Below are 115,343 nucleotides of genomic sequence, written 5' to 3' on the forward strand. Positions count from 1 at the left end.
TGCTGCAACTTCCTCAATAATTGCCACAACCATCTCTGCCAATTTATTCAGTTCTTCGATTGGCATTCTCTCATTTGTTGTATGTATCTCCTCATAACCGACTGCAAGGTTAACTGTTGGAATACCAAACCCACAAATTACATTTGCATCGCTGCCGCCGCCGCTTTGCTGCAATTCACAGCTTCTGCCGATTTTTGCTGCTGCTTTGCGCGCTACTTCCACAACATGGTCTCCTTCGCCAAACTTGAAACCTGGGTACATTACTTCGACATCAACAATCGCTTGACCGCCCATGTCTTTAGCAGCTGTTTCAAATGCACTCTTCATCTTTTCTACTTGAGCTTCCATTTTTTCAGCTATTAACGAACGCGCTTCTGCAAGGATATCCACATGGTCACAAACGATATTCGTTTGCTGGCCGCCTTCGAAACGTCCGATATTTGCTGTTGTCTCACTGTCAATTCTGCCTAAAGGCATATTGGAAATAGCTCTTGATGCAATCGTAATCGCAGAAATGCCTTTTTCAGGTGCAACACCAGCATGAGCTGTTTTGCCAAGGATGGTCGCTTTAATTTTTGCTTGTGTAGGTGCAGCGACAACAATATTGCCGACTTTTCCATCACTATCAAGTGCATAGCCGTATTTAGCTTTTAAAAGGGACGGATCTAGCGCTTTAGCTCCAACCAATCCAGACTCCTCACCGACTGTGATGACAAATTGAATAGTGCCATGCGGGATAGACTGCTCTTTCAAGACAGTGATAACTTCAAGCATAACTGCAAGACCTGCCTTATCATCAGCACCTAAAATAGTTGTGCCGTCAGTTACGACATAGCCATCTTTAATGGAAGGCTTAATGCCGACACCTGGAACTACAGTATCCATATGAGAAGTAAAGTAAATTGGATCTGCTCCCTCTGCATTTCCTGGCAGTGTACAAATCAAATTTCCGGCACCATGGCCAGTTACAGCTGTTGTGTCATCTTCAAATACATCTAAGCCAAGTGCTTCAAATTTGCTTTTCAGCAATGCACAAATCTCTTTTTCATATTTTGTTTCGGAATCTACTTGCACAAGCTCCAAAAACTGATTTAATAAACGTTCGTTATTTATCATATTTCGTTCCTCCAAATAATTACTCACTTTATTAGTATACACCTAAATCAGCAAATGTTTGAATATATTCGCTTTGATTCATGGAAATTTCTTTATAGTTGTTACTTTATGCTTTTCCTAGTAAAATAGAAGGACAAGAATAAGCAGATAAATGGAGGAATTTATGAACAAAAAATTTCAAAAGATCGTCGTGTATTTGATGATTTTTATCATGTTGCTTTCTACTCTAATGATTGGATTGAGCATGCTGTTCTAAATAAAAAATGGCCTGTTATTAAGTGCTGCACCCCAAAAGTTAGAGTTGAAATCTAACTTTTGAGGTGTTTTTTTATGGCTAAATATAGTGGGAATTTCAAACTGAATATTTTTCAAGAGTATTTGAAAAGTGCTTCTTTACATATTTATGCCTTTATCAATTGCTCCATATTCAACAGCTAACGATTCAGCATCCTTACTGGAATCTGTAATCAGCACCTTTGTACCTAAAGGAACAGATTGAAAGATTGACTCAATTGCCTCATTTTGCATACGCACACAGCCTTGTGACACATAATGGCCAATGGAGGCTGGATTGTTCGTGCCATGAATTCCGTATGTTCTTCCTTCTGTGCCTTCTGCATCAAACCCAATCCATCTTGTGCCTAACGGGTTTTTCGGATCTCCGCCCATAATATCCTTCTTGCGGTAATAAGGATTGATTGCCTTTACAGTCACAGTAAACAGCCCTTCAGGTGTGAGTTCATCCTTTTTTCCTGTCGCCACACTAATAAGTGTCTGCACCCTGTTATCATCCACTAATGCCATTTGATTCGTGCTTTTATTTATAATAACGAACGGGTCGCCCGGCATTGGATTATCGCCAAGCGGCCAAATCGGAGACACAGCCAGCAGCAGACCTGCCAGTAATTTCAGCATCCACACACATCCTTTTTAGTCTAGTATGTGTGAACACTGTATTTTTATACTATAGTTTATTAATAGCTAAATGATAACTAGAATTTATTTGATTTCCCATAACTAGGCCGAGTTAGCGGCTATTACATAGATAGCAAGTCTTTGGGAAAGATTATCATGTCTAATAACCAGTAAAATAAAAAAAGCTGCCTTTTATCAAGACAGCTTTTTACTATTACAGCATTTTTTCTAAAAACTCTTTCGCTCTTGCACTTTTCGGATTTGAAAAGAACTCTGCAGGCGGCGCATCCTCAACGATTGAGCCTTGATCCAAGAACAATACTCTGCTTGCAGCTTCTCTAGCAAAGCCCATTTCGTGTGTAACAATCAGCATCGTAATCCCTGTATTCGCCAATGATTTCATAACTTCAAGTACTTCCTTAACCATTTCCGGATCTAAAGCTGAAGTAGGTTCATCGAACAAAATAACCTCTGGATTCATAGCAAGTGCTCTGGCAATTGCTACCCTTTGCTTTTGTCCGCCAGAAAGACGATTCGGATATTCATTAGCCTTTTCAGCCAAGCCGACTTTCTGCAGCAACTCTTTCCCTTGCTTTTCAGCCTCAGATTTGCTCATACCTTTAACTTTAATTGGTGCATAAGTGACATTTTGCAGGACAGTCTTATGCGGGAAAAGATGAAAGTGCTGGAATACCATTCCGACATTTTCTCTCATTTTTTTAATGTTAGCCTTCTTAGCTGTAACTTCCACATTATCAATGAAAATTTTACCTTCAGTCGGCACTTCTAATAAATTCAGGCAGCGCAGGAAAGTGGATTTACCAGAACCAGATGGCCCGATAATTGTCACTACCTCACCTTTTTTTATTTCTGTTGAGATTCCTTTCAAAACTTGTAAGGAACCGAATGATTTATGCAATTGTTGAACATTAATCACTTCTTCTCATTCTCCTTTCAAGAACCTTCGCAAGCAATGTCAGCACCATTACCATTACATAATAAATTACCCCTGCAAGCAATAATGGTTCGAAATAGGAAAATTTGTCTCCACCCATTATATAAGCCCTTCTCATTATGTCCGTAACACCAATAACTGTAACGATTGCTGATTCCTTCGTTAAAGAAACCGCTTCGTTTATAAGTGCTGGAAAAATGTTTTTCAGTGCTTGTGGAAGAATTAAATCGAACATTGCTTGTCTGTTGCTAACTCCAAGAGCAAGCGCTGCTTCCTTTTGGCCTTTATCCACAGCCAGAATTCCTGCGCGGATAATCTCAGAAATATAGGCAGCTGAGTTTAACCCGAATGACATGATTGCCGCTGCAGCTGGTTCAATTTGCACACCTGTAATTTGCGGTGTGCCGTAATAAATAATCATTAACTGAAGAACAAGCGGCGTTCCTCTAAAAATAGACGTATATGCATCTGCAATCCAGCTCAATACTGGGAATTTGCTAATTTTTAAGATCGATAGGACAATCCCTAATACAAAGCCTAATATTCCTGCAACAAATACGATTTTTAATGTAACGATAATTCCTTTTAATAGAAAAGGAAGGGATGGAATAAACTGTTGAAAATCCAATTCCATACAATGACTCAATCCTTTCAAAAAATAAGAAAACGTTAAAGAGAGTCTCTTTAAACGTTTTTCTTATTTAAGCTATTTATTTATGTTAGTTATCAAACCATTTAACAATTAACTTATCCAACTCGCCGTTTTCTTTCATTTTATTCAATTCTTCATTAAACTTCGCTGTTAAATCACTGTCTTTTGGAAACGCGATTGCAGAACCAGCATCGTCATTTGCTTCTGTTGCAGTAAAGGAGCTTAAAGTATCATCCTTTTTCAAATACCCTTGTGCTACTACATCTTCAATGATTGCTGCATCAAATCTGCCTGCTTTAATTTCTTCCACCAACTGTGGAATACGGTCACGGTTTTCGACTTTCACATCAACTTTTTTTGCGATTTCATTTGCAGCATCTTCTTGAATGGATGCAAGCTGTACGCCGATTGTTTTGCCTTTCAAATCTTCCACGCTGTTAATATTGCTGTCTTTTTTTGTAATAACTAAATCTTGAGCAGTATAGTAAATATCACTGAAATCAACATTTTCTTTTCTTTCAGGTGTAGGTGACATACCTGACATAACTAAGTCCACTTGGCCTGCTTGGATTGCTGGAATCAAACCGCTGAAATCAAAGTCTTTCACTTTAATTGTATAGCCCAGTTTTTCACCAAGTGCATTTGCTAAATCAATATCGAATCCGATAATATCTTCACTTTTTGCTGAATCAATGTATTCAAACGGTGGATAGTCAGCTGATGTTCCCATAATAAGTTCTTTTTTATCAGAAGAACTTCCGCTGTTGCTGTCATCTGTGCTTGTACCACAACCTGCTAGAATTGCTATCATTAACAGCATAAGTGCCATTAGTTTTTTCATAAAGTTTTCCCCCTATAATCAATATGATGTATTTTGCGCGATGTTTTTTCGTTCTCATGAGAGTTATATTCATACAACTATATGCATTTTAACACAAACTAATAATTATTCAATACACTTTATACAAATTCATTTAAAAAAATAATTTTCCAAAAGGATGAATTTAACTACTTTTCTGAAAAAACTTTATAATAAAAGACAGAGGATAATTTCCTCTGCCTATCTTTTACTTATTTTGAAAGTTTATACTTCCTCACAATATTCTTCAAATGCATTTTGCAGTTTCCCGACAACTTCCATTGGATCATGGCCTTCGATTTCATGACGTTCTACCATCTTCACAATTTGCCCGTCTTTTAATAAGGCAAAGGATGGTGAGGATGGTGCATATCCTGTAAAGTATGATCTTGCTTTTTCTGTTGCTTCTTTATCCTGTCCAGCGAAAACCGTTACGAGATGATTCGGCTTCTTCTTATAATGTAGGGAATATCCTGCAGCTGGACGGGCAATACCTCCTGCACATCCGCACACAGAATTGACCATCACTAATGTAGTTCCTTCTTTAGCAAAAGCCTCATCTACTGCCTCAGGTGTAGTAAGCTCTGTATAGCCAGCTTCTTCCATGTCCTGGCGTGCTTGGCGAACAACATCGTTCATGAATAAATTAAAATCGATATTCATTATTTTGCCCCTCCGATTTATTTGATTAAGACATTATGTCCAGTATTTACTTATCTATCTTATTATTATCAATTGACCCGCAACTTTCAATTAATATGTTTTATCTTCTATTAATAGATTGGCGTATTGTCTTTTGTTGTATTTTCTAATCTTTCTTTCAAACGCTGCATAAATCTTCCACATACCAAACCATCAAGCACACGATGGTCAAGAGACATACACAAATTAACCATATCGCTAATTGCAATCATGCCATCCTTAATAACAGGACGCTTAACAATCGACTCAACCTGCAGGATTGCCGCTTGCGGGTGATTAATAATACCCATTGACTGAACTGAACCAAAGGAACCTGTGTTATTCACAGTAAAGGTTCCTCCCTCCATTTCATGAAGCTGCAATGTACCGTTTCTTGCTTTTGCAGCAAGTTCCGTAATTTCTCTTGCAATTCCTTTAAGGGATTTCTCATCGGCATTTTTGATAACTGGTACAAATAGTGCATCTTCTGTTGCGACAGCTATAGAAATATTTACATCTTTTTTGCGAATGATTTTATCGCCAGCCCATGTTGAGTTAATTTCCGGGAATTCCTTTAATGTTTGCGCAACTGCTTTAACGAAGAAGGCAAAATACGTAAGGTTATAGCCTTCTGCTTTTTTAAAGGAGTCTTTGACCTCGTTTCGGTATTGAACAAGCTTTGTTGCATCGACCTCGATCATTGTCCAAGCATGAGGAATATCTTGCTTGCTTTTCTTCATATTAGCGGCAATCGCCTTGCGCACACCTGTTACTGGAATCTCGATATCACCAGGAACTGCTTGAGCATCAACAACTTGAGGAGCTGGAGCTGTTTGCTGTACAGCTACGTGTACTTGCTGCTCTTTTTGCACGTCGATTTTTTCTGGTGCAGCAACAGGCTGCTGTATCGATTGGCCACTGTTAATAGCAGCTAAGACATCTTTCCTTGTAATTCGGCCGCCTAATCCACTGCCTGTTATCTGGCTTAGATCAATTCCTGCTTCTTGGGATAGGCGCAGTACTGCAGGTGAATATCTTGCTTTGCCTGCTGCAGGCTTTTCTGTTGTATTGCTTGATGCTGTTTCTTTGACAGCAGGAGCTGCTGCTGTCACTTCTTCTGCTCCTTCTACATCAATGATGCAAATGACTTCACCGACTTGCAGTGTATCTCCTTCTCCTGCAATCAGTTCTTTAACACTGCCTGAAAAAGACGAAGGTATTTCTGCGTTGACTTTATCTGTCATTACCTCAGCCAATGGTTCATATTTGTTGACAGTATCTCCAACAGAAACGAGCCATTTGCTGATTGTTCCTTCTGTTACGCTCTCTCCAAGCTTTGGCATGGTAATCTTTTCACTGGACATGTTATCCCTCCTTATCACTCAAATCATTAAAATTCTGCGAGCTTACGCATAGCATTTTCGACTTTTTCCGGGCTGACAATGAAGTGTTTTTCCATCGTCGGTGCATATGGCATAGCAGGAATATCTGGTCCAGCGAGCCTCATGATTGGTGCATCCAAGTCAAACAGGCAGTTCTCTGCAATAATTGCCGCAACCTCACTGATGATGCTGCCTTCTTTGTTGTCTTCTGTTATTAACAGAACCTTCCCTGTTTTAGAAGCTGCCTCAATAATTGCTTCTTGGTCAAGAGGATAAACAGTACGCAAATCCAATACATGTGCAGATATTCCGTCTTGCGCAAGCTTTTCTGCTGCCTGCAGTGCGAAATGTACACATAGTCCGTATGTAATGACTGTAATATCTTCTCCTTCTCTTTTTACATCTGCCTTTCCGATCGGCAGTACATAATCATCCTCAGGCACTTCCCCTTTAATCAGGCGGTATGCACGCTTATGTTCAAAGAAAAGAACAGGATCTGGATCACGAACAGCTGCTTTTAGCAATCCCTTCACATCATACGGTGTGGAAGGCATAACAATTTTCAATCCAGGCGTATTGGCAAACATTGCTTCCACTGATTGCGAATGATAAAGAGCGCCATGAATTCCTCCGCCGTATGGTGCGCGAATAACAATTGGACAAGTCCAGTCATTGTTAGAGCGGTAACGAATCTTTGCTGCCTCTGAAACAATTTGGTTTACAGCAGGCATGATGAAATCAGCAAACTGCATTTCCGCAATCGGCTTCATACCGTACATCGCGGCACCGATACCGACTCCCGCAATCGCAGATTCTGCAAGTGGTGCATCGATGACTCTTTCTTCACCGAATTGTTCATATAAGCCGGTTGTCGCCTTAAATACGCCACCTTTCACACCGACATCTTCTCCTAGGATAAATACCTTTTCATCTCTTTCCATCTCTTCTCTGATGGCCATAGTAACTGCATCAATATATGAAATAACTGCCATTATTTCTTTCCCCCTTAATTCCCGTACACATAATTCATTGAGTCTTCTGGTTTTGCATATGGAGCCTTTTCTGCATATTCAGTTGCTTCATTGATAATTTCCATAATATCAGCATTCAGCTCTTGGTCCATTTCTTCTGTCAGGACACCAACTTCTGTTAAATAATTTTTAAATGTGATAACAGGGTCCTTCGCCTTCGCTTCTGCTACTTCCTCGCGGCCTCTGTAAGTTCTGTCATCATCGTCAGAAGAGTGAGGAGTTAAACGATAAGAGACTGTCTCAATAAGAGTCGGTCCTTCCCCTCTTCTTGCTCTGTCAACTGCTTCTTTAGTGACACGATATACCTCAATTGGATCATTGCCGTCCACTGTATATCCTGGCATGCCATAACCGATGGCTCTGTCTGACACATTTTCGCAAGCTAATTGCTTTTCGATTGGAACAGAGATAGCATATTTGTTATTTTCACAAACGAAAATGACTGGGAGTTTATGTACTCCAGCAAAGTTCGCACCTTCATGGAAATCTCCCTGGTTGGAGGAACCTTCTCCAAAGCTGACGTATGTTACAAAATCTTTCTTCTCAATTTTACCAGCCAAGGCAATGCCCACAGCATGTGGAACTTGTGTAGTTACAGGTGAAGAACCAGTTACGATGCGGTTCTTTTTCTGTCCGAAATGTCCTGGCATTTGTCTGCCGCCTGAGTTAGGATCTTCTGCTTTAGCAAACCCTTGCAGCATAATTTCTCTTGGCGTTTGTCCGAATGCAAGCACAACACCTAAGTCTCTGTAATACGGCAATGAATAATCTTTAGCTCGGTCAAAGGCGAATGCCGTACCTACTTGCGCTGCCTCCTGGCCTTGGCAGGACACAACGAAAGGAATTTTTCCAGAGCGGTTTAAAAGCCACATCCTTTCATCGATACGTCGTGCTAATAGCATATATCTATACATTTCAAGTACTTGCTCATCTGTTAATCCTGCATTTAAATGGCGCTTTTCTACCATTTGATTACCTCCTACATTTCCTTGTCTCACTTTTTTATCTCCAGCTATTTGCGTCATCCGTGTATCTCCTTTCCATCAACTGCTAATGCAGCCTCTCCGATTGCTTCAGATAATGTCGGATGAGGGTGTATCGTTGCTCCTATTTCCCATGGAGCGGCATCCAGTGTGGCAGCTAGCGCTGCTTCTGAAATCATGTCAGTAGCATGAGGTCCGATAATATGAACACCTAATATATCATCTGTTTGCCTGTCAGCAATTATTTTGACAAAGCCTTCCGGTTCGCCGTATACTAGTGCTTTTCCGACTGCCTGGAAGGAGAATTTCCCTTTTTTAATTGTAAAGCCTGCATTTATTGCTTCTTCTTCTGTATATCCAATACTCGCTATTTCTGGACTAGTATAGATACATTTTGCGATTTTTTTGTAATCTAGCCGCTCTGGCTGCAATCCTGCAATATGCTCGACAGCCTTTATCCCTTCATGGGAAGCAACATGGGCCAGCTGAAGTCCTCCAATAACATCGCCAATCGCATAAATATGAGCTTCCTTCGTCTGGAAATTCTCATTTACCTGTATGGTATTATTGTCGAAGATGATTTCTGTATTTTCCAAACCCAATCCTTCCACATTGCCGATTCTGCCGACTGAAACAAGCAGCTTTTCGCCTGAAAAGAACACCTTTTCACCCTTTATTTCTGCTTGAACAGTGACATGCTCATTTTTCTCCAGCGTTTCAGGCAATACTTTAGCACCTATGACAACCTTGACACCTTTTTTCTCCAGCTGCTTCTTCAGTTCAAGGCGAATATCTTTATCCTCTGTTGGCACAATTGTGTCGCTGTATTCTATTAAGGTCACATCTACATCAAAATCAGCAAGCATGGAAGCCCATTCTACACCGATGACACCGCCGCCGACAATAAGGATTGATTTTGGAAGTTTATCCATTTTTAATGCTTCTTCTGAGCTGATAATCAACTCTCCGTCAATCTCGAGTCCGGGCAATGTATTAGGTCTTGAACCAGTAGAGACAATCACGTTTTTAGGAAGCAGCATCTCGTTTTCTTCTCCGTTATTCATCTCAACAGAGATAGTCCCTGGAATGGGAGAGAATATAGATGGACCGAGAATTCTTCCTTTCCCTTCATATACGTCGATTTTCCCTTTCTTCATCAAATACTCGACACCTTTATGCAGCTGGGTGACAATACTATTTTTTCTTGCTTGAACCTTTCCAAAATCAAAGCTCACATCATTCACAAGCACACCGAAGTCCTCGCTTCTTTTAGCCGTTGAATAAACCTCTGCACTTCTCAGTAAGGCTTTGCTTGGGATACAGCCATTATGGAGGCATGTACCGCCGAGTTTGCCTTTTTCGACTATGGCTGTTTTTAAACCTAATTGGGAAGCGCGGATTGCCGCAACATAACCGCCTGTCCCGCCTCCTAAAATAACTAAATCATATTCGTTAGCCACTATATTCACTCTCCTAAAAAATTACTTTATGTTATATGCTTTTGCTTGCTCTTCCCCGCGAAGAACACGTAAACATCCATTTGCTAATGATTGCATATCATTTTCACCCGGGTATGTGAACACATCTGCTATCCATTTAGTCCGTTCGACAATTTCGTCCACAAGCATCGTGCTGTAAGCCATAACCCCTGTCAAGATGATTGCATCAATTCTGCCGGCAAGAACAGTACTTGCACTGCCAATCTCTTTTGCAATCTGATAAGAAAGTGCATCGAAAATGAGCTTATCCTGCGTGCTGCCTTCCTTGATACCGGCTTCTAATTGACGGAGTTCCTTTTTGTGCAAATAGCTGTTTATACCTGCGTGGTACAGCAGCTGCTCTTTCATTTCCTTATAGCTGTATTTGCCGGAATAGCAGAGGTCGACCAAATCACCATGTGGAAGACTTCCAGCTCTTTCAGGGCTGAAGGGCCCTTCTCCGTTCAGACCATTATTAACATCAATGACTTTTCCGCACCTATGTGCTCCGACCGTAATTCCGTCTCCTAAATGGGCTACTATAAAATTACAATCCTCATAGGACCTGCCAAGCTCCATCGCAGCCCTTCTGCCGCTTGCTTTATGATTTAATGCATGAAAGACACTTTTTCTGGAAATAAGGGGATATCCTGATATTCGGGCAATGTCTTCAAGTTCATCAACCACAACTGGATCAGTGATAAAAGCAGGGATATTTAATCCCGCGGCAATCTCCGCTGCTATTAATCCGCCAAGATTGGAAGGATGCTCTCCTCTTTCGCCTGCCTTAAGATCTGCTATCATCGCACTGTCCACCATATATGTTCCGCCTTCAATCGGCTTTAACAAGCCGCCTATTCCGGCAATTGCGTCAAGCCTGGAAAGATTAAATCCTTCAGATAGAAGAAAATCCAGAACCTTCTTCGTCCTTGCAGGCGCCTGGGCAGCGATGTTAGGATAATCTGCTGTATCCTCCTGCATGATAGATTGCTCAAAGATTGGCACTTCATTTTCATATAGGGAAATAACTGTTGATTCGGATTTAGGGTTTATGACTAATATTCGATGTTTTTCCATCATCTTTGATAATCCTCCCTGTCCAGACAGTTTTTATTTGTTAGTTCAAATGATATTTTTCCAATTTATAATATAAATTCCGGACAGATAAGCCTAGCTTCTTCGCTGTTAACGTCTTGTTTCCATCAAGTTTTGCCAATGTACGCTCGATAATAACTTTTTCATATTCCTCAACAAGCTCAGAAAGCGGTTTATCTTCTGGTTCTAGAAGGATTGCATTCTGACTGTTGTCAGCAGTGCTGCTTGAAAAAGCGAGATCAGCTTCTTTAAGGATTGTTTTCTGTCTATCTATTTTTGCAAGTGAATGAAAAACAACAGCCCGCATTTCTCTGAAATGATGTTCAAACGGGAAGCTTTGCAATGCTTCTATTGCAGTGTTGTCAACAGAAGCAACACAGCTGCCATACTCCTTATTGGCTAGTTGTATCCATTCCTTCACCAGTGGAGCTATATCCTCTTTCCTTTCTTTAAGGGAAGGGAGATGAATGCTCGTCTGCAGCAGTTCATAATATAGTTCCTGCAGAAACAAACCTTTCATCATTGCCGTTTCCACATTAACAGAAGCGGAGAGAACTAAACGGTATCCGGCAGTTTCATCTTGATTGGAACAGATGAGATGCAGCTTTTTTTGCTGCTCCATAGATAGATCTGTAATATTTTCCATATACACCGTACCTGAAGGCTGCAGGGAAGTATCTTCACTTCTAAGCATTTCCAAAAACGCTGAAACTTTTTCCTGCTCTTGCAAACAATCAATAGCAGTAAATGCTTGATATCTTCTCTTCCCCTCATTATGGATGGCATTTGCAAACATTTTCTTGCCAGTACCGGCAAGACCACGCAAAAACACGGTATAATCCATATCAGCTGCTATTTTCCCCTGCTGCACAGCCATCTTCATCCGCGGGGACTCTGCTGTAAAGTCTTCAAACCGGCTTTGTGCTTCTAATGTACGAATAATTTTTCTAGATTGCTCAAGCTTCTTCCTTAGTTCCGCCTGCTCTATATCATAATCAATAAACAGAATACAGCCCTTCCATATCCCATCGATCAAGTTAGGAATACATCTAATATTTCCTTCTATTGAAGGTCCTGCCACTTTTTGCACAACAGTCCTTCTAGTCTCCATCGTCTTTTTGCTCACATTACTGAGCTGTTCCTTCCATTCCGCTTCAGCAGAACTGTCTTTCTTTAATAAATACTGAAACTTCTCATATGCAGGATTTTGCAAGATAACTAACAGATTTTCATCCATAATCACAAATGCTTGTGATGCGTTTTGCAGTACTGCCTGCATTCCCTGTTGTATGTATTCATCAACACGCCAATCCTCTTCCAATGCCCTATCCTGCTGAATTATCGCAGCTGCTCCAAGCAATTCTCCATCCTTGTTTAAAAGGGGAAAACGGGACACATGCACGGAAATATGTTCAGACAGACGGAATAACTTTCTGATTTCTGCCTTTTTCGTCTGGAGCACTCTCATCAGCTCTGCTTTAGGAAAGACATCAAGAATATGCGCATCCTTCGCTAACGGCCTTTTGTTCTGATGTGCAGCAAGCGTGCTTGCCTGCTGGTTGTAATAAACAATTCTTCCTTGTTTATCAATGAGCACGACCGCTTCTTTTAAGTCCTGAAAGATCGATTGTTCTGTTGATTGATAGGATAAATCCATTTGCAAAAACCTCACTTTTTGCATAATCATAAAATATTAACCGTGCAATTTATTTCATATCTATACTATAAACATATTTGCAATTCCATGCAAATTTTTTCTCGATTTTTATGTATTCTGATAATTTATTCAATTTAAACGCTTACATTTTTTACATAAAAAAGGTACCTGCATTAGTAGCAGGAACCGCACAGTCCTATTTAGAGGATGCCTGAAGAATTTGCATAGCTTGAACTGGTTCATCCGTAATAATAGCGGACGCTCCGGCTTGGATAAACTCTGTCATTTTCATTGCATCATTAACGGTATAAGGCCTAACACTTATGCCAAACCTTTCAGCCTGCTCCACCATTGGAATGGTGATCCTTTTGTAATTAGGATGAATTCCTTTAGCCTTGATTGCTGTTGCATAAATCCATGGCTGATATATTCTATCTGAAAGCAGTGCGGCTGTTTCTATTTCTGGGGCAATTCGGTGGCTGAGCACCATGCTGTAATGATTAAAGGAAGAAAAGATAATCCGGTCACCTAATCCAAACTCAGAAATAAGATTAATTGTTTTTTCTTCCATGCCATCATATGGGACATTATTGTTTTTAAACTCAATATTGCATAATAAGGAGTTGCCCTGCATCCATTCAAACAGCTCTTTTAATGAAGGTATCTTTTCGTTAACACCAGCAAATTTATAAGAAGCTTGTAATTTCCTTAACTCACTAAAAGTATGTTCTGCAACAAATCCAGTTCCATTTGTCGTGCGGTCCACTGTTTCATCATGAATGATGACTAATTCGCCATCCTTCGTCATTTGCACATCCAGCTCAATTCCGTTCGCTGAAGCCTTCTCTGCTTCCGTGAAAGCTATCATCGTATTTTCAGGAAAACGGGCAGAATAACCTCTGTGAGCAAATATCAATGTCATATACACACACTCCTAAACTAGAAATTGTGTTGATAGTAAAACAGACTCTAACGAAAGTTAGAGTCTGTTTTTGTTGAAAGTTAATTAAGCTTTAGTAACGTTAGCAGCTTGTGGTCCGCGTTGTCCTTCTTCTATGTCAAAAGAAACTTCTTGGCCCTCATCCAAAGTTTTGAAACCTTCAGATTGAATAGCACTGAAATGTACGAATACATCTTGTCCTTCTGAAGTTTCGATGAAACCAAATCCTTTTTCAGCGTTGAACCATTTTACTTTACCTGTAGCCATTTTTGTTTCCTCCTATGTGCTTCACACACTATGTATTACTATCCTTGCTCTTCATAAAAAATAAAGAATGTTCTATCCTAACTATTTACTTCGAACAAAAATAAGTCTCCTTTATAGTAACAGGTTAAACATGGGAAAGCAAATCTTTACAACAAAGTTTACAAAAAGAATGAAAAATTTATGATTTCTTTATACTTTTCGACTGATTGTCATTTTCGTAATCCTTCTAAAAAATAACCTTGCAACGATAAAGATGAGCCAATACAAAATATAACCCATCTAAACACGAATAATAATATTCCATCTAACTTAAACTTAGAAACAATAAAGCTTGGTATTATTCAATACGGCTTTAAAATTAGTTCGTTTCATTGCGCTCTCGGCCACTTTGCTTTCCGCGGGGAGAAAGATGAGCCTCCTCGTCTTCGCCTGCTGGGTCTCATCCTTCCCTCTATTTCCCGCAGGAGTCGAGTGACCTTTGCTCGATTCCACTAAGATTTTTAATTATTGTATATAATCGAAACAAAAAAAACCAAACTATTAATCAATAAATGATAAAAATAGTTTGGTTTTGATTCGTATTTTACATACTTGTGTCCCAGCCTGTTAAAATGATCTTACATCAACCAAGACAGGAAGATTGGTAATGTAATTAAGGAAAGGATGGCACTGAGGACAAAGGAGGACGCTGTTTCAGCTTCCAATGTCTCAAACCTTGTTGCAATCATCGCAGCTACTGCTGAGCCTGGGAAAGCAACCAATAAGATTGCATTTGTCATATCTGTTTTAGATAATCCCATCATTAGAGCAATCAATACCATTGCCAACGGATGAATAATCGCTTTTATGAAGGCAATGCTGATAGCAGTTTTGCTGAATTTAATATTGCGGATACCAATTGTTACCCCAATAGCAAATAAAGCTGCACCAGAAGTGATAGAACCAATTTCATCTAAGCTGTCTGCTAGTATATCTGGTGAATGGAAGCCGCAAAGAATTAAAACGACACCAAGCAACGGCACGCATGCAAGCGGTTCAGACAATCCATGCAGAATAGATGAAACAGTCACTTTCCATAAGCTTTGTCCCTTTTCCTTCGCATTGGTGCTTGACTGGCCAATAGTTCCGATAATACTAGCCAATGGATCAAGAAGTGCATTAACTACTACACCAGTTATCGCAATAGGGATTGCAACTGCATCCGCCCCAAATATACTTCCTAATACTGGTATACCCATAAATGCAAATGATGGCTGCGTAGAATTTAATGCAAACATAGATGCTGGAGTTGTTGATGTTTTAAATACAAAACGTGAAATCAGTAAAAGAACTACATAGAAACCGATAATACCTATGAACATTGTGACAAAGAAAGGCCATTTATCGATAAGTGTTTGTTTAGAAGTTGTTGTAATTCCGACAAATAAATGTGCTGGCAACGCAAACTTTGTAACAAGTGTGTTCAAGCCTTTAGATGAAGCAGCATCGAACTTTTTAAAATACCCTGCCAAATAACCTAAAATAATGACAAAGAAAATTGGTATTAATATAATAAATATTTGACCTATACCCATAATTTAAATCCCCCAAATGTTATCCAAAGCGTATCAATACGCTCAAAAATTGTGCTACTAAACTCTACTTAACCTATTTATTAAGTAGGTTTTAATTCTTCAAAAAATAAGTGAGACTGCTCTTTAGGGTAAATCCGGCTTTTAATCCGTATTACTAAGATTAAAAGCCTCCCTCTTTAAAGCCTTATTTCTTTCAACAATACTTACATTGCTTCAATATCTTTATATACTGGATACCACATAGCATCCTTCACAGCTTCCTCCACATTTGCAGGAATATCTTGTGCAACTCCATCTTCAATGGCTGCTTTAGCAACAGCAACTGCTACTTCATAGGAAACTTCACGAAGCTGAGAAACACTTGGCAGCAATGAAGCTCCATCTTTGCTAGTATCACAAAGCTTTGCAACTGCATCTGCAGATGCAATGAACATGCTGTCTGTAATTAATTTAGCTTTTACTACAATCGAACCAAGACCAAGGCCTGGGAATACAAAGGCATTGTTTGATTGACCAATTTCATAGCTAATTCCTTTATATTCAACAGGCTCAAATGGGCTTCCAGTAGCGATTAACGCTTTTCCGTCTGTCCATTCAATCAGGTCTGAAGGAACTGCTTCGGCTAGATGCGTTGGGTTTGACATCGGCATGATGATTGGACGCTCAACATGTTTTGCCATTTCTTTAATGATTGCTTCTGTGAAAGCACCTGCAACACCTGAAGTACCAATCAAAATGGTCGGCTTCACTTGTTTAACTGTCTCCATTAATGAAATAATGCCATTTTCTTTTTCCCAGCCTGCAACTTCTGCTTCTGAACGTACATATGGTTTTTGGAAGCTCAAAATACCGTCCATGCCATCTGTCAACAGACCTCTGTGATCAACAGCCCAGAATCTTGCACATGCTTCTTCTTCTGTCAAACCTTCAAGAACCATCGCATCTTTCATTTGGTCTGCGTTACCAATACCGGCAGCTCCTGGTCCAAACACTAATACACGTTGATCCTTTAATGATTCATTTTTGATTTTTAATCCTGAAAGAATACCTGCTAACGTTACTGCTCCAGTACCTTGGATGTCATCATTGAATGTTAAAACTTTATCTTTATACTTCTCAATAATATGGCGTGCGTTCACATTACCGAAATCCTCCCAGTGCAGCAATGCATTCGGGAACATGTCAAGTGCTTTTTCAATATAAGCATCAATGAACTGATTATACTTTTCACCACGAATTCTTTCATGGCGGTTACCGATATATAATGGATCGTTAATTAGCTTTTCATTGTTTGTACCTGCATCAAGCACTACTGGCAATACACGTTTTGGGTGGATACCTGCAGCTGCTGTATATACAGCCAGTTTTCCAATTGCGATATTGATTCCGCCGACACCCCAGTCACCAATACCTAAAATGCTCTCAGAGTCTGTTGCAACGATTAAATCAATATCGTCTGCTGAAGCACCAGTATTCGCAAGTGCTTCCTCAATTCCATCTAAATCATTAACAGACAGGTAAACACCACCTGGACGGTGATATTCGTGGCTGTATTCTTGGATGGATTGACCAACAGTCGGTGTGTAAACAATCGGCAGCATTTCGCTCAAATGATCTGTTAACAATCTGTAATATAAAACCACGTTGCGGTTGAACAAATCATTTAATGAATTGTTTTTCTCCAGATTACTTGATTTGGAAGCAAATTGCTCATATGCTCTTTTTACTTGCTCTTCAAGCGTCAAGACCGCTGGAGGCAAGATACCGTTAAGGCCAAGCTCCTCTCTTTCTTTTTCTGTAAAGGCAACTCCTTTATTAAGCAATGGATTTGCAAGGACATCCTTACCTTTTAATGTTGTATGAATCGAACCGTCTTTTTCTAAGAAAATAACTTTGCTCATCTTCTATTCCTTCTTCCTTTAACTTGGTTACTAAAAGTTAACTGGTTAATTTACGTTACAGATTCTACTCCCCTATTTTTTCTTCGTCAACGGTCACTGCCACACAATTGTCACAAAATCATTTATTGAAAACGTTTTATATGATATTATGTAAGTAAGGCTGATTTTTTTAATTATTTAACTATGTTATTTATAATATATTGGTTATCATTAATAACTAAAAAAATGAGGATGAAGGAAATGAGCGAAGAAAAGACTCCGCGCAACTTAAGCGAAAAGGTGGAGAAGCTGTATCAATTCATCAGCAAAAAGTGGACTGGACTTATTATTCACGCATTAATGGATGAACCGAAGCGATTTAGTGAAATTCACAGCTTTATTCCAGATCTCAGCAAACGCATGCTGAATGAAAGAATTAAGGATCTTGAGCATCACGGCATCGTCATACGCAATGTTATTACAGAGAGGCCGATACGAACGGAATATTCTTTGACAAAAAAAGGCCATGAACTAGGCAAAGCATTGGATGCTGTGGAATTATGGGCTAAAAAATGGATGTGAACAGAGACCGGGTTTTCAACACGGTCTCTTTTTTTACTTTTTTTATTTACATAAAGATATTCGGCTGATTTTTTTACAAATTTACTTGCACGAAAAGAACATATTCAGAATTTGAAACAATTCTGAATCATAACCCGTATATAACTTATACTCATTAAATGGTCTGGAGGAAATAAAGATAATATGCAGATTAGAATTGCTGTTTTTTTTGTCTTAAGCTTATTTTTGTTGGCAGGATGTTCACTTGAAGTAAAGCGATCAGAAGAATTTAACATTACAGATGATGAAGAAAAAAGCAATGCTGATGAAATAAAGGAAATGGATTATATTGACACGACCCATAAAACAATCGATGGCTTGATTGATGACTTAGAAACTTTGCCAACAATCTATAAGGAAAAAGAAGATTTGCTGACAGATAAACAAAGATTCCAATACAGCAGTACTATGCTCGCAATGGACGGTGCACTAGAAGAGGTCGAAACCATCCATTCATTAACGCAAGAAAGCCTACATACGAAAGATACTAAAAAGCAGGAAGAACTGCTTAACATGCTCGATCAAACCATTTATAATCTTGAGGCAATTATTGAAGTATTAGAAAATGAGCGGAATTATTAGAACAAGAAGTATTCTTGTGTCTTACTTGACTATTTTATTTCAGAAAAAAGCACTTCCCATTAATAAATAGGAAGTGCTTTTCTTCATTTACCTATTAGATTAGTGACAATCTTTATTAGGAAGCCTTATGTTCCAATCTCAGCTTATCTGCCACAATCGCGATAAATTCTGAGTTCGTCGGTTTTGCTTTGGACATGCTGACAGTGTAGCCGAACAGGGTGGAGATGGAATCGATGTTGCCTCTGCTCCACGCCACTTCAATTGCATGACGAATTGCCCGCTCTACACGGCTCGCAGTGGTATTATATTTTTTAGCAATATCAGGGTAAAGAACTTTTGTAATCGAGCCTAATAATTCAATATCATTATACACCATTGAAATAGCTTCCCTTAAATAAAGATAGCCTTTAATATGGGCAGGAACACCGATTTCATGGATGATGCTCGTGATGCTTGCATCAAGATTTCTTGGTTTTTGTTCTTGCTGCTGTGATCTGTAAGATGTTGAGGATGTTTGTTTGCGGACAAAACCGTTTGATTTGCCGCTCACCTGGCGGATATGGCTAGCTAAATAATCCATATCGAATGGCTTTAAAATAAAGTAAGATGCTCCAAGGTCAACAGCTTTTTTTGTGACATCCTCTTGACCAAAGGCTGTCAGCATAATGACATTTGGCATGGATGGAATACTCAATTGCTTCATTCTATCGAGAACGGCCAAACCATCTAAATGAGGCATGATTATATCCAATACCATAACATCAGGCTGTATATCCTCCAGAAGATCCAAACACTCCTGACCGTTATGGGCTACACCGACGACTTCCATATCTTCCTGGGAATTTATGTATTCCTCCAGCAATCCAACAAGTTCTCTATTGTCATCAACAACACATACTTGTATTTTCTTCAATGATAGTTTCCTCCTCAATATCCAATATCTCTCTATTTCTACTTTTATTCTAAATGACAATTTCGACAAAGTAACTAAAAATCCTTTGATTTTATAAAAAAATATAGAAAAACTCGTTTTTTCTCATGTATTCTCTTATTTTCGACCACTTTCGCCATTTAACTGCTTTCTGTGCGTGTTTGTCGAATAATCTTTATGTATTTATTATACAACCTTTATTAGGTGAGAATAAAGCTTTTAATGGTTATAAAAGCTGATAATTTTACCCCATTAAAAAAATAAGTATTTTATAACTAAAAAAATATGGCGATTTTATGAATACGCTCTTGTTGCTGACGGGAAATTTAAGTTATTATAAAAGATGGACTTTCGCATATCGTATTATTTTTTAGAATGGTTTTACAGAAAGGATTTTTTTTATGGAAAATGTTGCAAAGAACGATCAGCCTACACATAAAGTATTGTGGCAGCTGACTAGACCACACACGTTAACTGCTTCTTTTGTTCCTGTATTTATCGGAACAGTTTTAGCATTACAATATGAACAGATTCATCCAGGTTTATTTTTGGCGATGCTGTTTGCTTGTTTGTTTATTCAAATAGCTACGAATTTGTTCAATGAATATTATGATTTCATTCGCGGATTGGATACTGCCGATTCTGTTGGGATTGGCGGTGCTATTGTCAGACACGGGATGAAGCCGAAAACAGTTATGAACTTGGCAGTCGGCCTTTATGCTGTTTCGCTCCTTTTAGGTGTTTATATTTGTATGAGCACAAGCTGGTGGATTGCTCTTGTCGGCCTGCTTGGTATGGCAATTGGTTACCTATATACAGGAGGACCGCTTCCTATTGCCTACACTCCATTTGGTGAATTGTTTTCTGGCATTTGCATGGGAACGATTTTCATCCTTATTTCTTTCTATATTCAAACAGGTTTTGTTAATGAACAAAGCATTTTGATTTCTGTGCCAATCGCGATTTTAATCGGCTGCATTAACCTGTCTAACAATATAAGAGATATTGAAGAGGATACTCTCGGGGGCAGAAAAACAATTGCGATTTTAATGGGATTTGAAAGAGCTGTCCAGCTCCTTGCTGCATTATTTGCCATATCGTATATTTGGGTTATCGGAATTATCCTATTTGGTGTAAGCAGTCCGTGGCTCTTAATTGTATTCTTAAGTATTGCTAAACCAATCCAAGCAATCAAAGGCTTTAAAGGCAGCCGCAGTGAAACACCACTTGCAATGAAATCAACAGCCCAAACAAATACATTCTTCGGATTGTTCCTAGGAATTGGTTTGCTGCTTGAATTTATCTTTTCAAACCTATAAAAAAAGCGCACCTAATTGGTGCGCTTCTTTTCATTTAGGAAGCCTTCTGCTTGTTTTCCTCATAAATGTCAATTCCAGCTTCATTCAGCATCCATTCAATATGAACACCATATCCACTAGTCGGGTCATTAACAAAAACATGGGTAACTGCTCCGATAAGCTTACCGTCCTGAATGATAGGGCTGCCGCTCATTCCTTGCACAATTCCTCCTGTTTTCTTCAGAAGCTCCTTGTCTGTTACCTTGATAACCATCCCTTTTGTTGCTGGGAATTTCTGCGGCACAGAGCTGACCACTTCTATATCAAACAATTTCACTTCGTCATTATCAACAACAGTAAGAATTTGAGCCGGTCCTTCTTTCACTTGGTCGGATAAGGTAATCGGCATTGCTTTATCCATCACTCCATTGGAGATACCTCTATTTAGTTCACCAAAAATTCCGAATGGGCTGTTTGTTGTAATATTACCAATTACTTCTTTATCGGAAGAAAATCTCGCCAGCTTTTCACCTGGATTGCCATTTTCCCCTTTTTCTATGCTTGTAACAGTCGATCGCAAAATTTCTCCGTCATCGACAACTATTGGCTTTTTCGTATCCATATCAGAAATGACATGGCCTAAAGCTCCATATTTTTTTGATTGCGGATGATAGAACGTCATCGTTCCAATTCCAGCTGCTGAATCTCTAATATATAACCCCAATTTATATGTGCTTGATCCTTTTTCTTTTAAAGGAACCAATTTTGTTTTGATTTTTTCTTTTTCTCTCATTATTGTTAAGTTAAGCGGATCTCCAGTTTCGCCTGCACTTTGGACAAATGGTGCTACGTCCGCCATTTTTTCGATTTGTTTGCCATTGATTTCTGTAATCATATCTCCAACTTTTATGCCAGCCTTTTCACCAGGGGAAGCTTTGCCATTTTCCGTGTTCACCTGATGATGGCCGACGATTAATACGCCAACTGTATTTAATTTTACCCCGATGGATTGTCCGCCTGGGATAACTTTAAAGTCTTTTAAAACATTCACATCAACTTTTTTTATCGGAAAGCCTGCCAGCTCTAAAACCATTTCGTTTTTACCATTCTCTTCACCATGCAGCGAATACTTCCCTTCATCTTGACTTAAGGCAACGACTGAATTGTCCTCTGTCATCATGCTTGATGCAGGTATCGATGAACTGTTTATCACTGTATTTTGGCCTTCAAAGATAGTGACGCTTTTTGGGATATGAAGATATTGTTGAAAGGGTTTATTGAAACTTAAAGATATTAATGAAACAAGGAGAATTCCACCAATTATTTTTCTAAGGAAATCCATTTTCAAATCATTCACTCTCCTCGCTTCTTGTCACCAAACTTGTGGCTTATATATAAGTTTGCCTGCATGGCGGTCATTTATTACTGTAAAAACTATAAAAAACCTGCACACTTTGGTTAGTAATAGTAATTTTGTAAAACTTGAATAGCTAAAAGCATACTCAAAAGTTCCTTAGTAAAAATAGAAAACCCCTGTTAAACAGAGGTTTTCCTTGTTCTATCCATTATTCTTGACCTTTTGGGCTAATTTTAACAGCTCTTTTGCATGTTTTTTTGTCAAATCGGTAATTTCTGTTCCGGATATCATTCGGGCAATTTCTTTTACTTTATCTTGTTTTGCCAATGGAGTGACAGTCGTCGAAGTTCTTCCATCATGAATGGCTTTAGCAATATAAAGATGGGTATCTGCCATGGCTGCCACTTGCGGCATATGGGATATGCAAAGCACCTGTGAACCTGCTGCAACTTTGGATATCTTTTCAGCAATCGCTTGTGCAACTCTACCGCTGACACCTGTATCCACTTCGTCAAAGATAATCGACGTCACGCCTTGATGCTTAGAAAAAATACTCTTTAATGCAAGCATCATTCTCGACAATTCACCGCCTGAAACAATTTTAGACAATGGCTTAAGCGGCTCGCCCGGATTTGTTGAAATATAAAACTCCACATCATCCATACCAGATTTAGTTACATTATCATCATCCGCATTAATTCTGACTTCAAACACTGTCTTTTCCATATACAGCTGTTTCAGTTCTTGATGAATGTCTTCTGTCAATCGGAGTGCAGCTTTTTTGCGAAGAGAACTAAGCTCATTTGCTTCTACTAACAAATCCTTTTTGATGCTTAATAATTCTTTTTCAAGCATATCAATATGTGTTTCTTTATTTTGGAGTGTTTCGAGCTCCTCTTCAATTTTAGCGGCATATTCCAATATTTCGTCAACGGATTTTCCATATTTACGTTTTAGTGAATTTATCTCATTCAATCTGGATTCTATACTATTGAGCCGTTCAGGGTCATATTCAAGATAATCAAGACTGTTTCGAAGCCTGCTTGCAACATCCTCCAGTATGTAAAAACTGTTAGATACAGAATCTGCAATCTCTTTATACTCTGGATCAAGGCTTGCTGCTTCTTCCATATGCCCCATCACTTCACCAAGCCAGTCTAATCCCTTTTGTTCTCCCTTTAAGGCAGTATAGCTTGTTTGAATGCTTTCGAAGATTCTCTCAAAATTGCCGAGCTTTTTTCTTTCCTCCAGCAATTCTTCATCTTCATTCTTTTGCAGATTGGCATTAATAATTTCCTGATGCTGAAAGGTTAATAAATCCAAACGATGAGCCATCTGCTGTTCATTTTCAGTCAAGTTCATAAGCTTTTTTTGTGTTTGAGTATACGAACGGTATAATGCTTCATATTCCTTTAGCACAGGGGCGAGTTCTGTATGAGCATACGTATCCAGAAGCATGAGATGTTTCGTTTCATCCATCAATTCCTGATGCTCATGCTGGCCATGGATATCAATAAGGCTTGAGCCGATTTCCCTCAATGTGGAAATCGTTATAAGCTTTCCGTTTATTCGGCAAACACTTTTGCCTGAAACGGAGATATCTCTTCTCAAGATAATGGTTCCTTCCTCGATATCTATTCCGAACTCTTCCATTTTCTGAAAGCAAGGATGGCCATTTTCAATATAAAAAAGCCCTTCTATTTCTGCCTTTTCTTCCCCATGGCGAACAAATTCAGCAGAACCCCTGCCGCCTACAAGCAAATTTATCGCATCAATAATAATGGATTTCCCAGCACCTGTTTCCCCTGTTAGAACGGTCAATCCTTTTTGAAAGGAGACGGATAAGGATTCTATTATGGCAAAATTTTTAATTGATAATTCATTAAGCAAAATATGTCACCTCTTTTACAACATATCAAGAAAGCGGTCTGTAATCGTTTGTCCGTCTTCTGCAGTACGGCAAATAATAAGACATGTGTCATCTCCACAAATGGTCCCTAAAATCTCATCCCAATCAAGGTTATCGATCAGCGCACCGATTGCTTGTGCATTGCCAGGAAGTGATTTCAATACGAGCAAATTTCCTGCAGAATCAATTTTTACGAATGCATCCATTAGCGTTCTTTTTAGTTTCTGCAGCGGATTAAAGCGCTGGTCTGCCGGCAAGCTGTATTTGTAGCGGCCGTCCTGCAACGGCACCTTTACAAGATGAAGCTCCTTAATATCTCTTGAAACAGTTGCTTGTGTCACATTATAACCAGCATTCTTCAGCTCATCTACAAGATCATCCTGTGTTTCTATTTCATTATTGGCAATAATATCTCTTATTTTTATATGCCTTTGGCCTTTATTCATATCTATCATTCCTTTATGGACAATTTGTCCACTTTTTTTAGAGTTGTGATTTAAAAAGTTTTTAGTTAAGTACATTTTTTTGTCTGCATTATGCAGACTTTAAAGTCTATACTCCTATATTTCGCCATCGTTTGACAAAAACCTTCTTAATCCTTGTATATTCATTGTATCTTTATTCTATAATTTGTATGTATTCTTTTGCAATCCAAAAAGGAATAAGTGTGAACTTATTCCTTTCAGAAGAGTCCCTATTAACTTACTGCTTTGCTTTTTTCAGTTCCTCATGTGCAGAATCTACGACTTCTTTTATGTGGATTTGTGCATCTGTTCCGTCTTGATTTTCAGACCAATATAAATGGAGAAGGAATTCAATGTTCCCATCTCCGCCTGTTATCGGTGAAAAGGACAGGTTTTTGATTTGATAGCCTTCCTTCTTCGAAAACTCAATAATCGTTTCGAGTACATCCATATGAACCTTTTTATCGCGGACAATTCCCTTTTTGCCGACTTGCTCTCTGCCTGCCTCAAACTGCGGCTTAACTAATGCAATAATATCACTGCCAGAAACCAGCAAGGTTTTCAACACAGGAAGAATCAGCTTTAAAGAAATGAAAGAAACATCGATGGATGCAAAATTCGGCATTTCTCCTTCTAAATCTGCAGGAGTAACATAACGGAAGTTAGTGCGCTCCATTACAACTACTCTTTCATCTTGTCTAAGCTTCCAGGCAAGCTGGTTATAGCCCACATCAAGTGCATAGGACATTTTCGCACCATTTTGTAAGGCGCAATCTGTAAAACCACCTGTTGACGCGCCTATATCGAGCAAAACTTTGTCTTGAGCTGTTAAATCAAAGACTTCCAGTGCTTTTTCCAGCTTCAAGCCGCCGCGGCTCACATATTTCAGTGTTTTTCCTTTGACAGTAAGCTTGGATTCTGCCGGGATTTTTTCGCCCGGCTTATCCAGTCTCTCCTCATCACAATACACAATTCCTGCCATGATGGCTCTCTTTGCTTTTTCTCTCGTTTCAAATAATCCTTGCTCGACTAATAAAACATCAATGCGTTCTTTCTTCATCTATTATCTAAGCCCTTTTTTGTTTTTTTCTCGCAATCGAGTTAATTCTTTTAACCGCTTCTTCTGTTGTTAAGTGAATTTCTGCCAACAAGGAATCAACATCTCCATGCTCTATAAATTGATCAGGAATTCCCATTCTGTCAATAACAGTAGACCCAAAGCCAGCTCCTTGTGCATATTCAAGAACATAGCTGCCAAAACCGCCTTGCAATACTGCTTCTTCTATTGTTAATATTGGCATTTGGAGTTTGAACAATTCATTTAGCATCTGCTCATCCAATGGCTTGATAAATCTTGCATTAATGACTTTAACAGATGTTCCTTGCTTTTCAAGAATTTCAGCAGCTTTCATCGCCATTCCGATTGTTGTACCGAATGTCAAAATAGCTGCATCTGTGCCTTCTCTCAGCACTTCCCAAGTTCCAATTGGAATTGACTGTAATGTTTCGTCCATCGGAACACCAAGCCCGTTACCTCGAGGGAATCTCATTGCAATCGGTCCATCATTGTAGCTAAGCGCTGTATGAACCATATGCTGACCTTCGTTCTCGTCTTTCGGCATCATTATTACTAAATTCGGCATATGGCGAAGGAAGGAAATGTCATACACACCTTGATGTGTCTCTCCGTCTGCACCTACAAGTCCTGAGCGGTCAATACCAATAAAGACGTTCAGATTTTGTCTGCATACATCGTGAAGCATCTGGTCATATGCTCTTTGCAGAAAAGTAGAATAAATCGCCAAAAACGGCTTCATGTTTTGGGTTGCAAGCCCTGCTGCAAGTGTAACTGCATGCTGTTCTGCAATTCCCACATCTAGCATTCTGTCCGGAAACTCTTGCGCAAAGGCTTCAAGTTTAGACCCAACAGGCATGGCAGGCGTAATGGCGACAATTCTTTCATCCTGTCTAGCAAGCTTAAGCACCGTATCACTGACAAGTTTGCTCCATGCTGGGGCAGTATTGGCAGGCTTCACTAGAGCACCTGTCTCAATTTTATATGGACCTGTTCCATGCCATGTGCCGACCTTATCCTTCTCAGCAGGTGAAAAGCCTTTGCCTTTTTTCGTCAATACATGCAAAAGGACCGGGCCTTCCGTTTTCTTTGCATAATTCAAATGTTCCATTAAATCTTCATAGTTATGGCCGTCGACCGGACCTAGGTATGTGAAGCCAAGCTCTTCAAAGAACACACCAGAAACAAGCAGATATTTTAGACTGTCTTTAATTCTTTCTGCTGTCGCTGCCAGCTTCCCGCCAACTGCGGGGATTTTTTTCATGAGCATTTCCAGTTCATCTTTCGCCCATTGATATTTACCGGCTGTCCGCAGTCTTCCAAGCACATGATGCAATGCTCCAACATTTGGTGCAATGCTCATTTCATTGTCGTTAAGAATCACAATCATATTAGTTTTCTCATCGCCAATATGGTTTAAAGCTTCTAACGCCATTCCGCCTGTTAAAGCACCATCACCAATGATTGGCACAACATAAGAGTCTTCCTTCTTCAAATCACGAGCAACTGCCATACCCATTGCCGCTGATAAAGAGGTAGAGCTGTGACCAGTTTCCCAAACATCATGCTCGCTTTCATTCATTTTTGGAAATCCTGATAACCCTTTATATTGTCTGAGCGTATCAAAATCCTTCGCTCTGCCTGTCAAGATTTTATGCACATATGCTTGATGTCCTACATCCCAAATAAACTTGTCTTTCGGGCTATCAAAACATTTATGCAATGCGATTGTCAACTCGACTACACCTAAATTCGGACCGAGATGTCCGCCCTTATCCGACAGTTTATTTATTAAAAAATGACGAACCTCTTCACTCAACTTCTCAAGTTCTTCGATCGATAGGTCTTTGAGAAAGGCTGGATTCTTTATTGACGATAAATCCATCGTTAACAACTCTCTTTCCTTCAATTTAAACCTTATATAAAAAACCGTGTTTATTTCCTTTTTTATAAATAAATTAAAATTATGTATGCTTTATTATCATCTAACCTTTATTATTAGCTATACATATTAAATATGTATTATACCATTCAAACATCCTTAATAGGAAGTAATTCTATATAGTTCTTACTAAGTGGTAAATATATATTAAAAAAGAAAACTTAAATCCGAACACCTTTTTCACATAAAAAGTACCATTCATGTTTATTTTAACATAAAGCTCCTAAAAATAACCGCTAACACAAAGTGATAACGGTCGTATTTACGTATATTCTTTACGTAGCAGGGTTAACTTGTCCTTAAAAAAGAAGTGTCTTTTCCCAAATATACCCTAATTCAATTATTAGTTAAACATGTTTTTAGCTGTTACGATTACCGACTAAATCTGTCATTTCCTCCAACAGTTTAGTTTCCAGCGATAAACCGGCGAGCTTTTCCTTAGCAGCAGCAATATGATAAGCGAGCTCTTTTTTTGCCCCGTCCATTGTCAGGAGAGCGGGATATGTACTCTTATGATTATCTTCATCACTTCCAAGAGGCTTGCCGATCAGTTCTTCATCGCCCTCTACATCTAAAATATCATCTCTGATTTGGAAGGCTAGACCTAAGTGATAAGCAAAAGCTGTTAAAAGCTCAATCTGCTCGCTTTTTGCGTCTGCAAGATGAGCGCCGACTAAGACACTTGCCTCGAGCATTTTGCCTGTTTTATGGACATGGATATATTCAAGATCTTGTTTAGAAAGCTGTTTTCCTTCCCCTTCAATATCGCCGACTTGACCGCCGACCATACCTTCAGCACCTGCAGCCTTCGCAATAATTTCCAGCACTTTAATTTTTTTATCTGCGTCAGTGTCTTTCATGCTTGTTACAAGCTGAAAGCTGTATGTAAGTAAGGCGTCTCCTGCAAGAATGGCAATAGCTTCACCATAGACTTTATGGTTAGTAGGAATACCTCTTCGCAAATCATCATCATCCATGCTTGGCAGATCATCATGAATCAATGAATATGTATGTATCATTTCAATTGCCGCAGCGGGTATAAGTCCAGATTCGGGATCTTTCCCAAAAGCCGCCATTGTGGCGAAAGTGAGCAACGGGCGGATGCGCTTGCCGCCGGCAGAAAGAGAATAGTGCATGGAATCTAGAATAACTTCCGGGGCTGCCAGTTGTGAAACGCTGTCTTTTAATTGCTGTTCAACTAGTTTTTTATATTTTTCTGTAAAAGCTGCTAAAGAAAGTCCGGACAAGCGCTTATTCCTCCTCGCCTATGGAAAATGCTTCTTTTTGTCCATTATCGAGGACAACTTCTGCAAGCTGTTCTTCCACATTTTTTAGTTTATCATGACAAAACTTCGATAGTTCCATCCCTCTTTTGTAAGTATTGATTGCTTCCTCAAGAGGCACATCGCCTTCCTCAAGCTTTTCCACAATCTTTTCTAGCTCTTCCATCGCTTCTTCAAAGGATAAGCCGGTTATTTTAGACATATTTATTCACTCCTTAATAGATGTCACTTGAGCTTTTACTGTTCCATCCGAAAGCCGCAGTTCTATTTTTTCATTTTCGGTTACTTGTTTTATGCTGGAAATTAATTTCCCTTCAGTTGAATAAGCAAGATTATAGCCTCTTTCCATGATTTTCAATGGACTCAATGCATCCATTTTGCCAATGATGGAATGAAACATCTGTGCTTTGTTCTGGTATATTAAACTCATATTTCGAACAAGGTTTTTTTCTAGGCTGATTCGGTCCTTTTCTGCAAGACTCAGCAGCTCTTGTGGATGACGTCTGAGAAGGCGGCGTGCCAGAACTTCCTGCTTCTCTTCATTTGATGCAAGCAGCTTTTTAATATTGCGCTGCAATAATTCATTTTGCCTATCCAATTGTTCCATCTTTTGGTCAAGGAGTAGCTTTGGATAACGAAAGGCATATGATTTTTCCATCTTTCCGAGTCTGTGCTTTTCCTTGTCGACCCTTTCTTTCATTCCGCGAATGAGCCTTGCCTTACGGGTCAGCACTCTTTCCATAAGCTCTTCCATATGCGGTGCTGCCATTTCGGCTGCTCCAGTTGGCGTTGGAGCTCTCAAATCTGCAACAAAGTCAGCGATCGTGAAGTCTGTTTCATGCCCTACAGCAGATATAATCGGAACTTTCGATGCAAATATAGCATTAGCAACAGCTTCTTCATTAAATGCCCAAAGCTCCTCAATCGAACCGCCGCCTCTTCCGACAATCAATACATCAATGGATGGGCCCGTTAGATTGTTAGCTTTTTCAATTGCTTTTACAATAGAAGATGCTGCTGCCTCTCCTTGAACTAGTGCAGGAAAAATGATGATTTTAGCGATTGGATAACGCCTTTTGATGGTGATGAGTATATCTCTGATGGCTGCACCTGTAGGAGAAGTGATAATCCCGATTGTATCAGGATATTTTGGGATTGCTTGTTTATATGTAGGAGAAAACAGTCCACTTGCCTCCAATTTTTTCTTTAGCTGTTCATATGCCAAATACAAGTCGCCGACACCGTCTGGCCTCATTTCTTGCACATACATTTGGTATTGACCGCTTTGCTCATATACGGTAACAGATGCCTTTACAAGTACCTTCATGCCGTTTTCAGGCTTGAATTTCATGCCTTGTGCGTTTCTTGAAAACATAACGGCAAGAATTCTTGCTTTATCATCCTTTAATGTAAAGTACATATGCCCGCTGCTATGCTGTTTGAAATTGGATATTTCTCCTTTGACATGGACATGTTGCAAATGGGGATCTGCATCAAATTTTCTTTTTATGTATTTTGTTAATGCTTGTATTGTTAAATATCTATTTTCCATTATATAACGCTCCTATACAGGATAAAAGGGAATGGCAGAAGTCCTGCTTTTCCCTTTCGAATGACGAGTAAGCCCTATTTGGCATGCACTCTTTTATTCCCTTTAGTCAAGCCTTACAAACTGTTTTTAATTTTAGAAAGGATGCCATTAACAAACTTGCTTGATTTATCATCACCATATGCTTTTGCAATTTCTACCGCTTCATCAATTACTACATTTTGCGGCACTTCCTCTGTATTGTAAACAAGTTCATAAACAGCTATGCGAAGCAGATTTCTGTCGACATTGGCAATTCTTTCAATCGTCCAGTTTTCCAAGTGCTTCTTAATATGCTCGTCAATAGATAACTGGTTGTCCAGCACACCATTCACCAGTGCAGACAAATAGGCATCCGGCTTTTCTCCGTCTAATGCATGGATGATTGCCTCATTTTTGTCTATATCGCTCAGGTCAATTTGAAATAATGCTTGAAGCGCCTTTTCTCTTGCCGTTCTTCTTTTCATTTCCTTTATGCTCCTTTAAACACTTGCATGTAATTTGCATGCTTGTCATGTTTTTCTCTAAAAAATCCTGTCATGGACTCTTATTTTTATACTATTTGATCTCATTCATGCTATTTTTGCAAACATTGCTAAAAAGATAATAGCATATATAGCTTGAAACTGCTATTCACGAATGAATCAGACAAAGAAAAAAGCTGCCATGGATAGCTACTTCTCTACACATAGTTTGGAACGCTAAATGTATAGAAAGTTAAGCATATCCTAATAGCAGCTTATTTTTTTACATCTCTTGCTGTGTTTCTGTATCTTGCTTAGCATTCTCAAACTGAACGCCAACCACATGTATATTTATTTCTTCAGCCACTAACGCCGTCATATTGATCAGTGTTTGGCGAATATTATCTTGTATTTGCTGTGCCACTTGCGGGATGGAAACGCCAAAATTCATGACACAATAAACATCCACCTTGATACCTTCATCTGCAAGTTCTACCTTAACTCCTTTGTTGTGCAGCTTTTTCCCAAGCTTTTCTACAACACCAGAGGCAAAGTTTCCTCTCATTTGGGCTACGCCCTCCACTTCAGATGCGGCAATTCCAGCGATTACTTCTATGACTTCAGGGGCAATTTCAACTTTTCCTAAGCCGTTAAAATCCTGGTTCATATCTAAAATAGTTGATTCGCTCATATTGGTTCCTCCCTTTAATCTTCAGATTTCATCAAATCATACATCTCTAAAAATTTTGTGTTGAAGTTTCCTTCCACAAATTTTTCATGATTAAGGAGTTTCAAGTGAAATGGGATTGTCGTATGAACACCCTCAATGACGAATTCACTAAGAGCACGCTTCATACGTGATATTGCTTCTTCTCTTGTTGCGCCATATGTAATAACTTTAGCAATCATGCTGTCATAATACGGCGGGATCGTATAACCAGGATACGCTGCTGAATCAACACGAACACCTAAACCGCCCGGCGGAAGGTACATATTGATTTTCCCGGCAGAAGGCATAAAGTTCTTAGCTGGATTTTCAGCATTGATGCGGCATTCGATTGCCCATCCGTTAAATTCTACATCCTTTTGCGTAATAGCCAATGGTTTTCCAGATGCTACTAGTATTTGCTCTTTTATCAAATCAATACCTGTGACCATTTCTGTAACCGGATGTTCCACTTGAATACGTGTATTCATTTCCATGAAATAGAATTGTTCGTTTTGATAATCATAAATGAACTCAACTGTACCTGCACCAGAATATTGTACTGCCTCTGCCGCTTTAACTGCTGCAGCTCCCATTTTATTGCGAATTTCTTCTGTCAAAACAGGAGAAGGCGTCTCTTCCAGCAACTTTTGCAGTCTTCTTTGGATAGAGCAGTCTCTTTCACCTAAGTGAATAACATGGCCATAGTTATCAGCAAGTACCTGCAGCTCTACATGGCGGAAGTCTTCAATAAACTTCTCCAAGTATACACCAGCATTACCGAAAGCTGTCAAAGCTTCCTGCTGAGTAATGTTGATTCCACTAATCAGCTCTTCTTTTGTTCTGGCAACACGGATACCTTTACCACCGCCGCCTGCAGTTGCTTTAATAATAACAGGATAGCCGATTTTCTCTGCTAAGCTGATACCATCTTCTAAATCTTTAATGATACCTTGTGAGCCTGGTACAATCGGCACACCAGCTTCACGCATTGTTTCTCTGGCAATGTCTTTTGTTCCCATCTTATTGATCGCCTCTGGACTTGGTCCAACGAAGGTGATATTGCAGTCACGGCAAAGCTCCGCAAAGTCAGCATTTTCTGCCAAAAATCCGTAGCCTGGATGGATGGCATCACTGCCAGTCAGCATTGCTGCACTGATGATGTTTGTAAAGTTTAGATAGCTTTCCTTTGAAGAAGTCGGCCCAATGCAGATAGCTTCGTCTGCAAGCTGGACATGAAGCGCTTCTCTGTCTGCTTCTGAGTAGACTGCTACTGTTTCAATATTCATTTCACGGCACGCTCTAATAATGCGGACCGCAATTTCTCCTCTGTTTGCGATTAACAGTTTCTTAATCATATGTTAAACCCTCTCTTCTTACAGTGCCTTCACTAAGAATAAAGGTTCACCATATTCTACTAGCTCGCCGTCTTTAACAAGAATCTCGACAATTTCCCCTTCAACCTCAGCCGTGATTTCATTGAATAGCTTCATTGCTTCCACAATACATACTACTGTATCTTTTGACACTTTATCTCCAACTGAAACATATGCAGCAGCATCTGGTGTTGCTGATTGATAAAATGTCCCTACCATCGGAGAAGTTACCTTATGTAGGTTCTCTGCTGCTACATCTGCTTGCTTAGCTTCTGGAGCAGCTTGCACAGCTTGAGGCTGAACTGCTTGAACTTGAGGTACTGGTGCTGGTGCACTTACAGCTGCTACTGCTTGCACTTCAGGGCGATTTTTTTTGATTTCTACCTTTGCTCCTTCGTTCTCATATACAAAGTCGCTGATGTTTGAATCATTGATTAGGTTGATTAAATCCTTAATTTCTTCTATTTTCAACATGCTATTCTTGCACTCCTTTAATTACATTTCTTTATGACTAGCTACTAATATCATACGATAAGACCTTCTAATAGTTCAACCACTTCTATCATTCAGTATCATTTTTCTTGCAGTTTTTTATTCCTTCTGCTAAATTATCATACCATTTTCTGCTGAAAATAACTATTCACAGCATATTTTCTGTTTTGACATAAAAAGAGCAAAAAGGAAAAGTCGCCTTTTCCTTTTTGCCGGCAATTTCTTATTTTGGATCGAATGTAACTGCTACAAATGCGTTCGGCTGATTTAAGTTTTCTCTTACTAACTGAACAATATCATTTGCAGCTTCTGCAGAAAGCTCTTCTGCTTTTACAGTGACATTAACTTTGCCGTCAACAGTGCGGACAAGTACATCCTCATAATTTTCTGCTTTTATCAGTGTTTCCACCATTTTTTCATTATCGGAAAGTGTTCTTATTTCATCAATTTTGTCTTGAGCTGCACTTTTCTCTTCTGCTGTTTTTGCCTCTGAAATTGTCTCTGTCAGCTGTTCTTCTTCCTTGCTGCGCTGTTCATCAAGTTGCAGGCGCATTTCTTCAAACACTTCATCTGAAGCGACTGTAGATACAGAGCTGCCATCCTCTGCTCCTTTTGTTTCTGCACTTTGCTCAGCATTTTCAGTTCCAGCTGCATTTTCCTTGGCTGTATCTTCTGATTGCTTACTTTCTGTAGCAGCAAATTCATTTGTCTGTTCTGGTGATGTTGTGTAGTACACAGTCAATACAACCACTAAGCTTAACATTGTCAATAACCATACAGTTTGTTTTTTCAATAACATTTATGAATCCCCCTTAGTTTTGTTTTGCTTGAACAGATACCCGATGGCTTGGGACATCTAAAGCCCTTGTTACAGCCTCGACTATCATGCTTTTTACTTTTATATTTTCAGCTCCTTTTGCGATGACGAGAACACCTCTAATAGTCGGCTTCTTTGTTTCCACCACAATCGGAACTTGTTTATCTCCATTTGGTACAGTAACGAGCGTCTCTTCTGAAGAGTTTTCCTCCACAGTTCGTTTCCCGCCCTGCGGGTCTTCCTCTTCAGTTGTTTGACTTGAAGTTGTCTGATTTTTCTCATATACCTTTTTCTCAGAGCCATCAATGTTCACATAAACAACGGCGTCTTTCACGCCAGCCATTGAATTGACTGCCTCTTTGATCTTTTCTGTATATAGTTTCTCGTAATCAGTAATATCAGATGAACCGCTTGATTTCTGTCCGAAAACTTCTTCAGCCTGCTCGGACGTGTTTTCCGCATTCTGGCTGAATGCAGATACATCGGAGTTGTCGTTTTTAAAGAACATATTGCTTAAAAGCATGATTCCCGCTCCAAACAGGACGACTATTATCAAGTATTGAGCCTTGTTTTGCTTCTTGTTGTTATTGCCAGACATCAGCTTTTTCAAAAAGGTGATCGGGCCTTGCGTCTTGTCCTTTTCGTGGTCATTTTCATTGTCTTTTCCCATATCTGCACTATTCCCCTCCTTTAGCTAGGATGTCAATGCTATCTTGTGGTACATCCCATTTTCCCGATAGAAATGAAACAATATCTGCATTATCTACTTGTTCCTTGTCACTGCTTGCAAGAAGGGGTTGCTGTGTGTCAATAGATACTGGGCTGACTGCTTCCACTGCCCCCTGATTGTTTTCGTCTGCCTCTTTCAAGACGAGGACAAGTTTGTCTAAATTCTCTGGAAAGCTTTGCTCTGTTTGGTCATTCAGCGATAGTTTAATCGAATCGATTTCGACACCGTAATCTGCTATCAACTCCTTGTTGGCATCCTCCTTCAGTTGGACAGCCATTTTTTCTAATGTATATTCATCAAGTGATGCTTGTATTTCTTTTTTTTGCGATTCTATCGAATTTTCTATATTTTTTTCTTCTGGAAGATTGATAGTAGCTGCTTTGAGCACTTGTTCAAAGTCACCGGAAACAAGCTTGAACACAGGTGTTAAGATAACCGTGATCAACAGCAGACCGCAAACGAGCTTCGCATATTTCTGAAATGTTGAATTCGGCAGCAGCATATCGATGACTGTTGCAAGCAGTACAAAAAGAATTATATTGGTGACCCATTCTGTTATATAACTGATATTCACTCACCTACCTTATTTCATCATCATCGTCACATTGCTTGCAGCGATAATGACTGTAAGACTTAAAAAGAACATGAAGGAAACGATCGCCAAGGCAGCAAATACATACAGAACACTTTTGCTGATAATATCTAGACAGTTGATGACAGGACCTCCGCCAAGTGGCTGAAGAAGTGCTGCGGCAAATTTATAAATGATGGAAATCACTAGAATTTTCAATGCAGGAAAAGCAACGATTAACAGCAGAATGGCAACACCTGCAATCCCAACTGTGTTTTTAAGCAAAAGGGATGCGCTAATAACTGTATCTGCTGTGTCTGTGAACATTCTGCCGATGACTGGAATGAAATTGCCTGCCACAAATTTCGCTGTTCGCAATGTAACCCCGTCCGTAACAGCAGTTGATATCCCTTGAACAGATATAACACCTAAGAATATTGTTAGGAATAACCCAAGAATTCCGATAGAGATATTGCGCAACAAATTACCTAGCTGTGTGACTTTATACTGCTCTGACAAACTGCTGACAATATGCAGCAAGGTAGCTAAAAACAGCAAGGGCAGCACAATATAGGAGATCAGCATACCGCTTGTATTCATAAGAAACAGAATTACCGGATGAAAAAACGCCGCTGAAATTACTCCTCCAGATGCTGCCATCAATCCCAGCAGGAGCGGAACCAAAGCAAGGATAAAGCTTGTCATCGTGCCAATCGCCTCATTGGCATATGTTATAGCTACATGAAAGCTGTTCAATGCTAGTATGATAATCACCATAAATACAATCGCATAAGCAACCTTGCTGATGGAGCTCTTTTCAAATGAATTTTGGAGCATTTGCAACAGCATGCTGAAAACAGTTAATAGAATAAGAGAACCAAGGAGCTTGCCATTCACGACAACTTCATGAAAAATAAACTTAACTAATCCAGAGAAAAACATGCTGTAATCAAAATCTTTTTCTCCTTTAAGAAAATCATATAGACTCCCTTTCTGAATCTCTGGCAAATACCCTCCATACTCGGATGTGATACTTTCCCAGAAACCTTTTAATTCGGATAAGTCCAAGCTATCTATTTGAGTTTGAACGACCTCTTCCGCGCTTAATGCTGCATTTTGCTCAGTTGGTTCTTCTTCTGTAGCTTCTTGAGGTGCTGCTTGTACAACTGGATTAAATACAAAAAAGAATGTGAATAGGAATAGTAGCGCAACTTTTAGTTTCGTTTTCATCAGTCCACCTCGAGATTAAAGCGTCTTACTAATTAGGAATCATATTAATAATTGTTTCTACAAGAACAGTTAAAATCGGCACGGCCATGGCGAGAATCAGTATTTTTCCGGCAAGTTCTATCTTAGAGGCAATCGCACCTTGACCAGCATCCTTTGTTATTTGCACGGCAAATTCAGCAATATAGGCGATGCCGATTATTTTTAAAATCGTTTCCACATAAACGGTATTCACCTTTGCGTTCAAGGCAATTCTTTCTACCATTTCAATGATGGATGCGATTTGATCCACAAGAAACAGAAAAATCACACAGCCGACAAATACAACTAACAAAAAGGCGATATTAGGTTTTTGCTCTTTTATAATTAGGGCTAAGAATGTCGAGATTAAGGCTACTCCGACTATTTGAAGTATTTCAATGATCGTATCCCCCTTTATCCCTGGAATAAGAATACCGATTTAATTTTTTGAAATAAGTCATCTACGATGTTGGCAACCATGAATAAAATATAGATAAAGCCAAATAATGTAACCCATTGTGCATACTCTTTCTTACCTACCTGGTCCAGTATCGTGTGCAAAAAGGCGACTACGATGCCGACACCTGCAATCTTGAAGATAATATCCACCTCTAAACCCATGTATGTCTCCTCCTAAACCTACATCAATAAAATGACAATTAATAACCCTGAGAGCACGCCTAAGCTTTTTATCATCTTTTCATATTTCAGTTGAATATCTCTTGCCTCTTGTTCTTCTCTGTCGATATGCGTTAATGTGAGCAGGATTTGTTTTTGCTGTGAGATTCTGTCATGTCTGCCCAGTGTTTCACCGAATTGCTTCATGATTTCCAGTTCAGGCTTTTTCATCGCTGTTCTTTTCCAAATATCATCAAGACAGGTTGTCCAAGCATCCTTTACTGTTGTATCTTCCGTCATCAGCTTTTCGGAAAAGCTCGCAAAGAAATGACTTAAAGGCTGCTGAAGCTGCTCAGATAACCGGCGTGCTGCTTCATGTAACGGTGTATGGCCGTACATAATTTCTGCCTCCAATGACTGCAATGCCGATTTAAGCTGTCTTAGCTGCTTCGGCCGCTCGCTAAATGTCTTGGCTAGTTCCATGCCGCCAAAGCTTGTGGAGGCAAGAATAATAATTGCTCCAACTATTTTCATCATCTATTACATCACCTTCATTTCCTGCACAAGAGCCCTACCTTGTCCATCCTTTATTGCACTGACCGTCCCTGGACCGTTTGCTCTGCTCAGCTCAATATATCGTTCAAAAATCCCTGTTTCGATAATCGGCTTTAATGTTGGTCTGTTTTTAATTTCATCAAATGAAGTTCCATGTGTTGACATCATCAGCTGGATACCTGCATTCACCGCTTCCAGAATCGCCTCTCCATCCTCTTTGCGCCCAACCTCGTCAACGATTAGCACATCAGGGCTCATCGAGCGAATCATCATCATCATTCCTTCCGCCTTTGGGCAGGAATCAAGCACATCTAGTCTCGTCCCGAAGGTCATCTGCGGGATTCCATCCATGCACCCGGCGATTTCCGATCTCTCGTCGACAATCCCGACCTTTAGCGGTCCGATACCAGCCTTGCTGTTCCCTGTTGAAATGATTCTGGCAATATCGCGTAATACTGTTGTTTTTCCAGTTTGCGGGGGTCCGATAATCATCGTATGCAGCCAACGCGAGCCGTTATATAAAAACGGAGCAAAAGGCTCAGCCGCACCGATTTTTTCCTTTGCAATCCGAATATTAAAGGAAGCGACATCCCGAATCGCCTTGACTGCACTGTCTTCGAGGATAACCTTGCCTGCAAGCCCAACGCGATGACCGCCTTCTATAGTGATATAACCTCTCTTAAGCTCTTCTTCTAGTGTATAAACCGAATAATGGCTTAGTTTATGGAGAAGCTGGAGGGCATCCTCACGCGTCATATCCATATCAATAAACCGTACGCCGTCATGGAAGGAAACCTCCAAAGGCCTTCCAATACGGATTCTGATTTCTTCTAGTTGCTCTCGTTCAGCAGGAGTAAGTGTGAGTATAGAATCGGCAATTTTTTTAGGCAAAAATGAATAGAGTGTTTTCACAGCGTTTTTCTCCTTTATAAAGGTTGTCCATCAATCCTAAATCATTAAAACGGATGGCTTACTATGCCACTTACTAGAATGTATGAAAACAAAAACCATAATATGCCTGCCTATTCTTTTAACTGGCGACTAAAATGAAGATTGATTCCAAAAGATATAAGAAACAATTCTTATAAAAGGGGACTAAACGATGAAAAACACAATAATTCGCTGCATTTGTATCGTGATTGCCATATGTACCATTTCCGGGAGCGTTGCTTGTTCAGCAGAGCCAGCAAACGGCGCCCCTAAAAATGTGATTCTTCTGATTGGAGACGGAATGGGAATGGGTCAAATGGAGATTGCCAGTGTTTTTGAGCATGGGAAAAGTGGCGGTTTGTTTTTACAATCCCTGCCATACACAGCTTTAGTTAAAACATATTCTGCCAACAATAATGTGACCGATTCTGCTGCAGGAGGAACAGCAATCGCCATTGGCAAAAAAACAAACAACGGAATGATCGGTCTCACCCCAGACGGTAAAGAACACCCAAGCATACTGGATGTTTTTAAGGAAAATGGGAGCAAGACAGGAATTGTTACGACTAATAGTGTGACAGATGCAACTCCTGCCAGCTTTACAGCTAGTGTTAAAGACAGGTGGGCAGATCAAGAGGAAATTGCCAAACAACAGTTAAAAAATCAGATTGACGTAATTATGGGCGGCGGTTCTATGTATTTTGGAAAAGACGAAGCGCTCGTAAGAAAATATAAAGACCTCGGATATTCTATTGCCACTACGAATGAGGAGCTTGCCAAAATGAAAGGAAGTAAGTTATTAGGTCTATTTGCCAGCAAACATCTCTCCTATAAACAAGATCGGGAAGAATTAAAAAGCAAAGAACCTACTTTATCAGAAATGACGAACAAGACGCTAGAAACTCTCGCAAAGGGAGATAAAGGCTTTTTTGCAGTAATTGAAGGTGCAAGAATTGACCATGCCGCTCACTCCGCCGATTTAACTGGCATTTGGAAGGAAACGGTTGAATTTGATGAAGCTGTTAAATATTGTGTGGAGTGGGCGCAAAAAAGAAACGACACATTAGTACTTGTCGCTGCAGATCACGAAACGATGGGTTTATCGTTGACAGAGCCGTTAGACATAAAAGGGTTGAAGAACATTTCTATAAGTCCTGAATTAATGGCCCAAAAATTACAAAAAGACGAAAAAACGGGCACCTACACGAAAGAAAGCATTCTTTTTGTATTCCAAACATATGCACACATCACGCTAACAGAGGAACAATTAGCTGACTTTAATAAAAAAATTAAAAAGGACAATGGCAAACTCTACCCTGAACAAAAGGTCGGCAGAGAAATCGGGAGAATGATCGCCTCTCATTTTCACGCCGGCTTAATGGATAGACCAACCCAGCAGCTCAGCAGCACAACAGGCGGTCATACAGGCAATATGATTGCTTTGTTCGCAGTTGGCAAAGGTGCAGAGGAATTTCATGGTGTGATTGAAAATACAGATATTCCAAAAATTATAGCCAAATTAAAAGGCTATGATTTTGTTAAGTAAATAAGGAAAAAGGACAATACTTGTCCAAACTTTTACTTTCTGTTTTGAATATCCTATCATGGAGGTGATATCCATGTTTAGGCGGCCAACATCCGTTACCAATGTGAGCAATCCTTTTCGCTACTCTGGATCAAACAAGCATTTCGGGGTAGACTTTGCGAAATCCGGGACAAATCCAATTGCAGCAGCTGCTGACGGAACTGTTTCCCGCTCTTATGTTTCTTCAAGCTATGGGGAGTGCATTATGATTGTCCATCAGCTCGGCGGGCAAATTTGGGAAACTGTTTATGCACATTTGCGCGCAGGTTCCAGAAGAGTATCTGTCGGTGAACGAGTGAAAGCTGGACAAACAATTGGCATTATGGGCAGTACAGGGCAATCTACTGGGCAACATCTGCATTTTGAACTTCACAAAGGCAGATGGAACAGTGCCAAGTCCAATGCTGTCAATCCCCTTCCTTACTTGGAGGAAAACCAGCAAACAACTACCGCTCCTGCCACGCCTGCTAAATCTTATACTGTTGTTGCCGGTGATACGCTTTCTGAAATCAGCCAGAAGTATGGCGTGTCTGTCGGAGCCATTGCAGAGGCCAACAATATCGGAAACATCAATCAAATCTATGTAGGTCAAAAGCTTGTCATTCCAAGTAATTCTTAATTTTGTCCCTGCAGATACAAAAAAAAGAAGAGAACAAAGTTCTCTTCTTTTTTGCCGCATTTGCCGCTTAGGTGTATGGAGTTTCAAAACCTGCTCCACCAGGTGGGTGTTCGCAAAAGATTTCTTCATATGTCCTTTAGGAACATGTCATAAAGGCATGCTGATCCTTCTTTAATATAGAACTCCCTAATTAACGATAAAGGTTGAAACTTCATACGATAACGTACAACGCAGCGTTTATATTTATATAATACAGCATCCCATCCTGAAACGCAAATGGTAAAAACCGTAAACTAATTACGCGCGGGAAACATAGCTCGCTTCAGCTGTATTGATAATCAATCTGTCGCCTTGGTTAATAAAGAAAGGAACTTGCACAGAAAGACCTGTTTCTAAGATTGCAGGCTTTGTACCGCCAGAAGCTGTGTCCCCTTTAATGCCAGGCTCTGTTTCTGTTACTTCAAGCTCAACTGTATTTGGAAGCTCTACGCCAAGTGTTTCGCTTTGGTACATCATGATATGAACTTCCATGTTTTCTTTCAAGAACTTTAATTCATATTCAATCGCATCAGCAGATAGCTCGATTTGATCATATGATTCTTGGTCCATGAATACATGCTGATCGCCGCTTGCATACAAGTATTGCATTTTACGGTTGTCGATTTGTGCTTTTCCAACCTTTTCGCCAGCTCTGAATGTTTTTTCTTGAACTGCTCCTGTACGTAAGTTCTTTAATTTAGAACGCACGAATGCAGCGCCTTTTCCTGGTTTAACATGTTGGAAATCCAAGACACGCCAAATTCCGTTATCCACTTCAATTGTTAAACCTGTTTTAAAATCGTTTACTGAAATCATAAAAGATCCTCCTGTTAAGTCCTATAAAATAATCAATTCTTTTGGTGAATGGGTTAAAGCTTCATTATGATCATCTGTTATGATGGTATCATCCTCTATGCGAACCCCACCCAGACCTGGAATATAGATGCCTGGTTCAACTGTTACAACCATGCCGGGCTCAAGGACTGTTTCCGATTTATAGGATAGTCCAGGACCTTCATGGACCTCTAAACCGATTCCATGACCTGTAGAGTGGCCAAAATATTCACCATACCCATGTGCACTTATGTAATCACGAGTCAGCGCATCTGCCTGAATGCCAGTAAGACCCGGCTTGATTCCTTCCATTCCTTTCAGCTGAGCTTGGAGGACAATATCATATATTTCCTTTAGCTTATCGTCTGGTTTGCCAACAGCAATTGTTCTCGTAATATCAGAAACATACCCTTTATAATATGCTCCGAAATCCATTGTCACAAAATCACCGGCTTCAATCACTTTTTCTGATGCCACACCGTGAGGCAATGCAGATCTTGTTCCAGAAGCGACAATTGTATCAAAGGATGATGATACTGCACCTGCTTTTCTCATAAAAAACTCTAATTCATTCGAAACTTCCAATTCTGTTTTCCCAACCGTAATAAATTTAAGGATATGGGCAAAAGCGGCATCTGCAATCTCCGCTGCTTCCTTTAATATCTTAATCTCTTCACTACTCTTAATCAAGCGTAACTTTTCTACAATGCCTGAAACTGGTACAAGTTCTCCTTTAAACGTTGTTTCATACAGCCTGTATTCTGTAAAAGTCATATAGTCCTGTTCAAAAGCTAATTTTTTTATACCAAGCTTTTCTGCTTGTTCTGCCACTTCCTTTTGAATTGGGCCTGTATGTTTAACAATGTCAAAACCAACACATTGGCTGGCTGCTTGTTCTGTATAACGGAAGTCTGTAATGAACTTAGCTTCTTCCCCGCTGATTAACACAACACCTGCTGAGCCTGTAAAGTTAGAGATGTAACGGCGGTTAAAATTGCTTGCTATTACAATTCCGTCAACACCTGCAGCTGCCAAAGCTTCTCGTAATTTTTTTAATTTCTCCATTAAGGTTCTCTCCCCGATTACTAGTTTCGTTTTTTTCCGAATGTGCAAACTCATTGATAAATAATTTAAAAATTTTGCCTGCTATAAAAAAAGAATGCTCATGTAGAACATTCTATCATATATTAATTATCCTTCACTACCCGAAATGTTCGCCTCACTCTTCTTTTCTTTTTGTTTTTTTGTCCGTATTTCGCTTTCCTCATAAGAAATCGTATAACCGACAAATACCCCCCACAGCATGTACAGACAAACTGACGTAATAATGGTATTCAGACTGAGCTGCAAAAATGGCTTTATACTCGGAAAAATAGGATTTAAGATAATAAAGACCACACCAAAAACCATTATGCCAAATCCTAAACCTATATAGAAGGACTTGAATCTTCTCAGCAAAAGATAATAGCCGAAAGCAGCCATTAAAGAAAAAAATCCGATAGCACAAATGCTGATAATGGTTCCAAGCCAGCTAGTCTTCCAGCTTCCTAATGCCCATGGCTCCAAGATGACATTCGGCCTTATTTCTGTCATATGAAAATAATAAGCGATGAATCCGATGAACGCCCAAAAAATTCCGCCAAATAATCCTGTCCAGACAACAAGGCTGATGAAATGCATGGATGGCTCCTTTGAAATTCCGCTGATATTTTCCGCTTCTCTTTCATTTTCATTATTCATTTCCTATGCCTCCTGCAAAAGATTCTTCCATACCTTCCTTTTTGCAAATGCTCCTAATTCATCAGGCTAGTTGTTTCTCTAAATTTTTAGTAATATGTAATTAGGGGTTTTACAGTGATTTGAGACAACCTCTCACATCCAACAGAGAAAACAATTACGCATTTGCTTTTCCACCCTAATTTAACCTGAGGTTGGTGTAAATATTCATGTCAAATAAGCAAAAACCAGTATTCGGAGGACAGGCAGTTGTAGAAGGTGTTATGTTTGGCGGAAAACATCATTATGTGACTGCTATAAGACGTAAAGATCAATCGATTGATTACTTCCATTTGCCGAGAAAACATAATCCGAAGCTGGCTAAATTAAAAAAAATCCCCTTTATCAGAGGGATTGTAGCCATCATTGAATCAAGCGGAAATGGTACAAAGCATTTAAATTTCTCCACAGATCGCTATGACGTAGACCCTGCCGACGATAATGTAATTGAAGAAAAGGAACCTTCTAAAATGACAATGATTTTAGGGGTAGCAGCAATCGGTATACTTTCCTTTCTGTTCGGCAAATTTATCTTCACGTTAGTTCCTGCCTTTTTGGCTGAGTTTTTCAAGCCTGTTATAAGCGGACATGTTGCTCAAATTTTGCTTGAAAGCTTCATTAAACTGCTGCTTTTGCTTGGCTATATTTACTTTGTTTCCTTAACCCCTCTTATAAAGCGGGTCTTTCAATACCACGGTGCGGAGCATAAAGTGATCAATGCTTTTGAAAATGGCAAAGAAATAACCGTAGAAAATGTTCAAGCTCAATCAAGGCTCCATTATCGATGCGGCAGCAGCTTTATTTTGTTTACCGTATTTGTTGGTCTTTTTCTATATTTGCTGTTCCCGACAGATTCATTTGTTGAACGGATAGTAAGCAGAATTGCTTTAATTCCTGTCGTGCTTGGAATTTCATTTGAGGTGCTGCAATTTACAAATAAATTGAGAAATATCCCGGTTTTAAAATACTTAGGATTGCCAGGTCTTTGGCTGCAGCTTTTGACAACAAAAGAGCCGACAGACGATCAAGTAGAAGTAGCCATTTATTCCTTTAAGGAATTAAAGCGCAGAGAAGAAGAAACAGAAAATACAATTTTAGTTAGCAGCTGATTAATATTCTTATATTTAGGGGATATTGCATATTATAGGACACCAAAAAAAATTATTTTGTACAGCGCTTCACCAAAGCAACAATTTTCGTAGCTGTGAATAAACTTTTTTTAATACGAGTTTAAAAGTTGTAAAAAATGCTCATCATGCTTTTAGGGAGGTGGCTTTTTCTTGAAGAATCGAATTCCTTTTTTTGTTATTGGAATCGTCTGCTTACTTGCTTTAATAGGTTTGGTATCGTCTGTTGTTTCCAATCCTGTTGGGTTTATGCAAAACATACTCTCTTTAGTTGTTGTTGGACTTCTCATCTGGTTTATCGTGCGACGTTTTTCCAAAGCTAGCCCTGAAAGAAAAGAGCAGAAGGCTTTTGTCAAAGCAGCAAAAAGATCGAAAAAAAGACAACATACAAAAGGGAAAACCTTGCCAAAGCAAGGCGTCCAAGCAAAACCTGCATCCTTCAAAGGCAAGAAGAGAAGCGCGAGCAGTGCACACTTGACTGTCATTGAAGGAAAAAAAAGCAAAAAGAAAAATCGGGCAACTTTTTGACCTGTTTTTAAAGAAGGCAAATTCCCTGCCTCCTTTTTGCCATTTATAAATATTTTTGTTCTATGTAAAAAAAGTCGAACTTATCCTAAAGGCAGGTTCGACTTTTTTTATTAATAAGTCCATGAGCGTAGGAATTTATTGGCATAGTCTCGGCCCATCTGAATTATTTCAACTTGTTTTTCTTTCGTTAAGGTGAATTCAGTAGACATAACTCCTTCAGAGGGAATGAATATGATATTCTTTTCATGCTTGCGCGAAATATACCTGGAATCATGGGCATCCTTCATTGTCTCAAACATCGCACCAAACAAATGAAAAGCGTTTTTTATCATATGTTTTGGATGCTCTGACTGTTTATGACTTAGCTTTAGCCCAATAACCGGTCTGATTTTTTTTACATTTTCTTTATCAAAAAGCCACATCGGAAAATTGCTGAGAACGCCACCATCTACAATAATGCTTTTATTTTGTTTTGTTCCAAGGGTTGCTGGTTCAAAAAAGAAAGGAAGACTGCAGCTCATTCTAATGGCCTTTGCAACAGAGAAACTGCCTGGATCAATTCCATACTTAGGCAAGTCATCTGGAAGAACAACCATCACACCATTTGTAATATCAGATGCAATCACCCGCAGTGAGTTTGGAGGCAAATCTGCAAATGTCCTAATCCCTTTATAAGCAAGCTTCTCCTCCAGCCACCTTTCTAATGCATTGCCTTTATATAAGCCAAGTCGCCAATAAAGAAACAGCCATTTCGCAAATGGAAATGGAACGAGAAGCTTGCGTTCATCGAGAAGTGTGGACAAGTCGAGTTCTTCCAGCATTTTCGCAATGTCTTTACTCGTATACTTTGCAGCAACAAACGCGGCAATAATAGAACCAGCACTTGTCCCTGCCACTCTAACAAACTCAAATCCCTTTTCTTCCAGCACTTCACATGCCCCGATCAAGGCAAGACCCTTTATGCCACCGCCTGAAAACACTCCATCTATGTGCATAATGCCTTCTCCCCTTTTATTGCTGCATTGTTACACTTTAATATCGAAAACAGAAAAATAGTACAGCAGGCAAGCCATTTATTTACGTAAATCCACAATTCCCTATTGATTTATTTACATGCTGGGACATTCATCCAATCTTTTATAGGTTGCTGCACATAAAATAAAAGCGTATAGATAAAAAAAATGGAGGTATTTCATCATGAAGCATCACGATGTTCGAAGACCTTATGGATTTGGCAGACCTGGATTTGGTTATGGAAGACCTGGATTTGGAGGAGCAGGATTTGGTCTTGGTGTTTTAGGCGGACTTGCGACAGGAGCTCTGCTTGGCCCTGCCCTTTATGGAGGATACGGTTATCCTTATGGCGGCTTCGGCTACCCTTACGGAGGATATTATTATTAATATAATGACAAATGCGCATAACTCTTGTTATGCGCATCATCTTTATGTGAAGTAAGCAACTTCTGCTTCAGGAAAGAACTGAGATACATAGCCTCTGATTGTATCCTCCATATCTTTTGCTTCATCGTTTTGATAAACATACTTTCCTATGCCGTATCTGCCCCATTTATATTTTCTTTTTTCCTCATCCATCTCAAGCTTAGTTTTCGGGTATCTTTTTGCAATGACTCTTTTAGCTGGCTTTGTGAAGCGATGCTGAATAAGCTCGAATGTCAGATTAGAGAGATTGACGCCCTGCAGACTTTCGGACAACCTTTCAAACAGCTCGTAATAGCCTTCCTTCCAATCTTCATGCAAATAAATAGGCGCGACAATAAAGCCAAGTGGATAGCCTGCATTAGCTACCTTTCTGGCAGCCTCTAGCCGTTCATCAAAGGTAGAAGTCCCAGGCTCGAAATTTTTTATTACATAACGGGAATTCACACTGAACCGGAATCTTGTTCTGCCGTTATGCTCTGCATCAAGCAAATGGTCGACATGGTGATATTTTGTTACGAAACGCAGACGGCCTCTGTCTTGCTGTCCGAAATATTCAATTGTTTTTTTCAAAGAATGCGTTAAATGATCAAGTCCTACAATATCTGATGTACATGCAGCCTCAAATCTTGTAATTTGATCGCCTCGTTCGTCCATGTATTTTTGCGCTTGATCAAATATTTCCTCCAGATTGACATATGTCCGTATATACGGTTTGCTTCCAAGCGTTGTCTGCAAATAACAATAATGACAATGCCCCATACAGCCAGTCGCAAGCGGAATGGCATATTCTGCTGATGGTTTTGACGTATCAAACTTTAATGTTTTTCTGATGCCGACAACAAGAGTAGATTTAGCATTTCTGTACTGCTGAAGCTCTGTTTCACCTGGAATGCCTCTCACCTGGTTATGCGAGGTCGTTTCTCTTATTTCAAGACCCATCTTTTCAAATTTTTCCTTTAGTTCTCTTCCTAACTGGTATTCTAATGCTTTCGGTTCTATATAAACTAATTGGGGAACAAACGGCTTCATAGTAAAATTTCGCCCTTTCGTAATTTATTATGGCTATATGTTTAATGTTTGCTAAAACAAAAAAAAGAGGACAGGGAATTATCCCCATCCTCAATCGATATAAGCCGTTTAGCTTGTTTTTATCTTTTAAAGTTCCATTCATTGTTTTCATATCTTTCTTTAGCGAGCTTTTCTACATAGTCCAGCTGCTGTTGGTTAAGCTCATATTCCTGCAAGTCAATATTGAGACCTCGCTCAAATCCTTCTTTAAATGCTTTTTTTGCCATCTCAATTGTAATTTTCTTGTCTGTCAAATTATTGATTGCTACTGCCTTTTCCTTAAAAGCCGCCTGCATCCTCTCTTTAATTCGTTCACTCGAATATTTAAACAGACGGAACAGCTTGTCTTCATCAAGATCAAGCAAAATAGACCCATGCTGTAAGATTACGCCTTTTTGTCTAGTTTGAGCACTGCCTGCAACCTTTCTGCCTTCCACTACAAGCTCATACCAGCTTGGCGCATCAAAGCATACGGCAGAGCGCGGATTCTTTAGTGAAGCTTTTTGCTCTTCTGTTTTCGGAACGGAAAAATACGCATCAAGGCCGAGAAGCTGGAAGCCTTGCAGAATACCTTCTGAAATAACCCGATATGCTTCTGTTACTGTTTTCGGCATATCCGGATGCTCCTCAGACACAATAACACTATATGTTAACTCATGCTCATGAAGCACGCCTCTTCCCCCTGTAGGCCTTCTCACAAACCCTAAGTTCAATTCCTTTACAGCGTCCATGTCAATTTCTTTTTCTACTCTTTGAAAATAGCCGATAGATAATGTTGCCGGATTCCATCCATAAAAGCGAATAACAGGAGGAAAATCTCCAGCAGAATGCCAATCTAGCAGCGCCTCATCTAATGCCATGTTAAAAGAAGGGGAACAGTTGCCAGAATCAATAAATCTCCATGTTTCTTTCATCATAAGTAAACCCTCTTTTACGTTAAAATATGTATTATGCACGTGATTAAGTCTATCAAAAACATCAATAGTTGAAAAGAAACAAGCTGTAAAAAAACTTGCCAGCATTCCCTGTAAACTATTGCTTTACTACAATAAGGTTTCACTTATATAATAGAAGTAGAGCAACATGTATTCGAAAGGAGAAATGAGAATTGCAAGCAGTATATACTCTTTTAATTGCGATAGCAATTTTTGCTATCTATTCTATAATCGTATACCTCTATCAACGCAAGATAGTTAAAACGATTTCAGAAGAGGAGTTCCGCCAAGGGTACAGAAAAGCCCAGCTGATTGATGTCAGAGAACCAAATGAATTTAATGCTGGACACGTACTTGGGGCAAGAAACATTCCTCTATCTCAATTAAAAATGAGAAAAGGGGAAATTCGTTCGGACAAGCCTGTTTACTTATATTGCCAAAACGGGATGAGAAGCGGAAGAGCCGCTCAATTTTTACACCGTAAAGGCTACAGACAGCTTACACAGCTGCAAGGCGGCTTTAAAAAATGGTCTGGAAAAGTAAAAACAAAATGATGAAAGGACACTTTTTTAGTGTCCTTTTTTATGTACATAAATTCCCCCCATTGCTTCTATGACAACGGGGGGGAATCCTACTTTATTTATTTTTGATAGCGAAGAACTGGTTTTCTCGCAGCAAGCGTCTCATCAAGACGTCCGATTACTGTGGTATGCGGTGCTTCCTGAACAACCTCTGGTGTCTCTTCTGCTTCTTTAGCAATTTGAATCATTGCATCAATGAATTGATCCAATGTTTCCTTTGATTCTGTCTCTGTTGGCTCAATCATAATACATTCCTCTACATTAAGCGGGAAATAAATTGTCGGCGGATGGTAGCCGAAATCAAGCAGTCTTTTCGCAATATCCAATGTACGAACACCGAGTTTCTTTTGACGGCGCCCGCTTAATACAAACTCATGCTTACAGTGTTTGTCAAATGGCAGATCATAAAATTCCGCTAATCTTCTCATCATATAGTTCGCATTAAGAACTGCGTTTTCCGTAACTGCTTTTAAGCCGTCTGGTCCCATGGAGCGGATATATGTGTATGCACGGACATTAATTCCGAAGTTCCCGTAAAAAGGCTTAACCCTTCCAATAGATAATGGACGATCATAGTCAAATACATATTCCTCTCCAACCTTTTGAATGACTGGCTTTGGAAGAAATGGAATCAAATCAGACTTTACTCCAACTGGACCTGAACCTGGTCCGCCGCCGCCATGAGGTCCTGTAAATGTTTTGTGAAGATTTAAATGAACAACATCAAATCCCATATCGCCAGGTCTTGCTTTAGAAAGAACAGCATTCAAGTTTGCCCCGTCATAGTATAATTTGCCGCCTGCGTCATGGACAATTTGGGCCATTTCGAGAATATTTTCTTCAAATAGCCCTAGTGTGTTTGGATTTGTCAGCATAAGTGCTGCTGTATCCTCACCGACCACTCTCCGCAAATCCTCCAAATCAACAAGACCATTTTCATCCGATTTTACTGTGATTGTTTCCAAGCCGGCAACTGTCGCCGATGCAGGATTTGTTCCGTGTGCAGAATCTGGGACGATTACCTTTGTGCGAGATGTATCTCCATTTGCTTCATGGTATGCACGAATCATCATTAATCCTGTCCATTCTCCATGAGCACCTGCCGCAGGCTGAAGTGTCACTTCATCCATACCTGTAATCTCCATTAAATGCTCCTTGAGATCATACATCAGCTCCAGTGCACCTTGAACAGAGCTTTCATCCTGCAATGGATGGATATGAGCAAATCCGCTGAACCTTGCTACATTTTCATTGATTTTCGGATTATACTTCATCGTGCATGAACCTAGCGGATAGAATCCGGAATCAAGCCCATGATTTCGTTTAGAAAGAGCGGTGTAATGACGCATAATATCCAGCTCTGAAACCTCTGGAAGTTCTGGCGGTGCCGTGCGAATATACTCTGCTGGAATCAGCTCGTTTACGTCTAGTTCTGGGATATCCATTTCTGGCAGGCTGTAACCGATTCGCCCGGGTGTGCTGTTTTCAAAAATGAGGGGTTGATGTTTATCCATGATAATCCTCCAATTCCTTGACAAATTCGTCGATTTCTTCTTTTGTACGCAGCTCTGTTACAGCAACCAGCATGCAATGATCCATTCCCTCATAGTCCCTGCCGAGGTCATAACCGCCAATTATATCTTTTTTCAGCAATGCTCTGTTAATAGCAGCAACCGGAGACTTGCAATCTACTACAAATTCATTAAAAGAAGGTCCCTCAAAGCGAATCTCAAAGCCAGCTGCCTTCAATTTCATCTTTGCATAATGAGCTTTTTGAATGTTGGCCAATGCCATCTCCTTAACCCCAAGTTTTCCAAGTGCAGTCATTGCCACAGACGCAGCTAAAGCATTCAGCGCCTGGTTGGAGCATATATTGGACGTCGCTTTATCACGGCGAATATGCTGCTCACGAGCCTGAAGTGTCAAAACAAAACCGACAGCTCCGTTCTCATCAACCGTTTGTCCGACAAGTCTTCCTGGCACCTTTCTCATCAATTTAGAAGTAACAGCCAAATATCCACAGTGCGGTCCGCCGAATGCTTGTGGGATTCCAAAAGGCTGGGCATCACCAACGACGATGTCTGCCTTAAACGCTCCAGGTGGTGTTAATGCTCCAAGAGCTAACGGATTGCTTGATACAACAAACATTGCTTTATTGGCATGGATGACTTCTTCGAGCTCCTTCAAAGGCTCGATTCTGCCAAAGAAGTTAGGATATTGAATCATAACTGCTGCTACATCATCACCCATATGAGTTTTCAGCACTTCCACATCTGTAATTCCATCCTTATGCGGCACTTCAATCACTTCAATATACTGGCCTTTTGCATAAGTTTTTACGACTTCTTTTGCTTCAGGATGAACACAGCTTGACAGGAGAATTTTCTTTCTTTTTGTTGCACCGGCGCTGAGCATTCCAGCTTCTGCAAGTGAAGTTGCACCATCATACATGGAGGAATTGGCAACATCCATGCCTGTCAACTCACAAATCATTGTCTGGAACTCAAAGATTGCCTGTAATTCCCCTTGGGAAATTTCTGGCTGATACGGCGTATATGCTGTGTAAAATTCCGATCTTGAAATAACATGATCGACAATAACAGGAGCATAATGATCGTAAACTCCTGCACCTAAAAAGGAGACATTTGACTTGCTGTCTGCATTTTTTGAAGCCAGCTTGCTTAGTTCCTTTAATAGTGCAGATTCGCTTTTCGCATTTTTAATATTGTATTCCCCTTTAAACCGTACACTTTCAGGGATATCAGAAAACAGCTCATCAACAGAATCTGCCCCAATTGCTTTAAGCATGGCATTTCTGTCTTCTTCAGTCATTGGCAAATAGCGGTGTTTCATTCTTATTCCTCCTGTCATTGTCACTTGTTCCTTTTATAAAATGGAGTAGCTGTCACTTGTGCTTTTACAAGCTTCCCTCTTATTTCCACTTCCACTTCCTTACCGACTTCTGCATAATTGCTGGAAATCAGCGCAAGACCGATGTTTTTCTTTAATGTCGGTGATTGTGTTCCTGTTGTTACTTCACCGATAGCAGCACCGTTTGCATAGACTTTGTAGCCATGTCGTGGAATCCCTCTATCTATCATTTCAATCCCAACAAGCTTTCTTTGCAATCCAGATTCTTTCTGTTCTTTCAAGGCAGCTTTGCCGATAAAGTCAGCTTCTTTATTCAGCTTTACGGCAAATCCAATCCCTGCTTCCAATGGAGAAATATCCTTGCTAAGCTCCTGGCCGTATAAAGCTAAAGTCGCTTCAAAGCGAAGCGTATCTCTTGAACCTAGACCGCATGGAATAACACCGGAATCCTTCCCAGCATCTAAAATCTCTCTCCACAGATGGGCAGCATCCTCTTTGTTGCAGTATAGTTCAAAACCATCCTCGCCTGTATAGCCTGTTCTTGACAACAGTACCTCCTTGCCGCTGACAGTTGTATGCTGAAATTGAAAATAACCGAGTTCAGCTATATTAGCGCTGCTGATTTTCTTAAGCGTCTCTTCTGCCAACGGGCCTTGCAGAGCCAATTGAGCATAATCGCTTGATAGATTTGACAGCTCTACTTCTCCCTCTACATGGCTTGCAAGCCATGCGAAGTCCTTATCGATATTGGATGCATTAACCACGAGCAAATAGTGGTTTTCGCCAAGCTTGTATGTGAGAAGATCATCGACTGTTCCGCCGTTTTCATAGCACATCGCTGAATATTGCGCTTTGCCGATTTGGATTTTAGAGACATCGTTTGTCAGCATTTTTTGCAGATAATCTAAGCTGTTTTTACCTTTTACCTCAATCTCTCCCATATGAGAAACATCGAATAATCCAGCTTTTGTGCGAACTGCTTCATGCTCTTCTTTAATACTGGAAAACTGAACAGGCAAATCCCATCCGCCGAAATCAATCGTTTTGCCTCCATACTCCTTGTACAGTTCATACAAAGGGGTCTGTTTTAATTCATTCATCCTCTCATCCCCATTCCACTATTTATCTTCCTATTGCATGATAAGATCCACTGCTTAACCGGATTTTACGTTTATCCTATCTTAGGGGGGACTGTAAAAGCACGCAAAAAAGGACAGAACCTCCCCTAATATCCTTTGGATAAAGAAAGGTCTCTGTCCTTGCACCTGAAAGTTTACCGAAATGAATCGGGTGTCCCCTTTGGTGGCTGTCAAAAAGTAGATTTACTTTTTAGCTGATTCCAATATTTCTGAAATCTCAGCACTCTCCAGAGCTGCGTCAAAATAGAGTTCTTTTGCCTGAGAGATTCACAAGGATTTGCTTGCTCCTTCGGCGCTACATAATGTAGTCTCTCCCCTATTTATCATCCGCTATGTATATATAAAATTTAAATAATAAAACTTCTAAGGTTTTATTGGTTTTTTTAGCAATGCTCTCCTGTTCAAATGGATAGATTGCCTCAATATGGCCATACTAATAGATAACTATGAAAAATTCTTAAAAATCGTTCTTTTTAGTAAAGACGATTATTTTTATACAATAACGCTAAATTCGTTCATGTTTTACCGACAAAATATCCAAAAATACGACAAAACAGAAAACTTTTTACACCACTATCCTAACATTTACAATCATATCAAGGCAATAACTTTTTTATGATTTTTGAATATTTTTTGATAATTCAAGATGTTCTATATCGTTCATACGTACCAGTAAATAACAGAAAGGATGGCAGCATATGACAATTAACATCAACTTCGACCAAACCTGGAAGGAAGAATTGCTGAAAAAAATGAATGATGATGGTCCATGGTCTAATTGGGAGCTGTTCCAATTAGCTTTGGAAGTAGAACAGCATACAATCATTCCTGAATTTGAAGGCTTGCAGGCACCAAAGCATTTGTCTGATTTGACACCGTTGCCCCATCAGTTGGAGGTTGCCAAAAAAGTAATCGAGGATATGAACGGGAAAGCAATCCTGGCTGATGAGGTCGGGTTAGGAAAAACCATTGAGGCTGGGCTTATTCTAAAGGAATATATGATTCGAGGGTTAGTAAAAAAAGTGCTGATACTTGTTCCTGCCTCCCTTGTCACACAATGGTCAATGGAGTTAAACAGCAAATTTTTCATTCCGGCTGTGTCGCAAAGGAAAAGCTATGTTTGGGAACAGTGTGATATTGTCGTTTCTTCTATTGATACAGCTAAAAGAGAACCACATAGAAGTATCATCAACAATTTGGACTATGACCTTGTCATCATTGATGAGGCTCATAAATTAAAAAACAATAAAACAAAAAACTATGAATTTGTCCAAAATCTTAAAAAGAAATTCTGTTTATTACTGACAGCAACCCCTATTCAAAACAGGGTGAGTGAAATTTTCAATCTTGTTTCCTTATTGAAGCCTGGACATTTAGGCAGTGAAACCGCCTTTTACGAAAAATATAAAAAGGATTCACGCTCTGTTAATGATGATGAGCATTTAAAAGAACTTGTTAATAAGGTAATGATTCGAAACCGCAGGAGCGATACGGGAATTGAGTGGACAAAACGGGTTGTTGAAGCCGTTACGATTGATTTTACAGAGGAAGAAAGAGAACTTTATAACACTATCGAATCTCTCAAAGGCTATGAGGCTGACGATGAGAAAGCGGGCACAAGAAGTCCATTCTCGATGATAACATTACAGAGAGAAGCCTGCAGCAGCAGAGAAGCTGTGTATTATACATTGCAGAACATGATGAAAAAAACCGAAAATCCCACTCAGGAGTTTCAAGATAAAATCCAGCTGCTCGGCAGCAAAATCATGGCAATCACGAAAAACTCCAAGGCAGAAAAAGCGCTCGAGCTCATAAAAAATGTCGATGATAAGGTGATTATCTTTACAGAATACAGAGCAACTCAGTTATATCTTCAATGGTACTTAAAGCAGCATGGCATCACTTCCGTTCCTTTTAGAGGCGGATTTAAAAGAGGGAAAAAGGACTGGATGCGTGACTTGTTCCAAAACCATGCTCAAGTGTTGATTGCCACTGAAGCAGGCGGAGAAGGCATTAACTTGCAATTTTGCAACCATATCATCAATTTTGATCTTCCTTGGAATCCAATGAGACTTGAACAGCGGATTGGCCGGATTCATAGACTCGGTCAGAAAAAGGATGTGATGATTTACAACTTTGCTATAAGAGATACTGTTGAAGACCATATTCTTAAATTATTGTATGAAAAAATTCATCTTTTTGAAAAAGTTATCGGCGATTTGGACGATATTCTCACAAAACTGGACTTTGGCAATATGGAAGAATATATGGATGATATATTCACCAATTCAAATTCAGAGGGAGAGATGCGCATTAAGATGGATAACCTCACAAGTATGATAGAATTTGCGCAAAATCTAAAGGATGGTGACAACTATGAAGCAGCAAGAAATTCATCAATTTCTTAAACAGTTTTTTCAGGCAAATGATTGTGAGCTGATAGAAGAAAATGAGGGCTATATGATTGTACAATTGACAATTGATTTAGATAAAGAGCTGATGAACCGCCCCTTTTATTGGCACTATGTAGAAAAAACTGGCGGTGTCCCTAACCCCGCCAGACTTACATTAATAACAGATCCAAATAAAACACCACAGGATTTAAAAGGAGAGCTGATTCATTTTGGATCTCCAAGATTGCATCAATTGTTTTCCTGCGCCAAAAGACTATCTGGATATATTCGTTTATATGAGAATATTCCAGGACAAAAAAATATGCACACACCACTGCGTCCTTGGCTGTCTATGAACGTGAAAATTTCTTACCAATGCGACCGCAAAAGGGATGTGTTTCGCTCTATTGGACTGCAGCTTATTAACGGTCAGCTAGTCGATAACTTTCATCAAACGGTGAATAAGCTTAATCTTTCTGCCAAAATACCAGACTATGCCTTCACACTTTCACCGTTAATAATGCCTAAAAGCGGGATGATAAGGATTGAGAACACAATTAAACAAACTATCCTCCAAGAGGATCATCAATGGGCGGAAGAAGCGAAAGGAAGATGGTCGAAGGACTTAAAGCTGCTGGAGCATTTTTATGAAGACGCAGAAGAAGACCGGATGGAAAGCTTGGAGATTGAACGGCTGGCATTAAAAGAACAATATGAACCAAAAATCAATGTTTCTATCATAAATGGCGGACTGTTTTATTTAGCTTCTGATGCCGTATAAATAAAAAGGATGAATCCCAAACATCTTAAGATTCATCCTTTTGCCTATTAATATTTTTTCCTGAAAAAATAAACGAACACATACGGAAGTATTCCAAACCATCTCAGCATAAACGGCTCTTTTTCCCCACGCTTTGCCGCCTTTATTTTTTGACGTTCCTCTTTCGGTTGGTCCATGTACTGTACAAATGTCTGCGTTAAATATTTTACATAATCATTTGTTTTCATAACTCACCTTAATCTTTTTACCGATTAGTTTAACCAACCTATCTTTACTCTATACCTTTTTATTTAACCTCTACCCACTTTGTCATGCGGTTTTCTCCCCTGTCAAAATAGCTGTAGGCTTTCATTGGTTCCATTTTGTCTGCAAACAAACGGTATTCCACCTTTAATACATCGTCCGATACTTGCTCAACTGTATAAGCAACCTCTCCTGTTCGATAATGAAACTCTCCCGTTAACATATGTCGATCTGCCCTTAGCTCTTCCTCCAATTGCTTTACTGTACTCATAAAATAATATTCTTGAATAAGAAGCAGCTTCGAGTCGTTGTAAATTCTTTTCTCATTGATATAGATACCTGTTATGACTAGAAAAAAACAGATCACTAGCAGATAAACAGATAAGGTAACAGGATATATAAAGCCATTTTCTGTCTTAATCATAATGGGCTTTCCTCTGCCAGCCGTAGAAAAGAGTAGACAGCAGCCTCCCGTTTAATCTGAAGGCTGTCTGTCACAGCTATCATGACACCATTTTGGATTGCTTCAAATTTAACTGCCTTTACTTCCTGCAGGCATACTTCATGTCCTGTTCCATTAACTCTTCTTCTGATTTTATTTCCATATAACTCATAGTGGATATTCTCTTCCTCAACAGTTAGATGGAGCTTTTGCTCTGTTACGCGGACAGATTCAGCTAATCGCACCTCTTTTTTTAACTGATGCAAAAACACATCCCATTCAAGACTGCGAAGACTGCTGGAAATGATTGCTCCATCTGTTGTTAATTTGATAGCGAAGGGAAAAAAAGCACAAAATACTAAAAACAAAGACAAGGCAACAAGCATTTCTGTTAGCAGAAATCCTTTCTCCCCTTTAACTCTCTTCACAGATTGCCTGTGTTTTCTTAAATACATCCACATATTCAATACACGCCTCCTTTCCGTCTTTCCAGCTGATCTTATAAACGATATTTTCCTTCTCGATTGTCTGCGTTAAGGGGCGGACAGACTCCTCAGCCCTCCATTTCAACAAGCATTCATATAATAGCTGGTGTGCTGTTAAATCCTGTTCGATTGCTTTCATTTGCTGAAGCAAATGAATGTATGCAGGTATAAAAAAGCAGGCAATAATTAGCCATGTACCAATAGCCAGAAAAAACTCAGGAAGGAGAAATCCCCTATTGTTTTTTAACATAAAACCTCCCTCTCCCAATTTGAATGGTAAAAAGGTATTTCTTGCTGCCAATACTAATCCGATAGGACGCAAATTTAGAAACATTGCCGCTTGGTGTTATCGTAAAATAAATGGGAACAGCATCCTCGTTTATCTTAATGCTGTCATGATAAATCCTGTCTACAATTCTCCCTGTCTTCAAATCTCCGCGAATATAGTATCTTTTATCGGCCGGGTTAATTTGGACGTAAACAGTTTTCTGGTGAGCTAACGCATAGTTTTGTGCGTAGAACAGGTCTGTTTGCAATTGAGTAAAGAAGGTTCTTTCCTGAAGCAATTCAGATTGAGGCTTTAATAAAATAGGAGTAACTGCGAGGAGGACAAGTACTATAGATAGAACAGCAAGCATTTCCAGCAAAGTAAAACCGCTTTGAGAATTTATTTTCATCTCTGCACTTCTACTTCACCATTCTCGATGGACAGCTCTTTTCCATTCGGACAAGTCGTCTGCCCTTCCTTTAAATAACCCTCATCCACCAAGGCATTCATGCTTTGCGGATAACTGTTTTTATCCATATAATAGGCCTGCACCTCTGCTTCAACCATTTTCACAAAGGCCTCACAGCCAGTCGAATTGATTTTTGAGTTATGCTTCGTAATATTAGGCAGTGTGATAATCAATAATATCGAGATGATTAAAAGGACTATCATCATTTCTATTAGCGTAAATCCGCTTTCGTTTTTCATCTTTTCTCCTTTCATAATCCATTTAATAATTCGAACATTGGCAGCAGCACAGCAAGATAGATGGAAATAACTAGGATTCCAATAAAACCATAAATGATTGGCTGAATTTTCTTTAAAAGTCCAGCAACCCTGTCTTGAAGGTTTTCCATACAGAAACGGCTGAGAAAGAGAAGCTCTCGGTCAAGCTTGCCGTTCTCTTGTCCATGCTGTAATATTCGGCAAAACTCCTTCTCCATAAAGGTTAGCACAACAAATGCATGCTCCATTCTTTCCCCTTTCTTCAGTTGTTCGATGACCTTCTTTCCAGCCAAAGAAAAATAGGCATGCTGATTATTATTTTGAAAAAATGTTAATGCTTCGTAAATAGAAAAACCGCCCGCTAACAGGTGACTAAGCTGCAGAGAAAACACATGGGTGTAATAAAGGGAAAAACATTTGCCCGCAATTGGAATGGCTGTAAACAGGCGCAGTTTTTCGAGTGCATCTTTCTTCCGAAAGAACTTGAAATAATAAAACACTAAAGTCAATGCAAAACAAACAGCTGACAACATCAGAATAGGCATTGCTTTTCCTGCACCGATAATGAATACCATAAACAGATTTGTTTCCAGTTTCATTGTTAAAAAGAGAGAAGAAAATTGGGGAAGCAGCACTTGGTGGACAAAATAGAATAAAACTAGGGTAAAAACAATGAGGAAAAGAGGATAATAGAGGATTTTCTGCAATTGCTGAATTGTTCGCAGCCGGTTTTCCATAATAGTGCTCGCATCCATAAACGCACCTGCAAAGCCGCCATGCTTTTCTGCAAAATATACATAACTGATCGTCTGCTGATTAAATTTAAGTCTTGCCAGGTTATCGCAAAAGGAGTTTCCCCCTTTTAAAGATCCGAGCACAGACATAATATCCTCTTTTTTGTTGGCAGGCAAATAGTAAACACTTGAGCGAACCCCTTCGGAAAGGGAATATCCTTGTGTCAGCAGCTCTCCGATAACTCTCAAAAACATCGATTGCTCCTGTAAGCTCCAGCTGTCTTTATTAATCTTCATAAATCCAGCGACCATACTCTGTCTCCTTTACAAACCCCAGGGCAACTCCTTTATTAATAGCCTCTCTTAAATCAGGACGAGGATTAAGCTTTTCAGCAAAGGTTTCAGCGAGAATGGACTGAATGGTCCTCCCTGTCATTATTTCAAAAACACTGGCTCTGTTTATGCGGTTTTGAAGCTGAAAGCAAAAGGGCAGACAAACAGGACCGCAAAAAGGACAAACAAGCTCGACAAGCCTTTGCGCTGTAACAGCAATTAAAGTTTGCTGCACCTCACACTTGCTGATGCCGAATTCCATGAGTCGATAGATTGCCCCTTTCGCATCTCTTGTGTGCATAGTCGCAAGCACAAGATGCCCTGTTAACGAGGCTCTGACAGCAATTCGAGCTGTTTCTGCATCCCTTATTTCGCCAACCATAATTACATCTGGATCATGGCGCAATATTGCCTTTAGCCCCGCTGAATACGTAATGCCTGCTTTTTCATTAACCTGCACTTGAAGCACGTTATCCTGCGGCTTTTCAACTGGGTCCTCGAGACTAATGATTTTTCGTTTGTACAGATAGGAGCTGCTGCTGAGAAGAGAATAAAGGGTTGTTGTTTTGCCTGACCCAGTCGGCCCTGTGAAAATAACAAGCCCATGGGCATGTTTAAGCAGTGACAGAAGCTTTTTAGTGGTGTTTGGGAAAAGAGATATACGGGTGAGCGGTATACTATTCTTGTCTGGCAGCAGACGGATGACGAGGCTTTCATGGGGACTTGCAGGCAAGGTGGACAGTCGGAGGCTGATGTTTTCCCCGTTTGCACTTGTACGGATTGCACCGTTTTGCGGGCGCCGCCTTTCGCCAATATCCATAGAGGCGGTAAACTTAAAATGGGAAATAAGTCTGTCGCATTGATTCACAGGGAGTGTCATTCTGGGGTATAAAGAGTGGGAAATACGAAATTGCAAATGTGATTCTTTTCCTTTCGGAACAATGTGAATATCTGTGGCATTCGCTTCTACAGCTTCCCGAATAATACGGTTCGCTAAAGCTTCAATAGAAATCAAAAGTCTGCACATCCTTTCTTTTTGGTTCATTCTATATTTCGACAGACTTTTTTTATTCCCTCTATTATTCGTCAATTCTTCTAGCTTTTTTTCAAGCAATATATGCATTACCTTTCTGCTAGCTGACCATTCTAAGAAAAGGGGGTGGTACTTGTGGAAAGAAGAGATCCAGTTGAATTTTCAGGAAGAGTTCTTGATAAGCGGAATACACTTACTGGGCCGGATGCAGGAAAAGCAACATATCCAAAGCGGCCTGATCATGTAAAAATTAAAAAAGAGGATAAATAATAAGGCAGACCTTTGAAAGTTAAACAGCAGTCTTGCTTGGGCTGCTGTCCATTTTGAAGGGAGATAAGCCTATTTAAAAAACAATTATCCTGTAAGGGCATACGATACATTATGTTTAAAGTTGGAGGTGCTCACAAATGGGAGAAGCAGGTTTTGAATTTGGCGGCGGTTTTGCATTGCTTGTTGTGTTGTTTATCCTTTTGATCATTATCGGTTCTGCATATGTTTATTAATTAAAAAGTGTATATTTTGAGTTATAAATATCCATAATAATATTATAAGATTATATTTTTGGGCTATAGCCAAGCGGTAAGGCAACGGACTTTGACTCCGTCACTCGTTGGTTCGAATCCAGCTAGCCCAGTTTTAGCGTGAAAAGCATCCCCTTTTCACGCTTTTTTTCTGTATTCATCATGTTTTAGCTAAGTTAACAATATGAAAATCGTGATTATGCTGTAAAAATGTATATTTTGTGAATTTTCCTGTCGAAAAGATGTGAACATTTTCTAAACAAATAGTTCTTACCGTGGTTATGGTGGATTGCTATATTATAATGAACAAAAATACTGAAAAAACGGAGGTAAGAACTTATGGAACAGACACTAAAAATCACTAATGTATTATCCGACCCAACTCGGTTTTATATTTATCAATATATAACAAACAGCCACCGCGATGTAACTGTTCAGGAGATTGCTGATCAATTCTCCATCCACCCAAATGTCGCAAGACTTCATCTTTCCAAACTTGAAGATGTTCGTATGCTTCATTCTGAGACGAAAAAAACCGGCAGAGGCGGCCGGCCAAGTAAATTATACCGTCTCTCATCTGAAGTTATTCAATTGAGTTTTCCTTTCCGCAACTATCAGCTGCTGAGCAGCATCCTTTTAAAATCTTTAGAAAAGCTCGGAGCAGATGGAAGCAAAGCATTGTATGAAACTGGATTCGCCTTTGGTAAAGAGATGATGGAGCAGGAAATTGCCCGCAGTCCCCTAAATTCAGGAGCTCTTTCTAAGCAAGATAAGCTGCACCTTTTAAAGCAAGCTGCCCTCATATCCGGGTTAAAACCAGAATTGGAATGGGATGACGACGAACAAAGCATATATTTTGAAATCTTCAACTGTCCCTTTAAGGAAGCGGCAAACGAGCATAAGGATAAGGTGTGTATGATGCACCAGCAGTTTTTTATTGGCATGTTTGAAGCTGTTTTCCCTGATGTATTGCTGTCAGAGCGGCGAAATATGATTACAGGCTGCCAACAATGCGCCTATAAGGCGTATGTATGTGAACCAGCTCACATAATTAAGTAAAAATAAGCGGAAAGATACCCTTTCCGCTTATTTATTAAAATCCATTAATATAAGGATTATGATCCATTTCGTGGGCAATGGTTGTACTTCTGCCATGCCCTGACAAAATAACGGTTTCCTCTGGCAGTGTAAGAAGTTTATCGTGAATGCTTGCAAGCAAGGTGCGATGATTACCTCCTGCCAAATCTGTTCTGCCAATGCTTTCATAAAATAAAGCATCTCCTGAAAATGCTACTCCGCTTTCCGGGAAATAAAAAGTAACACTGCCAGGGGAATGGCCCGGTGTCTCCAGTACGGCAAAAGTAAAACCGCCAATAGTCATCGCTGGATTTTCGTCAAGAAAATGATCTGCAGGCTGTGCGACCACAGGTGTTGGCAGTCTGAATGCAGAACTACCGTTTAGCTTTGGATCACTCAGCCACTTATCTTCTTTGCTATGTATAAAGACAGGGATGTTATATTCATTGCGAACTGTTTCCACAGCACCGATATGATCGAAATGAGCATGTGTCAGCAAAATCGCAATTGGCTGAAGCCCCATTTCGCTGATTGTGCTCGTAATTTTGCCCCCATTCTCGCCTGGGTCTACAATCAAGCATTCCTTTTTATCATTCCAGATTATATAACAATTTGTCTGAATTGGCCCCAATGGCATCTGCTTATATTGAATCATCATGTCACCACTTTTCTTTTTATGATTAGTCTTTAAGATGGCTAAGCACTCTGTCGACTTTCTCTTCCATCTTCCTTTTTACATCCCGTCTGTCATCTATCCGTATATTTGTAGCAACACGAACTAGCCCTTTAGAGAAAGGCACCTCATGCATTGCTTGGATTACCTCAAACAAAACAGGTAATTCTCCTTCAATTATCGTATTCATCGGCGTCAGCTGAAATCTGATTGCCCCTTTTTCTTCGTATGTTTTTAATACTTTCTGGATATCTGCCACATAGGCACTGACACTTGGTGTCTCCGTCCCAATTGGGATAACTGTTACATCTACTATTGCCACTGTAAGTCCTCCTTAAAGCTTTCCATATTCTTTTATGATGTCATAATTTACTGGGAATCTCAAGCATCTGCTTCATTTAGTTAAGACAGGGGAATAACTTCCCCTGTCTCAAGATTAATCAGTTTCTCCAGATAAAAACCATACAACGCCCACTTGCCGTCAGGTGATATACTGATTGGTTCGTTCTCCAACCCTTCCTTTATCACTTTAGGCTTTTCTCCACTACTTCCCGTGTCTATGGAGACAAATGAGTAACCTTCTGTATAATTTGTCGCATCACCGGAACTCTCTGGATAAAATGTAAACAGCTGATCGTCTGCTGCATCATTATATGGGATAAGCCAATCCGAGTAGTTGGACAAGCGGGGCAGAGAAATAGCAGCTTTGGCATTAAGCTTGTCATAGAATGTATATTGAGCCATTTGCATATCTTGCGAGTCATCGGAAATTGTAAAAATCTCTTGGCCATTACTGCCTATAGAGTAGGCGTTATTTTCGCTAATTACTGTTTGTTCACCAGTTTTTATATTTTTAGTTGTTACAGGAGACGACAAAGAAGTCTCTTCCTTCCAGCCTAAATAGGCGACTGTTTCCTTGTCTGCCCAAACGATAAACGGATTGTCAAGCTTGACTTCCTGGAGCTTCTCATTCTTTATAGATAAGAGATAGGAGGTGCTGGCCCATTCCTTTGTAAAAGAGGAAACAAGCACTTGATCTTCGTCATATGGATTCCAGACAAACTCAGCATCATAGCTTTGCAGCTGTTTAGAAAATAGCTGTTTTCCCTCTTTATTCATTAACACTATGTTGCCTTGAAAGTCCTCTTCATTTGTAAATACGAGCAATTTGGATAAGTCAGGGCTTATTTTCACTGCTGTTATAGCAGAATCACTCGTATATAAAAGTTTATGCTGTCCTGAATAAATATCAAATGTATAAACATAATAGCTGTTACCCTTGCTTGTGACATAGCATATTGTATGGGTATCAAGCCATCCAGACACTTCCACAAATTCCCCATTATCCACTTCCATCGGCAATGCCAATGCTTGGATTTTCTCTTTTTTTTGATTATCTTTCTCTTCCTCTTTACTCGTTGTTTCCTTCTGTTTATGGGAGCATCCAGATAAAACAAGTGTGAAAATGAGCAAGAGAAGAAAAAAACCATGCGCATTTCTCTTTGAAAGGTCTGTCATCCTTTTCACACCCTTTTATTATGTTTTTTGGTGTTTACTATATTGAATATTAACATAAAAAAGCCGAATTAAATCGGCTAAACCATTAATTTTCTTGAACATTATTTTTTACAAATATAACGATGCCACAAATATTCCTAAAACATCTTTGTAAATATCATCAAACTGTGATAATGGCAGAGGATTTATTCCTTTCCCCAACTCGAGAGTAAAACCTGGCTGTCTAAATTCCTGAATAAACCAATCTTTATAGCCGGCATGGCTGTCAACATTTTGAACCGCTTTATATCCGCTTAATCGGGAAAACTCGTTTGCAATTAGTGCTGATTCAGATGGTTCAAAATTTTCATACCCCCAATAAAATTCCTTGCCTTGAGTATGGAATGCTATCATTCTGTTGAATTTCTCCTGGTTTGCAAGCTGTGCCATTATTACTGCTTCTGGCTCTGTAAGTGGTGCATCTCCAGGATAATCACGAGGAGCAGGGGTTTTTGGCTCCTTCCTCTCTTTCTCAATCTCCCAAAATGCAGGAAATTGATTATTTAAATCAACACCATTTATATTCGCCTTCCAGCCTGTAAAATCTGTGCTGCCTTCATTAATAGCAATCACTTTCGACCGCATATGCTCTGGAGGTCCATTCAGCACTAAATCTACGCCATCAGGATTTACCATTGGCACAAGAGATAGGTCTACATTTCTATAAATAGGCAATGTGTCAATATTGTTTATCTTTCCGCCATTTGTAATGGCCAGCAGAAAATCATTTACATACGACATCAGGATTGCACTTGTAATCCATTCATTAGCATGAAAGCTTCCGTTCATATGTACTTTTTTGCTGCCGCGGCCGATTCGAATTTCTTGAATTTCATTGCCAAGAACACTTTTTCCCAATGTATTAATTTGAATAAAAGGATAATTTTCTTTTAGAATTTCCAGATCATTTTGCAATGACTGAAAATCATATTTTTTGCGTGCATTCACTAATCTTTCCATAATTCGTTTCGGAGCAATCATTTCATCGCCTGTTTGGAGCTCATTTATATTCGTGTTTTGATTCAGTAAAAGAAGACAGTCGACAGAGATATTTCTGCTTCCGGCTATTTTCCATAAAGCATCGCCCGTCTTCAGTTGAAGTGTTTCTGCTTGAAAGCCTGGAATATGAATGCAATCGCCTTTTTTAAGAGCATCCTTAGCACTTTGCTGATTGCTGTCAGCAAGAAGCTGGAGCGGGATCATAAACAATCTGCTGTAGTACGATAGAGTGTCACCGTTTCTTGCTATAACCTCCATAAATATACACTCCTTTCATCACTCTATATTTATGATGAAAAGGAGAAAACGATTCATCTTCATGAAACATCCGCTTCCTAACAACACCTAATTTATACCAACTGTAACATAAAAAAGATCTGTTCATATGAACAGATCAAAATAATATTATTTATTTGCAAGCCATGCTGCGCCGATGACACCTGCAGCATTCCCCAATGTAGCTACATCGATAAGTGTTGACTGGGCAACAGCTTTGAAAGAATATTTCTGGAAGTACTCGTTAACAGGCTTTAATAAAATATCTCCTGCTTTTGACACTCCGCCGCCAAGCACAATTCTCTCCGGATTTAATGTGTTTGCAATATTAGCAAGGGCTAAACCTAGATGTGAAGCTACAAAGGAAACTACCTCATTTGCAAGTTCATCTCCGGCATTTGCTTGATCAAATACATCCTTTGCAGAGATTGTACCGTTATTTGTTAGGATTTGGTGCAGACTGCTATCAGGATTTTCATTCAATCGCTCTCTGGCAATCCGAACAATTCCTGTTGCAGACGAGATTGTTTCAAGACAGCCTGTTTTTCCACAGTTGCAAGGTGCACCATTTTCGATGATGGAAGTAATGTGGCCGATTTCACCAGCAGCTCCCTTGGCCCCTTGAACAATTTTTCCATCAACGATAATACCGCCGCCAACTCCAGTGCCTAATGTGACGCAAACAAGATTCTTATAACCTTCACCTGCACCCTTCCACATCTCACCAAGGGCTGCACAGTTTGCGTCATTATCAAGGATGACAGGCAAGCCAAGATCTCTCTCTAAATTAGCCTTCAGCGGAAAATTATCCGGCCAGCTAAGATTCACTGTATTGTAAATGATACCTGTTTTATAATCAAACGGACCTGGTGCTCCCATACCCGCACCAAGCACATCTTCCTTGTTATGATTCCATTCAGCAAGCTTCTCATGAACAGATTTAGCAATATCACTAGTGATGTTCGCACCCTCATTTGAATTATCTGTAGGGATCTCCCAGTTATCAATCATATTGCCATCTGTTGTCAAGAAAGCAATTTTCACAGTCGTACCGCCAAGATCGATTCCAACCACCCATTTTTCCTGCATCTGCATTCTCCCCATTCTATTTCTGTTTCTCTTTTAATTGTTGTATTCCTTGATTTAGTAGTAGAACAGCCATATCAAAATCTTGTTTCTCTATGATTTCTGTATGACGGAGCTCTTCTAATTCTGCTTTCATCAGCTCCAAATCACCTAATCTGTCTCCTACGTATATTATGGTACCGAACCTTTTCAAAAATTGCTGCACATCGTATATCGTCTTCATTTCTATCCCTAAAAACCTCCCTAAACATCAGGGAATATCCTTCCTAATTAAATCGTTTTCATTTTTTAGTATAATTCAAATATCGCTTTTACTCAAGAACGAGATATTAATCATTTTCATTTATGTCTGCTAGGGAAATCTGCAAAAATAACGAATTTCTGCACCTGATTCTTCATATATTGGAACAAGAGTATAAGGTTGTCCTGAAAATGTTTATCTAACAGGAAAAGTGGTGCTGCTATTGAAAAAAGATTTTATCGTTTTAAGCATTTGCCTTGTTATCATTATAAGTTCCGTTTATTTTTTTCAGCAAAACCAAATTGCAAAAGAGAGCATTACATATTTTCCAATTGACCCGAGCGTATCGTTTCCGACAGCAGTTACGAATTTACAGCTTGGAAAGCAAAGATATGATGAATATAGTGTCGAATGGGAGACAAAAAGCATTGTAAATAAAAAGGCCTATTTAAGACAAAACATGGGGTTGTTATATGCAAACGGCCGACTTATAAACACGATGGGAGCGTGGAAGCAAAATACAATGGAGCTGACAGAGCATAAGACGGTCGTCGAACGAGACAGCCGCCTGTTCCAGGCAGTCGCCTTTCATTATGCCGAAATTCATGATGAAAATGACAATATCTTCAGCTCTCAAAAACTTTCCGCTAATCATTTGTATGTCATCAATTCAAAATTCGACCAAACCCCTCTCGGCTTTACAGCACCGCGGACAGAGGCAGAAAAACAATGGAAAAATACTTTAGATGACGAAACAGCAGATGTGATTGAGTATCAATTAAATGAGGCTGTAAAACATTATTCTATACCTTTGGCAGAATATCCAAACAGAATACTGTTAACAGAGCTTGCAGACTATAATGACAAACCTATTCCAGGTTTTACACAAGAACAAACGGCAAAGATTATCGGTCAGCTTACAGAAGGTTTATATAAAAATTATTTCCTGGGAATTACAAAAGAGGATGGAACTGTGACAAAACCTGTTGGGAGTACTGTTCCAGTTATTCTGTTAGCAAAAGATCATCTGCTTGTAGTGTTTACAACGGGAGATAATCAGCCTGTCCTATTAAGACAGCAAATTTCCACATTATAGTCCTCAGCCCCCTGTGATGGGGGTTTTCTTGTTGAACTAAGCAAGTAAAAAAGACCTAAATAGGTCTTTTATTGATAAACAGTTGGTTTTGAGAAAACATTGCTCATCATTTTGTTGCGTAAGCCTGGGAGATTCATGACAATTTTAATTAAATATTGTCTAATCATCGGACTTTTTAACACCGTGTTAATAATTCGGTATCTTCTAGTTAACAAAAAATAACCGCCAATACCAATCAATAAAATGGATAAAATTTTCGGCATTTTCATCCCTCCTATTGATTAGTTTAGGAAAAGCCGCTCTTTTTTATCCAAACTTTTTTGCTTAAAGAACAAATAAAGCAGCAAGGCAGGCTGCAAGCACACCTGACAAAATATTGACAGCATCATTGTTAAGAAAAGAAAAACCCTTTATCTGTTTTGCTTCTCTAGCATGATGCACTCGTTTTTCTACTTTTGCTCCGCAAACTGTACATTGATATTCTGCTTGAACATAAGCCCCCAGTAAGGTGTCAATAATATTGCCGATAAATCCAAATAAAGAAATCAGCAGAAATTCATTTACACTTATAGGGAATAGCAAATAAGCGCAAAAACCAATCAACAAGGAACCAAAAAAACCTGCTATTGTACCGAGTAAACTCATTGCCCCAGATGTGCCAGCTTTTGCTCTGCTAAAGGTTCTAAGCGAAAATGGTTTGCTTTTGCTTAGAGGGCCAATTTCTGATGCCCAAGTGTCAGAATTGGCTGCGGCAAGCAGGACAGCGAAAAGAATAATCAGCTCATGACTTCCGCTCCAGCCGTAAAAAAGACTGACTAGTGCTGCTGCACCACCGTTTGCAAGTACTTGCATATAGTCTCTTGTAGAGCCTTTTTCATGCATTTCTTCCACTCTTGCTTTTTTGTCTTTTTTATATTTTGACAAAAGACTGGAGGTAAGAAAAAAAACACCTAGGAGGATAAATCCTTGATAGTGGAAACCTAATTGGATACCTAGACCGACAAAAAAGGCTGCAATACTGCCGCTTTTGTTAAGAAACCCTTCCTTCCATGCTAGGTATACAGCAATAAGGATAATGAGAATGCTAATTATTTGTCCCAATAGCAATTACTCCTTTATTTGTAATCAAATGCTGTACAGGAATATCATGAGCTTCTGCCGGGATAGAATCTTCCAATTGGCAATCCATCGCTAATGAAATCGTATTTCCATGATAATTTAGGAGATAGCGGTCATAGTAGCCTCCACCAAACCCAATTCGATAACCGTTTGCTGCATAAGCAACTCCTGGTACAAGCACCAAATCCATTTCATCGCCTTCTGTTAAAGCTGTTTCTGATTCAATTGGTTCATAAAGCCCGCTGTATACAGTTTCAAGCTGGTCAAAACGGTCTAACTGCCGAAATACCATTTCTTTCGTGCTCGGCAGACATTTTGGCACACTGACTTTTTTCCCTTCGGCCCAGGCTGTGCGGATTATTTGCAGTGTATCCACTTCTGGTGATTTGGAAATGGTTAAACCAATATGACGAGCATTTTGAAACAATGGATGCTTGTATAAATTTTGGGCAATTTCGTAGGATAGCTGCTCATATACAGGCTTAGATAAAGACTGCAATTCTTTGAGTATTCTTGTTCTTATCTCTTTTTTTGTCTCCGTCATCTTGATTTCACTCCTTGGTTATGCTTTTTTCATATGTAATGCTTTAGGATTTTTTTTATATACAAAAAAAACAGAAGGGATACCCCCCTCTGTCTTATTTTGTTTCGCGATGTGTTGTTGTGCGTTTTTCTCTTGAGCAATATTTTTTAAGCTCAAGACGGTCTGGGTTATTTCGTTTATTTTTTTTAGAAATGTAGTTACGATCTCCACATTCTGTGCAAGCTAACGTAATGTTGACACGCATGGTTATTTCCCTCCAAACTATTGCTATACTAGTTCGTGCATACGACTTTTATATGATAACATTTTTTTTCACGAAATGCTAGTACTGTTTTTCAATAGAATGTGATTTAAATCCATAAGCTCTTCTTTATCTTTCCCATATATAGTCCATGCTCTGCTCGTACTCGAGGTTTGAGCTGCTAGATTCATGTTAAGGGAACAGATGCTGACATATCCACCTTTACCCATTGGCAAGTATTTTAAGCTGCCTTTTTGCTGATTCTTCCAAATTAGATCTGTATGAACGTTCCATAGTGGCTGAACGGTTCTCTGTTCCAAGCTCTTCCCATTAAACTCGCCATTTACTAGTATTAGCTGGTCATCGACAGAATGGAAGACAACATTGTCTGTCGGTGAAACGAAGGCGAGGTGGTCCTGATTTGATTGGGAGTAATAACTTAGCAGCAGAACCTTCACATCTATAGCCTCTTTCGAATGATTTCTTACAAATATCTCATTATATTGGACTTTAGAATGTTTTTGAACGCTCTTTACATGAACAGAGACTGCGTATTCTGGCAGTAATTTCTCATAACCGTTCTGAAGCCAGCAGATTTTGCCGTTAATCCAAATGCCTGGAGTATTGACCAATTTTCCTCTTGTCATTTCTTTGCCGAAATTCTGATAATCAGACTGTAAAGAAATCTCCGTTTTCATCCTTCTTCACCTTTTTTTCCTATTTTTTTTATTCCATAGTAGCTGCCGTTTCTGCCATCCTCTTATTTAGGATTGCTTCTTCAAACACCCTTGAGGTTTCATCGCCGACTCTGTTCCAGCCAAACAGCTTTTCTACAATCGCCCTGCCATTTTTTCCAATCTCCAATGCCATAAGTGGGTCATCGATTAAGGATTGCAATTGTTCTAACATACTTTCAGTATTCCCTGGTTCCATAAGCATCCCTGTCTTACCATGCTCTACTATCCCTTTTAAGCCGCCCGTGTTGGATACGATTGTCGGCTTCTCAAAACACAGCGATTCTAAAGCAACAATGCCGAAAGGTTCATAATGGCTTGGAATGACAACAATGTCTGCTACTTGGAAGAAACCATTTTTTCTGTCTTCCGGTAAGTAGCCAATCAAGTGAACCTTGTCCGATAAACCATTTGCAGCAATATATTGTTTATATTCATTAAACATTGGACCAGCACCCGCAAGAACAAATTGAATATCCTTGATTTTAAGACGTGTAGCTGCTTCAAGCAATGTTTCAAATCCTTTTTCCTTCACCATTCTTCCTAGCGCAAAAACCGTCTTCTTATTTGGATCCAATCCCAATTCTTCTGCTGAATTTAAGGCTGCCTGATTATTTTCCAACTTAATTCCGTTTGGAATAACATTAAGTTTGTTTTCACTTACAGCAAATAACGAAGACACTTCTGTTTTCATGTACTCACTGCAGACAATTACTGAATCGGACGCATTGATTAGCTGCTGTTCCTTTTCATAAATAAATTTTTGCATTTCTGTATAGATGCCGCCGTTTCTTCCATGCTCTGTTGCGTGCATAGTTGTAACTAACGGAATGCCTAGTTCTGTCTTTATTGCTGTAGCTGCTGCTCCGATGAGCCAATCATGGCCTTGAATTAGCTCAAAATGATGGTTAGCTGCTAAGTCTAAGGCTTTTTCCCACATGCTTATATTTAAGCCGCCAATCCAAGTTATAAAGTTCTTTTCCCGCTGATGCAGCGGCTTCACTCGATACACATACAAGGAAGGACTTACCTGTTCATCAACTAATTCTTGATTCATGTCTTGTGACGTGATTACATGAACTTCATATTGTTTGGCTAATGTTTCTGCTAACCCAGCTACATGTGTTCCAAGTCCTCCAATAATATTGGGTGGGTATTCCCATGAAAGAATCAGAATTTTTTTCTTGCTTCCTCCTTGTGCAAAGGGGTTATTCATTTCCTTTTGGTAAGCAGGAACTGCACGGAAGATAGCGTGTTTACTTTCTCGTTCTTCTAACCATGCTTTTTCTATACTGTCTTTCAAAAAGACACTCAGCTTATCAGCTGCTTCCCAATGATTGTGCTGCAGGTTATCTGGATAATCCAGTTGATTAACAATAGCATGAAGCATGAGCCATTCCTTTTCCAGCTGTTTAACGACCCTGTCAGCACAGTCAGAAAGCTTCTGCTCCCGCCAGGCTGTAACCTCTTTTTCAAGGAAGGACAGTCTAGCATAGCTCTTTCCATCTTCGTGTATTCTATTTAACTTCTTCTGATTAAAAAAGGAGGAACTAATATGAACCTTCTCTAAATTCCCGCTAAATTGACGAATATATGCTTCTGGTGATAACGGCATAATCGAATCATTTTCCACGAAGTCCTTCGTTAATTCTTGTGAAAACTCATTAATCTCGGCTACACTCACAGCAATTGCTGTCATCGCAGGAATATCTTTTGTTTTCGGCAAACCTGTAAATAAACTTCCCGTCTCCTTAACGTCAGACCATTGTCTTAATGGTATCATGCATATATCATGAGGTGATTTCACTGGCAAACCTTCTGCTTTAGGAACAGGATCTGTGATGGCTAAAGTTTTGTCATACACAAAGCTATATCCAATCCCCGCCTTTTTAAGATGCAAATCAATGCCTGGTGAAAAGGCGCCATTTGGAAGCCAAAATCCATTTGGACGAATATTTAAATGGTCTTCTATAATGGAAATTCCTGTTTCAATTTGGAGTTTCACACCATTTACCGTTGACAGAGATGTAAGAGAGGAATAGGACGCAGATGTGGCCAATATCTCTATTTTATGGTCATGTACCAATTTCTTAATGGTTGCTGTTATATTCCTGTCAATCTTGAGCCAGTAGGAGTATTCTTCTTCCCATTTCCATTTATTTTTTTCTAAAAATTCAGTTATTTCTTTTTGGTAATCTTCTGTTTCTGCCAATTCTAAATAAATCGGTGGCAATGCAAGGGAAACGCTGTATGGCACTGCCTTCTTTTCCATGTTCTTTAAAAAAGTAAGCAAAGCTATCGAAGCTATATGAAAAGACTGTCTGTCTTCTTTATTGCTGGAATAATAATTCATGACAGGAAGCTCTGCATGAACGATTAACTGAAAATAGGATACGTTCATTGCTTCTTCACACTCTCCTTTACCGCTGTCTCATAATAACTGTATGTGCTAACATGCTCAATCCAATTAGGAAGTGGAGTTTTTCCTTCGCTCCATGCTATTACATCCTTTGCATTTTCACCTGCTTGGTCTGCACTTGTTCTTGGTGTATGAATAGGATTAGACTGCAGAATTGGCATGAGAGCTCCGCTACCATCCTGTATCCCAACTTCAAAACAGTAACTTCTATTTGGCTGTAATCCTTCCAAAACGAGTTGATTCTTGTCACGATCCAGCTGAATTTCATCGGTAGCATGTGCATTGCTGCCATCGAAATATATGCTCGTGATATCATAGACACGCAGCTTTAGCGATAAGTCATCATTAAGAAAGCCGCAGTAGGAAGAAATTAAGTTCCACTTTGATGCTGGTATGCTCCAGAAAATTAGTGCTCTGTTTTCTCCTGCAAGCCATGCTTCCATGCCATTACTCTTTTTTAATGTTTGAATGCTTGTCCATAAAAAAGGGGACATAACAGCACTGTTATCGGCATATTCTTTAGGAGAAGCTCCTTCTTTCTGCTCTGCCTTTTCCGCTTCTTTCAAATACTTCCCCCACTGATATTGCACCTTTCCAAGGCTCATATCCAGTTCTTTCGCAATTTTTCGGAAAGACAAGCCTTCCTTCCTTAAATTAACTATTTGTTCTAACAATGGAATCAGCACCTTTCATTTAATACTGTATTATGTTTTAGCTATTATCGTATTGGTTGATTTATCAGGATTCCTTTTGTGTCGATTTACTGATTCTTCCTTCTTCCTATATGTTATCACCGAATGATAGAAGCCACAATAAACGGAATTTGTCGTATCATGCTAATGTTTATCCCTATTACCTTGAAGCAGCATAAAAAATTTTGTCTGTTGAATAAAAAACAGCAATTCGACAATGACTATTAATAAAATTAGTTTGTATCCGACATTTTTTGCTGCCGCTTATAAACTTGTCTGCCGCACACTTGCTTGCTTGAAATTACTGTTGGGAAATGTTGAAAGGTAGTGGTAGAATGAAAAAGTCTTGTAAATTACAAATTTTTTAGCAGAGGTGTCTCATTTTGTTCATTTTAATGTTTAGTTTATTGGGGATATCTGTTCTTCTTTTTATTGTATCTTTATTTATGAAGGACCCCTATAAAAAGCTGCAAGAGGATATAGACCAGCTGTCCATCCAACAAGTACAAGAAATATATAAAATAAAAAAGAAGCTGAAGGTGCTTGAGGAAGAGCTGTTGATAGACGATATGGATATGAGTCCTGCCATCCCTGTTACAGACAAGCAGCCAAATATAGAAATGGGTGCAAATCCCATTCATGCTATTATTAAAAACCAGGTTTGGTCTCTTGCGTCACAAGGAGTTTCCATTGAAAAAATTGCTTCTCAATCTTCCTTATCAACTAGTCAAGTACAGCAAATTATCACAGAGGGTGTAAAGCGAGGATTTGCAAATGAATAAACGAAGCTTGCGTTCCTTTGCATTCGGTCTGTTCGCAGCCTCCAGCATCATTGGAGCATACACCGTATACACTGGCAGCCAAAAGGCTGATACAGACAAACAAATTACAACAGAGCAAGCAGAGAAAGTTCTCTCTGCAAAAGGCTTTACTACAGTTGCCAATGAAGACTATGAAGAGCTCGTTGCTGCTAAAGAACAGGCCGAGAAAGCGGCCCAGCAGGCAAAAGCTGATAAAAAAGCAGCTGAAACAGAGGAAGCAAAACAAGCAGAAACAGAGAAAGCTGATGAGCCAATCTCATATAAGCTCAAAATTAAAAGTGGTATGAGTCCTGGCGAAATTGCTGATACATTAACAAAAGAGAAAATTATTAAAGATAAAGATGAGTTTGAAGCTTTCTTAATTGACAATGACTATCATACAAAAGTGCAGGTTGGCACTTTCCGTGTATACAGCGATATGAGCTTTAGAGAAATTGCTGAAAAGATAACAAAATAAACGATAATGAGGGGCAGTCCAATTGGACTGCCCCTCATTATCGTTTATTTTTCTTTTTGTCGTTCTTTTTTCATATCAAAATAAGCATCTAATACTTCTTCACCTATTTTTAAGTTTGCTTTATTGTCAACACTGCCGTTATATGCCCATGGAACTAGGACTGCCATTGCCACTTCCGGATTTTCAGAAGGTGCATAGCTTACTAAGCTCAAGTTCATTACTTCCTGCAATGTCTTATAGTTGCTCTTTTGCGGTCCATCATAGAAAGCCTCTGCCGTACCAGTCTTAGCTGAAGGAGAGTATGATTTGCCGCTTAAATACGTGTATGCCGTTCCTTTTGGACTTTGGGCAACCATCTTAAAGCCTGTCTGCACCCTTTTTATCCACTCTGGTTTTGCATCAATCGTATTTAAAACCTTTGGCTCAACAGAGTCAACTACTGCCCCAAGCTCGCCTTCTTCAGATACAGGGCTTCTAATTTCCTTGACGATATGCGGTTCCATTCTGTTCCCGCCATTTGCGATTGTAGAAATATATTGGGCAAGCTGCATATTTGTGTACGTATCATACTGACCGATGGAAAGATCGAGAAGCTTACCAGGTACTGACGTTTCTGTTCCTTTAAAGCCTGTCTGCTCATTCGGCAAGTCGATGCCTGTGCGAATTCCCAACCCGTATTGAGCGTACGCATTTCTCATTATTGTGAAGTCCTCTGCATCAACAGACAGAGGCTGGCCGTAAACATATCTAGCACCTGCTATTTTCATAACAGTCTGGAACATGTAGACGTTTGATGAACGCATCAAGGCTGTTAAGTCATTGATTGGCCCCATTGTTGTCCATGATTTCTTAATAGTATCACCTATTCTTACAGGTGTATCATTAATAACTGTTCCCGGACTGATTGCCCCAGTATTATAGCCTGTCAGAACAGTAGCACCCTTAACGACAGATCCGACGTTGTAGGATGTCGTAATATTGCCGAGAGCATCATCGTTCACCTTTGTTTTTCCATCTTCTGTTACAAGTCTTTTCCCTGCCATTGTCAGCACATCGCCTGTGTTTGGATCCATCAGAACAACATAAGCACGGTCAAGGAATTTTGTTCCTGACATTTGTTTAGCTGCCTTCAGCTGCTTTTCAATGATGTCTTCGACTTTTTGCTGCAGCTCCATGTCAATTGCAAGCACAAGGTCATTTCCGCGTTTTCCTTCTGTAATCACTTCTGTGTCTGTAATTTCTCCATCACTGTTTGTCTCATTGCGGACTTTTTCTTTCTGTCCTTTCAAAACATCTTCATACTGAAGTTCCAGATAACTTTTGCCGACACGATCATTGCGGCTGTAGCCTTTTGAAAGATAATAATCTAACGACTCAGCTGGTAGGCCTTCCTCTGACGAGCTCACACTGCCGAGAACAGAAGCAAGTGTCTTGCCGAATGGGTAATCTCTATCCCAGTCTGTTGTTGTATCGACACCTTTTAAAGACGTTAAGTTTTCACTTACAACTGCCATTTCTTTGTTCGTCACTTTATCGTTTTTGACGATATGTGGTGTCAGTTTATAGCCGCTTGAAAACTCTCGGTAAATTGCTATAACTTCTAAATCATCATTAGTCAAAGACTTTAGTTTATCCTCCGTGATCCTTTTAAGCTGCAGCTTATATACTTGAGAGTTATATTCATCTGAATCGGTGTACTTTTCCGCAAGAGCAGTTTTTTCCTCTTTCGTAACAAGTGCTTCCGCTTCTTCCGGATGCTTTAATATCCAGTAATCCTGTTTGTCACGTTCGGTAACTTTTTTGGTATCCTTTTTTATATATTTCGCAAGCGCCTCGGCAGTCTCCATCATTTTTTCGGTAGAGACACCGGTATTTGTGTACGTTATCGCATTTTTCGCGAGATTATCAACAATAACCTTTCCTGTCGAATCATAGATTTTCCCGCGGGGCACAGATGTATCTACTGTTACATCCTCTGTTTTTTCCAGTTCCCGCTTATACTCATCTCCATAAACAATCTGCACGAAACCTAGTCTCAGGATCAATGCAGAAAAGAGCAAAAAGACAGCAAAAAAGATAATGTTAAGGCGAATCGGAATCGTCTTTTTTTTCTTCTTGTTTCCCAATGTAATACCACACTTTCTACAATCATTTCTCACTCTATTGTAATAGAAACTCTTCAATATTTCTATTAATAACCTGCTGGGATATCCTGCAAAGTCGATATTTGTCTTCTAAATACCTTTCTATATTGTGAAAAAACAGCGATTATTACACAAAAAACAAGGAATTTGCGAGGCAAATTCCTGTTATTTTTTCATATCAAAATATTTATCCATTACCTTCTTGCCGATAGTTAAGTTAGGTGATGGTCCGTTGTCTGTTGTATAGACCCAAGGCACCATTACCGCCATTGCCACCTCTGGGTTTTCATAGGGAGCATAGGCAACAAGGCTGACATTCATTACTTGGGGCGGTTCTTCATAATTTTCTCGCAATGGTCCGTCATAAAAGGCTTGTGCAGTTCCTGTTTTGCCTGCAGGAGTATAAGAACTTCCCGCAAAAACACTGCCAGTTCCGCCAGGCTGCATCACCATGCGGAAGCCCTTCTGCACTTGATTCATCCACTCTTCTTTCATATTTAGCTTATTTAACACCTTCGGCTTGATTTCATGCTCCATCACACCATATTTCTCTTTGCCTTTTCCAGAACTTCTGATTTCCTTCACGATATGTGGTTCAATTCGGTAACCACCATTGGCAATTGTCGAGATATATTGGGCAAGCTGCATATTTGTGTACGTGTCATATTGACCGATTGATAAGAACATTAAATCCCCAGGCTGATTTGGTTTTACTGGTCCTTTAAATCCAGCCATCTCATTAGGCAGATCAATTCCTGTCCTAACTCCTAAGCCCATTTCTCCAAAAGAATTACGAATAGTCGTATATGCTTGTGTTTCCACACTAAGAGGCTGCCCTTTAGCATAATGGCCTTTTCCGATTGCAATGGCGGTTTTGGCCATGTATACATTGGAGGATTGCTGCAATGCTTGAAGGTCATTGATAGTATTCATCACCTTCCAAGATTTAAAATCAGGGGAGTCCTTAATGCTCATCACTTCATCAAGCATCATAGAGTAAGGACGAATAACTCCTTCTTTATATCCAGTAAGCACCATTGCTCCCTTTACTGCTGAACCAACATTATAGGAAGTGGTAATATTGCCTAATGCAAAATCCTGTACTTCCTGCAAACCTGTCTTGTCGTTTTTAACAAGCTGCTTGCCCGCCATTGTTAATACTTCACCTGTATGCGGGTCCATCAGCACGACAAATGCTCTGTCTAAAAACTGTGTGCCTGCATAGCCTGCCTTTGTCTTCCGTAATTCTTCTTCAATAATTTTTTCAACCTCAAGCTGGAGGTTCATATCAATTGACAGGAATAAATCACTGCCCGCTTTACCTTCTGAAATAACATTAGATGAGACAATTTGATCTTTTTTATCTTTCACATATTCAACTGCTTGCTTTTTCCCTCTTAAAACATCTTCGTATTGTTTTTCAATATAGCTTAAACCAACACGGTCGTTCATGTTATAGCCTTTTGCGAGATATTCATCCTTTTGCTCTGCTGGTATCCCTTTTTGCGTGGAGCTGACTTTCCCAAGAACTGTTTTCAGCGTATCTCCATACCCATATGTTCGGTCCCAGTCTTTTGCTGTATCGACACCAGGCATCGAGGACAGATTCTCACTGACCTTAGCTAGCTCCTCTTCTGTTACACCATCATTTTTGATGACAATCGGCGTATAATAATAGCCGCTCGTCATCAGCCTGTAAATGGCTAAGGATTCTAAGTCATGTGCAGATAAGCTTGCTACTTCTGATGCCGTTACCTTGCTTCGAAGCAGCTCATTAAATTGCTTTTGATAGTCCTTTTCGCTGAATTTTTCCTTTAGCTTATTATCTTCTTCAATAGTTACTTTTTCTTTTGCTTCTTTTGGATGCAATAAGAGCCAATAATCTTTTTTATCTATATCAGTGATCTTGTCAATCTCCTTCTTTGAATCCATAGCAATTAAGTCTGCAAGCTTTTCTGCCGTTTTATTCAACTCATCCGGCTTATACTTCCAGTTTGTAAAAAGAATGGCATTTTTCCCTTTATTGCTTACAATGCTGTTCCCGTTCCTGTCATATATTTCTCCTCTTGGAACAGTTGTACTGATAACAATGTCCTCTGTTTTATCTACTTTCCGCTTGTATTCGTCACCGTAAACAATCTGGACAAATCCTAAGCGAAGGATCAGTGTTGAAAACAGTAGAAATATCAGCAAAAATAATAGATTCAACCGTAAAGACAGCTGAAATCTCCTTTTTCTCTTTTTTTCCCCCATAAAATTAACCCTTTCTTTTTAGACATTCTCACTCCTTTTATTTTAAAGTAAAAATCTGGTTCTATCTATCAGAATTTAACAAAATTCACAAAAATAACAAAGGTTCCTTATAAATAAGGAACCTTTGTTAAATAGTGTCCTGCTATTCTTGCCCATTTAATCTAGGCGCAGGCGAAAGCTTAATTTTTCGCGTAAAGAAATAAATGATTGAATGTCCGCTTCCAAGAATAAACAGCATCACTGGGATGGATTTTTCCGGATTAAACATAGTTACGCCTGCAATGAAGATTAGAACAGACAATAGCCGTCCAAAATTCAAGAACATTTCACGGACGACAATATATTCTATCCGCATTTCCCCTGCATTCCAGCCGCGGCCGATTACATCGTATGTCAGACTTGTATATGGGACTAGGATTAATGGATAAGCAATGGCAATAATACCTGAATAAATAAGAAGACGAATGAATGAAAAGTCAAATACTATGATAAATATTGACAAGAATAACAGAATTCCGCCTACCAGGATGGACTTATTTCGCTTTTCACTTTTGATGCTTCGTGACACGATATAATAGGCGATGAACGAAATGCCTGAATTAATGAGCCCAAATGTGCCTAGCGCCATTTCACTTCCTGTTGCGATAAACACAAACACAGTAATAACAAAAGCATACGTTCCTTCTCTGATTCCTTGGAAAAAATGAGCATAGGTAATACTTTTCCAATTATCATCATTCTTTCGTTCTTCGATAATTCGTTTTAATAAATATTGGCCGCTTGCCGGTCTTCGTTTTAGAAAGAAGCTCAATACCACCGCTAATGAAAATAATCCGAGCGAAATTCCGAACACAATCATATAGCCAGTTGTTTTATTCAAGGTTGAAATAATAAACCCTGCCAGCATAGGACCTACCATCCCTCCAACAGAGCCGAGAATGCCAAGAAAGCCGTTAAAAAAATCTCTCGTATCTGGTTCTGTAACTTCAAATGTCAGAACATTAAAGGCAAGCCAATAAAACCCATAGCCAATGCCAAGCAGACAGCCTAACAGCAGCAAATAAGTAGATGCCTTATCACCGATAAGCAGTACAGACAAATAAAACAACGCCAGGAAAATGACACCAATTCTAAATACGATGACCCTGTCAATTTTTTTTGCCCATCTGCCTGCAATGGTGAAGGTAATCAGCTGCAGAATAATTGTAGCCATATTATACAGCCCTAAATCTTTAAATTCTCCAGATTGTTTCCACAAGAAAATATTAACAAAGGTATTAGAAAGAGCTATGCTTAATGCATAAAGTCCACCGATTGTCAGCAGCAGTCCCAGTTCCTTTGTCAGTTTGATATTGCCAATCAAATTCCCTAATTTCATGATAAAAACTCCCCTTTGTCTCGCTAGTTTTTAACAAAAGGGTGTTCCTTATACAACATTTATTAAGGATGGTGCAGATATAGGAGGATTTTCGCGAAAAACAAAAAACCTTGCTGACCAAATTGGCCAGCAAGGTTTTTTGTTTTATTTTGCTGCAGTGTAGCGCTTAGTAACTTCTTCCCAGTTAATTACATTGAAGAATGCATTAATATACTCTGGACGGCGGTTTTGGTAGTTAAGGTAGTAAGCATGCTCCCAAACATCCAAGCCTAGGATTGGAGTTTTTCCTTCCATAAGCGGGCTGTCTTGGTTTGGTGTGCTTGTTACTTCCAACTCACCGTTGTTTACTACAAGCCATGCCCAGCCTGAACCGAAACGAGTTGTAGCAGCTTTAGCAAACTCTTCTTTGAAGTTTTCATAGCTTCCGAATTTGCTGTCGATAGCAGATGCTAAATCACCTGAAGGCTGTCCGCCGCCATTTGGAGAAATAACTTCCCAAAATAGAGAGTGGTTAGCATGTCCGCCGCCGTTGTTACGAACAGCTGTACGTGCTGCTTCTGGAACTGCATCAAGGTTTGACACAATCTCTTCAACCGTTTTAGAAAGAAGTTCTGCATTTCCTTCTAGAGCGTTGTTTAAGTTTGTTACATATGTGTTATGGTGTTTTGTGTGGTGAATATTCATTGTTTCTTTGTCAATATGCGGTTCTAATGCATCGTAAGCGTATGGTAATTGCGGTAATGAAAAAGCCATTTGTTTTTTCCTCCTATGTATAGGTAAATTTTTTTCTTCCCATATAATTTATCACTATTTTGACAATATTTACATGAGAAGGTTCTTCTAATAAAACAGTACCAAATTAAGCCATTCCTTTCAATTATTTTGCTTTATTTACAAGGAATTTTTTAAAAGAAAAACTGACTTTTGTGTTTTTGCAGTCATTCCCCAATTTAGTATATAAAGGAACTCTTCTTTTATACCAACATTGTTGCAAAAACAAACATCCCTTCTTTCAAAAGATTCGCTAAATAGACACATTATTCCTTTTCGTTGGTATATATAGGTTTTAACTTAAAAACGACAGGTTCACCTTCCAATATATTACAAAATCCATTTGACAATAAATACTCGATATTTTTTAATCGAAGCATAAAGAGAAACAACAAAGGGAGTGCGACAGATGAAGGAAGGAACTCTATCGCTTTACAGTCTGCTATTGCAGCATTATTTTTCGATTAATAATGTCCAATTCATTAAAAAGGGAAGCTTGCTGTTTCAAGAGGGTGACCCTGTTTCCAATATTTATCTCCTGTTAGAGGGGACACTATCAGTAGGCAGAATTCATGAAAACGGCAAAGAATTTATCATGAAGATTCTCCATGAGGAGGATTTGCTGCTAGAATACTTATTATTTAAGCAGTCACCGAAATACTATCATTTTGCGAGAACTATAACAGACTGTGAGCTTCTTATCATTGATAGAGCAGACTTTGAAGACTTTGCTCTGCATGACCATAAAATGCTTGCCTCTCTTACCGCATGGCTGAGTACAGGCTACTTAAAAGCAAATATTAAATGCCAAGATTTAATCATGCATGGTAAAAAAGGAAGCTTGTACAGCATTCTTATCCGGCTATGTCACTCTTTTGGAAAAAGAACTGCAAATGGTATACTAATTGATTTCCCCCTTACCCATCAGGAATTGGCAAATTTAACATTTGGGACAAGGGAAGTTATTCAAAGAGCCATGAAGGAACTTAGAGATGGCGGCATCATCTCTATCTCCTCTCAAAAAATTACTGTTAAGGACCTTGCGTTCCTAAAAAAAGCGGTAGACTGTCAAAACTGCCCTATTGAGATTTGCGGTCTAAACTAGTCCTGTTTCTTTAATTAACTGCGATAAGGAAATAGACAATCATAACGGTCTGAATCAGCCCTTTTGCTGCGACGCTTCCTAAAAAACCGACAAGAGAGCCGACGCCTGCTCTAAGGGCTGCTTGCCAATTTGATTTATTTACAAGCAATTCGGCGATAACCGCTCCTAAGAACGGACCAATTAATATTCCGGCAACAGGAATAACAAATGGACCTGCTATCAGACCAATCGTACTACCCCAAATACCAGCCTTTGAACCACCATATTTCTTTACACTGAAAAGGTTCGTTAAATAATCAGCAATAAATAATAAAATAACGAACATCCCTTGAATAATCCAGAACAAGACAGAGAATTCTTGGAAGGTAAAGAAAAGACCATACAACAAAAAACCTCCAATTATAAATACAACACTTGGAATAATTGGATAAATCAGACCTATATACGCAACTACAAATAAAGCTCCTATAATAACCCAATATATGACATTCACGTTAATAGCCTCCATTATCTTTTAGTTTCCTATGTTTAACATAGTTTTTTTCGCCAATCAACGGCTTACGCTTGTATATGTATTTGTGCAAAGATAAAATAGTAATGAATCTTTATAAGGGTGTGTCAAATGAATGAATATTTTTAAGCAGTTTTACCGGAGCATCTATTCACCAAAAGATATAGCTAGCTTCCGTTCACAGGGTATTTGGAAAACAATCGCTTTTCTTCTGATCCTCTCGATTGTCGCCTCTATCCCTACCATCTATTATTTAAGTAAAAGCATGAATGAAGGAATACATACACTAGCTTCCACATTGGAAGAAGATATTCCCGACTTCCGAATTGAAGACAACACGCTTCATTCTGATATGAAGGAGCCGAGCGTAACCAATACAGAAGACTTAACAATTATCGTTGATTCTACAGGCACCTATAACGAAAAGAACATCAGCTCTTCAGGCAATACTGTTGCTCTCCTTCCAAAAGAGTTCGTTATTGTCACAGCAGGACAATCTCAGTCGTTTGAGTACTCCTATTTCGGAAATATTCAAGCATCTAAAAGCGATTTAGCAGCATTAGCGAAATCCTTTGATTCAATGGTGCCACTGTTTACGAGTATAATGGCCGTGATCTTCTTTATCTTCCTTGCAGCTTCTAAAGCAATTGAAGCATTCATTCTTGCGATTTTCGGAACTGTCTTTGCAAGAATTTTAGGAAGAGAATTAACATATGGCCAAACATGGAGGATTACTGTCTACAGTATGACCATTCCGACTATCTTCTTTTTCATCATGGATAGCTTGGAAACAAATGTACCTAACGGCAGTATGCTTAATTGGTTCATCTCCCTGTTCATCGTATTCCTTTCTATTAAAGAAATAGAAACGAAAAAACCGATAAAAGAATAAGCATTAGAATTATACCCGTTTTTGTTTGCTCTAAATCTATATTGGCCACTAAGACTGTAGACAAGCTTTCTAAACAGCTGTTGACAGTCTTTTTATTTAATCTTTCTCGCCCTCCAGCACCTTCTATTTTGCGTCCTGACCTGCTCTAAATTAGTAGAGCAGGTTTTTTTATGGATTATAATCTATTATTTTTAGAAATAATGATAGATAAAATACTAGAAAAAGGTTCTATTAAAAATTCCTTGTACATACATTTAACTATCCATAAAAAGCAGGAGGAATCATGTATGAAAAAGCTCTTCATTACTTTTATCTGTCTGTTGACCATCTATGTTATCTATTTTGATTTGAATCACGGCACATTGAATGTAGATAAAGAGCCAGCGATTGAGGTACAGGCATCATCTGGATCTGACAGCCCCGGCTATTTTGAGCATGAGGTAAAAGCAGGCGAAACGGTCCTGTCAATCATCGAGAATGAAACGTCTGTAGCCCTTCCTGTCAGCATTGATACTTTAATAGCAGACTTCAAAAAATGGAATGACGGCGTTTCTCCTGAGGATATCCAAGTCGGAAAAGTTTATACCTTTCCTCATTACATCAATGGGCAATAAACGATTCCCAGCAAATTTTCCATTTGTTAATGTCAGCAAGTTTCTTGTCAATATAAGTATTTCATTGTTACAATAGGAATGTACTTTTGAATTTATTTGAGACCCTTCTTAAGTTTTTAAGGGTTCTCCAATTATTAAAGGAGCGAATCACCATTGAGTGAAATTATACATCGTACTAAAACCCGACCAATAAAAGTTGGCAATTTGACCATTGGCGGAAACAATGAGGTTGTTATCCAAAGTATGACAACAACAAAAACACATGATGTCGAAGCTACAGTTGCAGAAATTAATCGACTTGAAGAAGCTGGATGCCAAGTTGTCCGCGTTGCTTGTCCTGATGAACGTGCAGCCGATGCTATTGCAGAAATTAAGAAGAGAATCAACATCCCGCTTGTAGTCGATATCCATTTTGATTATCGTCTTGCATTGAAAGCTATTGAAGGCGGAGCAGACAAAATCAGAATTAACCCAGGTAATATCGGTAAACGGGAAAAGGTGGAAGCAGTTGTTAAAGCAGCTAAAGCTAAAGGAATTCCGATCCGTATTGGTGTAAACGCAGGTTCACTTGAAAAGAGAATCCTCGAAAAATACGGCTATCCAACAGCTGATGGCATGGTTGAAAGCGCATTGCACCATATCAAAATACTCGAAGATCTTGACTTTCATGATATTATCGTATCCATGAAAGCATCTGATGTAAATCTTGCGATTGAAGCGTATGAAAAAGCGGCAAAAGCTTTTGATTATCCTCTTCATCTTGGGATTACGGAATCAGGCACATTGTTTGCAGGAACTGTAAAAAGTGCGGCTGGATTAGGTGCGATTCTTAGCAAAGGAATCGGAAACACGGTTCGTATTTCTTTAAGTGCAGACCCTGTTGAAGAAGTAAAAGTTGCACGTGAGCTATTGAAATCTTTCGGATTGTCGGCAAATGCAGCTACATTAATTTCTTGTCCGACATGCGGACGTATTGAAATTGACCTTATTTCGATTGCTAATGAGGTGGAAGAGTATATATCCACCATTAAAGCACCGATTAAAGTGGCCGTGCTTGGCTGTGCTGTTAACGGTCCTGGAGAGGCGAGAGAGGCTGATATCGGGATCGCAGGTGCTAGAGGCGAAGGTCTATTGTTCCGCAAAGGGAAAATAGTCCGTAAGGTGCCAGAAGAAACAATGGTAGACGAATTGAAAAAAGAAATAGATGCTATCGCTGAAGAATATTTTGCCAAAAAAGCGGCTGAAGAAGCTGAAGATAAACAGAAGAAGCAGGATATGCTTACACAATAAGCTATAATGAGTCACCCCCCATTGATTTGATGGGGGGTGACCCACTTTTAGAAGCTTATAGACAAAATAAAACCCTTAAGCAATATGCTTAAGGGTTTTGTTTTGTTACAGTGATTCTCCGTTTGTTTCAATTACTTCTTTATACCAATGGAAGCTCTTCTTCTTAATACGGTCATTTGTTCCTTTACCTTCACTGTCTCTGTCAACATAAATATAGCCATAGCGTTTTCTAAGCTCTGCTGTAGATGCGCTCACAAGGTCGATTGGTCCCCATGAAGTATAACCGATTAGTTCGACTCCATCTTCAATCGCTTCTCGCACTTCTTCAAGATGGCTTTGCAGATAGTCAATCCGATAATCATCTTGGACAGTTCCATCCTCATTAAGTGTATCAACTGCACCAAGTCCATTCTCTACGATAAACAGTGGTTTTTGATATCTGTCATGAAGCTGATTCAAGACAATTCGCAAGCCTTTAGGGTCAATTTGCCAGCCCCATTCAGACGAAGCCAAATATGGGTTTTTGACACCTTCTAGCAGGTTTCCACTCGTTTTCTGATGCTCTGGGTCTGTGCTAGCAACAAACGACATATAATAGCTGAAGCCAATATAATCTACCGTGCCTTCTTTTAGAAGCTGCTCATCGCCTTCTTCCATGACAATTTCAATATTGTTGTCACGGAAATAGCGCTTCATGTATCCAGGATAGCTTCCTCTTGCTTGAACATCAGAGAAGAATAGCGTCTGACGGTCTTGCTGCATTGCTGCGAACATATCCTCCGGTTTGGATGTATATGGATATGTGACCATAGAAGCGATCATACAGCCAATTTGTGATCCTGGGATAATTTCATGACCGGCTTTTACGGCAAGTGCACTTGCAATAAATTGGTGATGTGCGCCTTGATACTGGGAATTCTTCTTGTTTTCCCCTTCATCAAACAGCAGTCCGCCACCTGTAAATGGTGCATGGAGAATAACATTGATTTCGTTAAAAGTCATCCAGTATTTCACTTTATCTTTATAACGTGTGAAAACCGTTCTTGCAAAGTGTTCATAGAACTCGACAACTTTGCGGTTTTTCCAGCCGCCATAGTTTTTTACTAAAGCCAGAGGCATTTCATAGTGAGAAATTGTTACTACAGGCTCGATATTATATTTCTTCAGTTCATCAAATACGTTGTCATAAAACGCTAAACCTTTTTCATTAGGCTCTGTTTCATCACCATTTGGGAATATTCTAGTCCAAGCAATAGATAGACGGAAGGCTTTAAAGCCCATTTCGGCAAAAAGTGCGATATCTTCTTTATATTTATGGTAAAAATCAATTCCATCATGATATAAATTATAAGCTGTCATGGACTCATCCGGCGGGCTCATAATTCCATGCGGAGATACGTCTGCTGTGGACAGTCCTTTTCCATCTTCTTTATATGCACCTTCAAGCTGGTTAGCAGCTACTGCGCCGCCCCACAAAAAACCTTCTGGAAATCTTTTCCCCATTCTATTCACCTCTTCATGTTATTAGAAAGGGACTGAATAACCAGTCCCCCTACATTTCTTAAACTGCAGATAAGTCAAGCACTACATCGTTTGCGCTTGTATGACCAGTTTTAAGTGGTGTTACATCTTTATATTCCATCGTGTTTGTAATAACAACAGGAGTAATTGTGTCAAATCCTGCTTTCTTTAATGCATCAATATCAAATGAAGTGATTTTGTCTCCAACCTTTACAACGTCTCCTTCTTTCATATGTGCTGTAAAATGCTCACCGTCAAGCTGAACTGTATCTAATCCGACATGGATAAGGATTTCTGCTCCTTTATCACTTGTAATACCGATAGCATGCTTTGTTTTGAAAAGTGTTGTAATAACTCCATTTACTGGAGAGAGCACTTCCCCTTTTTCTGGGATGATAGCAATCCCTTTCCCCATAATTTCTTGGGAGAATGTTGGATCATTCACTTCGCTTAATGAAACAGCTTTTCCTACGATAGGGCTTAAAATTTGTTCGGATACAATCCCTGCTTCTTTCGTCGCAGCAGCTTCTGCTTCTGCATCTTTGTTTTTAGCTGGTTCTTCTGCGTTTTCAGCAGGTACATCTTCAAATCCGATTAGATATGCCGCAACTGCTGCAGCAACAAACGCAATCGCCATACCAATTAGAGCGTTTACAAAGTTAAGTCCTGGTCCAATGAATGATGTAACACCTGGAATACCTGCACTACCACCCATGATATATGCTGCAACCTTCGTGATTCCTAGATAAGCACCACCGACTGCTCCACCAATTAGTGCCGCGATAAATGGCTTTTTAAGACGAACGTTAACACCATACATTGCTGGTTCTGTTACACCCATTAATCCTGTAACACTGACAGAATAAGAAAGTGATTTGAATTTTTTGTTTTTCGTTTTCATTGCAACTGCAAATGCTGCTCCAGCTTGCCCCATATTTGCCAAGAACATTGCTGGCATTAAATAGTCAAAGCCGTTTACTGTAACATTGTTAATCATGATTGGCACTAATGCGTAATGCATTCCAGTCATGATGATTAGCGAGAATGAACCTGCAAGAAGGATCATCGCAAATAGTCCTGCATTGTCGAATAAGAAGTTGATTCCTCCAGATAGATATTCACCTAGAATAGCACCAAGCGGACCAACTGTGATCAATGTAACCGGAACAACTACTAATAACGTAACACTTGGTACTACAATAAGTTTTAAGGACGCATGTGTAACTTTATCTATCCATCTTTCCACATAAGAAGCAATCCAGATTGCTAACAGAATCGGTATAACGGTTGATGAATAAGTAGCAATCGTAACAGGCAGCCCGATAAAGGAAATTGGTTCACCTGCCGTAAATAATGCTGTTAAGTCAGGATGCAGGATGGCTGCACCGATTGCTGCAGCAACAAACATGTTGCTTCCAAATTTTCTTGCAGCACTTACAGCTAATATGATTGGCAAGAAGTAAAAGGCACCGTCACCAACAGCTGTTAAGATGATATATGTTTGACTCGTATTAGAAAGCCAGCCTAACGCAACTAGAATCGCTAGAATACCTTTGATCATACCTGCTCCAGCAATTGCTGGCAGGATAGGAGTGAACACACCAGAAATGACATCAAATACAGCACTTATCGGATTTTTCTTTTCTCCCGAAGATCCGCCGCTTGTCTTTTCTCCGCTTAATTTACTGTTATCTATAATTCCTTTATAAACCTTCGGAACATCATTCCCAATAATAATTTGGAATTGACCTCCGCTGATGTTTGTTCCCATGACACCTTCAAGCGCCTCTATTTGTGGGCGATTTGCTTTACTGTTGTCTTTTAAGTTAAAGCGCAATCTTGTCATACAGTGAATGACATTATCTACGTTCTCTTCACCGCCAACTTGTTGCAATATTTCTTTTGATAATTTATTATAATCCATGACAGTACCTCCTATTTGTAGGGGAATAATATTGTTATACTTTGATTTAGCTGTATGAGGGTGGCAGCCCATATACAGCTTTTTTTTCTTGCTTATTTATGTTTTTACATCCCTCCGTTTTTACTCCATAAAAAAAACCTAAACTACGCCCATAATAAAGGATATAAAAATCCTCCTATCGAACGAAGTTTAGGTTTTGCCTGCATAATCAGTAACAATCCTAAAGCGGTTTCATTAAATTTTACAACCTAAATTTATCATGCCCTAAAATATTTGTCAACGCTTTCGATATTATTTTATAAAAAATATTTTTTCAATAAAAAAACGGCAGCTTCTAACAGAAGCTGCCGACCAAACAAGTCAAAGGTTTGTGCTAAAAGAACGGGGCAATAAAAATGCCGATGATAATAGACAATGCTCCAAGAGCGATCGCCCATGATCCAAGCGTTACTGCTCCGCGTCTGCGGGCTACAAACCCTACAATAATCCCAACGATGCCTAATACAATCGGCATCACAAACAGAGAAATAATAGAAATAATCAGCGCTGTTATCCCAATTCCTCTGCCATTGCTCTCTGTACGTTCCTTGCGCTGTGTGTCCATTTTTGCTTCTTCGTTCGTCGTCTCCACTCTCTGACGAACTGGGACACTTGTGTTAAAAGGCATTGGATTGACAATCTCTGCAGATGTCTCCTCCATATAATCTGTTGTGCGTGAATCGTCTTGCTCTCTATCGGTGCGATTCTTTTCTTCATTGCTATTGTAGTCTGCCATGATCATTCCCTCGCTTTCTATAATAGGAGCATTTATTATCATGGCCAATTAAGCACTCCTTATTAGTGTAAAAGCTTGGAAACATACTTTTTTACGTAAATCCTTTCTCTCTCCCATGTCTTTTGATAAGCTAAAGAAGGATAAGTTTTAGTAAAAAATTTAGAAGAAACAACAGTAAAAGGAGTACATAATGAAAAAATTGCGTTTTGGAATAGATATTGACGGGACAGTCACAAGACCGGATACCTTCGTTCCTTATTTAAATGAGAGCTTCCAACTAAATATAACGTTAGAAGATATTAAAGAATATGATCTATATCCCCTTGTTTCTGTTTCACACGAGGAATTCGATAAATGGTTTATAGATAATGAACCACGCATTTATACTGCTTCTCCTCTTGCAGAGGGAGCAAGCGTTGCTTTGAGCAGCTGGGCGGACAAACACGAGCTATACTTCATCAGTGCAAGAGGACAGCATCTCCTTGAAATTACGAAAGAATGGTTTGTAAATAACGGCATTGCTTATAATCATATTGACTTAATTGGCACACATCATAAAATTGCAGCAGTTAAAAAGTATGAAGTGGACATCTTTTTTGAGGATAAGCATGATAATGCAGTAATGATCCATCATGAATGTGGAATTCCTGTTATTTTATTTGATACTCCGTACAATAGAGAGCCAATTCCTGATGGAGTAATCCGGGTGACAAGCTGGCAGGAAGCTTCCAAATGGGTGGACAACTGGATTAAAACGAAGCAATAATAAAAAAAATCTACTGTTTGCTAACAGTAGATTTTTTATTGAATACATTCAGGACATTTTCCATAAATCTCAAATTTATGGCCTGAAACATCATATCCTTTTAAGTTGTCTGTCAGTTCTGCCATCGGACATGTAATAATTTCTTTCGTTTTTCCGCATTCCAGACAGATAAAATGATGATGATGGTGGTGATGTGAGCATGTAAACCGGAAATGCTTCTCTCCGTTCAGCTCTGTCATCTCAAATATATTGAGCTCCACAAAAAGAGAAAGATTACGGTATATAGTATCAAAGCTTAAACCAGGATAATCATTTTTCAATGCATCCAGTACATCTTTAGCCGTGATATACTTATTTTTAGCTGCAAACAGCTCTAGAATATCTTCTCGTTTTCCGGTATGCTTATAGCCCTCTTCTTTTAGTATGTCTAATGCTTGTTCTACATTCAATGGTGACACCTCCCAATTTTCTGGAATATATATAGTAACCGTTACGATTTATTCAACTAATGGAAGTCATCCTTTATCTAAATTAGTATACAAGAATGCCCTGATAATGTAAAGATACGGCGACTTTCGAATAAATCATTCAGATTTTTTGCATTTTTCATGACACATTTTCGCCTAACCCTCATATGTTAGAATGGGGAGTGATGACATGAAAATTTTTGAGAATATAATCAACCATAAAATCCATACGATTACTGCAACAGAGCTGCTGAAATACAGCAAACAATTCAAAATTCCTATTAATGATGGAGAAGCTGAGACACTGGCAAAGCATTTAAACAGCAAAAAAATCAACATTTTCAATCCAAATGAAAGAGCTCAGTTAATCAGAGAGCTTGCGACAATTACCAGCCCAGCCACAGCAAAGGAAGTCAATAACTTGTTTAATCTATTTGCAAACCAATAAGCTTTATGACTGCCTCTTTTTCCTTCTATGGGAAGAAGAGGCTTTTTTTATTTAATAAAAACATTTATTATTCTCATCTTTTTTTCATGTGCCTATGCTAAAGTGTTTGCTTGGACAAGATTATCTTATTTTTTGGAAGCTAAAAGGAGCAATAAAAATAATGAGTATGGATACATTACTGCAATTAAACACCATTTTTATAAGTATCATTATTGAGGCACTGCCATTTATTTTGATTGGTGTTATCGTCTCCGGAATCATCCAAGTCTTTATTTCAGAAGAAATGATTGCAAGAATTATGCCGAAAAATAATATTCTCGCTATTTTGGTTGGTTCCGTAATGGGTGCTATTATCCCTGCCTGTGAATGCGGTATTATTCCGATAACAAGAAGGCTTATTTTAAAAGGAGTATCAATCCCTGCAGCTGTAGCGTTTATGATCACAGGGCCAATTATTAATCCGATTGTTCTTTTCTCCACCTATATTGCTTTTGGCAACAGCTGGAGCATGGTGTTACATCGTGGATTATTGGCAATACTTGCGGCAATTATCATTGGTATTGTTCTTAAATTCACCGTTAAAGAGGCACCGTTAAAATCAACAGAAAACCATTCGGCTCATTATCATTCCTTTACAGAAAAAATTTCTGCTATGCTGAAACACTCTATCGACGAATTCTTTTCAGTCGGGAAATATTTAGTGGCAGGTTCATTTATTGCGGCACTTGTGCAGACGACTATTAAAACATCAACACTTGTTTCCATTGGGAACGGAACCATTTCCTCCCATGTTGTGATGATGGGGCTAGCTTATGTATTAAGCCTATGCTCACAAGCTGATGCCTTTATTGCTGCAAGCTTTCGCGGCAGCTTTTCCACAAGCTCGATTCTCGCTTTTTTGCTGTTTGGCCCTATGCTCGACATCAAAAATACAATGATGCTGCTCAGTACATTTAAAGCGAAATTTGTCGCTCTCTTATGCACCGTTATTACCATCACTGTTTTACTTGTGACATTAGTTTTTTAAGGAGGCATGTATATGTTTCGGATATTTGTTCTAATCGGGTTCACATACCTTTTTTTCCATCTGCATGCATCTGGCGATATTTCTAAATATATTAACATGAAGTATTCCTATATATCTGAGTCTGCCATATATATCTTTATTTTGTTTACGCTTATCTCCATCTATTTTTATATAAAAGGAGATAAACACGATCATGAACATGAGCATGATTGTGATCATTGCGGACATAATCATGCAGCAGAGGAAAACCGTTGGTGGAAAAGAGCCATTGCTTTTCTCATTATGATTGCGCCAGTATTGACAGGACTATTCCTGCCTGTTGCCACACTTGATTCGAATATAGTAGAAAAGAAAGGGCTCTCCTTTCCCGTCTATGCGGAAGGAGATGAATACAGCCAGCATCAGTTTCTACAACCAGATACAAGCAGCTATTACGGAAAAGAAGGCTATTCTGAAATGATGGATAAGGGTCTGAAGAAATTAAGTAAAGTAGACTCCATTAAGCTGGAGGGAGATACTTTCCTCAACGATCTGGAAACTATCTACAATTACCCAGGTCAATTTATCGGGGAAGAAATAACACTGACAGGTTTTGCTTATAAAGATAAAGAGCTGGCAGCCAACCAAGCCTTCCTGCTGAGATTCGGAATTATCCATTGTATTGCTGATTCAGGTGTTTACGGAATTCTTCTGGACCTGCCTGATGATTTGAAGGCAAGCAATGATGATTGGCTGCAAATAACAGGAACTCTTGATAATATTTATTACCAGCCTTTCAAAAAAACCATTCCAGTTCTCAAAGTAACAAAATGGACAAAGGTTACCGAGCCTAATGATCCGTATGTTTATCGTCAAAATTAACATAGAAGCAAAAACTGCCGTTCGACTGCAGTCTTCGCTTCTATTTTTTTGAAAAATCAATAAATTTTGTATTATAATAAATTTATAAGAATTTACCAAAGGAGGGCATTCAATGAAATATGGGAAATTTGTGATTGCTACAATGGTTGTTATATTATTGGAATTTGGCATTTCTTATTTAGTTGCACAAAAATTGAATATTTTTTATTTAGATGCCATGTTTTATGTAGGTTTGAGTCTTACCTTAATTTTTGTCTTTTTCTCCAGCACAGGAGGCTTATTTACTAATTACAGTGAGATGACTACTGCAAAAAGTTATCTTGGTTTTAAAAACAATTATAAATTAACAAGAAAACTTGGCAGCTTAAGCATAAATTGTTTAAATGTTGGCTCCCTATTATTTTTTCTTATCGGCCTTGCTACAGCCTTCATCACAAGTAACTAATCTATTTTAAGCAAATAAAAGACCACTTCACATGATGTGAAATGGCCTAATTTACTTTAACCTTTTAAAATATCGTCAAGTAAGCTTTCATTAAATTGCTGAGTTTTCAGCATATCAATTTCATGTTTATATGGAGCTTTTTTGTTAGTCTTATCTTCCCCGACATAAGGTGTTTCCAAGATTTTCGGAATATCAATAAGCTGAGGATGATGAACAATTTTGCTTAATGCGTCAAAGCCGATATGACCATAGCCAATATTCTCATGACGGTCTTTTCTCATCCCTACTGCATTTTTACTGTCATTGATATGAAGTACTTTCAGCTTGTCTATCCCGACAATACGGTCAAACTCATCAAGCACTCCGTCAAAGTCCTCGACAATATTATAGCCGGCATCATGAGTATGACATGTATCGAAGCATACAGACAGCTTGTCATTATAGGTGACACCATCCATAATCATTGCTAGCTCCTCGAAGGTTTTACCGCATTCGGAACCTTTACCAGCCATTGTTTCCAGTGCAATTTGCAGATTTTCTTTGCCTGTCAGCACTTCGTTTAAGCCTTCGATAATTTTTTTTATGCCTATATCTGTACCAGCACCAACATGTGCGCCTGGATGCAAAACAATTTGTTTAGCACCAAGCGCTTCTGTCCGTTCAATTTCTGTTCGTAGGAAATTAACACCTAGTTCAAATGTTGCCGGATTTGTAGTGTTGGCAATATTAATGATGTAAGGAGCGTGGACAACGATATCTGCTATCCCGTTTTCCTGCATATGTCTCATTCCTGCTTCTATATTTAAATCTTCAATTTTTTTGCGTCTTGTATTTTGAGGAGCACCTGTATATATCATGAAGGTATTTGCTCCATAAGATACTGCTTCTTCACTTGCTGCTAGAAGCATTTTTTTTCCGCTCATGGATACATGGGAACCTAGTTTCACCATTCATCCTCTCTCCTCTCAGCTTTTACTTATTTATTTCTGCTTTTCAAACGTCTTTCCCGTTTTTTAATGCCTTCTACTTCTCGCTGCATCTTCTTTTTGTAGCCTGGTTTCACTTTCTTCGGCTTTTTCACAAGAGATTTTGCTTTCACATCAATTTCATCTGCAGTACGTTGACGTTTTTTTCGGCGGTTTCTGTCTTCAATTTCGACCCACTCACCGTTTTTCAAGTCCATATTTTTAAACTCGATGCCAAGCTTTTCAAGCTGGTTTAGCTTATCCTCATCCGATTGCTCGTAAATAGTCAATGCAATTCCTGATGAACCGGCTCTTGCTGTTCTGCCGACACGGTGAACATAGAAATCAAGATCTGCTGGCAATTCAAAATTGATGACATGACTGATCCCTTTAATATCAATTCCTCGTGCAGCTAAGTCTGTTGCAATAATATATTGAAACTCCAAATCAAGGACTTGCTTCATCACTTTCTTTCTTTCACGAGGTGTAAGCCCGCCATGAATTCTAGCAACCTTCAGCCCTTTTTCCGAAAGCCCTGCAGCTACTTCATCACACATTTGCTTTGTGTTTGTGAACACGATTGCCAAAAATGGGTTGAAAGCTGTCAATGCTTCATATACTGTCGTAATTTTATCTCTGTGTCTGGAAGGTAGAAGCACATGTTCAATCTTAGCAGCAGTCAGCTGCTTTGGCTCCACATGTACATATTTAGGATTTTCTAAATATTTCTTTAAAAACGGCTTCAGTTTTTCCGGTATTGTTGCGGAGAATACAAAGATACTTAAATCTTTTGGCATTCTTGCAGCAATTTGGTCCACATCTTCAATGAAGCCCATATCTAGCATAAGATCTGCTTCATCGACAATCAGCATATTAGCTGTATGGACATGCAGAGCCTGCTCCTTTACAAGGTCATTAATTCTTCCTGGTGTGCCGACAACAATATGCGGCTGGCTTTTAAGCTTTTCAATTGCACGCTGTTTATCCGTCCCGCCAATGAACAGGCGGCTTGAGATCGCTTCTGGTGAATGCTTTGCCACTTTAACAATTTCATTATGAATCTGCGTTGCAAGCTCTCTTGTCGGTGCAGTTATTACAGCTTGTACCGTGTTACTCTCAGGATTAATTCTTTCCATAATTGGCAGTACATAAGAATGGGTTTTCCCTGTTCCCGTTTGTGACTGTCCAATAGCACTTTCCCCTTTTAACATCAATGGGATAACTTTTTGCTGTATTTCTGTTGGTTCATAAAAGCCCAGTTCATCGACTGCTTTCAAAATGAACGGCTTTAAATTATAACGGTTGAATGTATTTTGACTCATTTTTAAAACTCCTTTATATTCAGACAATAAAAAACTTGCCGCGGCTTCACTAGTCCATCATATTATTATAATCAAAATCTGCTGAAAAGACCACTAATTCTCAGGTAATTAACGCGAAACCTGTTGATTACTCCCGAAACTTTGATTCCTTTTTCCTAAATATACTTGCTTCACCTTTTATTTTTCCCATATTTTCTATTTTTTAATTAAGACAATTCACTCAGATTTTATGCACTATCCGCTTAAACCCTAAACAAGTGACAACTATACAGCATACGCTAATAAGGAATACAGGTTATTATAGAAAGGAGGCAGCAGCATGCCACCAAGACCGCGTATGCCGCAGCCAAGAGGCATGGGGGGAAGAATGATGCAAGGCCCTGCTCCATATCAAAGACAGATGATGGGCAGAGGCGGCGCTCAAACCAGTAATGGTGGAGGCATTCTTTCTAAATTGCTTGGAGGGGGAAAAGGCGGAGATACAAATGTGCAAAGAGGTGCTGCAATGCTAGGCAGCTCAAGTTCAAGAAATGCCGCGACTGGCGGAGGGATATTGAAGACATTAACGAATCCTGCATCCATCAACGGATTACTTGCCAATTCGCAAAAATTCCTGCAAACAGCAAGCCAGGTTGGTCCGATGATCAGCCAGTATGGACCAATGGTGCGAAATATCCCGGCAATGTGGAAGCTTTACAGGGGCTTAACAAGCAGCAGCGATTCCAGCACAGACAAGTCTGCTGATACGAATAAGGTGAAGAATACAAAGACGACACAAGAAGCTACTGGAACTTCCAATGAAACAGCGGAGCCAACTGCTGTTCCGGGAGTAGAAGAAACACCGGCTAGAGGGCCGCAGGACAGTGGAGTTTCTGTTCCTAGAATGTATATATAAATAAGTTAGACCCAAATTTCTATTTTTCAGCTGATCTAAATTTACAGCCCAAACAAGTAGAAAATGGGTCTTTTATTTTTGCCATCCTCCATCACTATCTCAATATTTTTGTCTTCTTTTAAGAAGTTTTATATAATAATATATGTTAAGATATACTCTGAGTCCTAATACTTATCCGTACGTTGATGTATTTTGGACGGATAAAGAGGTTCCTAGTGGGAGGATTACAAATGAAAGTGATAAAAATTGCCCCTAGAGGTTATTGCTATGGCGTAGTTGATGCTATGGTAATCGCCCGTAATGCGGCTTTAGATAAAACATTGCCACGCCCGATTTACATCCTTGGTATGATTGTGCACAATAAACATGTGACGGACGCTTTTGAAGAGGATGGCATTATTACATTAGATGGTAAAAATCGCAAGGATATTATTGAACAAGTTGATACAGGTACTGTTATTTTCACCGCCCATGGCGTTTCTCCTGAAATTAGGGAAATAGCGAAAAGAAAAGGCCTTGTGACTCTTGATGCAACATGTCCTGATGTTACAAAAACACATGACTTAATTCGTGAGAAAGAAAAAGAAGGTTATTATATTATCTACATTGGTAAAAAAGGGCATCCAGAGCCAGAGGGTGCTGTTGGCGTTGCTCCGCATGCCGTATCATTAGTTGAAACAGTTCAGGATATCGAGAACCTCGATATTAAGCAAGAAAAGATTCTTGTCACAAACCAGACAACGATGAGCCAATGGGATGTTGCAGATTTGATGGAGAGCATCAATTCGAAATTTCCTCATGCTGAATTCCATAAGGAAATTTGCTTAGCCACACAAGTTAGACAAGAAGCTGTAGCCCAGCAGGCTGGCGAAGCAGATGTCTTGATTGTGGTAGGAGACCCAATGAGCAATAACTCAAATCGTCTTGCACAGGTTTCTGAGGAAATTGCCGGTACACCTGCTTACCGTATTGCTGACGTGTCTGAACTGAAACTAGAATGGATTAAAAATGCTAAATCTGTTGCAGTGACAGCTGGCGCTTCAACCCCGACACCGATAACTAAAGAAGTGATTAACTTCCTTGAGCAATATGATTCAGAAAAGGAAGAAACATGGGAAAGAGAAAAGAAAGTCCCATTAAACAAGATTCTTCCGAAGGTGAAGACAAAACAATAAACAAAAGCGGTAAAGAACTTAGGTTCTTTACCGCTTTTTCCTTATACAAACTGAAATGGGTCTGTATGAAGACTGGATGGGAAAATATTTACCTTATAGCCTGCTTCCTCACAAAGAGAAACGAGCTTATAAGCAACTCCTTTTTTCATCACCTTTTCGACATTATGGCCTGGGTCGATTATATTCAAGCCAAGCTCACTGGCGTCAATCGCAACATGATAATACATATCGCCAGTTACATAGACATCCGCGCCTTTTCTGATGGCATGGGAATAATATTTATTGCCGTCTCCGCCCAATACAGCCACTTTTTTTACTTTTGCTTTCATATCACCGACCACTCTTACCCCTTGTACGTCGAGGCGCTTTTTAACGTGTTCAGCAAATTCTGCAAGTGTCATTTCTTCTATTTTACCGACTCTTCCAAGACCAAGCTGCTCACCTTGCTGCTGGACATCAAAGATATCAAATGCCGGTTCTTCGTATGGATGTGCTTTTTGGAGCGCCTTGATGACTGTTTTTTCAATGGAATGAGGATAGATAGTTTCTATTTTCATCTCGTCCACGGTCTCCAGTTTGCCAGGCTCTCCCTTAAATGGATTTGTATCCAGACCTGGTTTAAATTCACCTTTTCCTTGTGCAGTAAAGCTGCAATGACTGTAATTGCCGATAGCACCTGCACCTGCATTTCCTAATGCTGCCTTTACTTGCTCAGCGTAGTCAGCTGGAACATAAACAGCCAGTTTTTTAAGCTTATCCTCATATGTAGGAACTAGTACTTCACAATCTGTTAAGCCTAATGCATCGCTCAACAAATCATTAACACCGCCTTTAGCTACATCTAAATTAGTATGGGCAGCATATACAGAAATATCATGCTTAATCAGCTTTTGCATCAGCCTGCCTGCAGGGTTATCTGCCGTTATTTTTGATAAGGGACGGAAAATCGGAGGATGGTGAGCAATAATTAAATCTGTTTTCAAAGAGATTGCTTCATCTACTACTTTTTCGGTTACATCAAGGGCAATCATTACATTATGTACTGGTCTGCTCAAATCTCCGACTTGAAGACCGATTTTATCCCCTTCCATTGCATAAGCCTTTGGCGAAAACTGTTCGAACAATGATATTAATTCAAATCCATTAATTGTTTTCATTTCCGAGCACCTCCTGAACAAGTGCGATTTTCCAATTAAGCTCCTGTAGTTTAGCAACCGTCTCTTGTGTTTCTGTTGCTGTTTGCATACGCTCAATTATTCTCTGCCAATTTTGTCTTTCTAACGTCCATTTCTTTTGGAAGGCTTGGTTTTTTTCTCTGCTTAAAAAAGGTCCAAGCAAAAGCTCTGCATCTATTTGCTCTGTATAAGGCTCCTTTCCTACTCCTTGTTCAGCAACGAGCACTTCATAAATCTTATCATCTTCTTCTATTATCTCTTCGCTCACGAGCTTCCAGCCATTCTCTATAAGCCAAAGCCTGATAGAATAGGCGCTTACGTTCGGCTGCAGAACAAGTCTTTTGACAGTTTGTAGCTTTTGTTTGCCATCATCAAGAATAGCAGCGATTAAAGCTCCGCCCATTCCGGCAATCGTAATACAATCGACTTCACCTACTCCTACTACCTCTAGTCCATTCCCTTTTCTTACAGATATAACATCTGTAAGTCCCTCTTGCTGGACCTGTCTGCGGGCAGATTGAAATGGTCCATCCACCACTTCTCCTGCAATTGCAAATGACGCTTTCTGCTTTTTCAGCATATAGCAGGGCAAATAGGCATGATCTGAACCAATATCTGCGAATGATGCTCCTGCTGGTATGTATTTTGCTACTGTTTCAAGACGATTAGATAATCTGTCTGTATTCATTCTAAACACCACATTTCATTGCTATTTCTTATACTAAGTTGATTAATCTATTACCTATTTGTAACATATTTGCTAACGGAATGCCACAAGACAACTGATTTTTCAGCAGGCTTGTCCCTATATAGAACATAGTAATTTTTCCCATTAAGCGCGGAATGACATAAAAACGAGAACTGCAAGCAAGAGGAAGCCAATATAGGAAGAAATCGTAAAATAAACTAGCTTAAACTTTCTTCCTCCTATAAACCAGAGTAAACAATTTATCGTTAAAATAATATATAAGAATATTATTTTTTCTGAAAAAAAATGAAGAACAGCTTTAACGCTAAACAACAGAACGATAAACGCTGCTACTGTAACAGGGATATCATTTCCCAGCCCTTTTACTTGATAATAGAAAATGCCCGCTGCAGTTATTATCAGAAAAATTAGTGAAATAGCCATTTGCAAAATGAAAGACAATTCAGTAAAATATAAGAAACCTACTGTTATCGGAATAAACAATAAAAAGATTGCACTGGAGATAATATGCTTTTGCTTTGGCAATTCTTCTTCCTTCATTCTATTGCCTTCTGTGTAAAGGGTAAGCAAATAATCGCAATAATGCTCCGGAAGCATTTTATTTTTTTTCCAATAAAGTATTTCTTGGATAATCACTGTTTTCCTATTATCCTTCATGGGCAGCACATCCTTCATGTATTTACGGTTAAAAAAAAAGAAACAGCCACTTCTATTGTAAGAAGTAAACTATTTCTTGGCAATGATAACTTTGATATATCAGTTCATGCTTTATTCTAAGAAATCTTTTAGTCTTTTGCTGCGGCTCGGATGTCTAAGCTTTCTTAGTGCTTTTGCTTCGATTTGGCGAATACGCTCACGCGTTACACCAAATACTTTGCCGACTTCTTCAAGTGTTCTTGTACGTCCGTCATCTAAACCGAAACGAAGTCTTAAAACATTTTCTTCACGGTCTGTCAAAGTATCCAGAACATCTTCAAGCTGCTCTTTTAGAAGCTCATAAGCTGCATGTTCAGAAGGAGATGTTGCATCCTGATCTTCAATGAAATCACCTAAATGGGAATCATCTTCTTCCCCAATCGGCGTTTCCAAGGAAACAGGCTCTTGCGCAATCTTTAAGATTTCTCTTACTTTATCCGGAGTCAGATCCATGTCTTCTCCAATTTCTTCAGGAGTCGGTTCGCGGCCTAAATCCTGCAGTAACTGACGCTGAACGCGAATCAATTTATTGATTGTTTCAACCATATGAACAGGAATACGGATTGTGCGGGCTTGGTCCGCAATTGCTCTCGTAATAGCCTGGCGAATCCACCATGTCGCATACGTACTGAATTTAAATCCTTTTTCATAGTCGAATTTCTCAACCGCTTTAATAAGACCCATATTTCCTTCCTGAATTAAATCAAGGAACATCATTCCACGGCCAACATAACGTTTTGCAATGGAGACTACAAGTCTTAAGTTCGCTTCAGCAAGACGGCGTTTTGCCTCTTCGTCGCCTTCCATAATGCGCTTTGCCAATACAATCTCTTCTTTAGCGGAAAGCAGGTCCACACGACCAATTTCCTTTAAGTACATACGTACAGGGTCATTTATTTTAACGCCAGGAGGCACACTTAAATCATTAAGATCGAACTCTTCCTCGCCTTTTGCAAGCTCTTGAACATTCGGTGGCTCATCCTCGCCATCTCCTACAAGCTCTATACCTTGATCTCCTAATACCTCATAGAACTCATCCATTTGATGGGAGTCTAATTCAAAACTGGCTAGTTTTTCTGCAATATCATCATATGCAAGTACCCCAGTTTTCTTTCCAACTTCTGTTAATTGTTCCTTTACCTGATCAAGGGTCAATTCCGTTTCAACCTCTTTTGAACGGGCTGACTTTTCAGCCATATGTCCCCCTCCTTCCAAAAAATCAAGACAATCAAATTTATTTTAATGATTTTACTAACAACATGACTTCCATTCCTATTTCTGCTGCCTTTAGAAAATCATTTTGTCGCTCTGCTTCTTTTTGCAATGCTTTTTTTTCATTAATCTCAAGCATTTTTTCATAATTCAACAGCTGTTTTAAATAATCGGCAAGCTCTTGGTCATTTACTTCTTCATTGACTTCCATCATGTCAATGTCAGCTACAATCCGCTGCAGCTCACCGTCACGAATAAAGTTTAGAAAGGCGCTCGAATCTGAGCTTTGTCCTGTTTCATAAAAAGCCAGCAAGTATGTGAAGATTGCCTGATGTTCATCAATATTAAACGTCCGGTCCTGCAATGCTTCCCGCACCTTTAACGCGACATCTTCATTTTTGAGCATATGTGCTATCAGCCTTCTTTCGGCAGTATGATATGCCGGCAGCAAATTGTTAGATCTTTTTTTAACACTATATTGCTTAACTGGTGCATTAATGCTTTTATTTGGCTTATTTATTATACGCCTGCCGGCCAGCTCTTCCTCCTGCATTTTTAATGCTTCAAGAGAAATCGCAAACTCAGAAGACAGCTGTCTTAAATAGAGATCTTTTTCAACTGCATTTTCAAGCTGAGCAATTTCTCCCAATACTTGTTCTATATAGGCGAGCTTATCTCCTTCATTTTGCAGATTTTTTCCTCTGCGGTGATACACGAGCTTAAAGCTCATGAAAGGAACACTCGCCTGCATGATTTCATGCTGCAGTTTTTCTTCCCCGTATTTGTTAAGATAATCATCCGGATCCAGACCATCTGGAAGCATGACGACCTTAACAGTACATTTGGCGGCAACAAGCATTTTTCCTGCCCGATAAGCCGCTTCAATCCCTGCAGAGTCTGAATCATAACAGATCGTTATCGTCCGGGAGTTCCGCTTCAAAATAGCGATATGCTCTTCTGTAAGGGATGTTCCCATTGTCCCGACACTGTTTTCCACACCTGCACGGCTTGCAGCAATGACATCGGCAAATCCTTCGAACAGGACAGCATGCTGTGTTTTCCGCATGCCAGGCCTTGCCAAATGAAAATTATAAAGGGTGCTGCTTTTATTAAAAATTGGTGTTTCCGGACTGTTTAAGTATTTAGGAGTTGAATCCCCTAATGTACGCCCGGAAAATGCAATAGTATTGCCATTACGGTCAAAGATGGGAAACATGATTCGATCGCGGAAACGGTCAAAATATCTATCCCCTTTTTCACTTTTAATGATCAAACCTGCTTTTACCAGTAAAGAAACATCATATTTCTTTAAATACTTCACTGCGAAATCCCATTGATTCGGCGCATAGCCTATTTGGAATTTCTCAATTACTTCTTTAGTGAAGCCTCTGTTAAGCAAATACTGTAAAGCATGCTCACCATCCGTTGTGTTTAGAAGCAAATGATGGTAAAATTTAGCTAGTAAATCATGTGCATCCATCATTTGCTGCAAATCTTTGGAAATGGCAGGCTTATCACCTGACTCTTGCAATTCCACACCTAAGTCGACATTAGCTCTTTCCGCCAAATGGAATGCGGCTTCCTGGAAGGAATAACCGTGTATATCCATCAGGAAAGTAAAGACATTTCCACCAGCATGACAGCCGAAGCAATGAAATATCTGCTTTTCGGGTGATACGGAAAATGACGGGGTTTTTTCGCCATGAAATGGACACAACCCTAAATAATTGCGTCCTTGCTTTGTTAAAGCTACATGCTCCCCAATGACGTCAACTATGTCAATTGCCTGTTTGACCTCGTTTACCTTTTCATCAGGAATGCGCTCAACCATTTTTAACACATCTCCCTACTACTAACTTTCCTATAAATAAGACATTCGACACAATCAGCTCATTCTCCTGCAACTTTCGACAAAACGATTGCCAAACTTTTTTTAAACTTTTGCCGATCCTTTTCTTCGAATGGCCTTGGTCCTTTACCGTATATACCTCTTCTTCTTGCCTTTGCAGAAAGATAACGCATATCCAGCGCTGTGGCAATATCCTTTTCCTCGAGGATAATCCCTCTTGGGGTTAAGACTTGCACAGCTTTTGGCAGCAAGGTTGCCGCCAGTCCGATATCCTGTGTTACCACAACATCATTTGCCTTCACGGCATTCATAATAAACATATCTACTGCTTCCTTGCTACTGTCAACATATTTCCAGTTTGTTCCGTCTTGATGCAGTTTCATGTGAGCATAGGAAGCGATAAAAATTACCTCTATAGATTTGCTTGTAGCCATTTCGACAATTTCTTCTTTCACAGGACAAGAATCAGCGTCAACATATATGATGCAATTATCCATTGTACTAATAATTCTACATCACTCCACATATTCCTTCTTTCACGAATACTTTTTCGTTGAAAGAGATGTTGTCGAAAATTATTTTTTTCTTCCTCTTGACTTCTCACAGTAAATAGTTTATTCGTTATGAGCCAAGTCTAAACCTATTTACAATACTTTTTTATCACAATTTTCTATTATAGTACATAAATTAGGTAAATACCATAAGTTTTCCGAAAAAAACAACAACAATTTCTCCTGCTCAAATAAAAATTTTCCGTAAAATAAATGATCCTGCCAATAAACGCCAACAGGATCCTTCTTTGCTTTGTTTTAGAATATCAAAACTGCGTGTTTTTGGCACGATAATATAAGTTGAAAATAATATTGGCCGTTTCTTCGACTGCTTTGTTCGTCACATCGATTACCGGACATTTAATTTGGTCCACAATGCTTTCAAAGTATTCTAGTTCCTGTTCGATCCGCTCAATTTGCGCATAGCTCGCACTGTCACTTAGACCTAAAGAGATCAGCCTTTCCTTGCGGATATTATTCAGTTTTTTCGGGCTGATTTTTAGACCAAAGCATTTATGTGCTGGCACTTCAAATAATTCCTTCGGAGGATCCACTTCAGGCACTATTGGCACATTGGCTACTTTCACCCGCTTATGGGCTAAAAATTGGGACAAAGGCGTCTTGGAGGTTCTTGATACACCAAGCAAAATAATATCTGCTTTTTCCAAGCCTCGCGGATCTCTGCCATCATCATATTTGACTGCAAATTCAATCGCTTCTACTTTTTTAAAGTAGTCTTCATCAAGCTTTCTGACAAGACCTGGCTCAAACAACGGAGTTTTGCCCCAGAGCATCTGAAACTGATCGATAATAGGCCCGATAATGTCAGCAGCGTATACACCTTCTTCAACTGCCAGCTCTTGCATATATTTGCGCATTTCTGGCTTTACAAGCGTATAAGCAATCATGCCGTGCTCTTGGCGCGCCTGGCGAATTACATCGCGTATATTGGACTTGTCTTCGACAAATGGAAACCTCTTAATGGAAACATTCACATTATGGCCGGAAAACTGGCTGATTGCTGCTTTCGTCACAAGCTCTGCTGTCTCTCCGACAGAATCAGAAACTACATAAATGATTTGCCTTTCCGTCATGATTCACCCTCCTCTTAAATTTGTTCATTGGATAAGTCTACAAGTGCTTTTGTTATATTTGTTTTCGTTACTCTGCCAATTACCTTTAGGCCATCAAGCTCTTCCTTCACAACTGGCAATGAATCTATTTCCCGTTCTATCAGTTTTTTACCAACATCCACAAGCTTATCATCCAAATAACAGTAAGTGATATTTGGCATTCTCGTCATGATGATGGTAACAGGCAATGACGACAATTCCTGTTTTCCGATGCTTGCCCGAAGCATGTCCTTCCTCGAAACCACATCAGCAAGCATTTCGTTTGCATCGACGATAAAAATAGTGCCTACATCCATCGTAAACATTGTAACGATTGCATCATAAACAGATGTTGTATCACTTGCTACAACAGGACTGGAATAATAATCCTTAACTAGCAGATTATTAATGTTTTCTGTCTGCTCTGACGTCTTGCCAGTATAAAAATAACCGACGCGAGGCCTTGCATCAAGAAAACCTGCCATCGTTAGAATAGCGAGATCAGGGCGTAATGTGGCTCTTGTCAAATGTAAGGATTCTGCAATTTGCTCTCCAGTTATAGGTCCATTCTCTTTCACAATTTCCACAATTTGCTGTTGGCGTCTATTCAGTTTTATCGTTCATTCACCACCTTAGAAATAAAGCTTTAGAAAGCAAATTAAAAATAAAGCAGGTGGAGAAACCTCCACCACAGCTGCTTTATTTTTGCTTATTTAACCAAAATTTCCGAAACATATGCAAATCTTGTAATCATATCAGCAAGCTCTGACATTTGGTTTAATCTGTTTTCTTTCAAAGCTGGATTATCTGTCATTACCATCGTATTGTCGAAGTACAATGCAATCGTTCCTTCAAGAGAAGTTAGAAGTTGGAAATATGCTTCCTCATCTGTATTGTCTGTCAGTTTTTCTTTTACTGATTGCACAGCACTGTAAAGATTGCGTTCCTCTTCATTTTCGAACAGAGATGGATTTACCTGTCCTTTACTTTCCGCTTTTTTAGATATATTTATAACACGCGCTAATGCTTCTATTCCGTTTTTAAAGCCAGCATCGTTTTTATGACTGTCTAACACATTAGCTTTTCTCAGCAGGCTTGCAGGGCTTCCTAATTGATCAAAAAGAACAGCATCAATTAAATCATAGCGGATGCCTTCTTCCTGAAGGATATGCTTAATGCGCGCCTTAAAGAAGTCCATGATATTCTTTTGCAGCTCTTGCTCTGGCGTTTTTGCAATATCCTTAACATTATTCATTGCCAATTCGACAAGCTCTTCCACTGTCAAATTCCAATCTTTATCCATTAAAGTTTGCACGACTCCTGTAGCCTGTCTTCGCAATGCATACGGATCTTGTGATCCAGTTGGAATCATACCAATTGCAAAGAAGGAAACAATAGTATCAAGTTTTTCAGCAATCGCTAGTGCTGCTCCTTCATTGCTTGAAGCTGTATTATCGTCTGCGTGACGAGGCATATAATGCTCATTAATTGCCTTAGCCACAGCAGGAGCTTCTCCTTTTTGACTTGCATATTTTTCTCCCATTAGTCCTTGAAGCTCAGGGAACTCATAGACCATATTTGTTACAAGGTCAAATTTTGAAATCTGCGCAGCACGATCCGCATTTGTCTTTTCTTCAGCAGAAAAGGACAGCTTTTCAGCAATTTTGTTTGTTAGGCCTTGAACTCTTGCCACCTTCTCTGAAAGTGTGCCGATTTCTTCATGATAAACAATTGATTGAAGCTTCGTTAACAGCTTTTCAATATCCTGCTTCTGATCTTCCTTATAGAAGAAGGCAGCATCGGCAAGACGCGCTCTCAGCACTTTTTCATTCCCTTTTGCCACTTTGTCCAAATGATTATGATTTCCATTGCGGACAGTAATAAAGAAAGGCAGCAGCTTATCATCTTTTGACTTAACCGGGAAATAGCGCTGATGCTCCTTCATGCTTGTAATTAATACTTCAGTCGGAAGCTCTAGGAATGATTCTTCAAACTTTCCGTACAAAGCAGTCGGATATTCTACTAGATTATTTACTTCCTCCAGCAAATCTGCATCAATAGGAATAACCCAATCATTTTCTTCTTCAATTTTTTTAATTTGTGAAAGGATAGCCGCTTTTCTCTCTTCTGGGTTTACGATGACAAATTGGCCAAGCAGTGCTTCTTTATATTCTTTCGGAGCTGCAAAGCTGATTTCTTCACCAAGGAAGCGATGACCAGTTGATTTGCGGTCTGCCTCCACACCAGTGATGGAGAACGGAATTACTTCGTTGCCAAATAATGCAGCAATCCACTTAATCGGACGAATATAGCGAAGATCATTATTTGCCCAACGCATATTTTTAGGGAATGACAAGCTTAAGATAATGTCCTTTAATGCAGGCAGCAAATCAACAGTTGCTTGCCCTTTTATAAATTTCTTCACATGGACATATTCAACACCGTTGATTTCTTTGAAATAGATATCCTCAACAGAAGCATTTTGCCCTCTTGTAAAGCCTATCGCCGCTTTTGACCATTCCCCTTTTTCATCAAGGGCAATCTTCTTAGCTGGTCCTTTTGCTTCTTCCTCGATATCTTTTTGTGCTTCGTCAAGCTCACTTACAAGAACAGCAAGACGTCTTGGCGTAGAAAATGCTTCAACAGTGGAATATTGCAATTGCTTTTCATTCAGCCATGCTTCCACCTTCTCTTTTAAGCTGTTCATGCTGCTTGTTACAAAGCGGGCAGGCATTTCCTCTAAACCTATCTCTAGCAATAAATCTTTTTGACTCATACTAATCAAACCTCCTTGCCTTTTAAAATAGGGAATCCTAATTTCTCACGCTCTTCATAGAATGTTTTGGCCACTTTACGTGCTAAAGTTCGGCATCTTCCAATATAGCCGGTACGCTCTGTTACAGAAATCGCACCTCTAGCATCAAGCAAGTTAAATACGTGGGAACATTTTAAAACATAATCGTATGCTGGATGAACTAAGCCTTCATCCATTTGGCGATGTGCTTCTTTCTCGTAGACACTAAACAGGTTAAACAGCATATCTACATCTGAAGTTTCAAAAGTGTATTTGCTGTGCTCAAATTCAGGCTGATAGAAAATATCTCTGATAGTAAAGCCGTCTGTCCACTCTAAATCAAACACATTTTCTTTATCTTGGATATAAGAAGCCAATCTTTCAATACCGTATGTTATTTCAACAGAAACTGGCTTACACTCTAAACCGCCAACTTGCTGGAAGTAAGTGAACTGAGTAATCTCCATGCCGTCAAGCCATACTTCCCAGCCTAAACCAGCACAGCCTAATGACGGGTTCTCCCAGTTATCCTCAACGAAGCGGATATCATGCTCTAAAGGATTGATGCCAAGTGCTTTAAGCGAATCCAAGTAAAGTTCTTGAATATTATCAGGTGATGGCTTCATAATCACCTGGAATTGATGATGCTGATACAGACGGTTCGGGTTTTCCCCATAACGTCCATCTGCCGGTCTTCTGGACGGTTCTACATAAGCCACATTCCAAGGCTCAGGACCGATTGCTCTTAAGAAAGTGTAAGGGCTCATTGTTCCAGCCCCTTTTTCTACATCATATGCCTGCATTAAAATACAACCATAATCTGACCAATGCTTTTGCAATGTTAAAATCATGTTTTGAATATTCATGTCAGCTTCAGCCTCCAAAAAATTTATTTTTCTTGTCAATTGATAGAAGTCAAAAGAATTTATGTAATCATTTTTTTGCCTAAAGACAACAAAAAAACTCCCGCCCCTATGCCAATTATTGACATAGGGACGAGAGTTTACCCGCGGTTCCACCCTATTTGCTGCAGACTTGTGCAGCCACCTTCATGTAAATGTCGCTCCATGAACGCCTTCCTTAAAGCTCTTGCACCTAGCTTTCACTATCCTAGGCTCGCTGGATCAAGAGGAGTTTAAGTACTACTTTCTTTTCAACGCAACTGTTTATTTACAAAAAATATTATCTAAAAAAATTTCAATTGTCAACCTTCATCTTCATTTAAATCCTATATACTACTCACTTCGTGAAGTCACTGCCAAAGCTTTTAATCGACTGCAGAAATTTTTTTGATTTTAAATACAAACCTGAGTATTCATCATAATAGGCTGAAATAATCGTATTAAGCTCTTCTTTCGTTGCGTCTTTGACTGAAATATTACCAAGCCTTGCTAAGTCAAAATAATAAAAGACTCGCAGCAGCTTTACAGCAGCCTGGGACATTTTGTAGTGATATGGATCATGTTCGAGACAGCGATGACATAATAGGCCGCCCTCTCTTATGGAAAAGGCAAACTGACCGTCTGTTGCACCACAATTTGTGCATTTATCAAGAACTGGATATAGTCCTAGTACGTTCAGCATCTTCATTTCATAAATATTAGACAAAATCTGGGCATCATAGCCTTCATTCATATAATTTAATGTTTGCTGCAATAACTCAAAATGAAATGGATTAGGCTTCTTATCTTCTGTACAGCGGTCTGTCAGCTCAACAACATAACTTGCATAAGCTGTCAGCATGATATCTTCTTTAATGGCACGAAAACTCGTAATCATTTCCCCTTGCTGCACAAGCCCGAGACCACTTGAACGCTGCACCAAGTAGTAAGCATATGTAAAAGGCTGGGTAACAGCAGAGAGCCTGCTGTTCGTCTTCTTTGCACCTCTTGCCATTACACCAACCTTGCCCCATTCACGGGTATATAATGTTGTAATCTTATTTGTCTCTCCATAATCTGTCGTTCTAATGACGATGCCTTCACATTTTTCAAGCATCACCCTCACCATCCCTATCTATGGGACAGGACTATGAGATAGGAAAATCAATATCGGCTAGTTCCTCTTCTTGTGCATTCGGTATCTCATGGTTAGCCTTTTCTAACTCCTTAAAAAGTAGATACGTATCTATGCTACCTGTTTGCGAAAAAACCTTCCAGGTAAAGTCTAACATGATAAACCCCCACCTTTTTTGATTTAATCTAGCTTAATTATTGCCTTAACCTTATCATAGCCTGTCTTTATAAAAACATGAGACGAAAATTTTGCTAATTTTATTTCTGTATATTCTATTTACGCTTTAAATTAATACTCGTCTTCTCTAAAGCCAAAGTCTCTTAATTGGGACATCTTGTTTCTCCAGTCCTTTTGCACTTTAACCCAAAGCTCGAGGAACACTTTATTTCCAAGCAGATTTTCGATATCTGTTCTTGCTCTTTTTCCAATTTCCTTCAGCATGCCGCCTTGCTTGCCGATAATGATTCCTTTTTGTGAATCCCTTTCAACAACAATTGTCGCCATTACATGCACAACATCATTTTGTTTTCTTTCCATTTTTTCAATAACTACCGCTAAAGAATGAGGGATTTCCTCTCTCGTTAAGTGCAGAGCCTTTTCCCTGATTAATTCTGAAACGATGAAACGTTCTGGATGGTCTGTTACTTGATCTGCCGGATAGAACTGTGGACCTTCTGGCATATATTTTTTAATTTGGGTTAGCAATGTTTCCACATTGTTACCTTCTAAAGCAGAAATAGGAATTATTTCTTTAAACGGGTATTTTTCCTTGTATGAGTCAATCACCGTCAGCAGTTTATCTGGGTGAATGGTATCAATCTTATTGACCACTAAGAAAATAGGCGTTTTGATATTCTCAAATTTCTCCAGAATGAATTCTTCCCCTTTTCCGAATCCTTCCTCTGCATTAACCATAAACAAGATAAGATCTACTTCTTTTAAGGTGTTTTGTGCAACCTTCATCATAAAATCGCCAAGTCTATGTTTCGGCTTATGAATTCCTGGTGTATCAATAAAGATCAGCTGAGAGTCATCTGTCGTCAGCACACCTTGCACTTTATTTCTAGTTGTTTGCGGCTTATCGCTCATAATAGCGATTTTCTGGCCGATTACACGGTTCAAAAAGGTTGATTTTCCGACGTTTGGCCGTCCGATAATAGAGATAAATCCTGATTTATGTTCCTTGTTGCTGTTATTATTTAAGTCCATTTAATGCCTCCGATAAAATTGCTCTTTAAGCAGCATTTTCGCCGCTGTAAATTTTTTTGAATGTCTGCTGATTCCTGTTTGATTGCCGGTGATGCTCTAAGGCCGAAAGACAACCGCCCATGCGCTTATTCAACTATGTTTAGTACTACAAGGAAGTAGTTAGCGCATCTGCTTCATATATTCGCCTCTTTTTGTTTTTTTTACTCCAAAAGACTTTGGCTGTTCCCTATTTTATAAAAAGAAAAGAACGTTTTCAAATAAGCAGATGTAATTTCTGTATTTGCACACATATGTATATCCTTTTATAGCCCTATTAAAATTATATACTATCTTCTCTGCTGATGAAAGCTTATTAGCCAGCAAGCCTGCTAGGTAATTCTATTCAACAAACAAAAAAAGAGCAAGGGAGTTTTAAATCCCAATGCTCATGAGTTGCATTATTTCCGGTACAAAAACGAACATTCCGATTATAAGGGCAATGATGGCTGCAAACAATACTGCACCTGCTGCAATATCCTTTGCTTGTTTTGCCAATGGATGATATTTCTCTGTTACAAGATCTACAACACGCTCAAGGGCAGTGTTCATCAATTCCATACAGATGACCAGCCCGATTGCAATAGAAAGGAACATCCAGTTTTGTACAGAAATATGAAAAACAAATCCCAACAATATGACAAGCGCTGTAAAACATAAATGTATCCGTAAATTTCTTTCTTTCTTCACAGCCGATATAATGCCAATGAACGCAAGGCGAAAGGAAGATAGCTGACTGTTCTTCTGAATCCTTTTATCTTTGGAGTCCAAATTCATCTAAAATTTCCTTTTGAAGAGTAAACATTACTTCTTCTTCCTCTTTTGTAAGATGATCATATCCTAACAGGTGGAGAAAACCGTGAACAGCTAGAAAACCTAGCTCGCGTGAATAAGTATGACCATATTCCTCTGCTTGCTCCTTTGTCCTGTCGACAGATATGATAATATCGCCGAGCACCCGTGGCATATCCACTCCTACAAGCTCTATTTCCCCTTCTCCAAGCTCTTCCATTGCAAAGGAAATAACATCTGTCGCCTGGTCTTTATTGCGGTATTCTTTATTGATTTCCTGGATGCGGTCATTATCGACAAATGTAACCGAAAGCTCAATATTTCCCGACAAGTTTTGTTTTTGCGCCGCAAACATCAACAATTTCTCTACTAATTCTTGGTCTGCTGCTGCCACCTTTGTAGTTTCATCAATAAAATCTATTTCTAAATTCATATTCAATTCATCCTTTACTTCTTCATGTCGGGATATTCTATTCTTGAATGAAATATCCCTTTTAATGTTTCACAGAGTGTGTTGCGAACCTGTTCTAATTCCTTTAAGGTAAGATCACAATCATCGAGCTGCCCGTCTTGAAGGCGGTCTGCAATAATATTTTTAATCAGGCTTTCAATTTGATCTGGTGTAGGGGAGCTTAGACTTCGTACAGCCGCTTCCACACTATCAGCAATTCCTATGATTGCTGCCTCCCTTGATTGCGCTTTTGGTCCCGGGTAGCGGAAGTCGTCTTCTGCAGCATCAGGATTTTTTTCTTTTGCCTTATAATAAAAGAACTTTAGCAGGGACGTGCCATGATGCTGTTCGGCAATATCAATAATCTCTTTCGGCATTTTTGAGCTTTTTAAAAGCTGCGCTCCATCCGTTGCATGAGCAATAATAATATTTTTGCTGGCAGCAGGCGGAAGACGGTCATGGGGGTTCCCCATATTCATCTGGTTTTCAATAAAAAACTGCGGTCTTTTTGTTTTGCCTATGTCATGATAATAACAGCCAACTCTTGCTAACAAACCATTTGCACCGATTGCTTCACATGCTGCCTCCGCCAAATTAGCAACCATTACACTGTGGTGATACGTTCCCGGAGCTTCAGTCAAAATCTTTCGCAATAACGGATGATTAGGGTTTGAAAGCTCAATCAGCTTCATCGTTGACAGGATGTTAAAGCCAGTTTCAAAAAACGGCAGTATCCCTATTGTCAAAACAGCCGATATAATTCCTGATAGAATGGCACTTAATAGATAAAATCCATATTCTGTTGCTTCAAGCTGACCATTTTGCATATAGAGCATGCCAAGGATTGTAATGATATTAATCAGTGCAACTAGCAAGCCTGCCTGCAAAATATTGGAACGCTGATTATGCTTTTTCAAAAACTGGATGCCTGCAATTCCCCCTGCTAATATATATATTCCAATACCGACATGGAATGCTCCTGCCGTTCCTTCATTGAACATAATCATCCCGCATACTGCTAGGGCAATGGTTACAAAGATTGCTAATTTCTCTTCAATTAAAATTTTTATCAGCATAACAGCCATTGCTGCTGGGAAGAAATAGCCGATTTCAATAATGTCCTCCTGCTGAAACAGGCTGATTGCTTTCATAATGAGAATGGAAATGATGAAAATAATTGAGAACATTAAATCATAGCCTTTAGTCCCCTTGTTTCTTCGGTCAATGCCGGCTATATAAAAGTAAAATAAACAAACAATAGACAGGACGATTAAGCCAAGCCCTAAAAACGGCTTACTCGTGTGTTCTGTATCCAGCAAGCCGACTAAACCAAGCTGACGGTAAACCTCCCTGCTAATAAGCTGTCCTTCTTCTACAAGAATTTGCCCTTGCAGTATTTTAACAGGCTCTACACTGTCTACTGCTTGCTGTCTCAGCTCCTCCGTACCTGTCGGATCATAGAATTCATTTTGGATAATCGCAAATCTTCCTAAGTCAATAACAGCACTTTTTATATCGCTGTTAATGCCGCTGCTGTTCCTCAGCTCGTCTTCCACTCGCTTTTTAGCATTTTCCACATCATCTGCCGGTATTTTGCTGCTCATAACAGAGTTAATCGCGGTGACTGTAATATCCTC

122 protein-coding genes, 1 tRNA gene, 1 other RNA gene, 1 pseudogene and 1 riboswitch (2 of these 126 cut by a window edge) are annotated in these 115,343 nt (G+C 39.3%); of the genes and pseudogenes, 30 read left to right on the plus strand and 95 right to left on the minus strand.

Features of this window, described 5'->3' with window-relative positions; all coding sequences use genetic code 11:
- A protein-coding gene (locus L8T27_RS12920) for a tripeptidase T (RefSeq protein WP_233313244.1) crosses the window boundary here: on the minus strand, nucleotides 1-1,116 show its 5' portion. Its footprint begins 9 nt before the window's first position; only the first 1,116 of its 1,125 coding nucleotides appear in the window; the start codon lies at nucleotides 1,114-1,116; its stop codon lies off the left edge, out of view.
- 163 nt (nucleotides 1,117-1,279) lie between these two features.
- Here L8T27_RS12920 and prli42 point away from each other — a divergent pair, with 163 nt between their 5' ends.
- Nucleotides 1,280-1,372: a stressosome-associated protein Prli42 gene (gene prli42, locus L8T27_RS12925; RefSeq protein WP_233313242.1), complete on the plus strand. Its 93-nt coding sequence runs from the start codon at nucleotides 1,280-1,282 to the stop codon at nucleotides 1,370-1,372.
- 137 nt (nucleotides 1,373-1,509) lie between these two features.
- Here prli42 and L8T27_RS12930 read toward each other — a convergent pair whose 3' ends face one another.
- From L8T27_RS12930 to L8T27_RS13000, 15 genes are all read right to left on the minus strand, one after another.
- Nucleotides 1,510-2,031: a L,D-transpeptidase gene (locus tag L8T27_RS12930; RefSeq protein WP_233313238.1), complete on the minus strand. Its 522-nt coding sequence runs from the start codon at nucleotides 2,029-2,031 to the stop codon at nucleotides 1,510-1,512.
- A 214-nt stretch (nucleotides 2,032-2,245) separates the two neighbouring features.
- Nucleotides 2,246-2,968 carry an amino acid ABC transporter ATP-binding protein gene (locus L8T27_RS12935; protein ID WP_233313237.1) on the minus strand — a complete coding sequence of 241 codons (723 nt, stop codon included), beginning with the start codon at nucleotides 2,966-2,968 and terminating at the stop codon, nucleotides 2,246-2,248.
- A complete protein-coding gene (locus L8T27_RS12940) occupies nucleotides 2,961-3,620 on the minus strand; it encodes an amino acid ABC transporter permease (protein WP_233313235.1) in 660 nt (219 codons plus the stop codon). The genes L8T27_RS12935 and L8T27_RS12940 overlap by 8 nt, the downstream gene beginning before the upstream one ends.
- 85 nt (nucleotides 3,621-3,705) lie before the next feature.
- A complete protein-coding gene (locus L8T27_RS12945) occupies nucleotides 3,706-4,479 on the minus strand; it encodes a transporter substrate-binding domain-containing protein (RefSeq protein ID WP_233313234.1) in 774 nt (257 codons plus the stop codon).
- 243 nt (nucleotides 4,480-4,722) lie between these two features.
- Nucleotides 4,723-5,160 carry a BrxA/BrxB family bacilliredoxin gene (locus tag L8T27_RS12950; protein ID WP_233313233.1) on the minus strand — a complete coding sequence of 146 codons (438 nt, stop codon included), beginning with the start codon at nucleotides 5,158-5,160 and terminating at the stop codon, nucleotides 4,723-4,725.
- A gap of 110 nt (nucleotides 5,161-5,270) precedes the next feature.
- On the minus strand, nucleotides 5,271-6,542 hold the full coding sequence (locus L8T27_RS12955; protein WP_237941686.1) for a dihydrolipoamide acetyltransferase family protein: 1,272 nt from the start codon (nucleotides 6,540-6,542) through the stop codon (nucleotides 5,271-5,273).
- A gap of 26 nt (nucleotides 6,543-6,568) precedes the next feature.
- The gene (locus L8T27_RS12960) at nucleotides 6,569-7,552 is read right to left on the minus strand and encodes an alpha-ketoacid dehydrogenase subunit beta (RefSeq protein WP_233313230.1); all 984 of its coding nucleotides are present in this window, start codon (nucleotides 7,550-7,552) and stop codon (nucleotides 6,569-6,571) included.
- A gap of 14 nt (nucleotides 7,553-7,566) precedes the next feature.
- Complete coding sequence (locus L8T27_RS12965) at nucleotides 7,567-8,559, minus strand: thiamine pyrophosphate-dependent dehydrogenase E1 component subunit alpha (protein ID WP_233314714.1); 993 nt, start codon at nucleotides 8,557-8,559, stop codon at nucleotides 7,567-7,569.
- Between the two features lie 53 nt (nucleotides 8,560-8,612).
- Nucleotides 8,613-10,034, minus strand: coding sequence for a dihydrolipoyl dehydrogenase (gene lpdA, locus L8T27_RS12970; RefSeq protein WP_233313229.1), 1,422 nt, complete (start codon nucleotides 10,032-10,034; stop codon nucleotides 8,613-8,615).
- A 21-nt stretch (nucleotides 10,035-10,055) separates the two neighbouring features.
- Nucleotides 10,056-11,129: a butyrate kinase gene (gene buk / locus L8T27_RS12975; RefSeq protein WP_233314713.1), complete on the minus strand. Its 1,074-nt coding sequence runs from the start codon at nucleotides 11,127-11,129 to the stop codon at nucleotides 10,056-10,058.
- Nucleotides 11,130-11,169: 40 nt separating this feature from the next.
- Nucleotides 11,170-12,804, minus strand: a complete 1,635-nt coding sequence (locus L8T27_RS12980; protein WP_233313228.1) for a sigma 54-interacting transcriptional regulator — start codon at nucleotides 12,802-12,804, stop codon at nucleotides 11,170-11,172.
- Between the two features lie 196 nt (nucleotides 12,805-13,000).
- Nucleotides 13,001-13,726: a glycerophosphodiester phosphodiesterase gene (locus L8T27_RS12985; protein WP_233313227.1), complete on the minus strand. Its 726-nt coding sequence runs from the start codon at nucleotides 13,724-13,726 to the stop codon at nucleotides 13,001-13,003.
- A gap of 84 nt (nucleotides 13,727-13,810) precedes the next feature.
- Complete coding sequence (locus L8T27_RS12990; protein ID WP_127737529.1) at nucleotides 13,811-14,011, minus strand: cold-shock protein; 201 nt, start codon at nucleotides 14,009-14,011, stop codon at nucleotides 13,811-13,813.
- Nucleotides 14,012-14,628: 617 nt separating this feature from the next.
- Complete coding sequence (locus L8T27_RS12995; protein WP_233313226.1) at nucleotides 14,629-15,585, minus strand: AEC family transporter; 957 nt, start codon at nucleotides 15,583-15,585, stop codon at nucleotides 14,629-14,631.
- A gap of 203 nt (nucleotides 15,586-15,788) precedes the next feature.
- Complete coding sequence (locus L8T27_RS13000) at nucleotides 15,789-17,486, minus strand: NAD-dependent malic enzyme (RefSeq protein ID WP_233313225.1); 1,698 nt, start codon at nucleotides 17,484-17,486, stop codon at nucleotides 15,789-15,791.
- Nucleotides 17,487-17,726: 240 nt separating this feature from the next.
- Here L8T27_RS13000 and L8T27_RS13005 point away from each other — a divergent pair, with 240 nt between their 5' ends.
- Nucleotides 17,727-18,047 (plus strand): winged helix-turn-helix transcriptional regulator, encoded by a 321-nt coding sequence (locus L8T27_RS13005; RefSeq protein WP_233313224.1) that lies wholly within the window; start codon nucleotides 17,727-17,729, stop codon nucleotides 18,045-18,047.
- Between the two features lie 183 nt (nucleotides 18,048-18,230).
- Entirely contained in the window at nucleotides 18,231-18,668 is a 438-nt protein-coding gene (locus L8T27_RS13010) for a hypothetical protein (RefSeq protein WP_237941687.1), read from the plus strand.
- Nucleotides 18,669-18,783: 115 nt separating this feature from the next.
- Here the strand turns inward: L8T27_RS13010 and spo0A are convergent, their stop codons facing one another.
- Nucleotides 18,784-19,581: a sporulation transcription factor Spo0A gene (gene spo0A, locus L8T27_RS13015; protein WP_233313221.1), complete on the minus strand. Its 798-nt coding sequence runs from the start codon at nucleotides 19,579-19,581 to the stop codon at nucleotides 18,784-18,786.
- Nucleotides 19,582-20,000: 419 nt separating this feature from the next.
- Here spo0A and L8T27_RS13020 point away from each other — a divergent pair, with 419 nt between their 5' ends.
- A complete protein-coding gene (locus L8T27_RS13020; protein WP_237941688.1) occupies nucleotides 20,001-20,918 on the plus strand; it encodes a 1,4-dihydroxy-2-naphthoate polyprenyltransferase in 918 nt (305 codons plus the stop codon).
- Nucleotides 20,919-20,952: 34 nt separating this feature from the next.
- Here the strand turns inward: L8T27_RS13020 and spoIVB are convergent, their stop codons facing one another.
- The 20 genes from spoIVB to spoIIIAA all read right to left on the minus strand — a co-directional run bounded on the left by spoIVB (nucleotide 20,953) and on the right by spoIIIAA (nucleotide 39,004).
- Nucleotides 20,953-22,239 (minus strand): SpoIVB peptidase, encoded by a 1,287-nt coding sequence (gene spoIVB / locus L8T27_RS13025; protein ID WP_411229318.1) that lies wholly within the window; start codon nucleotides 22,237-22,239, stop codon nucleotides 20,953-20,955.
- A gap of 216 nt (nucleotides 22,240-22,455) precedes the next feature.
- Nucleotides 22,456-24,144 (minus strand): DNA repair protein RecN, encoded by a 1,689-nt coding sequence (gene recN, locus L8T27_RS13030; RefSeq protein WP_233313216.1) that lies wholly within the window; start codon nucleotides 24,142-24,144, stop codon nucleotides 22,456-22,458.
- Between the two features lie 15 nt (nucleotides 24,145-24,159).
- On the minus strand, nucleotides 24,160-24,609 hold the full coding sequence (ahrC, locus tag L8T27_RS13035) for a transcriptional regulator AhrC/ArgR (protein WP_233313215.1): 450 nt from the start codon (nucleotides 24,607-24,609) through the stop codon (nucleotides 24,160-24,162).
- Nucleotides 24,610-24,865: 256 nt separating this feature from the next.
- Nucleotides 24,866-25,687 carry a TlyA family RNA methyltransferase gene (locus tag L8T27_RS13040; RefSeq protein ID WP_233313212.1) on the minus strand — a complete coding sequence of 274 codons (822 nt, stop codon included), beginning with the start codon at nucleotides 25,685-25,687 and terminating at the stop codon, nucleotides 24,866-24,868.
- A 7-nt stretch (nucleotides 25,688-25,694) separates the two neighbouring features.
- Entirely contained in the window at nucleotides 25,695-27,587 is a 1,893-nt protein-coding gene (gene dxs / locus L8T27_RS13045) for a 1-deoxy-D-xylulose-5-phosphate synthase (RefSeq protein WP_233313211.1), read from the minus strand.
- A gap of 416 nt (nucleotides 27,588-28,003) precedes the next feature.
- Nucleotides 28,004-28,891: a polyprenyl synthetase family protein gene (locus tag L8T27_RS13050; RefSeq protein WP_233313210.1), complete on the minus strand. Its 888-nt coding sequence runs from the start codon at nucleotides 28,889-28,891 to the stop codon at nucleotides 28,004-28,006.
- A 4-nt stretch (nucleotides 28,892-28,895) separates the two neighbouring features.
- A complete protein-coding gene (gene xseB, locus L8T27_RS13055) occupies nucleotides 28,896-29,129 on the minus strand; it encodes an exodeoxyribonuclease VII small subunit (RefSeq protein WP_233313209.1) in 234 nt (77 codons plus the stop codon).
- A gap of 6 nt (nucleotides 29,130-29,135) precedes the next feature.
- A complete protein-coding gene (xseA, locus tag L8T27_RS13060) occupies nucleotides 29,136-30,482 on the minus strand; it encodes an exodeoxyribonuclease VII large subunit (protein WP_282581437.1) in 1,347 nt (448 codons plus the stop codon).
- Between the two features lie 110 nt (nucleotides 30,483-30,592).
- The gene (gene nusB / locus L8T27_RS13065; RefSeq protein ID WP_233313206.1) at nucleotides 30,593-30,982 is read right to left on the minus strand and encodes a transcription antitermination factor NusB; all 390 of its coding nucleotides are present in this window, start codon (nucleotides 30,980-30,982) and stop codon (nucleotides 30,593-30,595) included.
- Between the two features lie 280 nt (nucleotides 30,983-31,262).
- Entirely contained in the window at nucleotides 31,263-31,670 is a 408-nt protein-coding gene (locus L8T27_RS13070; RefSeq protein WP_237941690.1) for an Asp23/Gls24 family envelope stress response protein, read from the minus strand.
- 14 nt (nucleotides 31,671-31,684) lie between these two features.
- Nucleotides 31,685-33,043 (minus strand): acetyl-CoA carboxylase biotin carboxylase subunit, encoded by a 1,359-nt coding sequence (gene accC, locus L8T27_RS13075; RefSeq protein ID WP_233313204.1) that lies wholly within the window; start codon nucleotides 33,041-33,043, stop codon nucleotides 31,685-31,687.
- An 18-nt stretch (nucleotides 33,044-33,061) separates the two neighbouring features.
- Nucleotides 33,062-33,535 (minus strand): acetyl-CoA carboxylase biotin carboxyl carrier protein, encoded by a 474-nt coding sequence (gene accB / locus L8T27_RS13080; RefSeq protein WP_237941691.1) that lies wholly within the window; start codon nucleotides 33,533-33,535, stop codon nucleotides 33,062-33,064.
- A gap of 241 nt (nucleotides 33,536-33,776) precedes the next feature.
- Nucleotides 33,777-34,352 carry a SpoIIIAH-like family protein gene (locus tag L8T27_RS13085; RefSeq protein ID WP_237941692.1) on the minus strand — a complete coding sequence of 192 codons (576 nt, stop codon included), beginning with the start codon at nucleotides 34,350-34,352 and terminating at the stop codon, nucleotides 33,777-33,779.
- A gap of 13 nt (nucleotides 34,353-34,365) precedes the next feature.
- Entirely contained in the window at nucleotides 34,366-35,040 is a 675-nt protein-coding gene (gene spoIIIAG, locus L8T27_RS13090) for a stage III sporulation protein AG (protein ID WP_233313200.1), read from the minus strand.
- Nucleotides 35,041-35,047: 7 nt separating this feature from the next.
- A complete protein-coding gene (gene spoIIIAF / locus L8T27_RS13095) occupies nucleotides 35,048-35,674 on the minus strand; it encodes a stage III sporulation protein AF (RefSeq protein WP_311315886.1) in 627 nt (208 codons plus the stop codon).
- 9 nt (nucleotides 35,675-35,683) lie between these two features.
- Complete coding sequence (spoIIIAE, locus tag L8T27_RS13100; RefSeq protein ID WP_233313199.1) at nucleotides 35,684-36,901, minus strand: stage III sporulation protein AE; 1,218 nt, start codon at nucleotides 36,899-36,901, stop codon at nucleotides 35,684-35,686.
- Between the two features lie 28 nt (nucleotides 36,902-36,929).
- Nucleotides 36,930-37,322 carry a stage III sporulation protein AD gene (gene spoIIIAD, locus L8T27_RS13105; RefSeq protein ID WP_233314711.1) on the minus strand — a complete coding sequence of 131 codons (393 nt, stop codon included), beginning with the start codon at nucleotides 37,320-37,322 and terminating at the stop codon, nucleotides 36,930-36,932.
- A gap of 11 nt (nucleotides 37,323-37,333) precedes the next feature.
- Nucleotides 37,334-37,540 carry a stage III sporulation protein AC gene (spoIIIAC, locus tag L8T27_RS13110; RefSeq protein ID WP_127737492.1) on the minus strand — a complete coding sequence of 69 codons (207 nt, stop codon included), beginning with the start codon at nucleotides 37,538-37,540 and terminating at the stop codon, nucleotides 37,334-37,336.
- Nucleotides 37,541-37,558: 18 nt separating this feature from the next.
- Nucleotides 37,559-38,074, minus strand: coding sequence for a stage III sporulation protein SpoIIIAB (gene spoIIIAB / locus L8T27_RS13115; RefSeq protein ID WP_233313198.1), 516 nt, complete (start codon nucleotides 38,072-38,074; stop codon nucleotides 37,559-37,561).
- Nucleotides 38,075-38,077: 3 nt separating this feature from the next.
- The gene (gene spoIIIAA / locus L8T27_RS13120) at nucleotides 38,078-39,004 is read right to left on the minus strand and encodes a stage III sporulation protein AA (RefSeq protein WP_411229273.1); all 927 of its coding nucleotides are present in this window, start codon (nucleotides 39,002-39,004) and stop codon (nucleotides 38,078-38,080) included.
- 190 nt (nucleotides 39,005-39,194) lie between these two features.
- On the opposite strand from spoIIIAA, the gene L8T27_RS13125 reads away from it, so the two are divergent.
- Nucleotides 39,195-40,568, plus strand: a complete 1,374-nt coding sequence (locus tag L8T27_RS13125) for an alkaline phosphatase (protein WP_237941693.1) — start codon at nucleotides 39,195-39,197, stop codon at nucleotides 40,566-40,568.
- Nucleotides 40,569-40,635: 67 nt separating this feature from the next.
- Nucleotides 40,636-41,034: pseudogene (locus L8T27_RS13130) on the plus strand (M23 family metallopeptidase); the annotation flags it as partial.
- A gap of 239 nt (nucleotides 41,035-41,273) precedes the next feature.
- Here the strand turns inward: L8T27_RS13130 and ssrS are convergent.
- The 4 genes from ssrS to L8T27_RS13155 form a co-directional block, all read right to left on the minus strand.
- A non-coding RNA gene (gene ssrS, locus L8T27_RS13140) (6S RNA) lies at nucleotides 41,274-41,466 on the minus strand.
- A 57-nt stretch (nucleotides 41,467-41,523) separates the two neighbouring features.
- Complete coding sequence (gene efp, locus L8T27_RS13145; protein ID WP_233313196.1) at nucleotides 41,524-42,081, minus strand: elongation factor P; 558 nt, start codon at nucleotides 42,079-42,081, stop codon at nucleotides 41,524-41,526.
- Nucleotides 42,082-42,102: 21 nt separating this feature from the next.
- A complete protein-coding gene (locus L8T27_RS13150; RefSeq protein ID WP_233313195.1) occupies nucleotides 42,103-43,164 on the minus strand; it encodes a M24 family metallopeptidase in 1,062 nt (353 codons plus the stop codon).
- 126 nt (nucleotides 43,165-43,290) lie between these two features.
- On the minus strand, nucleotides 43,291-43,839 hold the full coding sequence (locus L8T27_RS13155) for a YqhR family membrane protein (RefSeq protein WP_233313194.1): 549 nt from the start codon (nucleotides 43,837-43,839) through the stop codon (nucleotides 43,291-43,293).
- A 206-nt stretch (nucleotides 43,840-44,045) separates the two neighbouring features.
- Between L8T27_RS13155 and L8T27_RS13160 the strand changes: the two genes are divergently transcribed.
- Nucleotides 44,046-44,984, plus strand: coding sequence for a DUF1385 domain-containing protein (locus L8T27_RS13160; protein ID WP_233313193.1), 939 nt, complete (start codon nucleotides 44,046-44,048; stop codon nucleotides 44,982-44,984).
- Nucleotides 44,985-45,155: 171 nt separating this feature from the next.
- Nucleotides 45,156-45,530 (plus strand): SA1362 family protein, encoded by a 375-nt coding sequence (locus L8T27_RS13165; protein ID WP_233313192.1) that lies wholly within the window; start codon nucleotides 45,156-45,158, stop codon nucleotides 45,528-45,530.
- 110 nt (nucleotides 45,531-45,640) lie between these two features.
- Here the strand turns inward: L8T27_RS13165 and L8T27_RS13170 are convergent, their stop codons facing one another.
- On the minus strand, nucleotides 45,641-46,525 hold the full coding sequence (locus L8T27_RS13170) for a patatin-like phospholipase family protein (RefSeq protein WP_233313190.1): 885 nt from the start codon (nucleotides 46,523-46,525) through the stop codon (nucleotides 45,641-45,643).
- A 202-nt stretch (nucleotides 46,526-46,727) separates the two neighbouring features.
- Here L8T27_RS13170 and L8T27_RS13175 point away from each other — a divergent pair, with 202 nt between their 5' ends.
- Nucleotides 46,728-46,931 carry a spore coat protein gene (locus tag L8T27_RS13175; protein ID WP_233313189.1) on the plus strand — a complete coding sequence of 68 codons (204 nt, stop codon included), beginning with the start codon at nucleotides 46,728-46,730 and terminating at the stop codon, nucleotides 46,929-46,931.
- A gap of 42 nt (nucleotides 46,932-46,973) precedes the next feature.
- Here the strand turns inward: L8T27_RS13175 and splB are convergent, their stop codons facing one another.
- Together splB and L8T27_RS13185 are read right to left on the minus strand one after the other, a co-directional pair.
- Nucleotides 46,974-47,999, minus strand: coding sequence for a spore photoproduct lyase (gene splB, locus L8T27_RS13180; RefSeq protein WP_233313187.1), 1,026 nt, complete (start codon nucleotides 47,997-47,999; stop codon nucleotides 46,974-46,976).
- A 119-nt stretch (nucleotides 48,000-48,118) separates the two neighbouring features.
- Nucleotides 48,119-48,955 (minus strand): lipoate--protein ligase family protein, encoded by an 837-nt coding sequence (locus L8T27_RS13185; protein WP_233313185.1) that lies wholly within the window; start codon nucleotides 48,953-48,955, stop codon nucleotides 48,119-48,121.
- Nucleotides 48,956-49,146: 191 nt separating this feature from the next.
- Between L8T27_RS13185 and L8T27_RS13190 the strand changes: the two genes are divergently transcribed.
- Nucleotides 49,147-49,527 (plus strand): rhodanese-like domain-containing protein, encoded by a 381-nt coding sequence (locus L8T27_RS13190; RefSeq protein ID WP_233313184.1) that lies wholly within the window; start codon nucleotides 49,147-49,149, stop codon nucleotides 49,525-49,527.
- A gap of 86 nt (nucleotides 49,528-49,613) precedes the next feature.
- On the opposite strand, the gene gcvPB is transcribed toward L8T27_RS13190, so the two are convergent.
- The 3 genes from gcvPB to gcvT are packed head-to-tail and all read right to left on the minus strand — an operon-like array spanning nucleotide 49,614 to nucleotide 53,525.
- Nucleotides 49,614-51,068, minus strand: a complete 1,455-nt coding sequence (gene gcvPB / locus L8T27_RS13195; RefSeq protein ID WP_245399880.1) for an aminomethyl-transferring glycine dehydrogenase subunit GcvPB — start codon at nucleotides 51,066-51,068, stop codon at nucleotides 49,614-49,616.
- On the minus strand, nucleotides 51,061-52,407 hold the full coding sequence (gcvPA, locus tag L8T27_RS13200) for an aminomethyl-transferring glycine dehydrogenase subunit GcvPA (RefSeq protein WP_237941694.1): 1,347 nt from the start codon (nucleotides 52,405-52,407) through the stop codon (nucleotides 51,061-51,063). Before gcvPA ends, gcvPB begins: the two co-directional genes overlap by 8 nt.
- A 20-nt stretch (nucleotides 52,408-52,427) precedes the next feature.
- Complete coding sequence (gene gcvT / locus L8T27_RS13205; RefSeq protein ID WP_237941695.1) at nucleotides 52,428-53,525, minus strand: glycine cleavage system aminomethyltransferase GcvT; 1,098 nt, start codon at nucleotides 53,523-53,525, stop codon at nucleotides 52,428-52,430.
- 275 nt (nucleotides 53,526-53,800) lie between these two features.
- Nucleotides 53,801-53,891, minus strand: a riboswitch (glycine riboswitch).
- Between the two features lie 371 nt (nucleotides 53,892-54,262).
- On the opposite strand from gcvT, the gene L8T27_RS13210 reads away from it, so the two are divergent.
- Together L8T27_RS13210 and L8T27_RS13215 are read left to right on the plus strand one after the other, a co-directional pair.
- Nucleotides 54,263-55,972, plus strand: coding sequence for a DEAD/DEAH box helicase (locus tag L8T27_RS13210; protein ID WP_233313181.1), 1,710 nt, complete (start codon nucleotides 54,263-54,265; stop codon nucleotides 55,970-55,972).
- On the plus strand, nucleotides 55,941-56,738 hold the full coding sequence (locus L8T27_RS13215) for a YqhG family protein (RefSeq protein WP_237941696.1): 798 nt from the start codon (nucleotides 55,941-55,943) through the stop codon (nucleotides 56,736-56,738). Before L8T27_RS13210 ends, L8T27_RS13215 begins: the two co-directional genes overlap by 32 nt.
- Before the next feature lie 47 nt (nucleotides 56,739-56,785).
- On the opposite strand, the gene L8T27_RS13220 is transcribed toward L8T27_RS13215, so the two are convergent.
- From L8T27_RS13220 to comGA, 8 genes are read right to left on the minus strand one after another with little or no spacing between them, the layout of a single operon-like run.
- Nucleotides 56,786-56,965 (minus strand): YqzE family protein, encoded by a 180-nt coding sequence (locus L8T27_RS13220; protein ID WP_233313179.1) that lies wholly within the window; start codon nucleotides 56,963-56,965, stop codon nucleotides 56,786-56,788.
- Nucleotides 56,966-57,024: 59 nt separating this feature from the next.
- A complete protein-coding gene (comGG, locus tag L8T27_RS13225; RefSeq protein ID WP_233313178.1) occupies nucleotides 57,025-57,405 on the minus strand; it encodes a competence type IV pilus minor pilin ComGG in 381 nt (126 codons plus the stop codon).
- A complete protein-coding gene (comGF, locus tag L8T27_RS13230; protein ID WP_237942319.1) occupies nucleotides 57,402-57,884 on the minus strand; it encodes a competence type IV pilus minor pilin ComGF in 483 nt (160 codons plus the stop codon). The genes comGG and comGF overlap by 4 nt, the downstream gene beginning before the upstream one ends.
- Entirely contained in the window at nucleotides 57,838-58,158 is a 321-nt protein-coding gene (locus tag L8T27_RS13235) for a hypothetical protein (protein ID WP_237941697.1), read from the minus strand. The genes comGF and L8T27_RS13235 overlap by 47 nt, the downstream gene beginning before the upstream one ends.
- On the minus strand, nucleotides 58,142-58,585 hold the full coding sequence (gene comGD, locus L8T27_RS13240) for a competence type IV pilus minor pilin ComGD (RefSeq protein WP_233313175.1): 444 nt from the start codon (nucleotides 58,583-58,585) through the stop codon (nucleotides 58,142-58,144). Before comGD ends, L8T27_RS13235 begins: the two co-directional genes overlap by 17 nt.
- Nucleotides 58,582-58,884 carry a competence type IV pilus major pilin ComGC gene (gene comGC, locus L8T27_RS13245; protein ID WP_233313173.1) on the minus strand — a complete coding sequence of 101 codons (303 nt, stop codon included), beginning with the start codon at nucleotides 58,882-58,884 and terminating at the stop codon, nucleotides 58,582-58,584. The genes comGD and comGC overlap by 4 nt, the downstream gene beginning before the upstream one ends.
- An 11-nt stretch (nucleotides 58,885-58,895) precedes the next feature.
- Nucleotides 58,896-59,948 (minus strand): competence type IV pilus assembly protein ComGB, encoded by a 1,053-nt coding sequence (gene comGB / locus L8T27_RS13250; protein ID WP_248574446.1) that lies wholly within the window; start codon nucleotides 59,946-59,948, stop codon nucleotides 58,896-58,898.
- Nucleotides 59,923-60,984, minus strand: coding sequence for a competence type IV pilus ATPase ComGA (gene comGA / locus L8T27_RS13255; protein ID WP_233313169.1), 1,062 nt, complete (start codon nucleotides 60,982-60,984; stop codon nucleotides 59,923-59,925). The genes comGB and comGA overlap by 26 nt, the downstream gene beginning before the upstream one ends.
- A gap of 153 nt (nucleotides 60,985-61,137) precedes the next feature.
- Between comGA and L8T27_RS28715 the strand changes: the two genes are divergently transcribed.
- From L8T27_RS28715 to L8T27_RS13270, 4 genes are all read left to right on the plus strand, one after another.
- Nucleotides 61,138-61,272: a hypothetical protein gene (locus L8T27_RS28715; RefSeq protein ID WP_282581400.1), complete on the plus strand. Its 135-nt coding sequence runs from the start codon at nucleotides 61,138-61,140 to the stop codon at nucleotides 61,270-61,272.
- A gap of 137 nt (nucleotides 61,273-61,409) precedes the next feature.
- Nucleotides 61,410-61,505: a YjcZ family sporulation protein gene (locus tag L8T27_RS13260; RefSeq protein ID WP_233313168.1), complete on the plus strand. Its 96-nt coding sequence runs from the start codon at nucleotides 61,410-61,412 to the stop codon at nucleotides 61,503-61,505.
- A 59-nt stretch (nucleotides 61,506-61,564) separates the two neighbouring features.
- A tRNA-Gln gene (locus tag L8T27_RS13265) sits at nucleotides 61,565-61,636 on the plus strand.
- Nucleotides 61,637-61,862: 226 nt separating this feature from the next.
- Complete coding sequence (locus L8T27_RS13270) at nucleotides 61,863-62,582, plus strand: helix-turn-helix transcriptional regulator (RefSeq protein WP_237941699.1); 720 nt, start codon at nucleotides 61,863-61,865, stop codon at nucleotides 62,580-62,582.
- 34 nt (nucleotides 62,583-62,616) lie between these two features.
- Here the strand turns inward: L8T27_RS13270 and L8T27_RS13275 are convergent, their stop codons facing one another.
- From L8T27_RS13275 to L8T27_RS13300, 6 genes are all read right to left on the minus strand, one after another.
- Nucleotides 62,617-63,252: an MBL fold metallo-hydrolase gene (locus tag L8T27_RS13275; protein ID WP_237942321.1), complete on the minus strand. Its 636-nt coding sequence runs from the start codon at nucleotides 63,250-63,252 to the stop codon at nucleotides 62,617-62,619.
- Between the two features lie 28 nt (nucleotides 63,253-63,280).
- Nucleotides 63,281-63,595, minus strand: a complete 315-nt coding sequence (locus L8T27_RS13280) for an MTH1187 family thiamine-binding protein (RefSeq protein WP_233313165.1) — start codon at nucleotides 63,593-63,595, stop codon at nucleotides 63,281-63,283.
- Between the two features lie 80 nt (nucleotides 63,596-63,675).
- On the minus strand, nucleotides 63,676-64,791 hold the full coding sequence (locus L8T27_RS13285; RefSeq protein WP_237941700.1) for a TolB family protein: 1,116 nt from the start codon (nucleotides 64,789-64,791) through the stop codon (nucleotides 63,676-63,678).
- A gap of 108 nt (nucleotides 64,792-64,899) precedes the next feature.
- Nucleotides 64,900-66,087: a M14 family metallopeptidase gene (locus tag L8T27_RS13290; protein WP_237941701.1), complete on the minus strand. Its 1,188-nt coding sequence runs from the start codon at nucleotides 66,085-66,087 to the stop codon at nucleotides 64,900-64,902.
- 147 nt (nucleotides 66,088-66,234) lie between these two features.
- The gene (locus L8T27_RS13295) at nucleotides 66,235-67,194 is read right to left on the minus strand and encodes an ROK family glucokinase (protein ID WP_237941702.1); all 960 of its coding nucleotides are present in this window, start codon (nucleotides 67,192-67,194) and stop codon (nucleotides 66,235-66,237) included.
- Between the two features lie 16 nt (nucleotides 67,195-67,210).
- Entirely contained in the window at nucleotides 67,211-67,414 is a 204-nt protein-coding gene (locus L8T27_RS13300; RefSeq protein WP_233313160.1) for a YqgQ family protein, read from the minus strand.
- Nucleotides 67,415-67,655: 241 nt separating this feature from the next.
- Between L8T27_RS13300 and L8T27_RS13305 the strand changes: the two genes are divergently transcribed.
- Nucleotides 67,656-68,528 carry a hypothetical protein gene (locus tag L8T27_RS13305; RefSeq protein WP_233313159.1) on the plus strand — a complete coding sequence of 291 codons (873 nt, stop codon included), beginning with the start codon at nucleotides 67,656-67,658 and terminating at the stop codon, nucleotides 68,526-68,528.
- Nucleotides 68,529-68,596: 68 nt separating this feature from the next.
- Here the strand turns inward: L8T27_RS13305 and L8T27_RS13310 are convergent, their stop codons facing one another.
- From L8T27_RS13310 to L8T27_RS13340, 7 genes are all read right to left on the minus strand, one after another.
- Nucleotides 68,597-68,791 (minus strand): hypothetical protein, encoded by a 195-nt coding sequence (locus L8T27_RS13310; RefSeq protein WP_233313158.1) that lies wholly within the window; start codon nucleotides 68,789-68,791, stop codon nucleotides 68,597-68,599.
- 61 nt (nucleotides 68,792-68,852) lie between these two features.
- Nucleotides 68,853-69,629, minus strand: a complete 777-nt coding sequence (locus L8T27_RS13315) for a DUF92 domain-containing protein (RefSeq protein WP_233313157.1) — start codon at nucleotides 69,627-69,629, stop codon at nucleotides 68,853-68,855.
- A complete protein-coding gene (locus L8T27_RS13320; protein WP_233313156.1) occupies nucleotides 69,613-70,191 on the minus strand; it encodes a 5-formyltetrahydrofolate cyclo-ligase in 579 nt (192 codons plus the stop codon). Before L8T27_RS13320 ends, L8T27_RS13315 begins: the two co-directional genes overlap by 17 nt.
- A gap of 94 nt (nucleotides 70,192-70,285) precedes the next feature.
- Nucleotides 70,286-70,435 (minus strand): 50S ribosomal protein L33, encoded by a 150-nt coding sequence (gene rpmG / locus L8T27_RS13325; protein WP_101175018.1) that lies wholly within the window; start codon nucleotides 70,433-70,435, stop codon nucleotides 70,286-70,288.
- A gap of 68 nt (nucleotides 70,436-70,503) precedes the next feature.
- Nucleotides 70,504-71,130, minus strand: a complete 627-nt coding sequence (locus tag L8T27_RS13330; protein WP_233313155.1) for a hypothetical protein — start codon at nucleotides 71,128-71,130, stop codon at nucleotides 70,504-70,506.
- Nucleotides 71,131-71,158: 28 nt separating this feature from the next.
- Nucleotides 71,159-73,567, minus strand: a complete 2,409-nt coding sequence (locus L8T27_RS13335) for a glycosyltransferase (protein ID WP_237941703.1) — start codon at nucleotides 73,565-73,567, stop codon at nucleotides 71,159-71,161.
- Nucleotides 73,564-74,259, minus strand: coding sequence for a DUF4912 domain-containing protein (locus L8T27_RS13340; RefSeq protein WP_237941704.1), 696 nt, complete (start codon nucleotides 74,257-74,259; stop codon nucleotides 73,564-73,566). Before L8T27_RS13340 ends, L8T27_RS13335 begins: the two co-directional genes overlap by 4 nt.
- 401 nt (nucleotides 74,260-74,660) lie before the next feature.
- Between L8T27_RS13340 and L8T27_RS13345 the strand changes: the two genes are divergently transcribed.
- Together L8T27_RS13345 and L8T27_RS13350 are read left to right on the plus strand one after the other, a co-directional pair.
- Nucleotides 74,661-75,059 (plus strand): hypothetical protein, encoded by a 399-nt coding sequence (locus L8T27_RS13345; protein ID WP_233313152.1) that lies wholly within the window; start codon nucleotides 74,661-74,663, stop codon nucleotides 75,057-75,059.
- Nucleotides 75,052-75,555 carry a hypothetical protein gene (locus L8T27_RS13350; RefSeq protein ID WP_233313151.1) on the plus strand — a complete coding sequence of 168 codons (504 nt, stop codon included), beginning with the start codon at nucleotides 75,052-75,054 and terminating at the stop codon, nucleotides 75,553-75,555. Before L8T27_RS13345 ends, L8T27_RS13350 begins: the two co-directional genes overlap by 8 nt.
- Before the next feature lie 44 nt (nucleotides 75,556-75,599).
- Here the strand turns inward: L8T27_RS13350 and L8T27_RS13355 are convergent, their stop codons facing one another.
- From L8T27_RS13355 to L8T27_RS13370, 4 genes are all read right to left on the minus strand, one after another.
- Entirely contained in the window at nucleotides 75,600-77,681 is a 2,082-nt protein-coding gene (locus tag L8T27_RS13355) for a peptidoglycan D,D-transpeptidase FtsI family protein (protein WP_237941706.1), read from the minus strand.
- 183 nt (nucleotides 77,682-77,864) lie between these two features.
- Complete coding sequence (locus L8T27_RS13360) at nucleotides 77,865-79,952, minus strand: peptidoglycan D,D-transpeptidase FtsI family protein (RefSeq protein ID WP_233313149.1); 2,088 nt, start codon at nucleotides 79,950-79,952, stop codon at nucleotides 77,865-77,867.
- A gap of 142 nt (nucleotides 79,953-80,094) precedes the next feature.
- Nucleotides 80,095-81,330: an MFS transporter gene (locus L8T27_RS13365; protein WP_233313148.1), complete on the minus strand. Its 1,236-nt coding sequence runs from the start codon at nucleotides 81,328-81,330 to the stop codon at nucleotides 80,095-80,097.
- A gap of 144 nt (nucleotides 81,331-81,474) precedes the next feature.
- Nucleotides 81,475-82,083, minus strand: a complete 609-nt coding sequence (locus tag L8T27_RS13370) for a superoxide dismutase (protein WP_233313147.1) — start codon at nucleotides 82,081-82,083, stop codon at nucleotides 81,475-81,477.
- A gap of 427 nt (nucleotides 82,084-82,510) precedes the next feature.
- On the opposite strand from L8T27_RS13370, the gene L8T27_RS13375 reads away from it, so the two are divergent.
- Nucleotides 82,511-83,206 (plus strand): Crp/Fnr family transcriptional regulator, encoded by a 696-nt coding sequence (locus tag L8T27_RS13375; protein ID WP_237941707.1) that lies wholly within the window; start codon nucleotides 82,511-82,513, stop codon nucleotides 83,204-83,206.
- A 10-nt stretch (nucleotides 83,207-83,216) separates the two neighbouring features.
- On the opposite strand, the gene L8T27_RS13380 is transcribed toward L8T27_RS13375, so the two are convergent.
- On the minus strand, nucleotides 83,217-83,699 hold the full coding sequence (locus L8T27_RS13380; RefSeq protein ID WP_237941708.1) for a DUF456 domain-containing protein: 483 nt from the start codon (nucleotides 83,697-83,699) through the stop codon (nucleotides 83,217-83,219).
- A 133-nt stretch (nucleotides 83,700-83,832) separates the two neighbouring features.
- Between L8T27_RS13380 and L8T27_RS13385 the strand changes: the two genes are divergently transcribed.
- From L8T27_RS13385 to ispG, 3 genes are all read left to right on the plus strand, one after another.
- On the plus strand, nucleotides 83,833-84,609 hold the full coding sequence (locus tag L8T27_RS13385) for a DUF1189 domain-containing protein (protein WP_237941709.1): 777 nt from the start codon (nucleotides 83,833-83,835) through the stop codon (nucleotides 84,607-84,609).
- A gap of 287 nt (nucleotides 84,610-84,896) precedes the next feature.
- Nucleotides 84,897-85,223 (plus strand): LysM peptidoglycan-binding domain-containing protein, encoded by a 327-nt coding sequence (locus L8T27_RS13390; RefSeq protein WP_233313143.1) that lies wholly within the window; start codon nucleotides 84,897-84,899, stop codon nucleotides 85,221-85,223.
- Nucleotides 85,224-85,376: 153 nt separating this feature from the next.
- Nucleotides 85,377-86,513, plus strand: coding sequence for a flavodoxin-dependent (E)-4-hydroxy-3-methylbut-2-enyl-diphosphate synthase (gene ispG / locus L8T27_RS13395; RefSeq protein WP_233313142.1), 1,137 nt, complete (start codon nucleotides 85,377-85,379; stop codon nucleotides 86,511-86,513).
- Between the two features lie 105 nt (nucleotides 86,514-86,618).
- Here the strand turns inward: ispG and bglH are convergent, their stop codons facing one another.
- The 3 genes from bglH to L8T27_RS13410 form a co-directional block, all read right to left on the minus strand.
- Nucleotides 86,619-88,016, minus strand: a complete 1,398-nt coding sequence (gene bglH, locus L8T27_RS13400) for an aryl-phospho-beta-d-glucosidase (protein ID WP_245399883.1) — start codon at nucleotides 88,014-88,016, stop codon at nucleotides 86,619-86,621.
- 58 nt (nucleotides 88,017-88,074) lie between these two features.
- Nucleotides 88,075-89,958 carry a beta-glucoside-specific PTS transporter subunit IIABC gene (locus tag L8T27_RS13405; protein WP_237941711.1) on the minus strand — a complete coding sequence of 628 codons (1,884 nt, stop codon included), beginning with the start codon at nucleotides 89,956-89,958 and terminating at the stop codon, nucleotides 88,075-88,077.
- 373 nt (nucleotides 89,959-90,331) lie between these two features.
- Nucleotides 90,332-90,775, minus strand: a complete 444-nt coding sequence (locus L8T27_RS13410) for a DUF308 domain-containing protein (protein WP_233314705.1) — start codon at nucleotides 90,773-90,775, stop codon at nucleotides 90,332-90,334.
- Between the two features lie 148 nt (nucleotides 90,776-90,923).
- Here L8T27_RS13410 and L8T27_RS13415 point away from each other — a divergent pair, with 148 nt between their 5' ends.
- Complete coding sequence (locus tag L8T27_RS13415) at nucleotides 90,924-91,499, plus strand: 5' nucleotidase, NT5C type (protein WP_237941712.1); 576 nt, start codon at nucleotides 90,924-90,926, stop codon at nucleotides 91,497-91,499.
- A gap of 35 nt (nucleotides 91,500-91,534) precedes the next feature.
- On the opposite strand, the gene zur is transcribed toward L8T27_RS13415, so the two are convergent.
- A complete protein-coding gene (gene zur, locus L8T27_RS13420; protein ID WP_237941713.1) occupies nucleotides 91,535-91,948 on the minus strand; it encodes a zinc uptake transcriptional repressor Zur in 414 nt (137 codons plus the stop codon).
- A gap of 208 nt (nucleotides 91,949-92,156) precedes the next feature.
- Between zur and L8T27_RS13425 the strand changes: the two genes are divergently transcribed.
- The 4 genes from L8T27_RS13425 to L8T27_RS13440 all read left to right on the plus strand — a co-directional run bounded on the left by L8T27_RS13425 (nucleotide 92,157) and on the right by L8T27_RS13440 (nucleotide 94,747).
- Nucleotides 92,157-92,414, plus strand: a complete 258-nt coding sequence (locus L8T27_RS13425) for a DUF2624 domain-containing protein (RefSeq protein WP_233313137.1) — start codon at nucleotides 92,157-92,159, stop codon at nucleotides 92,412-92,414.
- 160 nt (nucleotides 92,415-92,574) lie between these two features.
- A complete protein-coding gene (locus L8T27_RS13430; protein ID WP_233313136.1) occupies nucleotides 92,575-93,441 on the plus strand; it encodes a permease in 867 nt (288 codons plus the stop codon).
- Nucleotides 93,442-93,453: 12 nt separating this feature from the next.
- Entirely contained in the window at nucleotides 93,454-94,302 is an 849-nt protein-coding gene (locus L8T27_RS13435) for a TIGR03943 family putative permease subunit (RefSeq protein WP_233313135.1), read from the plus strand.
- A 112-nt stretch (nucleotides 94,303-94,414) separates the two neighbouring features.
- The gene (locus tag L8T27_RS13440; RefSeq protein ID WP_233313134.1) at nucleotides 94,415-94,747 is read left to right on the plus strand and encodes a hypothetical protein; all 333 of its coding nucleotides are present in this window, start codon (nucleotides 94,415-94,417) and stop codon (nucleotides 94,745-94,747) included.
- Nucleotides 94,748-94,803: 56 nt separating this feature from the next.
- Here L8T27_RS13440 and L8T27_RS13445 read toward each other — a convergent pair whose 3' ends face one another.
- A complete protein-coding gene (locus L8T27_RS13445) occupies nucleotides 94,804-95,697 on the minus strand; it encodes a deoxyribonuclease IV (RefSeq protein ID WP_233313133.1) in 894 nt (297 codons plus the stop codon).
- Between the two features lie 26 nt (nucleotides 95,698-95,723).
- Complete coding sequence (locus L8T27_RS13450; RefSeq protein ID WP_233313132.1) at nucleotides 95,724-97,034, minus strand: DEAD/DEAH box helicase; 1,311 nt, start codon at nucleotides 97,032-97,034, stop codon at nucleotides 95,724-95,726.
- Nucleotides 97,035-97,353: 319 nt separating this feature from the next.
- Here L8T27_RS13450 and L8T27_RS13455 point away from each other — a divergent pair, with 319 nt between their 5' ends.
- Together L8T27_RS13455 and L8T27_RS13460 are read left to right on the plus strand one after the other, a co-directional pair.
- Entirely contained in the window at nucleotides 97,354-97,929 is a 576-nt protein-coding gene (locus L8T27_RS13455) for a YqfQ family protein (protein ID WP_233313131.1), read from the plus strand.
- A gap of 230 nt (nucleotides 97,930-98,159) precedes the next feature.
- A complete protein-coding gene (locus L8T27_RS13460) occupies nucleotides 98,160-99,104 on the plus strand; it encodes a 4-hydroxy-3-methylbut-2-enyl diphosphate reductase (protein WP_233313130.1) in 945 nt (314 codons plus the stop codon).
- Nucleotides 99,105-99,145: 41 nt separating this feature from the next.
- Here the strand turns inward: L8T27_RS13460 and L8T27_RS13465 are convergent, their stop codons facing one another.
- From L8T27_RS13465 to L8T27_RS13540, 16 genes are all read right to left on the minus strand, one after another.
- Nucleotides 99,146-100,261: a Nif3-like dinuclear metal center hexameric protein gene (locus L8T27_RS13465; protein ID WP_237941714.1), complete on the minus strand. Its 1,116-nt coding sequence runs from the start codon at nucleotides 100,259-100,261 to the stop codon at nucleotides 99,146-99,148.
- Nucleotides 100,248-100,967 (minus strand): tRNA (adenine(22)-N(1))-methyltransferase, encoded by a 720-nt coding sequence (locus L8T27_RS13470; protein ID WP_233313128.1) that lies wholly within the window; start codon nucleotides 100,965-100,967, stop codon nucleotides 100,248-100,250. The genes L8T27_RS13465 and L8T27_RS13470 overlap by 14 nt, the downstream gene beginning before the upstream one ends.
- A 144-nt stretch (nucleotides 100,968-101,111) precedes the next feature.
- Nucleotides 101,112-101,645 carry an LTA synthase family protein gene (locus tag L8T27_RS13475; RefSeq protein ID WP_237941715.1) on the minus strand — a complete coding sequence of 178 codons (534 nt, stop codon included), beginning with the start codon at nucleotides 101,643-101,645 and terminating at the stop codon, nucleotides 101,112-101,114.
- Between the two features lie 111 nt (nucleotides 101,646-101,756).
- Entirely contained in the window at nucleotides 101,757-102,881 is a 1,125-nt protein-coding gene (gene rpoD / locus L8T27_RS13480; RefSeq protein ID WP_127737424.1) for an RNA polymerase sigma factor RpoD, read from the minus strand.
- A gap of 37 nt (nucleotides 102,882-102,918) precedes the next feature.
- Nucleotides 102,919-104,727 (minus strand): DNA primase, encoded by a 1,809-nt coding sequence (gene dnaG, locus L8T27_RS13485; RefSeq protein ID WP_233313126.1) that lies wholly within the window; start codon nucleotides 104,725-104,727, stop codon nucleotides 102,919-102,921.
- Nucleotides 104,728-104,786: 59 nt separating this feature from the next.
- Nucleotides 104,787-105,242, minus strand: a complete 456-nt coding sequence (locus L8T27_RS13490; protein WP_233313125.1) for a YaiI/YqxD family protein — start codon at nucleotides 105,240-105,242, stop codon at nucleotides 104,787-104,789.
- A gap of 320 nt (nucleotides 105,243-105,562) precedes the next feature.
- Nucleotides 105,563-106,390: a pyruvate, water dikinase regulatory protein gene (locus tag L8T27_RS13495; RefSeq protein ID WP_233313124.1), complete on the minus strand. Its 828-nt coding sequence runs from the start codon at nucleotides 106,388-106,390 to the stop codon at nucleotides 105,563-105,565.
- A gap of 14 nt (nucleotides 106,391-106,404) precedes the next feature.
- Nucleotides 106,405-107,025: a transcriptional regulator CcpN gene (gene ccpN / locus L8T27_RS13500; RefSeq protein ID WP_237942323.1), complete on the minus strand. Its 621-nt coding sequence runs from the start codon at nucleotides 107,023-107,025 to the stop codon at nucleotides 106,405-106,407.
- A gap of 92 nt (nucleotides 107,026-107,117) precedes the next feature.
- Nucleotides 107,118-109,184, minus strand: a complete 2,067-nt coding sequence (gene glyS, locus L8T27_RS13505; RefSeq protein ID WP_237941716.1) for a glycine--tRNA ligase subunit beta — start codon at nucleotides 109,182-109,184, stop codon at nucleotides 107,118-107,120.
- A 5-nt stretch (nucleotides 109,185-109,189) separates the two neighbouring features.
- Entirely contained in the window at nucleotides 109,190-110,068 is an 879-nt protein-coding gene (gene glyQ, locus L8T27_RS13510; protein WP_233313122.1) for a glycine--tRNA ligase subunit alpha, read from the minus strand.
- 373 nt (nucleotides 110,069-110,441) lie between these two features.
- The gene (recO, locus tag L8T27_RS13515; protein WP_233314703.1) at nucleotides 110,442-111,200 is read right to left on the minus strand and encodes a DNA repair protein RecO; all 759 of its coding nucleotides are present in this window, start codon (nucleotides 111,198-111,200) and stop codon (nucleotides 110,442-110,444) included.
- 31 nt (nucleotides 111,201-111,231) lie between these two features.
- Nucleotides 111,232-111,375: a YqzL family protein gene (locus L8T27_RS13520; RefSeq protein ID WP_233313121.1), complete on the minus strand. Its 144-nt coding sequence runs from the start codon at nucleotides 111,373-111,375 to the stop codon at nucleotides 111,232-111,234.
- A gap of 131 nt (nucleotides 111,376-111,506) precedes the next feature.
- The gene (gene era, locus L8T27_RS13525; RefSeq protein ID WP_237941717.1) at nucleotides 111,507-112,427 is read right to left on the minus strand and encodes a GTPase Era; all 921 of its coding nucleotides are present in this window, start codon (nucleotides 112,425-112,427) and stop codon (nucleotides 111,507-111,509) included.
- A 411-nt stretch (nucleotides 112,428-112,838) separates the two neighbouring features.
- The gene (locus L8T27_RS13530) at nucleotides 112,839-113,240 is read right to left on the minus strand and encodes a diacylglycerol kinase family protein (protein WP_237941718.1); all 402 of its coding nucleotides are present in this window, start codon (nucleotides 113,238-113,240) and stop codon (nucleotides 112,839-112,841) included.
- On the minus strand, nucleotides 113,218-113,688 hold the full coding sequence (ybeY, locus tag L8T27_RS13535) for an rRNA maturation RNase YbeY (RefSeq protein WP_237941719.1): 471 nt from the start codon (nucleotides 113,686-113,688) through the stop codon (nucleotides 113,218-113,220). The genes L8T27_RS13530 and ybeY overlap by 23 nt, the downstream gene beginning before the upstream one ends.
- A 14-nt stretch (nucleotides 113,689-113,702) precedes the next feature.
- On the minus strand, nucleotides 113,703-115,343 hold the 3' portion of the coding sequence (locus tag L8T27_RS13540) for an HD family phosphohydrolase (protein WP_237941720.1). The gene runs 513 nt beyond the window's last position; the window shows 1,641 of its 2,154 coding nt (coding positions 514-2,154); its start codon lies off the right edge, out of view — the gene reads right to left on this strand; its stop codon occupies nucleotides 113,703-113,705.

Source organism: Niallia sp. Man26 (genome assembly GCF_022049065.2).
Taxonomy (GTDB): domain Bacteria; phylum Bacillota; class Bacilli; order Bacillales; family Cytobacillaceae; genus Niallia.

Bases quoted from the DNA above. Each gene is read 5' to 3' on its own strand.
- L8T27_RS12930 (WP_233313238.1), bottom strand. From the start codon at position 2,031: ATGCTGAAATTACTGGCAGGTCTGCTGCTGGCTGTGTCTCCGATTTGG.
- era (WP_237941717.1), bottom strand. From the start codon at position 112,427: ATGGACTTAAATAATAACAGCAACAAGGAACATAAATCAGGATTTATC.
- ybeY (WP_237941719.1), bottom strand. From the start codon at position 113,688: ATGAATTTAGAAATAGATTTTATTGATGAAACTACAAAGGTGGCAGCA.
- splB (WP_233313187.1), bottom strand. From the start codon at position 47,999: ATGAAGCCGTTTGTTCCCCAATTAGTTTATATAGAACCGAAAGCATTA.
- glyQ (WP_233313122.1), bottom strand. From the start codon at position 110,068: ATGAATATTCAAAACATGATTTTAACATTGCAAAAGCATTGGTCAGAT.
- L8T27_RS13405 (WP_237941711.1), bottom strand. From the start codon at position 89,958: ATGGATTATAATAAATTATCAAAAGAAATATTGCAACAAGTTGGCGGT.
- xseB (WP_233313209.1), bottom strand. From the start codon at position 29,129: ATGTCTAAAATAACCGGCTTATCCTTTGAAGAAGCGATGGAAGAGCTA.
- L8T27_RS13040 (WP_233313212.1), bottom strand. From the start codon at position 25,687: ATGAAGAAAGAACGCATTGATGTTTTATTAGTCGAGCAAGGATTATTT.
- L8T27_RS13215 (WP_237941696.1), top strand. From the start codon at position 55,941: ATGAAGCAGCAAGAAATTCATCAATTTCTTAAACAGTTTTTTCAGGCA.
- bglH (WP_245399883.1), bottom strand. From the start codon at position 88,016: ATGGGGAAAAGATTTCCAGAAGGTTTTTTGTGGGGCGGCGCAGTAGCT.
- L8T27_RS13220 (WP_233313179.1), bottom strand. From the start codon at position 56,965: ATGAAAACAAATGATTATGTAAAATATTTAACGCAGACATTTGTACAG.
- glyS (WP_237941716.1), bottom strand. From the start codon at position 109,184: ATGAGTCAAAAAGATTTATTGCTAGAGATAGGTTTAGAGGAAATGCCT.
- L8T27_RS13360 (WP_233313149.1), bottom strand. From the start codon at position 79,952: ATGGGGGAAAAAAAGAGAAAAAGGAGATTTCAGCTGTCTTTACGGTTG.
- prli42 (WP_233313242.1), top strand. From the start codon at position 1,280: ATGAACAAAAAATTTCAAAAGATCGTCGTGTATTTGATGATTTTTATC.
- spoIIIAE (WP_233313199.1), bottom strand. From the start codon at position 36,901: ATGAAAACGAAACTAAAAGTTGCGCTACTATTCCTATTCACATTCTTT.
- L8T27_RS13300 (WP_233313160.1), bottom strand. From the start codon at position 67,414: ATGAAGACGATATACGATGTGCAGCAATTTTTGAAAAGGTTCGGTACC.
- spoIIIAB (WP_233313198.1), bottom strand. From the start codon at position 38,074: ATGATGAAAATAGTTGGAGCAATTATTATTCTTGCCTCCACAAGCTTT.
- buk (WP_233314713.1), bottom strand. From the start codon at position 11,129: ATGGAAAAACATCGAATATTAGTCATAAACCCTAAATCCGAATCAACA.
- L8T27_RS13000 (WP_233313225.1), bottom strand. From the start codon at position 17,486: ATGAGCAAAGTTATTTTCTTAGAAAAAGACGGTTCGATTCATACAACA.
- L8T27_RS13430 (WP_233313136.1), top strand. From the start codon at position 92,575: ATGAGTATGGATACATTACTGCAATTAAACACCATTTTTATAAGTATC.
- L8T27_RS13390 (WP_233313143.1), top strand. From the start codon at position 84,897: ATGAAAAAGCTCTTCATTACTTTTATCTGTCTGTTGACCATCTATGTT.
- nusB (WP_233313206.1), bottom strand. From the start codon at position 30,982: ATGAAAAGAAGAACGGCAAGAGAAAAGGCGCTTCAAGCATTATTTCAA.
- L8T27_RS13175 (WP_233313189.1), top strand. From the start codon at position 46,728: ATGAAGCATCACGATGTTCGAAGACCTTATGGATTTGGCAGACCTGGA.
- spoIVB (WP_411229318.1), bottom strand. From the start codon at position 22,239: ATGGATTTCCTTAGAAAAATAATTGGTGGAATTCTCCTTGTTTCATTA.
- L8T27_RS12955 (WP_237941686.1), bottom strand. From the start codon at position 6,542: ATGTCCAGTGAAAAGATTACCATGCCAAAGCTTGGAGAGAGCGTAACA.
- L8T27_RS13455 (WP_233313131.1), top strand. From the start codon at position 97,354: ATGCCACCAAGACCGCGTATGCCGCAGCCAAGAGGCATGGGGGGAAGA.
- L8T27_RS12945 (WP_233313234.1), bottom strand. From the start codon at position 4,479: ATGAAAAAACTAATGGCACTTATGCTGTTAATGATAGCAATTCTAGCA.
- L8T27_RS13185 (WP_233313185.1), bottom strand. From the start codon at position 48,955: ATGATGAAAGAAACATGGAGATTTATTGATTCTGGCAACTGTTCCCCT.
- L8T27_RS13260 (WP_233313168.1), top strand. From the start codon at position 61,410: ATGGGAGAAGCAGGTTTTGAATTTGGCGGCGGTTTTGCATTGCTTGTT.
- L8T27_RS13375 (WP_237941707.1), top strand. From the start codon at position 82,511: ATGAAGGAAGGAACTCTATCGCTTTACAGTCTGCTATTGCAGCATTAT.
- dxs (WP_233313211.1), bottom strand. From the start codon at position 27,587: ATGGATTTATCGTCAATAAAGAATCCAGCCTTTCTCAAAGACCTATCG.
- L8T27_RS12950 (WP_233313233.1), bottom strand. From the start codon at position 5,160: ATGAATATCGATTTTAATTTATTCATGAACGATGTTGTTCGCCAAGCA.
- gcvPB (WP_245399880.1), bottom strand. From the start codon at position 51,068: ATGGATAAACATCAACCCCTCATTTTTGAAAACAGCACACCCGGGCGA.
- L8T27_RS13295 (WP_237941702.1), bottom strand. From the start codon at position 67,194: ATGCAGGAAAAATGGGTGGTTGGAATCGATCTTGGCGGTACGACTGTG.
- accB (WP_237941691.1), bottom strand. From the start codon at position 33,535: ATGTTGAAAATAGAAGAAATTAAGGATTTAATCAACCTAATCAATGAT.
- L8T27_RS13435 (WP_233313135.1), top strand. From the start codon at position 93,454: ATGTTTCGGATATTTGTTCTAATCGGGTTCACATACCTTTTTTTCCAT.
- L8T27_RS13520 (WP_233313121.1), bottom strand. From the start codon at position 111,375: ATGTTAGACTTTACCTGGAAGGTTTTTTCGCAAACAGGTAGCATAGAT.
- efp (WP_233313196.1), bottom strand. From the start codon at position 42,081: ATGATTTCAGTAAACGATTTTAAAACAGGTTTAACAATTGAAGTGGAT.
- L8T27_RS13470 (WP_233313128.1), bottom strand. From the start codon at position 100,967: ATGAATACAGACAGATTATCTAATCGTCTTGAAACAGTAGCAAAATAC.
- L8T27_RS13450 (WP_233313132.1), bottom strand. From the start codon at position 97,034: ATGAGTCAAAATACATTCAACCGTTATAATTTAAAGCCGTTCATTTTG.
- L8T27_RS12995 (WP_233313226.1), bottom strand. From the start codon at position 15,585: ATGGGTATAGGTCAAATATTTATTATATTAATACCAATTTTCTTTGTC.
- L8T27_RS12965 (WP_233314714.1), bottom strand. From the start codon at position 8,559: ATGGTAGAAAAGCGCCATTTAAATGCAGGATTAACAGATGAGCAAGTA.
- L8T27_RS13490 (WP_233313125.1), bottom strand. From the start codon at position 105,242: ATGGATAATTGCATCATATATGTTGACGCTGATTCTTGTCCTGTGAAA.
- L8T27_RS13385 (WP_237941709.1), top strand. From the start codon at position 83,833: ATGAATATTTTTAAGCAGTTTTACCGGAGCATCTATTCACCAAAAGAT.
- L8T27_RS13005 (WP_233313224.1), top strand. From the start codon at position 17,727: ATGAGCGAAGAAAAGACTCCGCGCAACTTAAGCGAAAAGGTGGAGAAG.
- comGB (WP_248574446.1), bottom strand. From the start codon at position 59,948: ATGGTCGCTGGATTTATGAAGATTAATAAAGACAGCTGGAGCTTACAG.
- ahrC (WP_233313215.1), bottom strand. From the start codon at position 24,609: ATGAATAAAGGCCAAAGGCATATAAAAATAAGAGATATTATTGCCAAT.
- spoIIIAC (WP_127737492.1), bottom strand. From the start codon at position 37,540: ATGGGTTTAGAGGTGGATATTATCTTCAAGATTGCAGGTGTCGGCATC.
- comGG (WP_233313178.1), bottom strand. From the start codon at position 57,405: ATGATTAAGACAGAAAATGGCTTTATATATCCTGTTACCTTATCTGTT.
- spoIIIAG (WP_233313200.1), bottom strand. From the start codon at position 35,040: ATGGGAAAAGACAATGAAAATGACCACGAAAAGGACAAGACGCAAGGC.
- L8T27_RS13150 (WP_233313195.1), bottom strand. From the start codon at position 43,164: ATGGAGAAATTAAAAAAATTACGAGAAGCTTTGGCAGCTGCAGGTGTT.
- gcvPA (WP_237941694.1), bottom strand. From the start codon at position 52,407: ATGAAACACCGCTATTTGCCAATGACTGAAGAAGACAGAAATGCCATG.
- L8T27_RS13350 (WP_233313151.1), top strand. From the start codon at position 75,052: ATGAATAAACGAAGCTTGCGTTCCTTTGCATTCGGTCTGTTCGCAGCC.
- L8T27_RS13410 (WP_233314705.1), bottom strand. From the start codon at position 90,775: ATGATAATAAATGCTCCTATTATAGAAAGCGAGGGAATGATCATGGCA.
- L8T27_RS12990 (WP_127737529.1), bottom strand. From the start codon at position 14,011: ATGGCTACAGGTAAAGTAAAATGGTTCAACGCTGAAAAAGGATTTGGT.
- L8T27_RS13290 (WP_237941701.1), bottom strand. From the start codon at position 66,087: ATGGAGGTTATAGCAAGAAACGGTGACACTCTATCGTACTACAGCAGA.
- L8T27_RS13370 (WP_233313147.1), bottom strand. From the start codon at position 82,083: ATGGCTTTTTCATTACCGCAATTACCATACGCTTACGATGCATTAGAA.
- L8T27_RS13010 (WP_237941687.1), top strand. From the start codon at position 18,231: ATGCAGATTAGAATTGCTGTTTTTTTTGTCTTAAGCTTATTTTTGTTG.
- L8T27_RS13285 (WP_237941700.1), bottom strand. From the start codon at position 64,791: ATGACAGACCTTTCAAAGAGAAATGCGCATGGTTTTTTTCTTCTCTTG.
- gcvT (WP_237941695.1), bottom strand. From the start codon at position 53,525: ATGAATGAATTAAAACAGACCCCTTTGTATGAACTGTACAAGGAGTAT.
- L8T27_RS13465 (WP_237941714.1), bottom strand. From the start codon at position 100,261: ATGAAAACAATTAATGGATTTGAATTAATATCATTGTTCGAACAGTTT.
- L8T27_RS13460 (WP_233313130.1), top strand. From the start codon at position 98,160: ATGAAAGTGATAAAAATTGCCCCTAGAGGTTATTGCTATGGCGTAGTT.
- L8T27_RS13155 (WP_233313194.1), bottom strand. From the start codon at position 43,839: ATGAATAATGAAAATGAAAGAGAAGCGGAAAATATCAGCGGAATTTCA.
- L8T27_RS13365 (WP_233313148.1), bottom strand. From the start codon at position 81,330: ATGAAATTAGGGAATTTGATTGGCAATATCAAACTGACAAAGGAACTG.
- comGD (WP_233313175.1), bottom strand. From the start codon at position 58,585: ATGAAAATAAATTCTCAAAGCGGTTTTACTTTGCTGGAAATGCTTGCT.
- L8T27_RS13445 (WP_233313133.1), bottom strand. From the start codon at position 95,697: ATGGTGAAACTAGGTTCCCATGTATCCATGAGCGGAAAAAAAATGCTT.
- dnaG (WP_233313126.1), bottom strand. From the start codon at position 104,727: ATGGTTGAGCGCATTCCTGATGAAAAGGTAAACGAGGTCAAACAGGCA.
- L8T27_RS12985 (WP_233313227.1), bottom strand. From the start codon at position 13,726: ATGACATTGATATTTGCTCACAGAGGTTATTCTGCCCGTTTTCCTGAA.
- L8T27_RS13415 (WP_237941712.1), top strand. From the start codon at position 90,924: ATGAAAAAATTGCGTTTTGGAATAGATATTGACGGGACAGTCACAAGA.
- L8T27_RS13210 (WP_233313181.1), top strand. From the start codon at position 54,263: ATGACAATTAACATCAACTTCGACCAAACCTGGAAGGAAGAATTGCTG.
- L8T27_RS13530 (WP_237941718.1), bottom strand. From the start codon at position 113,240: ATGAATTTGGACTCCAAAGATAAAAGGATTCAGAAGAACAGTCAGCTA.
- L8T27_RS13495 (WP_233313124.1), bottom strand. From the start codon at position 106,390: ATGACGGAAAGGCAAATCATTTATGTAGTTTCTGATTCTGTCGGAGAG.
- L8T27_RS13310 (WP_233313158.1), bottom strand. From the start codon at position 68,791: ATGCCGAAAATTTTATCCATTTTATTGATTGGTATTGGCGGTTATTTT.
- L8T27_RS12940 (WP_233313235.1), bottom strand. From the start codon at position 3,620: ATGGAATTGGATTTTCAACAGTTTATTCCATCCCTTCCTTTTCTATTA.
- L8T27_RS13320 (WP_233313156.1), bottom strand. From the start codon at position 70,191: ATGACGGAGACAAAAAAAGAGATAAGAACAAGAATACTCAAAGAATTG.
- L8T27_RS13085 (WP_237941692.1), bottom strand. From the start codon at position 34,352: ATGTTATTGAAAAAACAAACTGTATGGTTATTGACAATGTTAAGCTTA.
- L8T27_RS13160 (WP_233313193.1), top strand. From the start codon at position 44,046: ATGTCAAATAAGCAAAAACCAGTATTCGGAGGACAGGCAGTTGTAGAA.
- accC (WP_233313204.1), bottom strand. From the start codon at position 33,043: ATGATTAAGAAACTGTTAATCGCAAACAGAGGAGAAATTGCGGTCCGC.
- L8T27_RS13475 (WP_237941715.1), bottom strand. From the start codon at position 101,645: ATGAAGGATAATAGGAAAACAGTGATTATCCAAGAAATACTTTATTGG.
- L8T27_RS13125 (WP_237941693.1), top strand. From the start codon at position 39,195: ATGAAAAACACAATAATTCGCTGCATTTGTATCGTGATTGCCATATGT.
- L8T27_RS12980 (WP_233313228.1), bottom strand. From the start codon at position 12,804: ATGGATTTATCCTATCAATCAACAGAACAATCGATCTTTCAGGACTTA.
- L8T27_RS13330 (WP_233313155.1), bottom strand. From the start codon at position 71,130: ATGAAAACGGAGATTTCTTTACAGTCTGATTATCAGAATTTCGGCAAA.
- comGC (WP_233313173.1), bottom strand. From the start codon at position 58,884: ATGAAAAACGAAAGCGGATTTACGCTAATAGAAATGATGATAGTCCTT.
- L8T27_RS13020 (WP_237941688.1), top strand. From the start codon at position 20,001: ATGGAAAATGTTGCAAAGAACGATCAGCCTACACATAAAGTATTGTGG.
- rpoD (WP_127737424.1), bottom strand. From the start codon at position 102,881: ATGGCTGAAAAGTCAGCCCGTTCAAAAGAGGTTGAAACGGAATTGACC.
- L8T27_RS13335 (WP_237941703.1), bottom strand. From the start codon at position 73,567: ATGAACGTATCCTATTTTCAGTTAATCGTTCATGCAGAGCTTCCTGTC.
- L8T27_RS13235 (WP_237941697.1), bottom strand. From the start codon at position 58,158: ATGTTAAAAAACAATAGGGGATTTCTCCTTCCTGAGTTTTTTCTGGCT.
- L8T27_RS13170 (WP_233313190.1), bottom strand. From the start codon at position 46,525: ATGCACATAGATGGAGTGTTTTCAGGCGGTGGCATAAAGGGTCTTGCC.
- L8T27_RS12960 (WP_233313230.1), bottom strand. From the start codon at position 7,552: ATGGCAGTTATTTCATATATTGATGCAGTTACTATGGCCATCAGAGAA.
- comGF (WP_237942319.1), bottom strand. From the start codon at position 57,884: ATGTGGATGTATTTAAGAAAACACAGGCAATCTGTGAAGAGAGTTAAA.
- L8T27_RS13070 (WP_237941690.1), bottom strand. From the start codon at position 31,670: ATGAGCGAATCAACTATTTTAGATATGAACCAGGATTTTAACGGCTTA.
- recO (WP_233314703.1), bottom strand. From the start codon at position 111,200: ATGCTTGAAAAATGTGAAGGCATCGTCATTAGAACGACAGATTATGGA.
- L8T27_RS13270 (WP_237941699.1), top strand. From the start codon at position 61,863: ATGGAACAGACACTAAAAATCACTAATGTATTATCCGACCCAACTCGG.
- L8T27_RS13440 (WP_233313134.1), top strand. From the start codon at position 94,415: ATGAAATATGGGAAATTTGTGATTGCTACAATGGTTGTTATATTATTG.
- L8T27_RS13425 (WP_233313137.1), top strand. From the start codon at position 92,157: ATGAAAATTTTTGAGAATATAATCAACCATAAAATCCATACGATTACT.
- rpmG (WP_101175018.1), bottom strand. From the start codon at position 70,435: ATGCGTGTCAACATTACGTTAGCTTGCACAGAATGTGGAGATCGTAAC.